This is a genomic window from Castellaniella sp. (assembly GCF_049650445.1).
GTDB lineage: Bacteria > Pseudomonadota > Gammaproteobacteria > Burkholderiales > Burkholderiaceae_B > Castellaniella.
In genome coordinates, this window is sequence record NZ_JBASAD010000016.1 from 1 (window position 1) to 112,505 (window position 112,505).

General features: G+C 64.5%; 109 protein-coding genes, 1 tRNA gene and 3 pseudogenes. 42 read left to right on the forward strand and 71 right to left on the reverse strand.

The annotated features are described in order from the left end of the window. Positions 1-1,039: pseudogene (locus tag WA983_RS04410) on the reverse strand (DUF3363 domain-containing protein); the annotation flags it as partial. A gap of 2 nt (positions 1,040-1,041) precedes the next feature. After that, positions 1,042-1,245: pseudogene (locus WA983_RS04415) on the reverse strand (DUF932 domain-containing protein); the annotation flags it as partial. Positions 1,246-1,887: 642 nt separating this feature from the next. Here WA983_RS04415 and WA983_RS04420 point away from each other — a divergent pair. The 4 genes from WA983_RS04420 to WA983_RS04435 all read left to right on the forward strand — a co-directional run bounded on the left by WA983_RS04420 (position 1,888) and on the right by WA983_RS04435 (position 5,171). Further along, positions 1,888-2,763, forward strand: a complete 876-nt coding sequence (locus WA983_RS04420) for a hypothetical protein (protein WP_424311643.1) — start codon at positions 1,888-1,890, stop codon at positions 2,761-2,763. Beyond that, positions 2,763-3,425 (forward strand): hypothetical protein, encoded by a 663-nt coding sequence (locus tag WA983_RS04425; protein ID WP_424311644.1) that lies wholly within the window; start codon positions 2,763-2,765, stop codon positions 3,423-3,425. Before WA983_RS04420 ends, WA983_RS04425 begins: the two co-directional genes overlap by 1 nt. 166 nt (positions 3,426-3,591) lie before the next feature. Further along, positions 3,592-4,668: a hypothetical protein gene (locus tag WA983_RS04430; RefSeq protein WP_424311645.1), complete on the forward strand. Its 1,077-nt coding sequence runs from the start codon at positions 3,592-3,594 to the stop codon at positions 4,666-4,668. A gap of 140 nt (positions 4,669-4,808) precedes the next feature. Further along, positions 4,809-5,171, forward strand: a complete 363-nt coding sequence (locus WA983_RS04435) for a DUF2513 domain-containing protein (protein WP_424311646.1) — start codon at positions 4,809-4,811, stop codon at positions 5,169-5,171. A 505-nt stretch (positions 5,172-5,676) separates the two neighbouring features. Here the strand turns inward: WA983_RS04435 and WA983_RS04440 are convergent. Together WA983_RS04440 and WA983_RS04445 are read right to left on the reverse strand one after the other, a co-directional pair. Further along, a complete protein-coding gene (locus tag WA983_RS04440; protein WP_424311648.1) occupies positions 5,677-6,267 on the reverse strand; it encodes a hypothetical protein in 591 nt (196 codons plus the stop codon). Positions 6,268-6,295: 28 nt separating this feature from the next. Continuing rightward, positions 6,296-7,657: a tyrosine-type recombinase/integrase gene (locus WA983_RS04445; RefSeq protein ID WP_424311649.1), complete on the reverse strand. Its 1,362-nt coding sequence runs from the start codon at positions 7,655-7,657 to the stop codon at positions 6,296-6,298. A 512-nt stretch (positions 7,658-8,169) separates the two neighbouring features. Between WA983_RS04445 and WA983_RS04450 the strand changes: the two genes are divergently transcribed. Next, complete coding sequence (locus tag WA983_RS04450; protein WP_424311650.1) at positions 8,170-8,823, forward strand: hypothetical protein; 654 nt, start codon at positions 8,170-8,172, stop codon at positions 8,821-8,823. A gap of 66 nt (positions 8,824-8,889) precedes the next feature. On the opposite strand, the gene WA983_RS04455 is transcribed toward WA983_RS04450, so the two are convergent. Continuing rightward, the gene (locus WA983_RS04455; protein ID WP_424311652.1) at positions 8,890-9,564 is read right to left on the reverse strand and encodes a DUF3313 domain-containing protein; all 675 of its coding nucleotides are present in this window, start codon (positions 9,562-9,564) and stop codon (positions 8,890-8,892) included. Positions 9,565-9,947: 383 nt separating this feature from the next. On the opposite strand from WA983_RS04455, the gene WA983_RS04460 reads away from it, so the two are divergent. From WA983_RS04460 to WA983_RS04480, 5 genes are all read left to right on the forward strand, one after another. Then, entirely contained in the window at positions 9,948-10,823 is an 876-nt protein-coding gene (locus WA983_RS04460) for a DMT family transporter (RefSeq protein ID WP_424311653.1), read from the forward strand. A gap of 122 nt (positions 10,824-10,945) precedes the next feature. Next, a complete protein-coding gene (locus WA983_RS04465) occupies positions 10,946-11,272 on the forward strand; it encodes a BON domain-containing protein (protein WP_424311654.1) in 327 nt (108 codons plus the stop codon). Positions 11,273-11,287: 15 nt separating this feature from the next. Next, positions 11,288-12,037, forward strand: a complete 750-nt coding sequence (locus WA983_RS04470; RefSeq protein ID WP_424311655.1) for a hypothetical protein — start codon at positions 11,288-11,290, stop codon at positions 12,035-12,037. A 173-nt stretch (positions 12,038-12,210) separates the two neighbouring features. Beyond that, positions 12,211-13,671 (forward strand): diguanylate cyclase domain-containing protein, encoded by a 1,461-nt coding sequence (locus tag WA983_RS04475; RefSeq protein WP_424311657.1) that lies wholly within the window; start codon positions 12,211-12,213, stop codon positions 13,669-13,671. After that, complete coding sequence (locus WA983_RS04480) at positions 13,632-14,717, forward strand: ADP-ribosylglycohydrolase family protein (RefSeq protein ID WP_424311658.1); 1,086 nt, start codon at positions 13,632-13,634, stop codon at positions 14,715-14,717. Before WA983_RS04475 ends, WA983_RS04480 begins: the two co-directional genes overlap by 40 nt. Before the next feature lie 47 nt (positions 14,718-14,764). Here the strand turns inward: WA983_RS04480 and WA983_RS04485 are convergent, their stop codons facing one another. The 7 genes from WA983_RS04485 to WA983_RS04515 form a co-directional block, all read right to left on the reverse strand. Further along, positions 14,765-15,496: a hypothetical protein gene (locus WA983_RS04485; RefSeq protein WP_424252259.1), complete on the reverse strand. Its 732-nt coding sequence runs from the start codon at positions 15,494-15,496 to the stop codon at positions 14,765-14,767. Beyond that, entirely contained in the window at positions 15,496-16,428 is a 933-nt protein-coding gene (locus WA983_RS04490; protein WP_424311717.1) for a 2-hydroxyacid dehydrogenase, read from the reverse strand. The genes WA983_RS04485 and WA983_RS04490 overlap by 1 nt, the downstream gene beginning before the upstream one ends. A 16-nt stretch (positions 16,429-16,444) precedes the next feature. Next, entirely contained in the window at positions 16,445-17,359 is a 915-nt protein-coding gene (locus tag WA983_RS04495) for a M14 family metallopeptidase (RefSeq protein ID WP_424252257.1), read from the reverse strand. 97 nt (positions 17,360-17,456) lie between these two features. Then, a complete protein-coding gene (locus WA983_RS04500; protein WP_424252255.1) occupies positions 17,457-18,131 on the reverse strand; it encodes a methyltransferase family protein in 675 nt (224 codons plus the stop codon). Positions 18,132-18,183: 52 nt separating this feature from the next. Further along, on the reverse strand, positions 18,184-19,506 hold the full coding sequence (locus WA983_RS04505; RefSeq protein ID WP_424311659.1) for a sensor histidine kinase: 1,323 nt from the start codon (positions 19,504-19,506) through the stop codon (positions 18,184-18,186). Positions 19,507-19,521: 15 nt separating this feature from the next. Then, the gene (locus WA983_RS04510) at positions 19,522-20,250 is read right to left on the reverse strand and encodes a response regulator transcription factor (RefSeq protein ID WP_424311660.1); all 729 of its coding nucleotides are present in this window, start codon (positions 20,248-20,250) and stop codon (positions 19,522-19,524) included. A gap of 61 nt (positions 20,251-20,311) precedes the next feature. After that, positions 20,312-20,935, reverse strand: coding sequence for a carbonic anhydrase (locus WA983_RS04515; protein WP_424250156.1), 624 nt, complete (start codon positions 20,933-20,935; stop codon positions 20,312-20,314). 1,535 nt (positions 20,936-22,470) lie between these two features. Here WA983_RS04515 and WA983_RS04520 point away from each other — a divergent pair. The 4 genes and pseudogenes from WA983_RS04520 to WA983_RS04535 form a co-directional block, all read left to right on the forward strand. Further along, positions 22,471-23,019, forward strand: a pseudogene (locus tag WA983_RS04520) (GGDEF domain-containing protein); the annotation flags it as partial. Positions 23,020-23,151: 132 nt separating this feature from the next. Beyond that, a complete protein-coding gene (locus WA983_RS04525; RefSeq protein ID WP_424250160.1) occupies positions 23,152-23,880 on the forward strand; it encodes a response regulator transcription factor in 729 nt (242 codons plus the stop codon). Next, positions 23,877-24,992: a FecR domain-containing protein gene (locus tag WA983_RS04530; RefSeq protein ID WP_424311662.1), complete on the forward strand. Its 1,116-nt coding sequence runs from the start codon at positions 23,877-23,879 to the stop codon at positions 24,990-24,992. Before WA983_RS04525 ends, WA983_RS04530 begins: the two co-directional genes overlap by 4 nt. A 4-nt stretch (positions 24,993-24,996) precedes the next feature. After that, the gene (locus tag WA983_RS04535; RefSeq protein ID WP_424311664.1) at positions 24,997-26,946 is read left to right on the forward strand and encodes a CHASE2 domain-containing protein; all 1,950 of its coding nucleotides are present in this window, start codon (positions 24,997-24,999) and stop codon (positions 26,944-26,946) included. A 9-nt stretch (positions 26,947-26,955) separates the two neighbouring features. Here the strand turns inward: WA983_RS04535 and WA983_RS04540 are convergent, their stop codons facing one another. Next, a complete protein-coding gene (locus WA983_RS04540) occupies positions 26,956-27,192 on the reverse strand; it encodes a hypothetical protein (RefSeq protein ID WP_424247237.1) in 237 nt (78 codons plus the stop codon). 378 nt (positions 27,193-27,570) lie between these two features. Between WA983_RS04540 and WA983_RS04545 the strand changes: the two genes are divergently transcribed. The 3 genes from WA983_RS04545 to WA983_RS04555 all read left to right on the forward strand — a co-directional run bounded on the left by WA983_RS04545 (position 27,571) and on the right by WA983_RS04555 (position 29,478). Further along, a complete protein-coding gene (locus WA983_RS04545; RefSeq protein WP_424247236.1) occupies positions 27,571-27,984 on the forward strand; it encodes a hypothetical protein in 414 nt (137 codons plus the stop codon). Between the two features lie 70 nt (positions 27,985-28,054). Further along, positions 28,055-28,130: transfer RNA gene (locus WA983_RS04550), tRNA-Lys, on the forward strand. Positions 28,131-28,347: 217 nt separating this feature from the next. Then, complete coding sequence (locus tag WA983_RS04555; protein ID WP_424311665.1) at positions 28,348-29,478, forward strand: acyltransferase family protein; 1,131 nt, start codon at positions 28,348-28,350, stop codon at positions 29,476-29,478. A 4-nt stretch (positions 29,479-29,482) separates the two neighbouring features. Here the strand turns inward: WA983_RS04555 and purB are convergent, their stop codons facing one another. After that, the gene (gene purB / locus WA983_RS04560; RefSeq protein WP_424249488.1) at positions 29,483-30,859 is read right to left on the reverse strand and encodes an adenylosuccinate lyase; all 1,377 of its coding nucleotides are present in this window, start codon (positions 30,857-30,859) and stop codon (positions 29,483-29,485) included. A gap of 160 nt (positions 30,860-31,019) precedes the next feature. Between purB and WA983_RS04565 the strand changes: the two genes are divergently transcribed. After that, entirely contained in the window at positions 31,020-31,634 is a 615-nt protein-coding gene (locus WA983_RS04565) for a glutathione S-transferase N-terminal domain-containing protein (protein ID WP_424311667.1), read from the forward strand. A gap of 9 nt (positions 31,635-31,643) precedes the next feature. Here WA983_RS04565 and mnmA read toward each other — a convergent pair whose 3' ends face one another. The 6 genes from mnmA to aroG all read right to left on the reverse strand — a co-directional run bounded on the left by mnmA (position 31,644) and on the right by aroG (position 39,223). After that, positions 31,644-32,765 (reverse strand): tRNA 2-thiouridine(34) synthase MnmA, encoded by a 1,122-nt coding sequence (gene mnmA, locus WA983_RS04570; protein ID WP_424311668.1) that lies wholly within the window; start codon positions 32,763-32,765, stop codon positions 31,644-31,646. Further along, positions 32,758-33,987: a glycolate oxidase subunit GlcF gene (gene glcF, locus WA983_RS04575; protein ID WP_424311669.1), complete on the reverse strand. Its 1,230-nt coding sequence runs from the start codon at positions 33,985-33,987 to the stop codon at positions 32,758-32,760. Before glcF ends, mnmA begins: the two co-directional genes overlap by 8 nt. Positions 33,988-33,995: 8 nt before the next feature. Continuing rightward, complete coding sequence (glcE, locus tag WA983_RS04580) at positions 33,996-35,090, reverse strand: glycolate oxidase subunit GlcE (protein ID WP_424249495.1); 1,095 nt, start codon at positions 35,088-35,090, stop codon at positions 33,996-33,998. A 43-nt stretch (positions 35,091-35,133) separates the two neighbouring features. After that, entirely contained in the window at positions 35,134-36,630 is a 1,497-nt protein-coding gene (locus tag WA983_RS04585; protein ID WP_424249496.1) for an FAD-linked oxidase C-terminal domain-containing protein, read from the reverse strand. Positions 36,631-36,649: 19 nt separating this feature from the next. Next, positions 36,650-38,062 (reverse strand): FAD-binding oxidoreductase, encoded by a 1,413-nt coding sequence (locus tag WA983_RS04590; protein WP_424249498.1) that lies wholly within the window; start codon positions 38,060-38,062, stop codon positions 36,650-36,652. 69 nt (positions 38,063-38,131) lie between these two features. Further along, entirely contained in the window at positions 38,132-39,223 is a 1,092-nt protein-coding gene (gene aroG, locus WA983_RS04595; protein ID WP_424249521.1) for a 3-deoxy-7-phosphoheptulonate synthase AroG, read from the reverse strand. Between the two features lie 410 nt (positions 39,224-39,633). Between aroG and ehuB the strand changes: the two genes are divergently transcribed. From ehuB to ehuA, 4 genes are read left to right on the forward strand one after another with little or no spacing between them, the layout of a single operon-like run. Continuing rightward, a complete protein-coding gene (ehuB, locus tag WA983_RS04600; protein WP_424249500.1) occupies positions 39,634-40,506 on the forward strand; it encodes an ectoine/hydroxyectoine ABC transporter substrate-binding protein EhuB in 873 nt (290 codons plus the stop codon). Positions 40,507-40,521: 15 nt separating this feature from the next. After that, positions 40,522-41,193 (forward strand): ectoine/hydroxyectoine ABC transporter permease subunit EhuC, encoded by a 672-nt coding sequence (gene ehuC / locus WA983_RS04605; protein ID WP_424249502.1) that lies wholly within the window; start codon positions 40,522-40,524, stop codon positions 41,191-41,193. Then, a complete protein-coding gene (ehuD, locus tag WA983_RS04610; RefSeq protein ID WP_424249504.1) occupies positions 41,194-41,886 on the forward strand; it encodes an ectoine/hydroxyectoine ABC transporter permease subunit EhuD in 693 nt (230 codons plus the stop codon). 7 nt (positions 41,887-41,893) lie between these two features. Beyond that, complete coding sequence (ehuA, locus tag WA983_RS04615; protein WP_424249506.1) at positions 41,894-42,703, forward strand: ectoine/hydroxyectoine ABC transporter ATP-binding protein EhuA; 810 nt, start codon at positions 41,894-41,896, stop codon at positions 42,701-42,703. Between the two features lie 57 nt (positions 42,704-42,760). Here the strand turns inward: ehuA and thpD are convergent, their stop codons facing one another. The 6 genes from thpD to nirK all read right to left on the reverse strand — a co-directional run bounded on the left by thpD (position 42,761) and on the right by nirK (position 48,135). Beyond that, entirely contained in the window at positions 42,761-43,672 is a 912-nt protein-coding gene (gene thpD, locus WA983_RS04620) for an ectoine hydroxylase (protein WP_424311670.1), read from the reverse strand. Positions 43,673-43,727: 55 nt separating this feature from the next. Further along, on the reverse strand, positions 43,728-44,126 hold the full coding sequence (locus tag WA983_RS04625; RefSeq protein ID WP_424249510.1) for an ectoine synthase: 399 nt from the start codon (positions 44,124-44,126) through the stop codon (positions 43,728-43,730). After that, complete coding sequence (locus tag WA983_RS04630; protein WP_424311672.1) at positions 44,123-45,490, reverse strand: aspartate aminotransferase family protein; 1,368 nt, start codon at positions 45,488-45,490, stop codon at positions 44,123-44,125. The genes WA983_RS04625 and WA983_RS04630 overlap by 4 nt, the downstream gene beginning before the upstream one ends. A 20-nt stretch (positions 45,491-45,510) precedes the next feature. After that, positions 45,511-46,011: a diaminobutyrate acetyltransferase gene (gene ectA, locus WA983_RS04635; protein ID WP_424311673.1), complete on the reverse strand. Its 501-nt coding sequence runs from the start codon at positions 46,009-46,011 to the stop codon at positions 45,511-45,513. A gap of 35 nt (positions 46,012-46,046) precedes the next feature. Next, positions 46,047-46,586 (reverse strand): MarR family winged helix-turn-helix transcriptional regulator, encoded by a 540-nt coding sequence (locus WA983_RS04640; RefSeq protein ID WP_424249515.1) that lies wholly within the window; start codon positions 46,584-46,586, stop codon positions 46,047-46,049. 139 nt (positions 46,587-46,725) lie between these two features. Beyond that, positions 46,726-48,135 carry a copper-containing nitrite reductase gene (gene nirK, locus WA983_RS04645; RefSeq protein WP_424311674.1) on the reverse strand — a complete coding sequence of 470 codons (1,410 nt, stop codon included), beginning with the start codon at positions 48,133-48,135 and terminating at the stop codon, positions 46,726-46,728. Positions 48,136-48,491: 356 nt separating this feature from the next. On the opposite strand from nirK, the gene WA983_RS04650 reads away from it, so the two are divergent. Then, a complete protein-coding gene (locus WA983_RS04650; RefSeq protein ID WP_424247273.1) occupies positions 48,492-49,169 on the forward strand; it encodes a helix-turn-helix domain-containing protein in 678 nt (225 codons plus the stop codon). A gap of 129 nt (positions 49,170-49,298) precedes the next feature. On the opposite strand, the gene WA983_RS04655 is transcribed toward WA983_RS04650, so the two are convergent. The 10 genes from WA983_RS04655 to aceA all read right to left on the reverse strand — a co-directional run bounded on the left by WA983_RS04655 (position 49,299) and on the right by aceA (position 57,459). Then, the gene (locus WA983_RS04655) at positions 49,299-49,532 is read right to left on the reverse strand and encodes a hypothetical protein (protein WP_424247279.1); all 234 of its coding nucleotides are present in this window, start codon (positions 49,530-49,532) and stop codon (positions 49,299-49,301) included. A gap of 49 nt (positions 49,533-49,581) precedes the next feature. Beyond that, positions 49,582-49,806, reverse strand: a complete 225-nt coding sequence (locus WA983_RS04660) for a FixH family protein (protein ID WP_424247275.1) — start codon at positions 49,804-49,806, stop codon at positions 49,582-49,584. Positions 49,807-49,818: 12 nt separating this feature from the next. After that, positions 49,819-51,324 (reverse strand): cytochrome c oxidase accessory protein CcoG, encoded by a 1,506-nt coding sequence (ccoG, locus tag WA983_RS04665; RefSeq protein ID WP_424247277.1) that lies wholly within the window; start codon positions 51,322-51,324, stop codon positions 49,819-49,821. A 97-nt stretch (positions 51,325-51,421) separates the two neighbouring features. Further along, complete coding sequence (gene ccoP, locus WA983_RS04670; RefSeq protein ID WP_424311676.1) at positions 51,422-52,324, reverse strand: cytochrome-c oxidase, cbb3-type subunit III; 903 nt, start codon at positions 52,322-52,324, stop codon at positions 51,422-51,424. Continuing rightward, positions 52,317-52,493 (reverse strand): cbb3-type cytochrome oxidase subunit 3, encoded by a 177-nt coding sequence (locus WA983_RS04675; RefSeq protein WP_376813720.1) that lies wholly within the window; start codon positions 52,491-52,493, stop codon positions 52,317-52,319. The genes ccoP and WA983_RS04675 overlap by 8 nt, the downstream gene beginning before the upstream one ends. 1 nt (position 52,494) lies before the next feature. Beyond that, positions 52,495-53,148: a cytochrome-c oxidase, cbb3-type subunit II gene (gene ccoO / locus WA983_RS04680; protein WP_424247405.1), complete on the reverse strand. Its 654-nt coding sequence runs from the start codon at positions 53,146-53,148 to the stop codon at positions 52,495-52,497. 10 nt (positions 53,149-53,158) lie between these two features. Beyond that, entirely contained in the window at positions 53,159-54,640 is a 1,482-nt protein-coding gene (ccoN, locus tag WA983_RS04685; RefSeq protein ID WP_424247407.1) for a cytochrome-c oxidase, cbb3-type subunit I, read from the reverse strand. Between the two features lie 87 nt (positions 54,641-54,727). Then, positions 54,728-54,889, reverse strand: a complete 162-nt coding sequence (gene ccoS / locus WA983_RS04690; protein ID WP_424247409.1) for a cbb3-type cytochrome oxidase assembly protein CcoS — start codon at positions 54,887-54,889, stop codon at positions 54,728-54,730. A gap of 4 nt (positions 54,890-54,893) precedes the next feature. Further along, positions 54,894-55,856: a hypothetical protein gene (locus tag WA983_RS04695; protein ID WP_424247410.1), complete on the reverse strand. Its 963-nt coding sequence runs from the start codon at positions 55,854-55,856 to the stop codon at positions 54,894-54,896. A 283-nt stretch (positions 55,857-56,139) separates the two neighbouring features. Continuing rightward, on the reverse strand, positions 56,140-57,459 hold the full coding sequence (gene aceA, locus WA983_RS04700) for an isocitrate lyase (protein WP_424247412.1): 1,320 nt from the start codon (positions 57,457-57,459) through the stop codon (positions 56,140-56,142). A gap of 405 nt (positions 57,460-57,864) precedes the next feature. On the opposite strand from aceA, the gene queF reads away from it, so the two are divergent. After that, a complete protein-coding gene (gene queF, locus WA983_RS04705; protein WP_424247414.1) occupies positions 57,865-58,695 on the forward strand; it encodes an NADPH-dependent 7-cyano-7-deazaguanine reductase QueF in 831 nt (276 codons plus the stop codon). Positions 58,696-58,699: 4 nt separating this feature from the next. On the opposite strand, the gene WA983_RS04710 is transcribed toward queF, so the two are convergent. The 7 genes from WA983_RS04710 to orn all read right to left on the reverse strand — a co-directional run bounded on the left by WA983_RS04710 (position 58,700) and on the right by orn (position 66,320). Further along, positions 58,700-60,331: a VWA domain-containing protein gene (locus tag WA983_RS04710; protein ID WP_424247415.1), complete on the reverse strand. Its 1,632-nt coding sequence runs from the start codon at positions 60,329-60,331 to the stop codon at positions 58,700-58,702. 10 nt (positions 60,332-60,341) lie between these two features. Continuing rightward, positions 60,342-61,547: an AAA family ATPase gene (locus tag WA983_RS04715; protein ID WP_424247416.1), complete on the reverse strand. Its 1,206-nt coding sequence runs from the start codon at positions 61,545-61,547 to the stop codon at positions 60,342-60,344. Between the two features lie 262 nt (positions 61,548-61,809). After that, positions 61,810-62,376, reverse strand: a complete 567-nt coding sequence (gene pgsA / locus WA983_RS04720) for a CDP-diacylglycerol--glycerol-3-phosphate 3-phosphatidyltransferase (RefSeq protein WP_424247418.1) — start codon at positions 62,374-62,376, stop codon at positions 61,810-61,812. Positions 62,377-62,394: 18 nt separating this feature from the next. Next, positions 62,395-64,218: an excinuclease ABC subunit UvrC gene (uvrC, locus tag WA983_RS04725; protein WP_424247420.1), complete on the reverse strand. Its 1,824-nt coding sequence runs from the start codon at positions 64,216-64,218 to the stop codon at positions 62,395-62,397. Beyond that, on the reverse strand, positions 64,181-65,257 hold the full coding sequence (gene nagZ / locus WA983_RS04730) for a beta-N-acetylhexosaminidase (protein WP_424247422.1): 1,077 nt from the start codon (positions 65,255-65,257) through the stop codon (positions 64,181-64,183). The genes uvrC and nagZ overlap by 38 nt, the downstream gene beginning before the upstream one ends. Further along, positions 65,254-65,691 carry a holo-ACP synthase gene (acpS, locus tag WA983_RS04735; protein WP_424247424.1) on the reverse strand — a complete coding sequence of 146 codons (438 nt, stop codon included), beginning with the start codon at positions 65,689-65,691 and terminating at the stop codon, positions 65,254-65,256. Before acpS ends, nagZ begins: the two co-directional genes overlap by 4 nt. Positions 65,692-65,774: 83 nt before the next feature. Then, entirely contained in the window at positions 65,775-66,320 is a 546-nt protein-coding gene (orn, locus tag WA983_RS04740; RefSeq protein ID WP_424247425.1) for an oligoribonuclease, read from the reverse strand. A 55-nt stretch (positions 66,321-66,375) separates the two neighbouring features. Between orn and WA983_RS04745 the strand changes: the two genes are divergently transcribed. The 7 genes from WA983_RS04745 to WA983_RS04775 all read left to right on the forward strand — a co-directional run bounded on the left by WA983_RS04745 (position 66,376) and on the right by WA983_RS04775 (position 72,162). Next, entirely contained in the window at positions 66,376-67,620 is a 1,245-nt protein-coding gene (locus tag WA983_RS04745; RefSeq protein WP_424247426.1) for a M48 family metallopeptidase, read from the forward strand. Next, a complete protein-coding gene (rsgA, locus tag WA983_RS04750) occupies positions 67,613-68,512 on the forward strand; it encodes a ribosome small subunit-dependent GTPase A (RefSeq protein WP_424247427.1) in 900 nt (299 codons plus the stop codon). The genes WA983_RS04745 and rsgA overlap by 8 nt, the downstream gene beginning before the upstream one ends. Positions 68,513-68,636: 124 nt before the next feature. Continuing rightward, positions 68,637-69,542: an RNA polymerase sigma-70 factor gene (locus WA983_RS04755; RefSeq protein WP_424247429.1), complete on the forward strand. Its 906-nt coding sequence runs from the start codon at positions 68,637-68,639 to the stop codon at positions 69,540-69,542. Between the two features lie 123 nt (positions 69,543-69,665). Then, entirely contained in the window at positions 69,666-70,124 is a 459-nt protein-coding gene (locus WA983_RS04760; RefSeq protein WP_424247431.1) for a carboxymuconolactone decarboxylase family protein, read from the forward strand. Positions 70,125-70,195: 71 nt separating this feature from the next. Next, positions 70,196-70,951, forward strand: a complete 756-nt coding sequence (locus WA983_RS04765; RefSeq protein ID WP_424247433.1) for an SDR family oxidoreductase — start codon at positions 70,196-70,198, stop codon at positions 70,949-70,951. 11 nt (positions 70,952-70,962) lie between these two features. Beyond that, complete coding sequence (locus WA983_RS04770; RefSeq protein WP_424311677.1) at positions 70,963-71,715, forward strand: SDR family NAD(P)-dependent oxidoreductase; 753 nt, start codon at positions 70,963-70,965, stop codon at positions 71,713-71,715. A gap of 36 nt (positions 71,716-71,751) precedes the next feature. Beyond that, on the forward strand, positions 71,752-72,162 hold the full coding sequence (locus WA983_RS04775; RefSeq protein ID WP_424247436.1) for a cupin domain-containing protein: 411 nt from the start codon (positions 71,752-71,754) through the stop codon (positions 72,160-72,162). On the opposite strand, the gene WA983_RS04780 is transcribed toward WA983_RS04775, so the two are convergent. The 3 genes from WA983_RS04780 to WA983_RS04790 all read right to left on the reverse strand — a co-directional run bounded on the left by WA983_RS04780 (position 72,122) and on the right by WA983_RS04790 (position 73,851). Beyond that, positions 72,122-72,916 carry a CoA pyrophosphatase gene (locus WA983_RS04780; protein ID WP_424247438.1) on the reverse strand — a complete coding sequence of 265 codons (795 nt, stop codon included), beginning with the start codon at positions 72,914-72,916 and terminating at the stop codon, positions 72,122-72,124. The two genes, WA983_RS04775 and WA983_RS04780, sit on opposite strands and share 41 nt — an antisense overlap. A 129-nt stretch (positions 72,917-73,045) precedes the next feature. Continuing rightward, positions 73,046-73,417, reverse strand: coding sequence for a 50S ribosomal protein L19 (rplS, locus tag WA983_RS04785; protein WP_376813700.1), 372 nt, complete (start codon positions 73,415-73,417; stop codon positions 73,046-73,048). Positions 73,418-73,509: 92 nt separating this feature from the next. Then, the gene (locus WA983_RS04790) at positions 73,510-73,851 is read right to left on the reverse strand and encodes a hypothetical protein (protein ID WP_424247440.1); all 342 of its coding nucleotides are present in this window, start codon (positions 73,849-73,851) and stop codon (positions 73,510-73,512) included. A 235-nt stretch (positions 73,852-74,086) separates the two neighbouring features. Between WA983_RS04790 and WA983_RS04795 the strand changes: the two genes are divergently transcribed. Beyond that, complete coding sequence (locus WA983_RS04795) at positions 74,087-74,722, forward strand: VOC family protein (protein WP_424247442.1); 636 nt, start codon at positions 74,087-74,089, stop codon at positions 74,720-74,722. An 8-nt stretch (positions 74,723-74,730) separates the two neighbouring features. On the opposite strand, the gene argE is transcribed toward WA983_RS04795, so the two are convergent. The 6 genes from argE to WA983_RS04825 all read right to left on the reverse strand — a co-directional run bounded on the left by argE (position 74,731) and on the right by WA983_RS04825 (position 81,436). After that, positions 74,731-75,900, reverse strand: coding sequence for an acetylornithine deacetylase (gene argE / locus WA983_RS04800; RefSeq protein ID WP_424247454.1), 1,170 nt, complete (start codon positions 75,898-75,900; stop codon positions 74,731-74,733). A 194-nt stretch (positions 75,901-76,094) separates the two neighbouring features. Continuing rightward, on the reverse strand, positions 76,095-76,736 hold the full coding sequence (locus WA983_RS04805) for a peroxiredoxin (RefSeq protein WP_424247444.1): 642 nt from the start codon (positions 76,734-76,736) through the stop codon (positions 76,095-76,097). 115 nt (positions 76,737-76,851) lie between these two features. Continuing rightward, on the reverse strand, positions 76,852-78,666 hold the full coding sequence (locus tag WA983_RS04810; protein WP_424247446.1) for an acyl-CoA dehydrogenase: 1,815 nt from the start codon (positions 78,664-78,666) through the stop codon (positions 76,852-76,854). Between the two features lie 91 nt (positions 78,667-78,757). Then, positions 78,758-79,687, reverse strand: a complete 930-nt coding sequence (locus WA983_RS04815; RefSeq protein ID WP_424247448.1) for an electron transfer flavoprotein subunit alpha/FixB family protein — start codon at positions 79,685-79,687, stop codon at positions 78,758-78,760. Then, entirely contained in the window at positions 79,688-80,437 is a 750-nt protein-coding gene (locus WA983_RS04820) for an electron transfer flavoprotein subunit beta/FixA family protein (RefSeq protein WP_424247450.1), read from the reverse strand. Between the two features lie 75 nt (positions 80,438-80,512). Then, a complete protein-coding gene (locus tag WA983_RS04825; RefSeq protein WP_424247452.1) occupies positions 80,513-81,436 on the reverse strand; it encodes a histone deacetylase family protein in 924 nt (307 codons plus the stop codon). Positions 81,437-81,446: 10 nt separating this feature from the next. Here WA983_RS04825 and mltB point away from each other — a divergent pair, with 10 nt between their 5' ends. Beyond that, positions 81,447-82,640, forward strand: coding sequence for a lytic murein transglycosylase B (gene mltB / locus WA983_RS04830; RefSeq protein WP_424311678.1), 1,194 nt, complete (start codon positions 81,447-81,449; stop codon positions 82,638-82,640). Positions 82,641-82,686: 46 nt separating this feature from the next. Here the strand turns inward: mltB and cysM are convergent, their stop codons facing one another. The 14 genes from cysM to gyrA all read right to left on the reverse strand — a co-directional run bounded on the left by cysM (position 82,687) and on the right by gyrA (position 99,071). Beyond that, complete coding sequence (cysM, locus tag WA983_RS04835; RefSeq protein ID WP_424247765.1) at positions 82,687-83,598, reverse strand: cysteine synthase CysM; 912 nt, start codon at positions 83,596-83,598, stop codon at positions 82,687-82,689. A gap of 138 nt (positions 83,599-83,736) precedes the next feature. Continuing rightward, complete coding sequence (locus WA983_RS04840; protein ID WP_424311679.1) at positions 83,737-84,120, reverse strand: ComEA family DNA-binding protein; 384 nt, start codon at positions 84,118-84,120, stop codon at positions 83,737-83,739. A 240-nt stretch (positions 84,121-84,360) separates the two neighbouring features. Continuing rightward, positions 84,361-85,365, reverse strand: coding sequence for an ADP-glyceromanno-heptose 6-epimerase (rfaD, locus tag WA983_RS04845; protein ID WP_424248174.1), 1,005 nt, complete (start codon positions 85,363-85,365; stop codon positions 84,361-84,363). Continuing rightward, positions 85,362-86,297 carry a D-glycero-beta-D-manno-heptose-7-phosphate kinase gene (gene rfaE1, locus WA983_RS04850; RefSeq protein ID WP_424248176.1) on the reverse strand — a complete coding sequence of 312 codons (936 nt, stop codon included), beginning with the start codon at positions 86,295-86,297 and terminating at the stop codon, positions 85,362-85,364. Before rfaE1 ends, rfaD begins: the two co-directional genes overlap by 4 nt. After that, positions 86,294-87,532, reverse strand: coding sequence for a lipopolysaccharide assembly protein LapB (gene lapB, locus WA983_RS04855; protein WP_424248178.1), 1,239 nt, complete (start codon positions 87,530-87,532; stop codon positions 86,294-86,296). The genes rfaE1 and lapB overlap by 4 nt, the downstream gene beginning before the upstream one ends. Positions 87,533-87,546: 14 nt before the next feature. Next, positions 87,547-87,870 carry a LapA family protein gene (locus tag WA983_RS04860; RefSeq protein WP_424248179.1) on the reverse strand — a complete coding sequence of 108 codons (324 nt, stop codon included), beginning with the start codon at positions 87,868-87,870 and terminating at the stop codon, positions 87,547-87,549. A 105-nt stretch (positions 87,871-87,975) separates the two neighbouring features. Continuing rightward, positions 87,976-88,320, reverse strand: a complete 345-nt coding sequence (locus WA983_RS04865) for an integration host factor subunit beta (protein WP_376814157.1) — start codon at positions 88,318-88,320, stop codon at positions 87,976-87,978. Positions 88,321-88,328: 8 nt separating this feature from the next. Continuing rightward, on the reverse strand, positions 88,329-90,041 hold the full coding sequence (gene rpsA, locus WA983_RS04870; protein ID WP_424251152.1) for a 30S ribosomal protein S1: 1,713 nt from the start codon (positions 90,039-90,041) through the stop codon (positions 88,329-88,331). A 106-nt stretch (positions 90,042-90,147) separates the two neighbouring features. Next, positions 90,148-92,175 carry a bifunctional 3-phosphoshikimate 1-carboxyvinyltransferase/cytidylate kinase gene (locus tag WA983_RS04875; RefSeq protein WP_424251150.1) on the reverse strand — a complete coding sequence of 676 codons (2,028 nt, stop codon included), beginning with the start codon at positions 92,173-92,175 and terminating at the stop codon, positions 90,148-90,150. After that, positions 92,175-93,056: a prephenate dehydrogenase gene (locus tag WA983_RS04880; protein WP_424251149.1), complete on the reverse strand. Its 882-nt coding sequence runs from the start codon at positions 93,054-93,056 to the stop codon at positions 92,175-92,177. Before WA983_RS04880 ends, WA983_RS04875 begins: the two co-directional genes overlap by 1 nt. Continuing rightward, complete coding sequence (hisC, locus tag WA983_RS04885; RefSeq protein ID WP_424311681.1) at positions 93,053-94,165, reverse strand: histidinol-phosphate transaminase; 1,113 nt, start codon at positions 94,163-94,165, stop codon at positions 93,053-93,055. The genes WA983_RS04880 and hisC overlap by 4 nt, the downstream gene beginning before the upstream one ends. 10 nt (positions 94,166-94,175) lie before the next feature. Then, the gene (gene pheA / locus WA983_RS04890) at positions 94,176-95,264 is read right to left on the reverse strand and encodes a prephenate dehydratase (RefSeq protein WP_424251145.1); all 1,089 of its coding nucleotides are present in this window, start codon (positions 95,262-95,264) and stop codon (positions 94,176-94,178) included. Further along, positions 95,254-96,387 carry a 3-phosphoserine/phosphohydroxythreonine transaminase gene (serC, locus tag WA983_RS04895; protein ID WP_424311682.1) on the reverse strand — a complete coding sequence of 378 codons (1,134 nt, stop codon included), beginning with the start codon at positions 96,385-96,387 and terminating at the stop codon, positions 95,254-95,256. The genes pheA and serC overlap by 11 nt, the downstream gene beginning before the upstream one ends. After that, positions 96,384-99,071, reverse strand: coding sequence for a DNA gyrase subunit A (gene gyrA, locus WA983_RS04900; protein ID WP_424249148.1), 2,688 nt, complete (start codon positions 99,069-99,071; stop codon positions 96,384-96,386). The genes serC and gyrA overlap by 4 nt, the downstream gene beginning before the upstream one ends. A gap of 469 nt (positions 99,072-99,540) precedes the next feature. Here gyrA and ompA point away from each other — a divergent pair, with 469 nt between their 5' ends. The 3 genes from ompA (at position 99,541) to WA983_RS04915 (ending at position 101,599) form a co-directional block, all read left to right on the forward strand. Then, a complete protein-coding gene (ompA, locus tag WA983_RS04905; protein ID WP_424249149.1) occupies positions 99,541-100,107 on the forward strand; it encodes an outer membrane protein OmpA in 567 nt (188 codons plus the stop codon). A 101-nt stretch (positions 100,108-100,208) separates the two neighbouring features. Beyond that, complete coding sequence (gene ubiG / locus WA983_RS04910) at positions 100,209-100,916, forward strand: bifunctional 2-polyprenyl-6-hydroxyphenol methylase/3-demethylubiquinol 3-O-methyltransferase UbiG (protein ID WP_424249151.1); 708 nt, start codon at positions 100,209-100,211, stop codon at positions 100,914-100,916. Positions 100,917-100,918: 2 nt separating this feature from the next. Further along, positions 100,919-101,599, forward strand: a complete 681-nt coding sequence (locus WA983_RS04915) for an HAD-IA family hydrolase (RefSeq protein WP_424249153.1) — start codon at positions 100,919-100,921, stop codon at positions 101,597-101,599. On the opposite strand, the gene sstT is transcribed toward WA983_RS04915, so the two are convergent. Next, on the reverse strand, positions 101,556-102,788 hold the full coding sequence (sstT, locus tag WA983_RS04920; RefSeq protein ID WP_424249155.1) for a serine/threonine transporter SstT: 1,233 nt from the start codon (positions 102,786-102,788) through the stop codon (positions 101,556-101,558). The two genes, WA983_RS04915 and sstT, sit on opposite strands and share 44 nt — an antisense overlap. Before the next feature lie 156 nt (positions 102,789-102,944). Here sstT and WA983_RS04925 point away from each other — a divergent pair, with 156 nt between their 5' ends. Beyond that, positions 102,945-103,934: a diaminopimelate dehydrogenase gene (locus WA983_RS04925; RefSeq protein WP_424249157.1), complete on the forward strand. Its 990-nt coding sequence runs from the start codon at positions 102,945-102,947 to the stop codon at positions 103,932-103,934. A gap of 1 nt (position 103,935) precedes the next feature. Here WA983_RS04925 and WA983_RS04930 read toward each other — a convergent pair whose 3' ends face one another. Continuing rightward, entirely contained in the window at positions 103,936-104,784 is an 849-nt protein-coding gene (locus tag WA983_RS04930) for an aldo/keto reductase (RefSeq protein ID WP_424249159.1), read from the reverse strand. Positions 104,785-104,949: 165 nt separating this feature from the next. On the opposite strand from WA983_RS04930, the gene WA983_RS04935 reads away from it, so the two are divergent. Genes WA983_RS04935 through WA983_RS04945 form a run of 3 tightly spaced genes read left to right on the forward strand, consistent with a single transcriptional unit; the run spans position 104,950 to position 108,759 of the window. Beyond that, the gene (locus WA983_RS04935; RefSeq protein ID WP_424311683.1) at positions 104,950-105,966 is read left to right on the forward strand and encodes an ABC transporter substrate-binding protein; all 1,017 of its coding nucleotides are present in this window, start codon (positions 104,950-104,952) and stop codon (positions 105,964-105,966) included. A 13-nt stretch (positions 105,967-105,979) separates the two neighbouring features. After that, positions 105,980-107,065 (forward strand): ABC transporter ATP-binding protein, encoded by a 1,086-nt coding sequence (locus WA983_RS04940; RefSeq protein WP_424249008.1) that lies wholly within the window; start codon positions 105,980-105,982, stop codon positions 107,063-107,065. Between the two features lie 11 nt (positions 107,066-107,076). Then, positions 107,077-108,759 (forward strand): ABC transporter permease, encoded by a 1,683-nt coding sequence (locus WA983_RS04945; protein ID WP_424249006.1) that lies wholly within the window; start codon positions 107,077-107,079, stop codon positions 108,757-108,759. Here the strand turns inward: WA983_RS04945 and ypfH are convergent. Together ypfH and WA983_RS04955 are read right to left on the reverse strand one after the other, a co-directional pair. After that, entirely contained in the window at positions 108,756-109,499 is a 744-nt protein-coding gene (ypfH, locus tag WA983_RS04950) for an esterase (RefSeq protein WP_424249005.1), read from the reverse strand. The genes WA983_RS04945 and ypfH overlap by 4 nt on opposite strands. 153 nt (positions 109,500-109,652) lie before the next feature. Continuing rightward, positions 109,653-110,219 (reverse strand): DUF924 family protein, encoded by a 567-nt coding sequence (locus tag WA983_RS04955; RefSeq protein ID WP_424249181.1) that lies wholly within the window; start codon positions 110,217-110,219, stop codon positions 109,653-109,655. A gap of 99 nt (positions 110,220-110,318) precedes the next feature. On the opposite strand from WA983_RS04955, the gene WA983_RS04960 reads away from it, so the two are divergent. Beyond that, entirely contained in the window at positions 110,319-111,035 is a 717-nt protein-coding gene (locus WA983_RS04960) for an ABC transporter substrate-binding protein (RefSeq protein WP_424249179.1), read from the forward strand. Between the two features lie 14 nt (positions 111,036-111,049). Here WA983_RS04960 and WA983_RS04965 read toward each other — a convergent pair whose 3' ends face one another. Next, positions 111,050-111,973, reverse strand: a complete 924-nt coding sequence (locus WA983_RS04965; RefSeq protein ID WP_424249177.1) for a DMT family transporter — start codon at positions 111,971-111,973, stop codon at positions 111,050-111,052. Between the two features lie 136 nt (positions 111,974-112,109). On the opposite strand from WA983_RS04965, the gene WA983_RS04970 reads away from it, so the two are divergent. After that, positions 112,110-112,451, forward strand: coding sequence for a carboxymuconolactone decarboxylase family protein (locus tag WA983_RS04970; RefSeq protein WP_424311684.1), 342 nt, complete (start codon positions 112,110-112,112; stop codon positions 112,449-112,451). Positions 112,452-112,505 lie beyond the last annotated feature (54 nt).

Sequence of the window (112,505 nt, forward strand, 5' to 3'; positions counted from 1 at the left end):
ACGGCACCAAGCTGAACCCCATGCCGTCATCGAGCATCGCGTAGCGCCCGCTGGCGAGCATGACAGAGCGCCGGTAAATGCCGGCCACGCGCTGCCCGTCGGCTACCGGTCGATGCTCCAGTCCGATATCGGCGGCAATGTCCTTCGCGGCCTGCGTCAGTTCCCGATCGCGCAGTGTGCCTAGCAGGTTGCGCACCAGAATCACGCGCTGCCCGCGCCGCTGGGCCAGTCCCTGTTCTTCGAGAAAGTCGGCACGCCGCTGCAAAGCTAACTTGGCCTCACCGCCGAAGCCCAGGTCGCCTAGTCCTTTACCGCCGCCGATCAGTTGCTGATCGAGCCAGGTGGGACCAATGACACGGGCCTGCCGCCCTATGGACAGGTGTGATTTTAGCTTCACCGCCACACCACCCAGGCGCTGCGCGTCGTACCGGCGGCCACGTTCGGGCAAATCGTTCGGCACCTTCCATAGCCCCTCGGCCACCCGCTCCACGATGCCAGCCCGGCGCAATGCTTCCAGGCGCCGGACATAGGCGGCGACAACCTCCTTTGGGTCGCGGCCCGGCTTGGCCCGGCCCTGCTCAATCGCCAGGTGATGATCGCTGCGGTACAGACCATCGCTTACCAGCGCGACAATGTTGCGGTCTGCGGCGCGTTCGTCGGCGGAACTCTTCACCTCCACTATGGCTCCGGTCGGATAGTTCGCCAATTCATCGCGGGCGTTAAGCGTGACGTAATGCGCCTTGCCGTCCACGCCGTCGATGACCAGATAGCCCCGGTCGCACAATTCATCGGCCAACCCCTTGGCGGCGACGCACCCGAGGATGGCTCGGCCATCCTCGCCCGGCTCGAACACTGCTAGGTCCCGCGATTGGCCGCTCATGACCCGCTGCATGGTGCGGATGATGTCGCCACGCTCACCTAGCGCACGCAAGGTCTTTTCGGCATCGGCATGAATGGCCCAGGTTCCGGGCTGAGTCTCCTCGACCAGCCCCATGCGCTGCAAGCGTTGCAGGCGGCCAATCAGCAGCAGACGCTGGGCTTTTGCGTCACCATGAAGGGCTGAAAACCTTCTTTCCGTAGTTCCGTCAGAACCGCCGCCGTGGGGATGTAGCTATAGCGTTCTGAACGGCTTTCGTGTGGGGCATCGGCATAGATGGACGGAACCACGGCCCTGATCTGGTCGTCCGATAGCTGCCGGTCGCTGCGCAGCACCGGGGAAAGGGAACCGAAGCGGGATGCAAGCATGGGATTTCTCCTGACAAAGAAAGGGGTTTGCTGTTCACCGCACACCGGATTCCAAGATTCGGAAGCCCAAGGGTTTCGAGCTGTTGTTGTGCGGTCGGCACGAAGAACCCGGTTGGCCTCGTTGCCACCGTCTTTCCTGAGTTCGTCGCCCGCGACGGTCAGGAGCCCACGAACGTGGGCCGTCAAGGAAACAAGCGACAGGTTGGTGCGGCCCGCAGGCGTAGCCGAGGACACGGCCTGGCGCGCCTTGACGACACGCGGCCACGGGCTACAGTCGCGGACAAGGTGATGAAGTCAGGAAAGATGGCTAGGCAGGCAACGGCCCGGTCTTACGGTGTCGCCTGCACGCAAGCGCAAGCGCGCAGGCCCGAAGCTGCGAAGCCGGGCCGGAGGCGTCAGGGATGCGCAAGGCTGGCGAAGGCCAGTCCCGCCAGGGATGAGCGGGGAGCGAACCTGGAGCAGCGCGGTGCGCGAAGCGCAGACGCCATGGTTTGATTACCCAATGAATTTCGAAAGCGACAACACTATTTTGTTTGTTTTTGATACATTCTTAGATGATACTGCGATCATTAACACCAGGAGACGGTCAGGAGCGATCAACGGCCTCCTAAAAAGGTGCATTCCCAGAGGAGAAGATAAACAATGAGTTTGGAAGACAAACTGTCTGGATGGACAGGCCCTTCGAGTAACACTGAGCAGGAAAAACAGGATAGGACGGAGCGGATGATTCGCCAAGCGATAGACTCACACGAACCATTCAACAATTGCTCATTAACAGTTTACGCGAAAGGTTCTTATGCTAATAATACAAACGTGCGCTCAGATAGCGATGTCGATATAGCTGTGGAATGTACAGAAGCTCTATATTGGGAAGAGAGCGAAAAAGGAATTCATACGCCGAGCGGAACATATCAGGGGATTTGGACCCCTGAAAAGCTGAGAGCTGAGCTTCTTTCTGCGATGCGAGCAAAATTTCTTGGCCAAGTTGATTCCACGGGATCTACCGCCATACAAATAAACTCCAACTCTGCTCGCGTAGATGCTGATGTCGTCCCGTGTTTTAGCTACCGATACTACATGGAGAATGGATCGAGAAATGGGACAAAAATCTTCAAGACGGATGGTAGCAGTATCGTCAACTATCCCGCCCAGCAGTTAGAGAACGGAAAAACCAAGAACAATCGCACCAATTATGCATATAAAAAGGGCGTGCGCCTATTAAAGCGCACTGAAAATGCCATGGCAAAAGATGGGAAATTTCGCGAATTACCATCCTTTTTTATTGAGTGCTTAACCTACAACTGTCCGGACAGTGCATTTGCCCACTCAACATGGACAGGATGTCTCCGAACGATGCTTATTCATATCTGGAATAACCTTCAAGGTGATGAGCCTACCTCTGATCGTTGGGTCGAATCAAATGAATGCTTTTACCTGTTCCACTCCAATCAAAAATGGAATCGTGAAGATGGACGTGAGTTTGCGAAAGCGGCTTGGAACTACTTTGGATTCAAATAATGCGTAATGCTACACTTAAAAGCTCGCTGTATCTTCTGGTCGGTATTTCAGCGGCTGCTTGGTTTTCCCTTGCTTATTTTGGCGGACTTGATCTATCAAAGATAAAAGATTTTTTAGGGCTTATTCCGAAAGTGGTAAGTATCGATCTTTTGGTGGTGGCATGGTTCGTCAAATGGGGATGGAAGCTTAAGGTGTTTAGAGGATGGCTTGTTCCATTTCCAAATCTGAACGGAAGCTGGGTAGGTTCAATATACTCAGACTGGAAAAACCCACAGACAGGCGAAAAGCCACCGCCCATACCTGTCATGCTAACGGTGAACCAGTCCTTCTTTCATATTAGCTGCGTGATGCGCACAAGTGAAATGGAAAGTTCGTCGTATGCGGAAGGATTTCTTATTGACCCTGATCGGCAAATTAAAAACCTAGCCTATTCATACACCAGCAAGCCTAGGCTAAGTTTGAACGAGCGAAGTATGCCCCATGATGGAACAGCAGCTTTCAAGATCATTGAAAATCCCCGTAAAAAATTAATCGGCAGGTATTGGACTGAAAGATTGACCAAGGGAGAAATATCGCTTCGGTATTATTCAGAAGAAATGCTTGAGGACCTTCCCGATGATTTGGATGATCATCCGGTAACGGAAAATGAAAACCGACGCTAGGGCAAGTGCGCGCAGCCCTTGAGTGCCAGCAACGGAAAATACCAGGAGGAAAGTAAAGCAGTCTTCCAACATCAGCATCACACATGGTTCTTGCGTATTCGGACGAGCTTCTATTCCCCCCGCATGAAAGGCCACCGCACCCCTTAACCAAAAGATACAGCCGACCATGAAATCACCAAAAGAATCTCAGTATGATGTCACCGAAACTGCAGTCAGAAAAACAGCTGACCTCGGTGCCAAAATCGCATTGAGTTTTATCCCTGGCGCATCTACGGCCTATGAGTTAGCAAAGCTAGGCGTGACCCAAGCACAGGCCTATATAGAACAAAAGCAGAATCAGCGTATAGTGGATTTTCACGCCATGCTTATCAAGCATGACGAGTATTGGAATCAGGACATGGCCGACGCCTGCATTGAAGCCGCCGATTACCACTTGCTGTTGAGCGCGTGCGTCCAAGATCTGGAAGACGAAAAAACAGAACTCTATGCAGCCCTTGCAAAGAATGCGGCTCTGCGCCGTATCACACCGCAAGACATTCGTTTTTTTACCCTGTCGCTACGTGAACTATCGCTAAATGACGTCAAGGAAATGCAAGTCGCCTACATTGCAAGCAAGTATCCATTGATCCCTCCATCTGGCGCTGGCAACTATAAGAAAGACCTGTCGCTTGAGCGGGCGTCAGACCATCAAGTCTATGGGCGTAAATTGATGGAGCAGCGCGGATTCGTCAAAAACGATATTCTTAGCGGCTATGGCGAACGGTTCATTGCGGCCTGCCATCTTCCCGATCAGCTCATACCCGGCGCAATCGGCATGAAAGAGTGGAACAATCCAAACTCCCCCTTGCTCCTCCTATGTTATGAAATCGGGGACACCTACATCACGACATTCAGCGATAGGCTTTCCCAAAACCTAAGAACACAAGGTTATGCAACAACGGGATTGGTCGCGATCACCAGAGAGAAGGCTATTCCTTTTATTCGGTATAGTCTGCTAATTTTCAAAGACAAGCCTGAATTCATCGTTGAGCATATTCGCTTCATCGAAAAAACACTGAAAAAAGGCTCCATCGCCTTACAGTTATCGAAGGATTTTCCGCCGGAGCTTGAGCCTGTGCGTCATCTTTTTGCACATGTGCTGCCCGTCGAGGACCCCGATCCGCGACACGCAGCAGATATAGTTGCGCAGCTAATTGCCTCGGATGAAACGACTGGCGAACTGGTCACTGGACAGACAACTTAGCAGGCCTTTGGATCAGGTACTGTATTTGGAACGCTTTCACCCTGGGAAAGCAGCACCGTTAAAAAAATCGGCTACTCGTATTGAAGAGCGACTCTGGCGAAGAGCAACTCTGGCGCACAACCATTCCACCAGGAGGTCGAATGAAAAGGAACTGGGACATCATCCGTGATGTACTAATTGAAGTTGAAGCACTGGACAGTGCAAAATTCGAGACAATTCAGTATGGCCCAGCCAGTGAAAGTGATGAACCGGAAAAGGATGCCCACGGCATCCTGCTTTGGAAAGCAGGACTCATTGAAGGTGCCGATGCCAGTTGCATGGACGGGGATGCTGTCCTGGCGCAAGGGTTGACTTGGCCAGGACACGATTTACTGGAGACAATCCGAAGCAAGGCCGTATGGGAACGTATCAAGGCCACTGCACAGGAAAAAGGTATTGAGTTGACATTCGATGCTGTGAAGGCTCTGGGGAAAGCAGCATTGGCAGCGATCATCGGTGGATAGCCAGTCCAAATAGGCGCCGAGACCTCTAATCTGTTACAGCAAGCCGCGCTCGGCAAATGATACCGTTTGCTCGGACGGAATTGCCTGGAACCGTGTTCAGCACGGCGTAGCGCAAGCAGTCATGGGTCGCAGACGGCCAGCTGGCCGCAAGCGTCCCGGCACGCACAGCCCTTTACTGATGCGTTCGCCGTGATACGGTGAAGGGGATAGCATGACCGCCATCCCTCCACCAGCAGATAGTGCAGATTGGGGTTGGCAAGCGCAGCGCGCCCGAATGCTCAAAGCACAAGGTGTCTGTCCCACGTAACCCTATGATTAGGCTTGCATCTTTACCTTGACCTCTCATCCGAAAGCGAGTACTCTTGTGCTTAGGTAGATGTACCGGGGCCTGCAAAGGCGTCTATCTGCCCCCTGGAAACAGGGTTCAGCCGTGCTGATATTGAAGAGCACCCGCGAAACGAAGCGCCGCCTATGCGGCGCTTCGCCTTTTCCGGCACCTGTTTAGCTACCGACGATGGTGGCTGGGGTCGCGCAGCGGCTCTCCCCGGAACACTTTGGCCGCTATCACCTGAAAGCGTATCCTGCCCTTGCGGTCGTGCGGAGCACCGGGACCCGGCGTGCCAGGGGCGCGAACATAGGCGCTTTCCACCACCATGCGCAGCGCATGCTTGTCGTGTCGGCGCAACCGAAAGTAGATTTCATAGTCCACTTCCCGGCCTTGGTCGTCGATCGCCCGGATGACCAGCCAGTTTCCTTGCCCAGTGAAGTTGCAAAAGTGCCCATCCAGTGTTCGCACCAACGCCGGCAGCGACAGCGACCAGCGGTAGCGGTCGAAGCAGAAGGCCCGCGCGACCTGCCGATGATCGAGTATCCGTCGATCCTGCCCCAAGGCATCAAAATCAAGAATTTCGCTTTCCTTCGGGCCGAAAGACACGCAATGCGAGGTGAACTCAACTTCGATGCGCAGTGTCAGGGCTGGGAAGCGGGCCGTCGCGGCGATGGCGAGTTCGAAGGTCGGCCCGCGCATATGCGAAAGATCGTAGCGCTGACCACCCACCTCAATGAAACCTTGCCTGATGCAGTTCACCCACCTCATGACACGGTCGCCCCGTTACCCACAAGAATCATGCCATTTCTTCCGCTGTTTCGGAGTCAACAGCCGCGACATGCTCTCCAACATCCGACGCAGGCATGGCGTCCGGTGTAGCGCGCCGCGCGGTTTCTTCTGCGGCGGCATTACCGATGAAATCCGCCACGGTCTGCCAGCCCGCGCGCAACTGCGCCTCACCTTTGCCGACGTAGTGGCCCAGTGTCACGTCGCCATTGGTGGCGTGGTTAATCATCCGCTTGAGCACACCGCCGGATACCAGTTCTTCGGCAATCGTAGTGAAGGTCGCCCGCATGTCATGGCCCTGAACAGTCGTCCCCGCCTGTTTGTTGATCCAGGCCAGTGTCTTGCGGGTATCCGTAATCGGAAACAAGGGTTCTTCGGGCTCGCGCCCTTCGCATGCTTCCTTTGCAATCGCCAATGCTTCCCGCGATAACAGCAACAGGTGGTTGCTGCGGTTCTTGGTGTCAATCAGTAGGATCCGACCGGTTTCAAGGTTCACGTCTCGAACCCTGATAGGCTCGTAGTCGTATTTCTTCTCACCAAGGATCTCGACGCCACGACAACCAGTCAGCAGTTGGAAACGGTAGTAGTTCGCGGCCACCCGACGTGGACTGGCGCACGCTGCCAACCACCAGGCCCCCAGCTTCTCGGCAGGAATCGGTTTGGGGTCGCCCCGTGGCGGTGCCAGCACAATACGGTTGCGGCCAGCCGTTTCCTGGCTCAGCGGGTTGTCTTCGATCTTGATGCCTTGCCAGCGCAGAACTGCACGTAAAACCTGCATGGCATAGTCAGCCCGTCGCTTGGAGCGAGCAAGCAGTTTTGTGTAGGTGTCCTTGATGTCCTTGGCCGAGATCGTGGACAACGGCTTATCAGCCAGGGCCATTAGCTCCCCGTCCGCGAATTTTTTGCCATTGTTGGCAATCTTGCCTGGCTCGACCATTTTGGTGTATTCGGACTTGGTTCGAGCCTTGAGGGGCAAGCCATCCTTGGCCCGCCGCTTTTCTTCAACATATTCGCGCAAAGCTTCGGCAAACGTCTGACCATCCGTGGACGCCTGCGTCTCCCGAGCCTGTGCTTCAGCTTGCAAACGTGCTTCTTCTTCAGCGGGCCAATCAACCCCCGCACGGGCAAGCGCACGGATGCGCTGCGCCTCTGCTCTTGCGTCGGCCAGCTTGATTTGCCCGGCCCCATTGCCATACTCTTGCGGGAGGCGGTACTGGCGAACAGCGCTGGTGCCTTGTACGGTATAACGGACCAGAAGGGTTTTTACCCCATCCGGGGCTACCCGCAATTGAAGGCCACGATCTATCGCCATCTTGTAAGGCTGATCCTTGGGTTTCAGAGCATCAACGGCTCGGCTTGTGAGCAGGGTCATGACAAGTGTCTCTCAGGATTTCCATTCGGCGACTCAGGCTGTCTGGGGGCAACTTCTACCCAACTCGTGTCCCGCTGGTGTCCCAAAAATACTGCGCTTCATTGAAAGCACATGAGAACACTTGAACTAAAATACGTCAATATCCATTTGATATTAAAGAGTATATTTTATCTCACTGCATCTCGTTTGATCTCACAAAATACGGTATTCAAGGCATCATAATCCGCAGGTCCCCTGTTCGAATCAGGGATGCGCCACCAAGAATTATCAAGGGCCTAGGTGAAAACCTAGGCCCTTTTTCTTGCCCGCATCATGCCGGGTATTAGACAGTGTCTAATATTCCGCGGCCACGGCTCGCCACAGTTCACGCCTGTCCGGCCCATTCCAACACCAAAACGCGATGCGACTCTATACTCGCCCTAGAGCACATCTATAAAAATTACGTGAGAGACAGAATGTTAAGGCGCTGTTTCATATCCCTGTCGGCCATGATTGCAGCAGTCGCTCTCCCTATGGCTGCAAACGCCCAGGAGCCCGGTTTTTTTATCGGTCTGGACACCTCGATTGGGATCGCGCACGGAGCATCGGGCACGGACAACGGCGGCGGATTTGGAGGCGGGGGGATTGTGGAGAACGTCAAGTTCGGGACGACGACCGGTATCGGCGTTCATGCTGGCTACAAATTCGACCGCCACCTATCGGGGTTCTTAAGCTATCAGCACGTTCGAGGCAACATTGATTGGGACGCGCGTTTCCCACAATTTGCACAGACAACGAATTTTTCTGGGACTGCCACCAGCAATGCAATTCTGGTGAATGTAGCTTATGACTGGTTGCCGTCAGATGCCACGACTATCAGGGCGACAGCAGGCGTTGGCGCTACATTCAACAAGCTGTCCGGGGTCACTGAGAAGTTTGGAGGCGCCTTTGTTTCTGATGTCGAAGACCATACCGAGACCAGCCCCATCGCGCAGATTGGCGCGTCAATCCAACACTACATCACGCCGAAAACCGCGCTGGGGCTGAACGCCACCGTCGCTTACACAGGCGGATTCAGGACCGGATCGACAAGAACGGGAAATCTGGGAAGAACAGACATCAATCCATACAAAATCGACAACGTATGGCGTGCCAGCCTGGGCGTTTACTTGCAAACCAGGTTTTAGCGGCGCACCGACGGCACACCTCGCTCCCAGCCCGCTCTGCCTTCCTTTTGGGGCGCGCCAGACACCTTAGCGCGCCACAATGCGATCCAGGCGTTCACCAAAGCGGGTCACCCAGAAGTCGATTAGCTCATGCACCTGATCGGCTGAGGGCGGAGTGGTTCTACCGGCAACTGTCGCGCCGCTTTCGCGGCCATCGATGGTGGCCCCCAGCAGCCGGCCAGATGTGCTGTCCAGCGCCTCGCCCTCAATGGACATCCGCAGCATGCGCGGACTCGTGTCGGTGGCCATCCGTGCAGCATTGAACAGCGCCTTCGCCGGAACCAAGTCGGTCACTTTGAACTGCGGCGCAACCTGAGTCGCCCCCACCACCGCCACCCGCAGGCGCACCACGCCAGGCCCGGCGGCTTTGACAATTTTGTATTGTCGGGCCCGCAGCATAGCCGTCATTTGCGACGTGTAATAGTCGGACAGATCCTTCAGGCGCGCGGTATCGAGCGCCTGGTAGCCCTGGGCGGTATTTATGATGAATGACAGATCCTCGATGAGGAAACTGCGGTACTCCCCCGGGCGCAGATCTGGCGAGGTGTAGTACCGAAACCCAGGATCCCTCGGATCAGACGCCAGTACGCTGTAGTCATGCAGAAAGCCCGACTGGGCCTCGGCAGGAGCTCGTGATGGCTGCGTTGCGGCACAAGCGGTCAGCAGAGCCAAGAACGCCCCTGCGGCGAGTATTTTCATCATATCCCCCCATCTTCGTTTATTTTTATAGCAAACCCCTTGAAATTTAAATGGGATAACCGGAGATGTCAACGCATGGCGGTGGCGCCGCCCTGACGCGGGATGCGGCAAACGCCCACGCATAGGGAAACGGTCCGCCTGATCCCTCGCCCATGGAATATGCGAAGGGCCAGAGTCGCCGCTGGCGCGGCACAATCACACCCAACAAGTTCGAATCGGGGATGCGCCACCAGAACTCCCCTGATGAGTCAGGAGATGAGACCACCCGAGGCGGTGGTTTTTGATTGCCTGTGGCTTGATGGCAGCCCGACTTGCCCACCCTCATGCGGAACGCTACTCTACGCGATTGGCCGGCGCCCCGGCCCCACCCACCGCACCAGAGTCTCATGAGCACGGCAGCGTCACCGCAAAGCAGCATACGGGCCGGCATCGGCTGCATCCTGGTCGGCATCTTCAGCCTGACCCTCAGCGACGGCCTGGCCAAGTGGCTGGGCGCTTTCTATTCACCCATCCAGCTTCTTTTTCTGCGCGCGCTCATCGCCCTGCCCCTGATCACAACGGTCGTACTGTGCCTGGGCGGGCACCGGGCGCTGCGCACCCGACACATCGGCGTGCATCTGCTGCGCGGCGCTCTCAACGTCGTTTCCGCCGCCTGCTTTTACCTGGGCCTGACGATGCTGCCGCTGGCCGAAACCACCGCCATCGCATTCTGTGCGCCGCTGTTCGTGACCGCCATTTCCGTGGTTTTCCTCGGTGAAAAAGTCTCGACAGGCGGCTGGCTGGCCATATTTGTCGGGTTCGCCGGCGTCATGGTCATCGTCCGGCCCAGCTCGGGCAGCATGCAATGGGCCGCCCTGCTGCCGCTGGCCACCGCACTCGGCTACGCCGTCATGATGGTCAGTGCCAAACGCATCAATGCCCGCGAAAGCATGTTCACGACGATGTTCTACATCGTCTTCGGACAGTTGGTCTTCGCCAGCCTGCCGCTGGCCTTCGTCTGGAAACCGGTCGAGTGGGCACATCTGCCGGGTTTCATCGGCATCGCCATCTGCAGCACGGCGGGGCTCGGACTGATCACCCAGGCGTTCCGCATCGCCCCCGCATCGGCCGTGGCGCCGTTCGACTATTTCGGCCTGATCTCGGCAGGCTTGCTCGGCTGGTTTTTCTGGAATGAAATACCCGATATCTGGTTTTACGTCGGCGCGCTGACGATCGCCGCCAGCGGCATCTACGTGGCTCTGTCCAACGAGCGCCGAAAATAAAAAGGCGGTGGCCGCGCCGTCTCCCCGAAAATGAGCGCAAACGGCCGCCCATACCCATTACGCCCGCCTCGTGCTAACTTAATCGAACGCACCGTCATTCCTCCACTCACAGGACGCGCACCATGAAATCGAACGTCACTCGCCTCATCGCCCTCGCCACCATGGCCGGCGCCGCCACCGTCATGATTTCAGGCTGCTCCGTGGCCCGCAAACAGGAAACCGTCGGCCAGTACATCGACGGCTCGGCCGTCACGGCCGAGGTCAAGGCCAAGCTGGCCAATGATCCCAACACCTCCGCCACGAACATCAACGTCAAGACCATCGACGCGGGCGTGGTGCAGCTCTCGGGCTTCGCCAAATCCGAGCGTGAAAAAGAACGGGCGGGCGAACTGGCCCGATCGGTCAAGGGCGTCACCCAGGTGCACAACAATCTCGTCGTCAAACCGTGAGACAATGCGGGCGCCATGACTGATGCCCGCCCTGACCTCGACGATCCACTCGCCACGCGGACCCCGCCCGAGGTCCAGACCGAGGCGGCCGATCTGGCTCGGGACGCATTCACCCGGGCCTTTCGTCACGCGGCGTCGGATTCGTCCGTCTTTCCGCTGGATGCGTTGCGCACGCAGTGCCTGGACTGGGTCCGCGCCGACCCGGACACCGGGACGCGCGCTGTACGGATGGCGCTGCTGCTGACCGGGTTGGATCAATGGGGACTGGCATACAGCCAGGCCTTTGGCATCCAGGCCATCCCGCCGCTGACCGCGCTGATCGGCGCCTTGCGCACCGGACTGCCCCCAGAGGACGACGCCCGCTTCCTGCAGCAGTTCGAAGGGCTCGATGCCACCGAGGCCGCTGCCATCGACTTCAAGGTCGCACTGCGCCGTCAAATCCATCTGGCGCTGTGGCACGCCATGGCCGCCGGCGCCAGCCTGGAGGCGGTCGAACCCGTGATCCAGACCCTGGGCGGCCAATTGCTGGCCCTGGACGCCGGAATGCCGGAACTGGGCTGGCGCCTGGTTGCGGACACGCTGGCCCACATCCAGATACGCCTGCTGGAAGACCCCGGCGCCACCGCCCTGACGCAATCCGGCACGCAATGCCTGTTCGCCTCGCTGCGCCAGGCGTGGCCCAAAGAACGCCACGACCGCATCATGGCGCAGGCCACCCAGGCGGTGCTGACCTGGCAACAGGCCCGTCGCCCTCCCGCCGGCTGACAGCCGCCAAAGCGGCCGGCGCCCTCCGGCCAGGGCTTTCCGCAAGAGACAAAGCACCGCTGTTCTATTACATTTGACGGGCGGCCCCCTCTCATCCAGTTTCGCTCGCTATGTTCCCGGTTTTCCGTCTCCGCGTCCCCAACTCTCGGAAGGCCGCTCAGGCCGCTCTGGTCATGGCGGCCGCCCTCATCGCTTCGACCCTGGGGCTATGGACCCAGCCCGCAGGCAATCTGTCGGTCCTATGGCCGGCCAATGCGCTGCTGACCGTCCTGCTGATCCGCTATCCATCCCTGGTCCACCCGCTGTCCTGGGCGGGCGCGTTCTGCGGTCTGATCCTGGCGAACCTTCTCCGTGAAGGCATGCCCTGGCCAGCCGCCCTGGGCTACAGCATGATCAACCTGCTGGGCGTGTTCGTCGCCTGGTCCATCCTGTCATCCCGCTGGTCACCCGTCCACTTGCGCAGCCCCTGGGCCATCGGCCGGTTGCTGGTGGCCTGCGCAGCAGCAGCGGCCACCCACACGGCCATCGCGCTCGCCCTCAGCCCCTGGCTGCGCCCCGATACGCCCTGGTCGACGATCGCTCTGAACTGGTTCATCGGCCAATTGCTCAGCTACAGCGCCTTCCTGCCGCCGATCATGCTCCTGCCCAGGTCCCTCAAGCGATACGAGGACCGCCGCCAGCCCTGGGCCGCGCTGCTGCGGCGCATGCTCGACATGACACTGCTGCTGCCCATCGCCGCGCTGCTCGCCAGCCTGTCCCTATGCTTCCTGCTGGGCGGACCCGGCGTCACCATCTTCCCCATCCCCGCCCTGATGTACTGCGCACTGGTCTACCACCAGATCACGACGGCCTGGATCACGCTGCTGACCGCTCTTGCCGTGCTGCTGGGCATCGCCAACGGCTGGCTGTCGCTGGGCGAAATCCAGCATCTGGCGGGCCTTCAAGCCTGGGACATGGTATCCCTGCGGCTGGGCGTGCTGCTGCTGGTCACGTCGCCCCTGCTGGCAGCCAGCATCCTGGCCGCGCGCAGCGACCAGATCACGGCGCTGAATCTGGCCCTGGACCATGACACCCTGACGCACGCCCTGTCGCGCGCGGCCTTTCTGCGCAGCGCCGACGAGCACCTGGGACGGACCCCGGCGTCGCCCCAAGGCAACGCCCTGATGATGCTGGACCTCGATCACTTCAAGCTGTTGAACGACCGGTACGGCCATGCCGCTGGCGATCAGGCCCTGAAGGTCTTCGCGCACACCATCCGCACGCTCGTGCGCCCCCACGACCTGTTCGGCCGCCTGGGCGGAGAGGAATTCGCCCTGTTCCTGCCCGACACCACGGAACAGGACGCGAACGACATCGCCGAACGCCTGCGCCGCCGTGTAGCGACGCTGGAAGTGCCTCTGGACGACGGGCCGCCCGTCCGGATTTCCGCCAGCATCGGCGTGGCGCATGACACGCATGCGCCGCACGCCGCCCTGCCCCTGCTTTTGGCGTATGCTGATCAGGCGATGTACCAGGCCAAGCGCGACGGCCGCAACCGGGTGCATGCACATGGCGGCCCCGCCGCCCAGCCACTGGATGCGACGGAGGATCCGACATGTCCCTCACCCTTGCACAACGCGCCCAAGGCGCCCTGATCGGTGCCTACGTCGGTGACGCTCTGGCTTTGGGGCCGCACTGGTACTACGACCTGGATGCCCTGCGACGCGACTACGGCGCCTGGATCGACGGCTACACCGCCCCCCGCCCCGACCGCTACCACGCAGGGCTGCGGGCCGGCCAATCGGGTCAGGCCGGCTTCATTCTGGATCTGCTGAACGGTTCCCTGGACGCCTGCAGGGGATACGACGAGGCGGACTTCTGCCGTCGCATGGACGAGGACTTCTTCCCCCTGCTGGACGGCACGCCCCTGAACGGGCCGGGCGGCTATACCAGCCAGTCGATCCGCGAGACCTGGCGCCTGCGCGTGGGCCGAGGCCTGCCCTGGGGCCGGGTGGCCGGCCTGGCCGACACCACCGAAGCCGCCGAGCGCACCCTGGCCCTGGCCGTACGCTACGCCCGCCAGCCGGCCGACCTGGCGCGCCACTGCGCCGCGAACACGGCGCTGACCCAGTGCGACACGACGGTCATGGCCATGACCGTGGCCTACGGCTGCGTACTGGGCAGCCTGGTGCGCGGCGAACCGCTGGACGCGGATACCTCGGACCGGTTGATGACGTTGGTGCGCGAGGGCGAACTGCCCTTTCACAGCGTGACCTCGGCCGGGGAGACGCCCCCGCCGCCAGGCCCCGAGGCGCCCCGGACCGCCGGCCAGTTCCCCTCGCCGGACGCCTTGCTGACCGTGTCGAGCGTCGTGCGCGCCGCCCGCGACCCGGACATCCGCGTCGAGCCAGCCTGGAAGGCGTCACTGGTGTACGGTCTGCCCTGCGCGGTCTACCATCAGTTCCCCGCCGCCTACTATCTGGCCGGACGTTTCCAGGATGATTTTGAATCGGCCGTCCTGCACGCCGTCAACGGAGGCGGCCAGAATCAGGCCCGGGCCATGCTGACCGGCGCTCTGTGCGGCGCCATCGGCGGCATCCAGGCGATCCCCGCCCGCTTCATCGAACCCTTGGAGCACGGCGCACGGCGCATGGACCTCGCGGCCCGGCTGGCTCGGCAGGCGGCGCAGGCGGATCGCTGAACAGATGGCCCGGCTCCGGCGCCGCCGGAAGACGAGTGCCTGCTGCCTCAGCGCACCGGCAAGAAATTGAAGAACAGCAAGCCCTGCACGTAGTTGATGCCAATGCGCCGCAGGCTTTCATCCTGCAAGGACGCTTCCAGATCCAGGCGAGCGATGATGCGCCCGAACTCGCGCTCGAAACTGAGATTGGCCACGCCATCGCCCAGCTCGTTGGACAGCAGCAGCGGCCGCCCCTGGGCGTCACGCCGGCTGGACAGCATCCAGGCGGCGATCTCGACGTTGCGCGCTGCGTTGAAGACGTGCCGGGCCTGGACGGAATCGCTGACGTGGAAACGGGTCTGGCCGCCATGCGCGGCGATGATCATGCTGGACAGCCCCAGCACGAACGCCGCCGCCCGGTCCCCGGGATAGCGCGGGTCCATGGCGACCGACAGGACCTCGATGTCTTGCAGACCGTCCAGTTCCTTGGGGACCTCGCCCCGATGGATGCGCGCGCGGCCCTGATCCAGGGCAGTCTTCAAGTCCGTGAACCCGGCCTTGCGCCACTCTCCGGGATTGCGCCGGTACAGTTTCTCCAGCAGACGATCCAGACTGTCCAGATTGTCGCGCATCGCCAGGGTTTGCAAGCGATTGATGTCGCTCTGGGCGAACTGGTCCGCGGACATGGATTCGCCATGCAGCCCGGGATCGGACGGCGCCGCGCAACCAGCCAGCGCCAACAGGCCGGCCAGCCACCATACGCGCCAGCGGACAAGCTCCGGGAGGCGCGCACCGATCATCAGTATTGCCGGTTCCGGTCCACGACGCCGCTGATGACCTCGCCTCGATTCAGCGCTTGAATCTTGTCTGCGATCTGGCGCACCGTCCGGTCCATCAGGCTGGCCCCCGCGACGTGCGGTGTGACGCGGATGCGCGCGTCCGACCAGAAAGGATGAGCGGGCGGCAGGGGTTCACGCTCGAACACGTCCAGGGCCGCCGCCCGCAGGCGGCCGCTGTCCAGGGCCGCCAGCAGATCGGATTCGACCAGATGCCCTCCCCGGGCGATATTGATCACCAGGGCGTCGGGCCGCAGCTGCTCGAAGGTGCGGCGGCACAGGATGCCGCGCGTGGCATCGGTCAGCGGCAGCACGTTCACCAGCACGCGCGTGCGCGCCAGGAACGCGACCAGACCCGCCTCGCCGCCGTAGGACTCGGCGCCCGGCACGGCGCGGCCGCTGCGCGACCAGACGGCGGTCGGATATTCCAGGGCGGCGCAGGCCTGGGCGACGCGCGCACCCATGGCCCCCGCCCCCAGGACACCGACGGTCCAGGCGGCACGGTCGATGTCATCCAGCGGACGCCAGAGCACCTCGGCCTGCTGGCGCTCGTAGCGACCGAAGTCGCGTGACTCGTGCAGCAGGTGATAGAGCGTGTATTCCGCCATCTGCACCGCCATGCCGCCGTCTTCCAGCCGCACCAGGGGCAGATCGTCCGGCAGGCCGGGCAGGCACAGCAAGGCATCGACCCCCGCCCCCAGATTGAACAGGGCGCGCAGCCGGGGCTCACGGACGAACAGATCGGCCGGCGGAGCCCACACCACGGCAAAATCGGCATGGCCTTCGGGCTGCCCATCGCCCCACAGACGGATCCGGGCTCCGGGCAGCGCGTCGCGCAACGCTTCGATCCAGGCCTGCGGCTCGGCCTCCTGTGCCGATGCAAAGACGATGTCCAGGTCTGTGCTCATCTCGTCAATGCCCCAAGGCGTAGTCCAGGGCCGCGCGCACCGCTGCGGCCTGAGCCGCATTGCATTGATCCGGCGTGGCACGCGGGCTGTCGGGATAGACCTCGGTCGTCGTGCGATAGGGCGCGGCCGTGATGCCGGTGCACAAGCCCAGCGACTGCAGGGCGTAGCGGATGACGCCCGGGGCGACCACGGGTGAACCGATGATCTCGCCACGCGCGTCGGCCGGGGCGATGTGTGTGACCTCGGCCACGGCGCGGATCACGGCGTTCTGGAAATCCGGCTGAGGCGATTCGGTGTCATCCACCAGATAGAAGCCATCAGGAATTCCGCCCGGCGTGAACGGTCGGCCGTCGCGCGCCGCCAGCGCGGGGCGATACTCGGACTCGTCGGTATCGGTGGTCTCATGCAGGTCGATGTGCACCCGCACGCGGTCCGCGAAAGACGCCACCAGCGCCATCAGCGCGGCCGATTCCGGCGCGGGGCTGTCCGGCCGAAAGGACCGGTTCGGGTCCAAGGCACGGGGATTCCAGCGGTGAATGCGTTCGTAGCCCCAGGGGCTGACACAGGGGACGATCATCAGGTCCAGGCGACCTGCATAATCGACCGCATGCCGGTCGGCAAAGCGCAGCGCGCCATGGACACCACTGGTCTCGTAACCATGCACCCCGCCTGTGACCAATGCCACCGGACGGTCCGCCGACCACTCGCGGCTGCGCAGCGCAAACAGGGGGTAGGTATCGGGCGCATAATCCAGTTCACCATACTGGACGACGTCGAAGCGATCGCGCAGGCGGTCGATGACCGTCAGGACTTCGTCGGCATAGCTGCGCCGGCGTTGCTGGCGGCCAAGCCAGGCGGCGATTTCAGCATCCCCCCAGGGGACGCCGGGGGTGCCGATCGGGTAAAACGAGGGCTGCATGGCCAAATTTCCAGCGACAAAAAACTGCCTGGAACTGTATCACAGAGGCATGTGGTACCGATGCCCCCGGTGGACGGACATCAGCCCTGCGGCAGGCTCAATACAGCCACAGCCTGACGTGAACCCAGCCTGCGTCCTGTGCGGCTTCAATTGCCTCGAACACGGGAATCGACAGAAAATACGGCAGGGCGTCGCGCACCGTCTTCCAGACGCCCTGGAGATCGACCGTGACGTGTTGCGGCGAACGCCAGGCGGCCCAACGCGGCAGGAAACGCGGCACCCGCGCGCAATAGGCCTCGAACGGCGCACCGAAGGCGGCACGCAGCATCCGTTCTTCCTCACTCACGATCCAGCGGAACACCCCGAAGGCGGCCAACGCCAGGACCAGGCCCACCGTCAGGCTGCCGGTCTGCAAGCCGATGCCCAGAACGGCCAGCATGGAAAAGACGTACAGGGGATTGCGACTGATCGAATACGGGCCTTCGGCCACCAGATCGGCGCCCTTACGCCCGCCCAGATACAGCATGCACGCGCAGCGTCCCAGCAGCGCCAGCACCATCAGCGCCAGCCCCGCCCATTCCAGGCCCTGGTGGAGCGACCCGCTATCCGGCCAGGCCGAGCCGATCCAGGGCAATACCAGTACGGCCAGCGTACCGAGGACACCCAGGGCGCGACGGCGCAGAACCTGGGCATGAGCCAGACGTTCCCAGACAGCATTCAGACTGGTCGCGGGCTGGGAGGCGGTTGCGTGAGGGGTGGTGGTCGAAGACATGGCGGCTCCTGATCGAACAGCGCCCACCATAAGCTCGGACACCACGAATCCGCTACGAATCCAACTGACAATCAACTGAACAAAGATCCAGCCTGAAAGTCGTCCCACTGCCCGGGCCGCCCTGGACCGAATCCACATCCAACTGCCACCCCCGCAACTCGCACACACGCCGGGCAATGCCCAGGCCCAGCCCATGGCCGGTCTCGGGAGCATCCGCGACCGACAGGTCGGTCCGCCCCGAGCGCCATTCGCGCACCCGCGCCAGACGTTCGGGGGGCATGCCCGGTCCGTCGTCGTGCAAGATCAGGATGCCTGCCTCGTCCAGGCTCACCTGCAGCGTGGCCGGTGCGGCGTGCTCGATCGCATTGCGCACCAGGTTGCGCAGCACGATCAACAAGGCGTCCGGGTCCAACCACCGGCCCGCATCCGGCGGGATGCGGTTGTTCAGCACCAGGACACGCGCATCGGCCATGGGCTCCAGGGCGAACCAGGCCTGTTCCAGCGCGTGCGCCAGACCGACGCAGCGCAGGCGTGCAGGATCGGCGCTGTTCAAGGCCGCCGCGCCCGCCAGACTGCTGGCCGCCGCGTCGACCTGGACCATCATGCGCGTCAGGCGTGCCGCCAGCGGCGTTCCCGGCACAGCGTCCAGCAAAGCCATTTCGCAGTCGGTCCGCAAAGCGGCCAGCGGCGTACGCAATTCATGGCCCAGATTGGCGGCAAACTGGCGCTCGAACGCCACAGATCGGTCGATCCGGTCCTGGATGCGGTTGAAGGCCTCGATCAATTGCAGCGCTTCGTCGCCCCCGAACGCTTCATGGTGAGACGCTACGCCCTCCCAGGCCGAGAGCCGATCCGACACGGCGCGGATCGGCGCCACCACCCGGCGCGCCAGGCGCCGGGCCAGCAGCCAGGCACAGATCAGCGCCAACACGGCCCCCGCCGCCAGAATCCAGCCGAAGAACCGGACCCGGTCCTCGTGCTCAGTGGCGTCGTAGCGAACATAGAGCAGGCCCTGAGGAACCGCCTCGACCCAGGTATGCCAGGTCTGGCCCGCCAGCTCGATTTCCCGGCTGCCCGGCCTCGACGCAAACATGTCCGGCAACGGCGGCGGCTGATCCGCCGAGAGCACCCAGGACTGGAGGCGCCCGCCTTCGCTCCAGCGCGGCGGCAGTGCCACCGGCACCGCCAGCCCTGCCTGGAGATCGCTGCGCAAGGCCGCAATCTGGCTCGACAGGACCTCGTCCACCAGATCGTCCTCCATGCGGGCGAAAGTCTCGTAAGCCAGCAGACTGATGACCAGCAGGAACACTGCCGCCGTGCCGGTGACGGCCCAGATGACTCGCCGGGCCAGGGAGGAAGAGCGATTCCGGTTCATGGCGTCCTCTTGGCGCTACGTGCCGTCCACGTCGCGGCCCGCATGTCGCTCTGACGCGTCAGGCATCAATCGCCACCCTCGGCCAGGATCGGCCACGATGTCCGGTCCACCCGCCGCACGCAGACGACGGCGCAGCAGATGCACCTGATCGTGCAAGGCACGGTCGGACGGCGGCCCGTCGGGCCACAAGGCGGCCGTCAAGCGGGTATGGGTCGCCAGACCACCCGCCGAGCGCAGCAGAATCGCCAGCAACTGCACCGATTTGCGCGGCAGGACCAGCGGGCAGCCCGCCAGGGTCACCGCCTGCGCCTGCGGGTCATAGCGCAGATTCCCACACATGAGAGACCCCGGATCACCGCCCTGCCCCCGCCGCACCAGGACGCGCAGACGCGCCTCGACCTCGGCCAGAGAAAAGGGTTTGACCAGATAATCCTCGGCCCCCAGTTCGAAGGCCAGGAGCTTGTCCTCGAGCCGCTCACGCGCCGTCAGCACCAGCACGGGGCGCCACAGACCGGGGTCCCGCCGCATGGCGCGCAGCACGTCCAGGCCGCTCAGGCCGGGCAGGCCCAGATCCAGCACCACGGCGTCGAAGACCGCCGTACGCAACAGGGCCAGCGCTCCGTGGCCGTCATAGGCCGCGTCCGGCGCCAGGCCCTGGCGCTCCAGGTAGCCGTACAGGTTTTCCGCCAGCGTCGGTTCGTCTTCGACGATCAGAATGCGCGGACCGTCAGACGACGATCTCATGGCGGGCCCCTTGTTCACGGCTGGACTCTGCTCACGCCAGAAGCCTGCACCACGCGACGCTCTAGGCCAGGAATTCGACCCGACCAGTCTCCAGGCGGTAGACGCCGCCGGCGATTCGCAGCTTGCCGGCCTGGACGGCGTCCCGGACGATGGCCGAACGCGCGGCCAGGGCGGCCACGTTGTCGCGAACGTTCTGCTCGGTGGCCGCCTTCAGCAGATCGGCCGCCCCGCCCCGAACCTTTTCCACAGAGGGTGCAATGGCCATCGCCAATGACTGGATCTGGCCCGGATACTGGGCCGACTCGGTGACGGTCTTGACGGCGGCAGAGACCGCGCCGCATTTTTCATGCCCCATCACCAGGATCAGCGGCACGCCCAGGACGGCCACCGCATATTCCAGGCTGCCCAGCATGTCGCTGTCGACGAAATTGCCCGCCACCCGCGTGACGAACAGATCACCTCGGGCACAGTCGAACGCATATTCAGGCACGACGCGCGAGTCCGCGCAGCCCAATACCGCAGCATAGGGATTCTGCCCTGCCACCAACGCCGAACGCTCGTCGGCAAAATCATGCCGACGTGCCACCCCGGCGACATACCGCGCATTGCCCTCGGTCAGGCGAGCGAGCGCCGCGTCGGGGCTCAGGACGTTATTCGGTTTGGGCGGCGTGGCGGTACGCGCCATGGCCAATCCAGCCGGCAGCGCACCACCGGCAGCAACGGCGACGGCCGCAGCCAGGGAAGATCGCAAGAAAGAACGGCGGGAGGGCGTCGCCGCTGCCGCGCAAGATTTTGAATCGCACATTCCAGGGTCTCCAGAGGAGGGGTCTAGGGCGCGATCCACACAGGCATCGCGCAGCCATGATACCCAAGCGCCATGACACCTGGAAAGCAGAATTCGGATATGGGCCTCAGCGCTGGGCGCCAGCCACCTCATCGGCAATGGGCTCCGTGTCCAGATACGCCCGATAGCGCAGATATTCCTGCTCCGAGCAGGTCAGCACGTTCCGCCTCAGCCAAAGGTCGGTATCCGCCGCATCCCGCCCGGCGCCAGGCGTCGAGGGCGAACTCGCCGGACGAGCGCCGGACCATCGCCCACCATCGATCTCCTGATCCATACGCATCATTCAAGGATTACCGAAACTCAAGGATTATCGAAACTTCAAATATTACCTGAACAATACGCATTGTTTCACCCGATCAGCATCCAACTCAAATCAAAAATTGCAAAACACTCAAATTAATGGATAATTTTCATTATTAAAATATATTTTTGCGCAATCAAAAGATTAAAAAACGTCAGTAAATCCGATCAAGCGGCAACACGCTGATAAATTCGAAAGTGCCATGCTCACTCATGCTCTTCTGGATATGTCTTCCTTGCGCCGCACGACTGCCAGCATCTGGCTCTTTCTCCAGGTCGCTGCGTTCACGTTCCTCGCCGCCCTGGCGGGCCTGCTGACCCAGCCTGCCGCCGGGTTGCCGATCCTGTGGCCTGCAAACGCCCTGCTGGCCGGCCTGTTTCTGAGCCGTCCCTACCTGGCCACACCCGCCGCCTGGCCGGCGGCAGGTGCAGCCCTGGTCCTGGCCGGCATCACCTGGGGCGAATCTCCGCTCGCGTCGCTGTCGTACGGCCTCGTGAACCTGATCGGCACCTTCGTCGGCTGGCGGCTCCTTGCAGCACCCGGCGCCCTCTCAGACCTGTGCCAACCGCGTGCCGCCCTGCGCATCCTGTTCGCCGGCACCGCGGCTGCCGCCTCGCAAGCAGCAGCAGCCGGCCTGCTCGCCCTCTGGCTGGGAGCGGACACCGACTGGATGCCCGTCCTTGCCAACTGGTTTCTCGGTCCCCTGCTCAGCTATTGCATATTTCTGCCTCCCATCCTGCTGCTGCCTGCGCCGGGCCATCGGGATCGCCGCCGCCCCGCGCTTCGCGCACGCGAACGCTCCAGACTCGAAACGTGGCTGCCGCTCGTCTCCCTGGCCATCGGACTTGCCCTGTGTTTCCTGATCGGCGGCCTGGGCATCCTGGCCTTCCCGATTCCCCCCCTGCTGTATTGCGCGCTGGCCTACAGGCCGCACATCACGGCCTGGCTTGCCCTGCTTGCTGCGCTCGTCGTCACGCTCGGCACGGTCTACGGCTGGATACCCTTCGGTATCGGCCCGATACTGACCGACGCGAGCTCCTGGGACATGGTTTCCCTGAGACTGGGCGCCCTGCTGATGGTGATCGCGCCCCTGATCATATCCTGCGCGCTTGCGGCGCGCGGCGACACGATTTCCGCCCTGAATCGCGCGCTGGACCACGATACGCTGACCGGAATCCTGTCACGGCAGGCTTTCCTGCGCGATGCCCAGACAGGCCTGCGGCACTCGGCCGCCCACCTGGGCACCGGCTTGCTGATGCTGGACATCGATCATTTCAAGCAATTGAACGACACCCATGGGCACGCGGTCGGGGATCGGGTTCTGCAAGCCTTCGCGCGCACGGTCGGCGCCACCATCCGCCCGCACGATCTGTTCGGCCGACTCGGCGGAGAGGAATTCGGTGTCGCGCTGCCCGGCACGGCACCGACCGAGGTCGCCTTCATCGCCGAGCGGCTGCGCACCGGCGTGGCCGACGCCGTGATGGCTCCCGCTGCTGATGCCACGCCCATCCACATCACGGTCAGCATTGGCGCGGTGCACGACTCATTCCACGCCCACGCCACACTCGACACGCTTTTGTCGTATGCTGACCACGCCATGTACCAGGCCAAGCGCGGCGGCCGCGATCGCGTATGCTTTTTGGACGATACTCCAATCACGACCACCGATCCGCCTCGGGACGACCCCGTGCCCGCGCACGACGCAGACCAGACGAACCTGCCCGCCACCGCCTCACCCCCCGCATCCGAAGTGCCCATGTCCGAACCTACGCCACTCATCGCCGTGCTGGAAGATGATCCAGCCCAATCCGCCTGGATACGGCAGACCCTGACCGATGCCGGCTTTTCCTGCCAGGCGTTCAATGAGGGCGGCGCCCTGCTCGCAGCCCTGCGTGCCCGTACGCCCTTCGCGCTGCTCCTGCTGGACTGGGAGCTGCCCGGCATCAACGGCATGGAGGTCCTGCGCTGGGTCCGAGCCAACCGCCACGACGCCTTGCCGGTGATCTTCGTCACCAACAGGACCCTGGAAAGCGATCTGGTCGAAGGCCTGAACTCAGGTGCCGACGACTACATCTGCAAGCCCTGCCGCACCGGAGAGCTGCTGGCGCGCATCGGCGCCCAGATGCGCCGCCACCGCCCCTCCACGAGCCCTGACGCAGACTTCACACTGGAAGATTTCACGGTCGACATGAGTCTGCGGCAGATCCGCCTGCGCGACGAACCCATCGCCCTCACCCCCAAGGAATTCGAACTGGCGGCCCTGTTTCTGCGCCATCCCTGGCGCTTGTTCTCGCGTGACGACCTCAGCGCGCTGGTCTGGAACCGGGAAATCCCCAGCGCCTCGCGCACCCTGGACACCCATCTGTCGAACATCCGCAAGAAGCTGCACCTCGGGCCAGCCACGGGCACCCTGCTCTCTGCCTCCTACGCGCTGGGCTATCGGCTCGAACTCCTGCCGCCCCCCGACCAGGACACCCGCCCATGAGTCGTCCGTATTCTCTCAGTGCCTTCCCTGACGTACGCCCTCTGGCGCTGGCGCTGCTATCCGCCTGCCTGGCGCTGCCGCCCATCGTTACGCGCGCCGAGCCCATGGGCGCTCAGGGGGATGACTTTCTGTACCGCGTGGAACAACACGACACCCTGGAGCAACTGGCCCGGCGCTACACCCTGCGAACCGAGCACTGGCCCACGCTGCAACGTCTGAATCAGGTCGACGACCCGCACCGCCTGCCGATCGGCAAGGTGCTGCACATCCCGCTGTCCCTGATCCCGGAACAGCCGGCAACAGCCACCGCCGTTCACGTAACCGGACAGGTCACGGCTGATGGCCGACCTGTGCAGCCGGGCGACGTCCTGCACTCAGGCCAGTCGCTGCGCAGCATCGGCGACGGCACCGCGACCCTGCGCCTGGAAGATCAAAGCCTGCTGACGCTGACGCCCGGCGCGACGCTGGAGCTCCAGCGCCTGCAATCCTTCCAGGGCACGGGTCTGACCGATACGCAGATTTCGATCGACCGGGGCACACTGGAATCCGCCGTGGCGCCCGCCGGCACCGGGGTCGGCCGCTTCGAAGTCCGCACGCCTGCCACCGTGACCGGCGTGCGGGGCACCCGCCTGCGCGTCCATGCCGACGCATCAGGATCGCGCCACGAAGTGCTGCACGGTCACGCAGCGATCGCAGGCTCCACGGGAACTGAACAATCGCTCGACTCGGATCGGGGCGCCGCCTACGACACCAGCGGCACCCTGCTGAGCACGCAGCCTCTGCTGCCTCCGCCCCAGGGCCTGAAGATGACGGGCAGCAACGGCCAGCGGCTGGAATTCGAACCCATTCCAAAAGCGGTCGCCTACACCGTCCGGATCACCCTGGACGCCGAGGGCGCCCGTCTGGAGTCCATCCAACGGGTCGCGGGACCCGGCGCGCCGCTGCGCGCACGCAGCGGCGGCCCACGCTACGTCTTCGTGCGTGGCATCGACACGCTCGGCATCGAAGGGCGCGACGCCGCCCTGGCGGTTGATTCATTACGCGCCGGTCTGACCGCCGGCGACGGCTCCCCGATCCTGACGGCCAACGGAGCCCCCGTGCTGCTGGATTAGGCCCATGACCCTCATGGCAGCCCACCGTCTGATCGGCATGCGGCGACGCCTCCTGATCGAATGGCTGATCCTGGTGACCGTGCTGACGCTGCTGTCCACCGCACTGACGGTCTGGCAAGACCTGCCGGGCATCCGGGACATCAACCACCGGGCCTATGATCTGAGCATGCAGGCAGTCCGGGCCCCGGCGCCCAGCCCGGACATTGCGATCATCGCCATCGACGACGCCAGCATCGAAGCCCTGGGCTACTGGCCCTGGCGCCGCTCGGTTCACGCCGCCCTGCTGGAACGCCTTCACGGCGCGCGAGCCGTGGGGCTGGACCTGATCCTCTCAGACCCCTATCTCACTCACCCGCGGGACGACCCCCTGCTGGCCCAGGCCATTGCCCAACACGGACGCGTCGTGCTGCCCGACATCCTGAGCCCGGACGGCCAACAGCGGATCATGCCGATCCCCGCCCTGGCCCAGGCGGCCGCGGCCCTCGGACGCATCGACGCACGGCCCGATCCGGACGGCACCCTGCGCGCCATCGAAACACGCCGCACCCCGGCGGGTGGCGGACCACCTCTGGCGCACTTCAGCCTGGCGATCGCCGGCGTCGCAGGACAGGAAGCCGCCGTGGCCCGGGCCCAGGCCTTTCCTTCCGACATGGCTGTGCGCGTCCAGTTCACCGATCCGGCCAAGCGCCATGCGCTCTACCCCTACGCCGCCGTGCTGAGCGGCCAGGTGCCCGAGGCCGAGTTCAAGGACCGCATCGTGCTGGTCGGCGCCTGGGCCTCCGGATTGGGCGATCACCTGGCCACGCCCCTGGGCGGCATGACGGCAGGCGTCGCGATCCTGGCCGACACCGTGCAGAACCTGCGGGACAACCTGTGGATCCGCATTGCGCCATCCTGGGTCACAGCACTGGCCGGGCTGGGGCTGATCCTGCCAGTCTGCCTGGGCCTGGGCACCCTGTCCACGCGCCGGGGACTGGCTGGCGCGCTCGCCGCCAGCATCCTCTTTCTGATCACGGATGCCCTGCTGCTCCAGCAGACCGGATACTGGCTGCCGCCCGCCGGCACCCTGGCAGCCCTGTTCCTGGCCTATCCCCTGTGGAGCTGGCGCAGCCAGGAAGCTTCCCTGAGACACATCGACGCCGAACTTGAACAGTTGCACATTCCGCTGCGGCCCGACGCCGACGGGCTCGACACCGACACAGATTCAGGGCCGGTCGGCCCTGACACGCTGCCCGCACGGGCCATCCGTCTGCACAAGGCGGTATCCCGCCTGAAACAGGCCACCCGGGCGCAAAAGGAAACGCTCAGTTTTCTGTCGCACGACATGCGGTCTCCTCAAAGCGCCATCCTGGCCATCCTCGAACTGAGGCGCCAGTCACCCGAGCAATGGGCCGAAGAAACCGTCCTGGCGCATATCGAGCAACAGACGCGCACCACCCTGAATCTGGTGGACCAGTTCGTCCAATTGGGACGCGCCGAATCCGCCCCGCTGGACCGACGCCCCGTCTATCTGGACGATCTCATCCAGGAATGCTGCGACCGGCGCTGGCCCCAGGCCGCGCAGCGCGGGATCGAATTGCAGTTCGAAGCCCGACACCCGGAAGCCGAGGCCAGCCTCGATACGGAACTCATGGGTCGGGCCATCGGCAATCTGCTGGACAATGCCCTGCTGTATGGTCCCGCGAACAGCGTCGTCGCATGCACGCTGGAATCCGACGCACGCCACTGGCACATCCACGTTCGGAACGCCGGCCCCGGCATCCCCCCCGAACAGCAGGAACACCTGTTCACCCGCTTCCAGCGTCTGCCTGGCGACGCGAACAAACCGGCCGGCAGCGGCCTGGGGCTGGCCTTCGTGCAGACCGTGGCACAGCGCCACGGCGGCCGGGCGTCCTGCGTCAGCGCCTCGGGCCAGGGCGCCCGGTTCACGATCAGCCTGCCCGTGGAAAGCTGAAAGAACCGCTTAACGGGAGCGCCGCAGCCTTTGCAACGAGGCCCGGTTCAGGTCTTTTGCCTCTTGCTCGGCATAGTCCCGCTCTCCGGGCTCGTAGGCGCCTTCGTACAGACACTGGCTGCGGTTCCACTGGCAATCGCCGCCTTGAGCCGACTGCCTGGCCGGGACTCCGCCCCCAAAGCAGCCGGCCATCAGCACGGCGGCACCCAGCACGACGCCACAGCGGATCACGATACGGCCGGACATGTTTCCTCCTTCTGCTACTGGAATATGCCTGCCTTCTTATAACAGGTTCCTGCAGGGCGACCGACGCTGCAGCGGCATCATGCGCCGCAATTGTGTCACTGCCTATTTCCAGCCGAAACTTCAAGCTTAAAAAAATCGGTCTCCACCCCCGTCGGGACGGTTGCAAGGCATCCTGCTGACATATCATGTCACATGCAGTCTGGAGATCCACCGAATCCCCGATGGACCGGACCATGCATCAAGGCCTCAGCCGAGGTTTCACGCGCATCCGCGTCAGTGTGAACGCCGATGGTTGCAACAGCGTCCAGCCGACTCTATGCCACAGGCATAAAAAGAACAGGCCGAGTTCCGCAGTTTCAACTTTCCAGGAGACACACCATGCAGACCGCCACCACCACAGAACCCGCCTTTTCCACCGCCGGCGTCATCTGGCTCAAGCTCGCGATCCTGTATCTATTGATCGGCATCGCCATCGGTATCGGCATGGGCGCCACAGAAAACTTCACCCTGCGCCCAGTGCATACCCACCTCAACCTGCTGGGCTGGGCGACCATGGCGCTGGCCGGGATCATCTACTGCATCTTCCCCAAGGCAGGACGCAGCCGCCTAGCCCGACTCCACTTCTGGCTCCAGAACCTCGCTCTGCCGGTCATGCTCGTCAGCCTCGCCCTGCTGACGCTCGGCCATCCTGGCGTGATTCCGCTCCTGGGCATCGCGGAAATCGCCACTGCTCTGGGCATCGTCACGTTTGCGGTCAACATCTTCCTGAACGTGGGGGGGAGTCGCCACTGAGTGCAGTCTACGTTTTTGCACAGCCCAAAAAAAAGGTGTATAGTTTCGTTCTTCGCAAAATAATTGCGACGGGCTGTTAGCTCAGTTGGTAGAGCAGCGGACTCTTAATCCGTCGGTCGAGTGTTCGAGTCACTCACAGCCCACCAGAATAGTCGGTAAAAGGCCAGTTCTTCGGAACTGGCCTTTTACTTTTTGTGCCTGACTTTCATACAGACATCGCAGGGTTCGCGCCTGCGAAATGCAGGATGGAAACGCAACGAAACTGTCCGTCTCGATGATCACCCCCTGACAAGAACGGAATCAATCAGCCACAAGCGTCCATGCTAGGCTTTGGAATATAAGGGTATTCCATAGGCCATTTTGATGCGCGACAAGGAAATCATCAAAAGTGTGCAGTATCTCCGGGGTGTGGCGGCCCTCATGGTGGTCTGCTTTCACTTCAGATATTATCTGAACGACAACTACGCTCAGAAAGACCTGGGCGACGCGCTGTTTGGCAGCGGCGCATTCGGCGTCGACCTGTTTTTCATCATCAGCGGATTCATCATCTGCTATTCGACCCGCAAGCCCGACAGCCCGCATCCTGTCGCGGCGTACACCCTGAAGCGGTTTTTCCGGATCTATCCCCTGCTGATCTTCAGCCTGCTGACGTTTTTCCTGCTGTTCGGCGCCGATGGATATTCGGTGCTGAAATCCCTCATCCCGCTGCAGGCGGATTATTCAGACCAGGGCCCATTCTTCGGCTACAACCTGCTCAGCCCGGCGTGGACGCTGACGTACGAGATTTCTTTTTATCTGTTATTTCTGGCCGGCCTGGCAATTTCACAAAAGCATCGCAGACTCATCGCTGCCGGCCTCATCGTCTCGATTTTTCTATTGTTGCAATGGGCACTGAATCACGAAGTCCGGCTCTCGGCCTATACGGAGTATGACTATCCGTACGGCGGACCCATACGGCCGGTACTGGCGATTTTGTCTTCGCCCATGATTCTGGAATTCGTCTGCGGGATCGCGCTGTATTCCATGTTCATGGCGACACCCGACCTGCCCGAAAAAACCAGGGTATTCCTGAAACCGCTGTTGCTCGGCACGGCAGCGGTTTCCACCCTGATTTATTTTTCAGGCGATTTTTATGGCCACGGACTGACACAGTGGGGCGCGCCTTCGGTTGCCTTGATTCTGTCACTGCTGCTCTACGAGCGTTTGAACGGCTTGCCCGACATCCGCTGGCTTTCTTTCCTGGGGGATATTTCCTACGCCCTGTACCTGACGCACATCATCGTTCTCCAGGCGATCAGGACGTACGGCGTGCGCTTCGGGCTGGAGGGTGCGCCCGCCTTTGCCTTCGCCGTTTCCCTGTCCCTCGTGGCGGCCACGCTCGTGCATTACCTGGTGGAGGTCCGTGCGATCGACGCCTGCCGCGCCCTGCTGAAGCACGTGGGCGAGGCGCCGCGCCACGCACCTCGCCTGATCCTGGACTATCAGAAACCCTGAGGGCCTAGATCGCCGCTGCCAGCTTGGCCGCCAGACCCACGTAGCTGCGCGGCGTCATGGCCAACAGCCGCGCTTTGGGGTCGGCGGGCAGGTCCAGGCCGGCAATGAATTCCCGCAGGGCCTGCTCGGTGATGCCCTTGCCGCGCGTCAACGCCTTGAGTTGCTCGTAGGGCTGCGGCAGACCGTAGCGGCGCATCACCGTCTGCACGGGCTCGGCCAGGATTTCCCAGCAGGCGTCGATGTCGGCGTCGATGGCGGCGGCGTTCAATTCCAGCTTGCCCAGGCCGCGCAGACAGGCGTCGTAGGCCACCAGGCTGTAGCCCAGCGCCACGCCCAGGTTGCGCAGCACGGTGGAGTCCGTCAGGTCGCGCTGCCAGCGCGAGACCGGCAGTTTTTCCGACAGATGGCGCAGCATCGCGTTGGCCAGGCCCAGATTGCCTTCGGAGTTCTCGAAGTCGATCGGATTGACCTTGTGCGGCATGGTGGACGAACCGACCTCGCCGTCCTTCAGGCGCTGCTTGAAATACCCCAGGGCGATGTAGCCCCAGACGTCGCGGTTCAGGTCCAGCAGGATGGTGTTGGCACGCGCGATCGCGTCGAACAGAGCGGCCATCCAGTCGTGCGGTTCGATCTGGATCGAATAGGGATTCTGGGTCAGCCCCAGGCTGCCCAGCACGCCGCCCGAGAATGCCGGCCAGTCGATTTCCGGATAGGCCGACAGGTGGGCGTTGTAGTTGCCGGTGGCGCCGTTCATCTTGGCCAGCGGCTGCACGGCGCGGATCGCGTCCAGGGCGCGGTCCAGGCGGGCTACCACGTTGGCGAATTCCTTGCCCATGGTGCTGGGCGTGGCCGGCTGACCATGCGTGCGCGACAGCAGCGGCTGATCGGCGTGCTGGTGCGCCAGTTCGCGCAAACGGGCGACGACGGATTCCAGCCCCGGCAGCACGGCCTGCGACCGCGCGCGGCCAAGCATCAGCGCGTGCGAGGTGTTGTTGATGTCTTCGGACGTGCAGGCGAAGTGGATGAATTCTGCGGCACGGGACAGTTCGGCGTCATCGGTCACCTGTTCCTTGAGCCAGTATTCGACCGCCTTCACGTCATGGTTGGTGGTGCGCTCGATGGCCTTGATGCGGGCCGCGTCAGCTTCGGAAAAGTCCTGGACCAGCGCCTGCAGCCGTGCGCGCGCCGCCGCTGAGAAGGCGGGCAGTTCGGGCAGTCCGGCGTCGGACAGTCCGATCAGCCAGGCGATCTCGACCTCGACCCGATGCGCCATGAAACCGGCTTCGGACAGAAAGGGCCGCAGGGCATCGGCCTTGGCTGCGTAGCGCCCATCCAGGGGCGACAGCGCGTTCAACGCGCTGAGGGAAGTATCAATATGCATGGCGGAATTCTAGCATCCGCCCGCACCCGCCTCCGGGTTGGGCGGATATACCACACCCCACCGGCGGAGTTTCATCAAAAAGAGTCAAAACACCGCCCACAGCCCGGGATCCGGGACCGTCCTGCTATACTTTTTGAGCCTTAGACTCTCCTGATTTCCCATGAAATTGATCGGTTCCCTGACCAGTCCCTACGTCCGCAAGGTCCGTATCGTGCTGGCCGAGAAAAAGCTCGACTACGAGCTGGTCCTCGACGACCCCTGGGGGCCCGCGACTCAGGTCACGGCGCACAACCCCCTGGGCAAGGTGCCCTGTCTGATCATGGACGAGAACGGCTCACTGTTCGACTCGCGCGTCATCGTGGAATACCTGGACACGCTCTCGCCGGTCGGCCGCCTGATCCCGCCGCCGGGGCGCGAGCGCGTGGAAGTCAAACGCTGGGAAGCCATCGCCGACGGCATCATGGACGCCGCTGCGGCCGCCTTCATAGAAACCCACCGCCGCCCCGAAGCCCAGCGCAACGCCGACTGGGTCGACCGTCAACTGCAAAAGATCCGCGCCAGCCTGGACTATATGGATCTCTTGCTGGGCGAACAGCCCTACTGCGTGGGTGTCAATCTGTGCCTGGCCGACATCGCCGTGGGCACGGCCCTGGGCTATCTGGACCTGCGCTTTCCGGATATAGACTGGCGCGCGGATCACGCCCACCTGGCCCGCCTGGCCGAAAAGCTCGGCGCCCGGCCCTCTTTCGCCACGACGAAGCCGCCCACCGCGTAAACGGCGGCGTCAGACGATAATCCCGCCTCCCAGGCAGACGTCGCCGTCGTACAGCACGGCCGACTGGCCAGGGGTGACGGCCCATTGGGCCTCGGCAAAGCGCAGCGCAAAGTCCGCGCCCTCTCCCGCTTCCAGAACGCAGGCGGCATCGGCCTGCCGGTAGCGGGTCTTGGCAGCGTAAGCGCCGGGGGCCGGGGGCTCACCCGCCACCCAACTGGCATCCTGGGCTTGCAAGCGTTCGCTCAACAGCCACGGATGGTCATGCCCCTGGACGACGTACAGGGTATTGTTCTCCAGGTCTTTGCGGGCCGCGTACCAGGCGTCGGCCGTGCCATCGTCCCGCTGCGCACCGCGCACGCCACCGATGCCCAGGCCCTTGCGCTGACCCAGGGTATGAAAGGCCAGGCCCTGATGACGGCCGATTTCCCGGCCCTCCGGGGTCAGCATCGGCCCTGACTTGGTGGGCAGGTAACGATTCAGGAATTCCCGGAACGGCCGCTCGCCAATGAAGCAGATGCCGGTGGAGTCTTTCTTGGCCGCATTGGGCAGGCCGATCTCGCGCGCGATACGGCGCACCTCGGTCTTGGGCAATTCGCCCAGCGGAAACAGGGTGCGCGAGAGCTGATCCTGGTTCAGCCGGTGCAGGAAATAGCTTTGGTCCTTGGAACCGTCCAGAGCCTTCAGCAACTGGCTGCGCGGCCCGGCGGGCGTGCCGACGCGGCGCACCCGGGCGTAGTGGCCGGTGGCGATATAGTCGGCGCCCAGCCCCATGGCGTGATCCAGAAAGGCCTTGAACTTGATTTCCGCGTTGCACAGCACGTCCGGATTGGGCGTGCGGCCAGCGGAATATTCGCGCAGGAATTCCGCAAACACGCGATCCTTGTACTCGGCGGCGAAATTGACGGCCTCGATGTCCACGCCCACCACGTCGGCGACGCTGGCGGCGTCCAGCCAGTCCTGGCGCGACGAACAGTATTCGCTGTCGTCGTCGTCCTCCCAGTTCTTCATGAACAGGCCGACCACCTCGTAGCCTTGCTGTTTGAGCAGCCAGGCCGACACCGAGGAATCGACCCCGCCCGACATGCCGATGACGACCCGGGCACCACGTGCGGGTTGCCCGGAATCAGCCATGCAAGGCCTCGTCTACGGTTTCGATCCAGTGACGCACCGGCGTGTCGGTGCCGCCCTGGAGATGACAGATACAGCCGATGTTCGACGACACGATGGTCTCGGGCAGCGTCGCCTCGATCGCCTGCAGCTTGCGCGCGCGCAGGGATTTCGACAACGCCGGCTGGGTGATCGAATAGGTGCCCGCCGACCCGCAGCACAGGTGCGACTCGCCGAAGGACTGCAGATCGAAGCCCAGGTCCGCCAGCAGCCGCTCGGTGACGGTGCGCAGGCCCTGCCAATGCTGCAGCGTGCAAGGCGGATGAAAGGCGCTGCGTCCAGGTTCGCGGCGCATCTTCGACCGGAGTTCGGCCGCCAGGGGCGCCAGAAATTCCGCCACGTCCTTGACGTAAGGCATCAGGCGCGCAGCGCGTTCGGCATAGGCCGGATCGTGCTTCAGGTGATGGGCATAGTCCTTGATCATGCCGCCACAGCCCGAGGCGTTGATGACCACGGCCTCGACCGCGCCGGATTCCAGCATCGGCAACCAGGCGTCGATATTGGCACGCATCTGGTCGCGGCCGGCCTCCTGGGCGTCCAGGTGGAAATTGATGGCGCCGCAACAGCCCGATCCGGCGGCGATACGCGTGCCCACCCCCACTGCATCCAGCACGCGCAGCGTGGCGGCGTCGATGGACGGCATCATGGCAGGCTGCACACAGTTGGCCAGCATCAGTACCTGCCGCGCATGGCGGCCCGGTTCAGCCGGCAGCGCCCCGGCCGGGCGGGCGTCTGCGATCTTGGCGCGCAGCACGGCAGGCAGAAAGGGCCGCGCCCAGCGCCCCATGCGGTACAGAGGACCGAACCAGGGCGAGCCCATCAGATGGCGCAGCCCCCCGCGCAGCAGGCGTTCGCGCAAGGGGCGGCGCACGCGTTCGCTGACGATCTGGCGGCCGATGTCCACCAGGGCGCCGTACTGGACGCCCGACGGACAGGTGGTTTCGCAATTGCGGCAGGTCAGGCAGCGGTCCAGGTGTTGCTGAGTGACGAAGGTCGGCTCGGCGCCTTCCAGGACCTGCTTGATCTGGTAGATGCGCCCACGCGGACTGTCGAGTTCGTCGCCCAGAATCTGATAGGTCGGACAGGTCGCCAGGCAAAACCCGCAATGCACACAGCGGCGCAGGATTTCATCGGCATCCTGGCCAAAATCGGTATCGCGCGCCCAATCCGCGAGTTGTGTCTGCATGGTGGTCCTCAGAGTTCCGGGTACAGCCGATGGGCATTGAAGATCCCGGCGGGGTCGAATTCGCGCTTCAATCGTCGGTGAATCTGCAGGACACCGTCCGCCAGGGGATGAAAGGCGGGCACGTCGGCGGGCGCCCCCTCGTGCCGGTACAGGCAGGCGGAACCGCCCAGCGTCTGGACCCGGTCGCGCAACGCCGCCGCGTCGTGCGGGCCGGCCAGCCAGCGCAGGCTGCCCCCCCATTCGTGCAGCACGGGAGCCAGTCCCAACGCAGGCGCACCGGCGGGCAGGACGATGCGCCACAAAGGTCGCTGACGAAAAAACGCATGCGTCTGGTCGCGCAGGCCCAGCCAGAAGGCGCCAGCGGCCTCATCGGACAGCGATTCCCCGCCGATTTCCTCCAGCCCCTGGCGCACGGCGGATGCATTGCCCGACAGGCGCACCGACAGTTTCCCGCCCACACCCGAAGCATCGGCCACCCAGGCCGTGGCCGATATCGGCAGCGGCCGCGACCGCCAGCGCAGGCACAGATTCAGGGCAGAGGTTTCGTCCAGCGCCAGGACGCAGGTGGCCTCGCGGTGTGGTCGGGGCACGACCTTGAGCGAGACTTCCACCAGCGCCCCCAGGACGCCCAGCGAACCCGCCAGCAGGCGCGACACATCGTAGCCGGCGACGTTCTTCATGACCTCGCCGCCAAAGCGCAGCACATTGCCGTCGGCGCTCAGCAGACGCGTACCCAACACAAAATCGGCCAGTGAACCGGCGGCCATCCGGCGCGGGCCGGACAGACCCGAGGCCACACAGCCCCCCAGGGTGCCGGCGGCGCCAAAGCGCGGCGGTTCGAAAGCCAGCATCTGGTCGCGCGACGCCAGCAGCGTCTCGATATCGACCAGCGGCGTGCCGGCCCGGGCCGTCAGCACCAGCTCGGACGGCTCGTAACTGACCACGCCCTGGTAGGCCGACACGTCCAGCCAGGACACGGCTTCGTCCGCCGGCAGCGGACCGCCGTAGAACAAGCGTGTGCCGCCGCCTCGGATCAGGAGCGGGCGCTGCGCTGCGCGCGCAGTCACGACCTGCTCGCAAAGTTCGGATAAGACGAATTCCATGGGCTAGGGCCTGTTCACACTATTCACACTGATTACACGCATTCTAGAACCGGGGGATGTCGGGAAAACGGATGTCGCCCTGGTGAACGTGCATCTTGCCGTATTCCGCGCAGCGCACCAGCGTCGGGATCAGCTTGAGCGGATTGAGCAGCCCATAGGGATCGAAGGCACGCTTGACCGCTGCAAAGACATCCAGTTCGTCGCGGGTGAACTGCGAGCACATCTGGTTGATCTTTTCCAGACCCACACCGTGTTCGCCGGTGATGGTGCCGCCCACCTGCACGCACAATTCCAGGATGGCGGCGCCGAAGTCCTCGGCGCGCTCGACCTCGTCGGGCTGGTTGGCGTCGAACAGGATCAGAGGATGCAGATTGCCGTCCCCGGCATGGAACACGTTCGCGCAGCGCAGGCCGAATTCCTGCTCCATGGCGGCGATGGCCGCCAGAACCTTGCCCAAATGGCGGCGCGGAATCGTGCCGTCCATGCAATAGTAGTCGGGCGAGATGCGGCCGGCAGCGGGAAAGGCGTTCTTGCGCCCAGCCCAGAATTTCAGGCGTTCCTCTTCGGATGCGGAGGTCTGCAGCCGGGTGGCGCCGGCCTCGCGCAGCAGCGCCTCGACGCGGGTGATTTCCTCGGCAACCTCGTCGGGTGTGCCATCTGATTCGCACAGCAGAATGGCCTCGGCCTGCAAGTCATAGCCGGCCTGCACGAAAGGCTCGACCATGTGCACCGAACGCTTGTCCATCAGTTCCAGCCCGGCGGGGATGATGCCGCCTGCGATGATGCGCGTAACGCCCTCGCCCGCCTGCTCGACACTGGGAAAGCTTGCCATGACCACCCGCGCCAGTTGCGGGCGCGGGATCAGCCGCACCGTGACCTCGGTCACCAGACCCAGCATGCCTTCGGAACCGATGAAGGCCTGCAACAGATTCAGGCCTGGAACGTCCGGCGCCTCGCCCCCCAGTTCGATGACCTCGCCCTCGACCGTGACCATGCGCACGCGCAGGACGTTGTGCACCGTCAGGCCGTATTTCAGGCAATGCACACCGCCCGAATTTTCCGCCACATTGCCGCCGATGGAACAGGCGATCTGGCTGGACGGGTCCGGTGCGTAATACAGGCCATAAGGCGCGGCGGCTTCAGAGATGGCCAGATTGCGCACGCCCGGGCCGACCACGGCCACACAGGTCTCGGGATCCAGGCGCAGAATGCGGTTGAGCTTGGCCAGCCCCACGACCACCCCCTGGGGATGTGGCGTGGCGCCGCCCGACAGCCCGGTGCCCGCACCGCGCGGCACCACCGGCACATTGTGCTCGTGGCAGGCCTTGAGGATGGCGATGACCTGGGCTTCGTTTTCAGGCAGCACCACGACAGGCGGCTGTTCGCGGTACAGCGCCAGCCCGTCACATTCATAGACGCGAGTCTGGTCGGGCCGGGTGAGGATGCAATGCGCCGGCACGTCGCGTGCGATGCGGGCGAGAAAACCGGGGAAATCGGGCACGCTGACGTGCCGTTCATCCACCGTGCTTGCGATGTCCATGAGACTCCTTGGGCGCCTGTCAGGCCGCCGGCGGCAGGATTTTGCCGGGGTTGAGGACGTTGTGCGGGTCCAGCGCGGCCTTCAGCGCCGCCATGACGTCCAAGGCATCCTGACCGTGCTCGTCCAGCATGAAAGCCTGCTTGTGCAGGCCGACCCCGTGTTCACCGGTGCAAGTGCCCTGCATGGCGATGGCGCGCGCCACCAGCCGCTGGTTCAACTGTTCGGATTCGGCCCATTCGTCCGGCTGGTCCGGATCGAGCAGCATCAGGACGTGGAAGTTGCCGTCACCCACATGACCCACGATAGTATAGGGAAAACTGGCCTGGTCCAGTTCACGGGCGGTGGCCCCCACGCATTCGGCCAACCTGGAAATCGGCACACACACATCGGTGGTGCTGGCGCGACAGCCGGGACGCAACTGCAGGCCGGCGAAATAGGCGTTGTGCCGCGCCGTCCACAGGCGGCTGCGGTCTTCCGGGCGGTCCGCCCATTCGAAGTCCTGGCCGCCGTGCTCGCGCGCGATGGCCTGCACCGATTCGGCCTGCTCGCGCACCGAGGCCGGGCTGCCGTGGAATTCGAACAGCAGCAAGGGCGATTCACGCAGGCTCAGATGGCTGTATCGATTGGTGGCCCGCACGGCATGGGCATCCATGAACTCGATCCGCGCCACCGGCACGCCCATCTGGATGACTTCGATCACGCTGTTGACGGCGGCATCCAGGTCGGCAAAATTGCAGATCGCGGCGGACACGGCCTCGGGCTGGGGGTACAGGCGCACGGTGACTTCGACGATGATGCCCAATGTGCCCTCGCTGCCCACGAACAGGCGGGTCAGGTCATAGCCTGCCGAGGACTTGCGCGCCCGGCTGGCGGTCTCGATCACCCGCCCGTCGGCCGTGACGACCTTCAGCGACATGACGTTCTCGCGCATGGTGCCGTAGCGCACGGCGTTGGTGCCGGAAGCGCGAGTGGCCGCCATGCCACCCAGGCTGGCATCGGCCCCCGGGTCGATCGGAAAGAACAGCCCCGTTTCCCGCAGGGATTCATTGAGCTGCTTGCGCGTCACGCCGGCCTGGACCGTGGCCGTGAAGTCCTCGGCATGTACCGCCACGATCTGATTCATCCCCGACAGGTCCAGGCAGACCCCGCCCTGGACCGCCAGCAGGTGGCCTTCCAGGGATGAGCCCACACCGTAGGGAATCAGGGCGATGCCGTGATCATGGCAATGACGCGCCACCCAAGCGACCTCGTCCACGTCCTGGGCAAAAACCACCACGTCAGGCGGCATGGCCGGATACGGGGACTCGTCGCGGCCATGATGTTCACGCACCGCCCGCGCCGTCGAGCAGCGTTCGCCGAAACGCGTGCGCAAGGCCGCCACGAAGCCCTCCGGCAAGACCCGGGCCTGTTGGGCGATGTGCAAGGTATCCATGTCCGATCCTGTCCTCTTGAAAACGCGTGTCAGCTCTCCACCTCGCCGCTTGCAAGCGGTACGGAACTGTCAGGCGGCGCTGCCCACCGGGGCGGTGGACGCGCGGGCCGCCTGACGGCGCGCACGCACGGCTGCGGCCAGACGGTCGAGCACAGCCACCGTCGTGTCCCAGTCCACGCAACCGTCGGTGATGCTCTGACCATACACCAGCGGCTTGCCCGGCACCAGATCCTGGCGACCACCTACCAGATGGCTTTCCACCATCACACCGAACAGACGCGTGTCGCCGGTTTCGAGCTGGGTGCAGACGTCCTCGATCACCAGGGGCTGGCGGGTGTAGTCCTTGCTGCTGTTGGCATGGCTGGCGTCCACCATGACGCGCGGGCGCATGCCGGATTTTTCCAGGGCCTCGGCCGCCGCCTGAACATGCTCGGCCTGGTAGTTGGGCGCCTTGCCGCCGCGCAGGATCACGTGACAGTCCTCGTTGCCGCGCGTGGAGACGATGGCGGAATGCCCGCCCTTGGTCACCGACAGGAAGTAGTGCGGCTGCGACGAGGCCTTGATCGCGTCCAGGGCGATGCGCGTGTTGCCGTCGGTCCCGTTCTTGAAGCCCACCGGGCAGGACAGCCCCGAGGCCAGTTCGCGGTGCACCTGACTTTCGGTGGTGCGTGCCCCGATGGCGCCCCAGGACACCAGATCGGCAATGTACTGCGGCGTGATCATGTCCAGGAATTCAGTACCGGCCGGCAGGCCCAGGGCGTTGATGTCGATCAGCAGTTCACGTGCTGTGCGCAGGCCCTGGTTGATGTTGAAGCTGCCGTCCAGGCTCGGATCGTTGATCAGCCCCTTCCAGCCCACCGTCGTGCGGGGCTTCTCGAAATACACGCGCATCACGACCACCAGATCGTCCGCCAGGCGCTCGCGCTGCGGCGCCAGACGGCGAGCGTACTCCATGGCCGCCTCGGTGTCGTGGATGGAGCACGGCCCGACGACGACGACCAGGCGATCATCGGTGCCGTACAGCACATTGTGGATGGCATGCCGGGCATCGTGAACCGTGCGGGAAATGTCCGCGGTGCAAGGAAATTCACGCATCACATGGGCGGGCGGGGCCAGCTCGCGGATTTCTCGGATGCGGGTATCGTCGGTATTGTGTGACACGGTCATGCTCCATTCATGGGCCGGTTGCGAGGGCGGCAACAAAAAAGCCGCCTGGCGGGGCCGGCGGCTTTTTCGGGAATGTGTGGTCTACCTTTCTGTACAGCGATTCCCTTCCTCCACCAGCGGTTTTGGAAACGTAAAAAAGTAGAAAAAATAAGGAATCGAGTGCATGGGTCAATCCTAGCACAACCCCCGCCTCTGACGCAAGAAAATTGCTCCCGAAATCCCGGGTTCATTTCCCCTCCCTACCCCCCTCCCAAGCGGTTTCCTCATGCGCCTTGAACATGCGGCCCGTCCTCGCGGCCTACGAAGTTCAATCATGACGCATGAATTGATTAGTATTCAAATCATTCTATAATTGATCATTCGATCGTAGATTATTTCACGCATATACATTCAGGAGACCCACCATGAAATCCGCACTGAAGACATCCGCGCTGAATCCCTGGCTGCTGGCCGCCGCCGTGACCTGCGCCCTGGGTCCGGCCGCCGCCCAGGCTGCCGATCTGACCGCCGTCCGTGCCAGCGGTGTGCTGCGGGTCGCCGTCGCCAACGAAATCCCCTACGGCTTCATGGACCTGAGCGGAGAGGCCAAGGGCGTCGGGCCGGATGTCGCCAAGCACATCGCCAAGGCCCTGGGCATCGCCAAGATCGAATGGACCACCACGGCGTTCGGTTCCCTGATCCCCGGTCTGCAGGCCGACCGCTACGACATGGTTGCCGCAGAAATGGCCATCCTGCCGCAGCGCTGCGAACAGGTGCTCTATTCCGAACCAAACAGCTCCTACGGCGAGGGTCTGCTGGTTGCCCAGGGCAACCCGAAGAATCTCCATGACTATGAAAGCTTCGCGAACTCGGACGGCAAGATCGCGGTGATGGCCGGCGCCGATCAACTGGAAATCCTCCAGGCCCTGAAGGTCCCCGCCAACCGTATCGTGACCATCGCCAACAACGCCGACGCGATCTCCACTGTGACCACCGGGCGCGCGGACGGCTACGCCGCCACCAGCCTGACCGTCAGCCAACTGGCCGAAAAGAGCAAGGGCAAGGCCGAAGCAGCCTCTGACTTCAAGGACCCGGTGGTCGACGGCCAGCCCGTACGCAGTTGGGGCGGTTTCGCCTTCTCCAAGGACTCGGAGAGCCTGCGCGACGCCGTAAATCAGGAACTGGCCAAATTCAAGAAGACCGATGACTGGAAGAAGATCATGAGCAGCTACGGTTTTTCGGCCGAAGACGCCACACAATCCTTCGAGCGCAGCACGGCGCAGCTCTGCACCAAGTAAGGCACCGGGCCCGGCATGGACTGGCTGTCCTACCTGAACCCCCTGATGCAGGGCGCCTGGGTCACGATCCGGCTGGCCCTGTATTCGACCCTGCTGGGAGGCGCGTTTTCCTTTCTGTTCGGCATTGGCCGCCTGTCGCGGTCCCTGCCCTGCCGCTGGGCCTCGATCGCCCTGATCGAGATCTTTCGGGGCACGTCACTGCTGGTGCAGTTGTTCTGGCTGTTCTTCGCCCTGCCGGTGCTGGGACAGATGCTGGGCGTGGACCTGCGTCTGCCGCCGGTCGTGGCGGGCACGCTGGCCCTGAGCCTGAACATCGGCGCCTACGGGGCCGAGGTCGTGCGCGGCGCGATCCAGGCCGTGCCGCGCAACCAGCACGAGGCGGCCAAGGCGCTGGACTTCACACCGCGCCAGACCCTGTGGCGCATCGCCATCCCGCAAGCCATCCCCGAAATGATGCCCAGCTTCTGCAATCTGACGGTACAGAACCTGAAGGACACGGCCCTGGTCTCGCTGATCGGTCTGGGCGACCTGGCCTTTCAGGCCGAGCGCATCCGCAATTTCACCCAGGACAGCATCGGGGTCTATACCCTGCTGTTGCTCATGTATTTCGGCATGGCGCTGGTACTGGCCGGTCTGATGCGTCTCCTGGAAACCCACGTCGGGCGCTGGCGCCCCAAGGGGGTCTGAATGCTGTTCGGCATCGAATGGAACACTGCCAACGACTGGGTCTTCGCCTGGTCGATCCTGCCCATCCTGCTGCGCGGTCTGGTGGTCACGATCAAGGCCACGCTGCTGGGCTTCGTCGTCGGCGCCGCGCTGGGTCTGGTGCTGGCGGGCCTGAAAAGCGTGCGCGTCCGGCTGATCTCATGGCCCGCACGCGTGTTCACGGAATTCCTGCGCGACACGCCCCTGCTGGTGCAGTTGTTCTTTCTGTACTACGTGCTGCCGGAATACGGTCTGGTACTGCCCGCCTTCCTGACCGGCGCGCTGGCGCTGGGCGTGCAGTACAGCGCGTATATGTCCGAGGTCTACCGCGCCGGCCTGGAATCGATCACCCGAGGCCAGACCGAGGCCGCGCGCGCGCTGGACATCTCGCCCCTGCGCACCTTCGCGGTCATCATCCTGCCCCAGGCGATCCCCCGCATCATCCCGGCCCTGGGCAACTACCTGGTGTCCATCATGAAGGATGTGCCGGTGCTGTCGGTCGTGTCCATCCTGGAAATGCTCAACGTCGCGCGCATCATCGGCGACCGCAGCTTCAATTACATGGTGCCGCTGACCCTGGTGGGCGCGCTCTACCTGATCCTGACCCTGGTCGCCTCGGCCGGCGTGCGGCTGCTGGACGAACGCCTGCCCAAGCGCGGCATCCCCTTGCGTTGAACCCCACATGAACGACACTTTCAACCCCTCTGACCCGGACGCCCCCATCATCGCCATGGACGGTGTCGTCAAACGCTTTGGCGACGCCACCGTGCTCGACCACCTGGACTTTCAGGTGGCCAAGGGCGAAAAAGTCACCATCATCGGCCCCTCGGGCTCGGGCAAGTCCACGGTGCTGCGCATCCTGATGACGCTGGAGACCATCGACGAGGGCCTGATCCACGTGGCCGGCAAGCCCCTGTGGCACGAATACCGCGATGGCCGTCCCGTCCCTGCCAGTGAGGCCCACCTGCGCGCCATGCGCAAAGAAATGGGCATGGTGTTTCAGCAGTTCAACTTGTTCCCCCACATGACGGTGCAGCGCAACGTCACCGAATCGCCCGTCCACGTGCTGGGCCTGTCCAAGACCGAGGCTGACCGGCGCGCCCTCGAATACCTGGACCTGGTGGGCATGACAGAGCACACCGACAAATTCCCCAGTCAGTTGTCCGGCGGCCAGCAGCAACGCGTTGCCATTGCCCGCGCGCTGGCGATGCGTCCGAACATCATGCTGTTCGACGAACCGACCTCGGCCCTGGACCCGGAACTGGTCGGTGAAGTGCTGACCGTGATCCGCCGCCTGTCCGAGGAGCACGACCTGACCATGCTGCTGGTCACCCACGAAATGGAATTCGCCCGCCAGATTTCCGACCGGGTGTGCTTCTTCGACAAGGGCGTGATCGTGGAACAGGCGCCGCCTGAGGTCATGTTCACCAAACCCCGGGAGGAACGCACCCGGGAATTCCTGAAGACCTTCATCGAAACCCGCCAGGCTTGACGGGCCCGGGCACGGGACGGTTCGCCATGAGCCGTCCCGCGCCGCCCGCCGGTCAACCTAGGCGGCGGCCCGCAAAGGCGTCAGCAGGTCGGTGGAACGCCGCGCCGCGATGTGCTCCGGCCGGGGCTTCATGCCGTGGAACGGCGCGACCAGGCTGTTCTCCACGCTGTTGTAGACCATGAAAACATTGCTGCGCGGCCAGGGCGACAGATTACCGCCCGATCCATGCAGCGTATTGCAGTCGAAGAACACCACCGAACCGGCGGGGGCGGTCACCGCCTCCATCCCACCCTGCTCCGCCAGCAGGCGCAGGCTGACCGGATCGGGCACCCCGACCTCCTGCCGGCGCAGCGAGGTACGGTAATTGTCTTCCGGCGTCTCGCCCACGCAGGCCACGAACTGCCGGTGCGAACCCGGAATCAGCATCAGCGGCCCATTGAAGGCGGTATTGTCCGTCAGCAGCACCGAGCAGCTCAACGCCCGCATCGCCGGCATGCCATCTTCCACATGCCAGGTTTCGAAGTCGGAATGCCAGTAGAACTCCTTGCCATCGAGCGCCGGCTTCATGTTCACCCGCGACTGATGGATGTAGACCTCGGAGCCCAGGATCTGGCGCGCCACGTCCAGCAGCCGGGGATCGCGCGGCAGGTCGGCCAGCCGCCGCCCCAGTTCGTGCACACGGAAGATCGAACGCAGCGCCTCGCCGCCCGGTTCGCGGATGACCTCCTCGCCTTCACGCACCGCCGGATCTTGCTCCAGCGCCTGGACCTCCTCGCGCAAGGCCTGGATCTGCCGGGCATCGAACACACCGGTCAGCACCAGAAAACCGTCGCGCTCGTAGGCCCGCAACTGCGCCTCGTCCAGCGCATCGGCGTAGCGGCCCGCGTCATACACCACGGGATCGCCGCGCGCGATCAAGGCCGCACCGCGCCCCATTCGTGATACGTAAAAATCCTTCATGACCTGCATCCCTCTTTTATGTTGCACGCCGGCCGGTGCCCGAACCCGGGCGCCGGCGCAGCCCTCAGGCGGCGGACGCTTCCGCCGCCGGGTAGACGCCGGAGGCGTCGTGGACCTCGCGGCCCGTCAGCGGCGGATTGAACACGCAGATCACCCGCAACGGCCGCACGCCGCCGCGCAGCCAATGCTCATCATGCTGGTCCAGGGCGTAGACCACCCCGGGGCCCAGGGCGTGTTTCCGGCCGTCGGCGATGGTCTCGATCTCGCCGTCACCCTCGATGCACCAGACGGCCTCCAGATGGTTCTGATAATGGATGTGCGTCTCGGTCCCGGGAAAGATCACGGTCTCGTGAAACGAGAATCCCATGCCGTCCGAGGACAGCAGCACCCGGCGGCTGGTCCAGTTGTCCGTGACGATTTCCTGGTCGGTTCCGATGACGTCCCTGACATTGCGTACGATCATTGCCCACCTCCCGCGACCTTCAACATCCTGGGCCGGCGTCCCTCGCCGGCCAGGATCTCGCCCACACTGCGTTCGATGATCTCCATCCCCTGCTGCAATTGCTCGCGCGCAATGGTCAGGGCCGGCAGCACTTTCAGCACCTCGTCATGCGCGCCCGAAGTCTCGATCACCACACCCTGCTCGAAAGCCCGACGCGCGATCCGGCCGGCCAGATCGTCGCCCACCGGCGTCACCAGGCCCTGGATCAATCCGCGGCCGCGCACGCCCAGGCCGGCGCCCCGGTGGCTGTGCGCCAGATTTTCCAGCCAGTCGCGCACCAGGCGCTCCTTGGCCGCGACTTCCTCGCTCAGCGCCCCGTCGGCCCAGTAGCTCTCCAGGGCCTGAGCCGCCGTGACGAAGGCCAGGTTGTTGCCCCGAAAGGTGCCGCTATGCGCGCCAGGTTCCCAGACATCGAGTTCGCGGCGCAGCAGCACCAGCGCCATGGGCAGCCCGAATCCCGACAGGGACTTCGACAGCGTGACGATGTCCGGCGAAATCCCCGCCGCCTCAAAACTGAAAAATGCCCCCGCGCCACCCCCGGAGGGCGCGCTTTTGCCCTGAGACGACCCGGCGGCAAGAGCACCACCCGTACGACCGCAACCGACCTGAATGTCGTCGACGATCAGCAGCATGTCATGGCGCCGGCACAGGCGCTCCAGTTCGCGCAGCCAGCGCTGCGAAGCCACGTTCACCCCGCCCTCGCCCTGGACGGTCTCGACGATCACTGCCGCCGGATGGTCCAGGCCGCTGCTGGGATCGTCCAGCATGCGCTCCAGGTAGGCCATGGTGTTCACGTCCGGACCGAAATAGCCGTCATACGGCATGAAACTGATGTTGCCCAGCGCCACGCCCGCAGCCTTGCGGAACTTCCGGTTGGCGGTGGCCGCCAGCGAACCGCCGGACACGCCATGGAAACCATGCGTGAAAGAAATGACATTCTGGCGGCCCTTGACCTGGCGCGCGATTTTCAGCGCTGCCTCGACCGCGTTGGTGCCCGTGGGGCCGGTGAACTGCAGCACATAATCCAGGCCGCGCGGCTCGAGCACCAGCCGGTCCAGCGTCTGCATGAAATATTTCTTGGCGCTGGTGGCCATGTCCAGGCCATGCGTCACACCATCGGACTCCAGGTAGGCCATCATGCGCTCGCGCAGGACCGGGTTGTTGTGCCCATAGTTCAGGGTGCCCGCGCCGCTGAAGAAATCGATGTAGCTGCGGCCGTCCTCGTCAATCAACTCCGAGCCGCGCGCCTTGCTGAAAATGACCGGAAACGACCGGACGTAGCCTCTGACTTCCGACTCCATCCGGTCAAAAATTTTCAAGTCCATGGGGTCCTCCTTTTCATCGTTCATGGATTCCGGTCCGACTCAGGAACCGGCGGGGTGAATGGGCCGATGCGCAGCAGCGGTTCGGCCTCGTGCGTGCCCGCGCCGAACAGCGCGGCATCGAACAGAGCCGTTTCATTCAAAGAGGCGTCCAGGCGGACGGCCAGCCTTCGAAACAGGCCGCGCGAAGCCCGGTTTCCAGGCCCTACGGTGGTCTCGACCCAATGCGCCGGACGGGGAGACCGGCGCGACAACAGGCCCAGGAGCATGTCCAGGCCCAACCCCCGGCCTCGTGCCCGGGGGTCCACCGCCACCTGCCAGACGAACAGCGTGTCGTCCCGGCCCGGTGGGCGGTAGCCCGACACCATGCCCAACAGGCCGTCGTCGTCTTCGGCCAGGATGCAGGTATCGGGGAAATGCTCCGTCAGGAGCAGATAGAGATAGGCGGAATTCAGGTCCAGCGGCGGGCAGCGCGCCACCAGGTCCTGCATGGCCGGCCCGTCCGCCCGGGCCGGCAGGCGCATCCACGCCCGGCCGTTTGAGGTCGACCCCGCTCCGGTCAAACCACCAGCCCGGATTCCGGCGCGACGCCGCCCACCGGGATGTCCAGCATGGGAGACTGGGGATCGGCCACCGCCGGCGCCAGCCCGGTACCGGATTCGATCAGGTCCACCACCCGTTCCAGCGACAGGGTGATGGTGGCCTGCTCCAATTCCGGCAGCGCCTGCAGTGCCTCGGCCAGCTTCTGCTGCAAAGGCGAAGGCGTGTCCCGCGCCAGATCGCGTCCGGCGTCGGTTGCGCTGACGAACACGATGCGGCGGTCCGCCCGACCGCGTTCACGCACGATCAGGCCCTTGTCCTCCAGCCGGTCAAGGATGCCGACGACCGTGCTGGCGCTGACGTGGACTTCGCGGCTGATGGCCGTGGCCGTCATCGGCCCCTTCTCGATCACGGTCCGCAGGCAGACCAACTGCGGGCCGGTGATGTGGCTACAGGCCGACAACTGCCGGGAATGCAGGGCCACGGCCCGGGTAATGCGGCGTACAGCCCGCAAAATCCGCAGGTCATAGGCCTGCTGCGCATCCGTCTGACTGTTCATGATGATGGAAAGTCCTCAAAAATTAATTTCTATTGAAATGATAAGACTATAAATCATAAACATCAAGGCGAAAAAAAACCGCCCCGGAACGGACCGGGGGCGGTTGCTTGCGGCGGGACGCAATGCCCGCCGATACCAATCAATGCCCGGAGTTCGGGTCGACCGGTTCGTCGCTGTGGAAGATCGTATGATCCGCCTTGCCCTTGACCGTCAGGAAGCCGGCCAGGCCTTTTTCCACCCGCGACAGGGCGTGGTCCACCAGCAGGTAACGGCCCGGATACTCGGTCTTGAATTCCACCATCGTGGCCCCGCCCGGGGGCACCAGCGTGGTCTGCACGTCGGTCAGTGGCTTGCTGGTCAGCGAAGCCTGGTCATAGACACGATCGAAGACCTCTCCAATGACGTGGAAGCTGGACGTCAGGTTCGGCCCGCCGACGCCGAAGAAGATCCGCACCGTGTCCCCCACCTGGGATTCCATGCTGTAGATCTTGGTCAGCGCATCCATCGAGCCATTGAACATCATGTGCTCGGGGTTTTCCGCCAGCAGCTTTTCCAGCGAAAATTCCTGCAGGCCGCTGCCACCGTGCGTCTCGGTGGTATAGAGCTCGCCTTGCATGACGTAGAACTCATGATCCACCTTGGACAGGCCGCCCTCCGGTTCGACCAGGATCATGCCGTACATGCCATTGGTGATGTGCTGGGCCACCATCGGCGTGGCGCAGTGATAGACGAACAGGCCCGGATGCAGCGCCTTGAAGGAAAAGGACTTGGTCTGGCCCGGCGGCACCTGGGTCACGGCGGCCCCGCCACCCGGCCCGGTCACGGCATGCAGGTCGATCGAGTGAATGTGCGTGCTGTCCTTGGGGTTGGTCACATTGATCGTGACGTCGTCGCCCACCCGCACCCGGATGAACGGCCCTGGCACCTTGTTGTTGAAGGTCCAGAACCGGTAAGTGCTGTTGTCGCCCAGGCGGGCCTCGAGTTCCGTGGTCAGCAGGTCCACCGTGACCTTCTGCGGCCCACGCTTGCCCACCGGCGTACCGACGATGGAGGGATCGTGCGCGATCTGCGGCGCCTCGACCTTGGCTTCCTTGGAAGGCTCGCCGACGATGATCTTGCCGAACATCCCCGCTGCCTTGTGGCCCGGCAACGTGCACAGGTACTCGAACGTCCCGTTCTTGTTCGCCCGGAACACGATGGCCGTGGCCGCGCTCTTGCCCGAGATGTGATCCGACTTCGCACCGAATTCCGGCACGGCGATGTCGTGGGTCGCGCCGTCGCCATTGATCAGGTTGATCTGCACCACCGCCCCTTCGGGCACCTTCAGGTCCGGATTGACCTGCTCGGCGATCGCGCCGCGATCGCCGATGAACACCAGCCGGCCGCCGGCAATCGAAGTGCGCAACGTAAAGATGACGTCCGGCTTGTAGGTCACTGCCCGGCTGCCGGCCGACGCACCGGCCTGATCCGCCGCCCATGCCGCGCTGCCCAGGCCGAGGCCGGCCGCACACAACAGCAGACCGCTCAAGAATCGCCCGAAAAATTTCATGATTGCCCCTGCATTTTTGACATCGAAATATTTTTCGCTTAAATAATGTAGGCTGATACTTTTCATGTCAACCCACGATGCGACATGCCTCTCGAAAAGGCGGTGAAATCTGTCCGAAAACCCGACAAATCGCAAGTTCCCCGACCAAATCCGAGTAAATAAATAGTCCAGACCCCAAATGTTCCGGCAAAGAACTTATAATCCCTCACGAGGTCAGGGGCCTTTCCCTGAAGTGCTTTTTTTTCCACAGGTTCTAAATTTTGCTGGCTGACCCTCCTTCCTCTGGGACGATCCGCAGGATCAACGCCCCCCGGCGCATTCCGGTGGCACCCGAGTCGACGCGATGTTCCACCTGCATGCTCAACGCCATCTGCCTGCCACTGGGCATGACGCGCCAGGATGTAGTCAAGATGGACGAGCTGGTCAAAGAACGTTTCCGCCTGCCCAAGGGCGGTACGCTGTATCGTCAGGGTGACGCTGCAGATGCCGTCTACGGCCTGCGCTCCGGATCGATCAAGACCCAGATCGAGGATGCCAACGGCCAGGTCCAGATCACCGGTTTTCTGTTGCCGGGCGAAGTCCTGGGCCTGGACGGGCTGATGAATGAACAGCAAGTCTCCCATGCCATCGCTCTGGAAGACACCGAGGTCTGCATCATCCGGCTGGACGAAATGGACCAGCTCGCACCTCAGATCCCTTCCTTGCAGCGCCAGTTGCGCCGCCTGATGAGCAAGGAAATCGGCCGCTCTCACCAGTTGCTGCTGACGCTGGGCAGCCTGCGCTCCGAACAGCGTCTGGCGGCCTTTCTGCTGAACCTGTCCCAGCGCCTTCAGGTGCTGGGATATTCGCCCTATGAATTCATCTTGCGCATGAGCCGCGAAGAGATCGGAAATTTCCTGGGCCTGACCCTGGAAACCGTCAGCCGGCTGTTCTCGCGCTTCGCCCGGGAGGGCTTGCTTCGGGTTCAGCAGCGCGAAGTCCAGATTCTGGACATGACCGGCCTGCAAGGCCTGTCGGGCACGGACTGCAGCTAGGCGACGGCCGGGAGGCAGCAAGCGGCCGAAGGCTGCACAGCGTGGGGCATGAGTTCGGGCACGTCATGGTCCCTGTGGACTATGACGTACCTAGCGAATCCGAGCGGCATGCAGGCCGCGAGGTGGGGCCTATTCCACCGGGTCGCCGAATTCGTCCAGTTCGACCCCACGCGGGGCGATGCGCAGCGTCAGCGCGCTGGACAGGGCCGCCATGATCCAGAAAATGAAAAAGCCCATGGTGTACACCGTGAGGCGGCCGGCCTGCAGATACCCCAGGAACATCACATCCAGAGGATCGACCAGCGCGAACACGACCGCGCTCGTAGCCCCCGCCATCAGGAAGGACGGCCACAGAATCCACATCAGATTGCGTGCGTGCAAAGCCTGTCTCCCGTAACGTGAGTGGTGGAATTCAACGCGGTGCCGCCGGAGCCGCGGGTGCAGCCACGACCAGACCCTGCCGGGCCCCGCCGTCGATGATAGCCTGATCGCCGTAAGACTGGAATGCCAGCACGATGGTGATCACGCAACCGACCACCGCCACGGCGGGGCCCAGGATCAGCAGCCAAGGCCAGCGATGCTGCCACCAGGGGCGGCCTTCAGACAACATGGAGGTGTCCCGAGTCTTCGATGTCATGTCGTTTTCCTCTTAGTTCGGTACGTAGAAGCTGGACTGCTCGATCACCGAGGCAGCTTCGCCAGAATCCCGCGTACCGGTCGTCTCGAATTGAATATCGTACAGCCCCGGCTTGAGTCCGTCAGCCGGCGCCCGCAGCACGATCGGCACCAGCCGGTTGGCCGAGCCGTCCACCCGCACCTGGGTCGCGCCCTGATCGGCGGTTTGCAGGGTCAGGCCGGGCACACCCGTGGCACGCAGATCCAGCTCGACCGGATCTTCGGCCGAATTGATGATCTGCAGCCGGTAGACGTTTTCGATCAGGCCGCCGGCAACCTCGCGCCCCAAGGCGCCCCGATCGCGGATCACGTCCACCCGCAAGGTCGTGCGCGTGGCCAGCGAGAACACGAATGCGATCGCGATGGCCCCCAGCAGAGCCGAATAGGCCAGCACGCGGGGACGCAGCATGCGGCGGCGCACCTGCGGCTGAGTCAATCGCTGGGTGATGGCATTGCCTGAGGTGTAGCGGATCAGGCCGCGCTCGTAGCCCATCTTGTCCATCACCGTGTCGCAGGCGTCCACGCAGGCCCCGCAGCCGATGCACATGTACTGCAGGCCGTCGCGGATGTCGATGCCGGTCGGACAGACCTGCACGCACAGGCTGCAGTCCACGCAATCGCCCATGCCGGCTTCCTTGTGGTCGATCTTGCGCGAGCGCCCGCCGCGCGGTTCGCCGCGCACGTGATCATAGGTCACGACGAAGGTGTCGTCATCCACCATCACGCTCTGGAAGCGCGCGTAGGGGCACATGTATTTGCAGACGGCCTCGCGCATGAACCCGGCGTTGCCCCAGGTGGCGAAGGCATAGAACAACATCCAGAACCACTGCCAGGGCCCCAGATTGAAGGCCATCAGGTGCGTGCCCAGCTCACGGATCGGCGCGAAATAGCCGATGAAGGTATAGCCCGTCCACAAGGCCAGGATCACCCACAGGAAGTGCTTGGTCGCCTTGAGGCGCAATTTGCGGGCATTCCAGGGCTGCTCGTCCAGGCGGATGCGGGCCAGGCGGTCGCCCTCGACCCGGGTCTCGATCCACATGAACAGTTCGGTATAGACCGTTTGCGGACACGCGTAGCCGCAGAACAGGCGCCCCGCCATGGCCGTGAACAGGAACAGGGCAAAGGCCGACAGCACCAGCAACACCGCCAGGTAGATCACGTCCTGGGGCCACAGCACCATGCCGAACAGATAGAACTTGCGTGCTCCCAGATCGAACAGCACGGCCTGACGGCCGTGCCATTCGATCCAGGGCAGGCCGTAGAAGATCAGTTGGGTCAGGAACACCATCAGCACACGGATGCGCGCGAAATGCCCCTGGACGGACCGAGGGTAGATCTTCGAGCGGACCTCGGCCAGCGCCTTCTCGACCTGGGGCGAGGTGCCTCCCCCTGAGCCCTTGCGTATCCTGCGCACGGGCTGCCAGGCCGGTGCGTCGCTCGACGGCTGCGCTGCGGCCTGCTGGGGGGGTTCCTTCTGCATGGTGTCCTCTGTTCGTCGATGACTGGTCTGTGTGACAGGCCCTTAGGATGGGAGTCGTCGGTCGGCCGGCCCTCGGTGGGGCCGGCCGGCTGGCTGGCTAGCGGTTGGATTGGCCCCAGACCCAGGCCGTCAGCAGACGGATCTGCTCGGGCGTCAGGTTCTGCTTCTGGGCCGGCATCTGATTGTCGCGGCCATTCAGGATGGTCTCGACGATCGTGGCCTCGGAACTGCCGTACAACCAGACATCGTCGGTCAGGTTGGGGGCACCCAGGGCCTGATTGCCCTTGCCGTCGATGCCGTGGCAGGCCACGCAGTAGGTGTCGAAGCCGCGCTTGCCAGCATTGACGCGCAGCGGATCGTGGGCCAGCCCGGACAGGGAGCGGACGTACTGGGCGATGGCGGAAGCCTCGTCGGGCTTGATCGCCGCGCTCCAGGGCGGCATCACGCCGTGGCGGCCTTCGGTGATGGTCTGCTGGATCTGTTCCGGCGAGCCGCCGTACAGCCAGTCGCTGTCGGTCAGGTTGGGAAAGCCGCGGCTGCCCTTGGCGTCCGAACCGTGACACTGGGCACAGTTGTTCAGGAACAGCCGCTGGCCGATGTCCCGGGCCTGATCGTCACGCGCAATGTCCGGAATCGGCATGTCACGGAAACGTTCATATACGGGCTGGATGCGCGCATTGAGGGCTTCCTGTTCCTGCAGCACCTGCTTGCCAGCCGTAAAGCCCAGCGTACCCTTCCAGGTGCCCAGTCCCGGATACAGCACCAGGTAGCCCAGCGCAAAGATGCACAGCAGCAGGTACATGACCGTCCACCAGCGCGGCACCGGATTGTTCAGTTCGGTCAGGTCGCCATCCCAAACGTGGCCGGTGTCCTCGACCTGCTGAACGTCGCGCTTGAGCCAGGCGCGCTGCGAAAACAGCAACCAAACACACCAGGCGATCCCGCCCAGCGCGATGACCGCGATGTAGTAGCTCCAGAAACTGCTGACGAAATCACTCATTTGATTCCCCGGTATTCTTGTCGTTCTGATATTCCTCGGGCAAGGCGAAAGGCAGCAGCGCCGCCTGCCGATTGGCCTCGGCGCGATGCGTCGACCAGGCCCACCACACGATGCCGGCGAACGTCGCCATCCCCAGCAGCGTCATGATCCCGTTGATGAGGCCTAGCATGTCAGTGCTCCCCGGCCATGACTTTCTGTGCGGCGGCACGCCCGCCCACGCCCAGACCCTGCAGATAGGCCACGATCGCGTCTTCCTCGGTCTTGCCCTTGAGCTGCTCGGGCGCGGCGGCGATTTCTTCGTCCGTGTAGGGCACGCCCAGGGTGCGCAGCACCTTCATGCGTTCCTGAACGTCGGCGCCTTCGACCGTGTTCTTTTGCAGCCAGGGATAGGCCGGCATATTGGATTCCTTGACCACGTCGCGCGGATTGCGCAGGTGGATGCGGTGCCATTCGTCGGAATAACGCTGACCGACGCGGGCCAGATCCGGCCCCGTGCGCTTGGAACCCCACAGGAAGGGGTGGTCGTAGACCGATTCCGCAGCGATCGAGTACGGGCCATAGCGCTGGACCTCGGACTGCAGCGTGCGGACCTGCTGGGAGTGGCAGCCCACGCAGCCTTCGCGGATGTAGACGTCGCGACCCATCAGCCGCAGCGCCTCGTAGGGCTTGACGCCCTCGACCGCCGTGGTGGTGGAATGCTGGAAGAACAGCGGGATGATCTGCACCAGGCCGGAGAACGACACCACCAGAATGCTGAAGATGATCAGCAGACCGACGTTGCGCTCCAGCATTTCATGGGTGAAGCGTTTTTTGGTACCAGACATGGTCAACTCCTTAGGCCGATGCCGGCACGGCGGATTGAGGGGCAGCGTGGGCATCCGGGCTATCCAGGGGCACCACCGGGTTGACCCGGGGCTGGCCACGCACCGTCAGCCAGGTGTTCCAGGCCATCAGACCCATGCCCGCCAGGAAGAGCAGGCCGCCGATCATGCGGATGGTGTAGAACGGATAGGTGGACTTCACGACCTCGACGAAGCTGTACGTCAGCGTGCCGTCCTCGCCCGTGGCACGCCACATCAGGCCCTGCATCACGCCCGCGATCCACATCGAAGCGATGTACAGCACCACGCCCAGCGTCGCCAGCCAGAAGTGCAGATTGATGTAGTCCGGGCGAGCCATGCTGTCACGGCCGTACAGACGCGGAATCAGGTAGTACAGCGAGCCGAAGGTGATCATCGCCACCCAGCCCAGGGCACCGGCGTGCACGTGGCCGACCGTCCAGTCGGTGTAGTGCGACAGCGCGTTGACCGTGCGGATGGACATCATCGAGCCTTCGAAGGTCGACATGCCGTAGAAGGACAGCGACACCACCAGGAACTTCAGGATCGGGTCGGTGCGCAGTTTGTGCCAGGCGCCCGAGAGCGTCATGATGCCGTTGATCATCCCGCCCCAGGACGGCGCCAGCAGGATCAGCGAAAACGCCATGCCCAGCGACTGGGTCCAGTCAGGCAGAGACGTGTACAGCAGATGGTGCGGACCGGCCCACATGTAGGTGAAGGCCAGCGCCCAGAAGTGCACGATCGACAGGCGATAGGAATAGATCGGGCGGCCGGCCTGCTTGGGCACGAAGTAGTACATCATGCCCAGGAAGCTGGTGGTCAGGAAGAAGCCCACGGCGTTATGGCCGTACCACCACTGCACCATGGCATCCTGCACCCCGGCATAGGCGGAATACGACTTCCACATCGACACCGGCAGTTCCAGGTTGTTGAAGATGTGCAGGATGGCGATGGTCAGGATGTAGGACCCGAAGAACCAGTTCGCCACGTAGATGTGCTTGACGCGGCGTTTCGCGATGGTGCCGAAGAACACGACGGCGTAGGCCACCCAGACCAGCGTGATCAGGATGTCGATCGGCCATTCGAGTTCGGCGTATTCCTTGGTCGAGGTATAGCCCAGCGGCAAGGTGATGACGGCCCCCACCAGCACGGCCTGCCAGCCCCAGAAGGTAAAGGCGGCGAGCTTGTCGGAGAACAGACGGACCTGACAGGTACGCTGCACCACGTAATAGGACGTGGCGAACAGGGCGCTGCCGCCGAAGGCGAAGATCACCCCGTTGGTGTGCAGCGGCCGCAGCCGACCGTAGCTGAGCCACGGCGTGTTGAAGTTCAACTCCGGCCAGATCAGTTGCGATGCGATCAGCACGCCGACCGCCATCCCGACCACGCCCCAGAAGATCGTGGCGATGGTGAACTGTCTGACGACGCCGTAGTTGAAGGTTTCGGCCGGTGTTCCGGCTGTACCGGTCGTGCCCATAAGCGTTCCCCTCAGAACAAGGTTAAGACATGAATTTTTGAAAAGCAGAATAATCTCTCACCCGCCCCGAAACATCCTTGATCCAAGTCAAGATGCATCGGGGTGAGCGTGATCGTCATCGTCCAGGATCGCGGCGGCCGCATCCCGGGTGTCGTCGAACTGGCCGGCGAAGATCGCCCACCAGAACGCCACGCCGATCCCCAGGACGAACAGCAGGGAAATCGGCAAAAGCAGAAACAGCGAGTCCATGGCCTCAGCCCGGAACGGTGCCGACCGGCCGGACGTCCGGCTGCCGGGCCGTGCCGGCCGCTGCGGGTCGAGTCAAACGCCAGGCATTGGCCGCAACAGCCAGGGACGACAGCAGCATGGTGATGGCGGCCACCCAGGGTTGCACCCAGCCGCAGGCCGCCAGGGGCGTCATCAGCAGATGCCAGGCCAGGGACCCGTGAAGATTCTGGCGTGCGATGCGCCGCATGGCGCAATCCAGCGCGGCGGGATCGCGCACCCCGTCCGCGCCCGCGCGCAGCCGTACCGTGTGGCGGGCCGCCAGGGCCGCCGGTACCGACATGGACAGAGCGCAGGGGCAGCTCATGACCAGCAGCGCAACCGTCACGGCGACGGCCTGGCCAGGCTGGACCTGCCACCAGTACAGGCCGACCAGGATGGCCAGCAGGATCTGGATGCAGACGAACCAGAAAGCCAGACGATCGGCCGAACGCAGCAATTCGGTATCCTGGCCCTCGTGGGGCTGGCCGCTGACGGCCTGGCGGGCACAGGCCTCCAGGAAGCGGGCCGTCAGCAGAAAGGCCACGAACATGGAGACCGAATCGAAATAGACCTCGCCCACGTCGCGCCAGGTGGCGATGACGCTGGGCACGAAGGCGGCGAGGATGCCCAGCGCCACCGGTACGTCCATGCCGATGCGCCGCCGCGACAGGGAGCGCCAGGCGCCTCGCCAGACCGGCCAGGCGCAGTACAGGACCAGAGGCACGCACAGGATCAGGCTGAGCCAGTTCATCAGCACGATGGCCTGATCCAGGGACTGCTGGGCGTCGGGTGCGCGCGCGCCATGACGCAGGTAGCCCGGGAAGGCCAGCATCATGACCTGCATCATCACCAGCCATGCCAACCCGGTGCGAGCCAGCATGTGGCGCCGCTCATGACGCATGGTGTCGGTCATGTTCGGCGGGGGAGTAAAAAGGGAAGGAGCGCGCATAGGGGGACTATAGCCAGCCTGCCACCCGCGAACCTTGACACAGATCAATAGCCGCCGCAAGACCCCGCCACCGGGCAGACTATAAAAAAACGGGAAGGCGCGAGCCTTCCCCAAAGCACACCGAGGGGAACGTCCTCCTCACTTGCCAGACTCGTGACAGTCCGCAGGATCAGTCCCACCTACCCCACGTCGCGGCTTGCAAGCCGCTCCGACTCGTCAGGCTGCCGACTGCCCTCAAGGGACTGCCGGCCGTCCCACCTCGTCCTCTCTCAAACTATCGTGATCAGGCCGCCTGCGTTTCCTTCGGCTGATCGAACTGGGCTTCCTCGGTCGAACCGGAAAGCGCCGTGGTGGACGACTGGCCGCCTTCGATGGTCTGGGTCACGGCGTCGAAATAGCCCACCCCGACCTCGCGCTGGTGCTTGACGGCGGTGAAGCCCTTGTCGGCGGCGGCGAATTCCTTCTGCTGCAATTCCACGAAAGCGCTCATCTGTGTACGGGCGTAGCCGTGGGCCAGTTCGAACATGCTGTAGTTCAGGGCATGGAAGCCGGCCAGCGTGATGAACTGGAACTTGTAGCCCATGGCGCCCAGTTCGCGCTGGAATTTCGCCACCGTGGCGTCGTCCAGGTTCTTCTTCCAGTTGAACGAAGGCGAGCAGTTGTAGGACAGCATCTTGCCCGGGAACTGGCGGTGGATGGCCTCGGCGAATTTGCGCGCATATTCCAGATTGGGGGTGGAGGTCTCGCACCAGATCAGATCGGCATAGGGAGCGTAGGCCAGACCACGGGAAATCGCCTGATCCAGGCCGGCGCGGGTGCGGTAGAAGCCTTCCACGGTGCGCTCGCCGGTCACGAAGGGCGCGTCGTTCTCGTCGATGTTGCTGGTCAGCAGATCGGCGGCCTCGGCGTCGGTGCGCGCCACCAGCAGGGTCGGCACGTTCAGCACATCGGCCGCCAGACGGGCCGACACCAGCTTGGCCACGGCTTCGCGGGTCGGCACCAGCACCTTGCCACCCATGTGGCCGCATTTCTTCACCGAAGCCAGTTGGTCTTCGAAGTGCACGCCGGCGGCGCCCGCCTCGATCATGGACTTCATCAGTTCAAAGGCGTTGAGCACACCGCCGAAGCCGGCTTCAGCGTCGGCCACGATCGGCGCGAAGTAATCGATATAGCCCTCGTCACCCGGGTTTTTGCCTTCCATCCACTGGATCTGGTCGCAACGCGTCAGGGAGTTGTTGATGCGCTTGACCACGCTGGGCACGGAATTGGCCGGGTACAGCGACTGGTCGGGGTACATTTCACCGGCGATATTGGCATCGCCCGCCACCTGCCAGCCCGACAGATAGATGGCCTTCAGGCCGGCCTTGACCTGCTGCATGGCCTGGTTGCCGGTCAGCGCGCCCAGCGCATTGACATAGTCTTCCGTATGCAGCAGATCCCACAGCCGTTCGGCGCCGCGGCGCGCCAGCGTGTGTTCCACCACCACAGAGCCGCGCAGCCGCACCACTTCGTCGGCGCCGTAGCCCCGCTTGATGCCTTGCCAGCGGGCGTCTTCGGCCCAGCTGCGTTGAAGATTGCGCACTTCGGTTTCGCGAGAGGTCATGGTGATGCTCCTGAGAGAGAAGAAAAATGGGGTATCGATGAGACACAGTCTACGCCGATGATGCACCGCACACATGACTTATATCTTATATAAGACACAAAATTTTCATCAATTAAATCAGATATATACAATCGACATTCCATGTTATGAAATTATATTTCTGACAATGAAAAGAGGAAACCTGCGCCGCAGCATTTTATTTCCACATCATGAAAATAAAATGCCATGATATGAAAATCCGCTCCCCGACCCATCGATTCCGGCCGGCCTGGCGCTCTCACAGAGACTACGGAAACCACGACATTCGAAGCGTCGGCGGCAGTAAAATGAAACGCTGCCCCCCTCGCGGAGCCTCGGGCATGCGCCCCCACCCACCGCACACCGGACCGCCCTTCGCGCCACGCCATGAATCCCGATTCTCTTTCCGCCAGCCCACTGGGGCGTTCCACGCCGGGTTCCACACACTACGACCCGACTCTGCTGTTCCCGATCACCCGCGCCGAAACGCGCGCCGGGCTGAACCTGCCCCAGGCGACCTGCGGTGCCGACATCTGGAATGCCTACGAACTGTCCTGGCTGAACGCCAAGGGCAAGCCGGTCGTGGCGATCGGCCGCTTCACCGTGCCCATGGACAGCGCCTGCCTGATCGAATCCAAGTCGCTCAAGCTCTATCTGAACAGCTATAACGAAGAACGCTTCGAATACGCGGACATCGTCCGCCAGCGTCTGCATATGGATCTGTCCCGGGCCTGCGACAAACCCGTGCATGTGGAAATCCTGTCAGTGCGGCCCGCTTTCGAGCTGAGCTGCACGCCACTGCGCGGCACGTCCATCGACGACCAGGATCTGGAGTTCGAGGCTGTCCAGGCCCCCTGCCCCGACAGCCTGACCCTGTCGGACCCCGCCCCCTTCGTGCGGGAGAACCTGGTGTCCGAACTGCTGAAATCCAATTGCCCGGTCACTGGACAACCGGACTGGGCCAGCCTGCAGATCCGCTACGCCGGCCCGCGCATCGACCACGCCGGGCTGCTGCGCTACATCGTGTCGCTGCGCCGCCACCAGGAATTCCACGAACTGTGCGTGGAAAAGATCTACGGGGAAATCATGGCGCGCTGCGCGCCGGAGGAACTGCTGGTCTACGCACGCTACACCCGGCGCGGCGGGCTGGACATCAACCCCTGGCGGGCGAATTTTCAGCCGACCGACATCGGGCAGACACGGACCTTGCGGCAGTAGGCGGCTACAGCACCACGACTTCGTCGCTGAACTGATCCTCGACTCTGGTGCCATTGCAGAGCACCGAGTAAATGCTGCAATCCAGCCTGGCGGCCTCTCTTTTCAGATAGGCCGTAAAATCGTCCGGCAGCATCGCATCGCCATCCGATATCATCAAGATATCCGCCTTGAGATAGTCCTTGGAATCACCGATGATTTCCAGCGACCGTCTGAGCGGCGTTTCAAAATCCGTGCCGCCGCCAAAGCCTTGCTGCAGAAACCCAAGCAAGCCCACCGCATTATTTTCAGCATCTGCGGAAAACTCACGAATCTGACCGGAGGCACCGAATAGCAGAACATGCAGTGACCGGTCCTCTTTCTTGAGCATGCTGAAGATCGCCAACAAGAGCGCTTTTGCTTTCCGCAGCGGTGCCCCCTGCATGCTGCCTGAGGTATCCAGACAGGCAACCACCGGGCCGGTCCGCTTGTTCTGCTGTTCCAGGATTTCTTCAGGAGAGCGCTGTGTGCCGCTCAGCTCATAGGAAATCAGGTTCTTTTCCAGTACGCGTGCGTAAAACAAGACTTCCAGTGTTTCGTCTTCCAGATTGAGCAATTCGCTGGGCAGCATCCGCATCAGATCATCGCTGCGATGCGTACCGTGGACTTCGCTACGACTGGCACGCGGCACACGGGATCGTTTCTTTTTTTCCTCTGAAATATGGTTGCGCCCCATCTTGTCCGCCAGACTGCGGATCGCGGCATTGTTGAGCATCAGCTTCGCCAAGGCCGAAAAATCATCCCCACACTCTTGCAAATCATGATAAGAGAATTTCGCTCCAGGACAGATTGCCAGAAAATCCACGACTTCTTCATATTTTTCGGCAACGTCGCTCAAGGTTTGATGGAAGGCACGCAGACGCTCCAGGACATTTTCGGGGATAGGTTCGTCAGAGATTTCCTGTAAATAATCCGCAGCGATTCGGCGTTCTTCCCGCAAACGATCATAAAACCCAGGATCCAGTGGCTGGTTCTCGAAGAATTCATTGTGTGCGTCCCAGTCAGGCTCCGCCAATTCGTCGGAGCCATCTTCCTGACCTTGGTTTTGCCAGTCCCATAGGCGCCATTTCGTCGCACCCAACCTCGTGGCTGCGGCAGCCTTTAACGAGGCCACCGTCGGCTCAATGGTTGTCAAATCAAATCGATCAATGATCTTCGAAATCGTACCCCTACCGTCGTGATCGGCATTCAGGGCATTAACACATTTTTCAGAAAACTGGTGACAATTTTTAATCACCAAACCGTAAAAACTGCGCTGCCCTATGCTCTGCTCAGCCACATCAGCCGGTACCTGATGACCCACCGCTCCATATTCGTCACATGAAACGTAAATTTTTCTGTTCATCAGCGCCTTAGAGGTAAAGCTTCTTGCACCGCATCGCTTTACTTCGCTCTCCGCAATACCTGTGACCTCTATGTTGGAAATTTCTCCATTTCCAACATAAATCCCAGAATGTTCTACAGCACCCAGCAGATCACAATAAAGCACACTGCCCGGCACCGGGACTACAGGATCACGAAATTTGCTATCAATAAAATATTTGATATTTTTTGTTAAAAACGAATTCCACAAAAGATGAATTAAGGGAACACCAAACATTCAAGATCCCTTATATCCAGATATTGTCACGCAACTGCTGGGATAAAACATCCCCCTGCGCTTGATTCAAAAACCGAGATACCGCATCTTCCTGCGCCCGATTCAAAGCCCCAGAATCCTGCTCTCTAAAAGGCCAGGCCATAGATTTATCAGCAATCATCGATCCCAAAGTAACAGACCTTTGCAGATTATTTAACCGCCCTTGCAGACTATTTAGCTGCCCCTCCAAAGTCTCCGAAGAAAATCTACGCAGCGACGAGAAAATTATTTCCTGCACTTTCTCTCTATTTTCCGGATCATTCCATAGACAATTTTTAAGAAGAAATACATCCGAAAGATCGACCTCTCTACGCTCATTGGCGACTGCCGAAATTTTCAGCAAATGGACTGCCTTGACCAATCTCCGATCCGAGAGAACCTCACGACGATCCTCCTTGAAGGCTTCTTGATAGCGCGCCCAGATATCTTGCAAAACCTCTGTAATGATTTGAGGAAGCTCGACACTCCGCGCCGTCTCACGAATATGCTCGATATCTTCAATCGTGAGCTTATGATCATCGCTCACAAGATCATCTGAATCATCAAAAGATGATTCAAGCAGCTTTATCCGGTTTTCCTCACTGACATAATCCACGAAAATTCTGATCAGAAAACGGTCATAAAATGCTGACAATTCCCCCTGGCCGTCGGGTAATTCATTGGAAGCGGCAATCAGCGATTGAAGGGGCACGTTCTGCGTCTCCGCGCCGTTATGATATTTTCGCTCATTGAGGATGGTCAGCAACGCATTGAGGATCGATGAACTGGCTTTGAAAATCTCATCAAGAAATCCAACCTGTACACTGGGCAGGTATCCTTGCGTATTGCGCTTGAACCGGTCTTTTTTAAGCTCACTAATCGACAGCGGTCCAAATATTTCTTCTGGGGTGGAAAATTTGGTGAGAAGATACTCAAAATACTGAGCATCCTGGTCCCCCGCCAGGCAGTCTCGAACCCTCCGGGCAAGCATGCTTTTCCCAGTCCCTGGGGGACCGATCAACACTATGTTTTCCCCTGCTAGCAATGCCAACAGCGCCATCTTCATGGCATCGTCACGCTCAATCAATCCAGCGTTCAGCTCATCGAGCAACAGTTTCAGTTTGGCCTTAGTTTCCATGGGATGCGTATGAGAGAAATCAAAAAACGTCCAGGCCCGCTGCCTGAGGCGCATTTTCATGACTGTCGAATCAGGATCATGAGCACAGACCCAGACCATAGATGAAGCCTGCGACAGACTGTGTCGCCCTGTACACGTGCGACTCTATACGAATCTTTCGCAAAAGCTACCAGATCATACATCACGCGCATGGCCCAACCGAGGCGACGCATGCAAGTGCATCCGACTGCGCCATACCAGCGAACCGATCAAAGGGAAGATTTCGACGAAGCTCGATCCGCCAGCCAAGGCGCACGCGAGGCTATCTCTTGTATCGAGAAGCTCAGGCCCGGGCGCGGATTTCCGGCCAGGCTTTCTTCAGGTAGTAGCACATCGACCAGACGGTCAGGATCGCGGCAACCACGATCAGGATCTGGCCGATGATGCGCAGGGGGATGCCCTCCAGGGGCTGCCAGTACAGCAGGCAGGGAATGGCGACCATCTGTGCGGCGGTCTTGAACTTGCCCAGCCGGTGAACGGCCACACTGCTGCTGGCGCCGATCTTCGCCATCCATTCACGCAGGGCGGAAATGGTGATTTCCCGGCCGATGATCACCAGGGCGATCAGGGAATCGACGCGGCCCAGGTGCAGCAGGATCAGCAGCGCCGCACAGACCATCAGCTTGTCGGCCACCGGGTCCAGGAAAGCGCCGAAGGCCGAGGTCTGGTTCCAGCGCCGCGCCAGCCAGCCGTCGAACCAGTCGGTGACAGCGGCGACGATGAAGGCAATGGCCGCAACGCCATCGCGCCAGCCCGCCGTCCAGGGATCCGGAAGGTAGAACAGGCCCACGATCAAAGGGATCATGGCGATGCGCAGCCACGTCAGGGCGATGGGAATATTGAACGGCATGATAGGCGTAATACTACCCTACCGCAGGGCGTGATAGATGCGTTCGGCCAGCGCCTCGGAAATCCCCTCGACGCCACGCAGTTCGTCGATACTGGCGTCCACCACACCGGTGAACCCGCCGAAGCGCGCCAGCAGGTTCTGACGCCGCTGCTTGCCCACGCCCTCGATGTCCTCCAGGCGCGAGACGTTGCGCGCCTTGGCCCGCTTGGCGCGCATGCCGGTGATGGCGAAGCGGTGGGCCTCGTCGCGGATCTGCGCCACCAGCATCAGGGCGGCGGACTCCACGCCCAGCGCGACCGAGGGCCGGCCATCGACGAAGACCAGGGTCTCCAGGCCGACCTTGCGGTGATCGCCCTTTTTCACGCCAACGATGCGGCTGACGTCCAGGCCCAGTTCGACGAAGACCTGGCGCGCGATCCCGACCTGGCCCTCGCCCCCGTCGATCAGCACCACGTCGGGCATCTCGGCTTCACCGTCGGCCACGCGCGCGTAGCGCCGCGTCAGCGCCTGGCGCATGGCGGCGTAATCGTCGCCCGGCTCGATGCCGGCGATGTTGAATCGCCGGTACAAGGAGGGCTGCATGGCGTGATGGCGGTACACCACGCAGGACGCCTGGGTGGCCTCGCCTGCCGTATGGCTGATGTCGAAGCATTCGATGTGCAGGGCATCGAGCGCTTCGTCGTCCGTGTCCAGGTCCAGTTCCACGGCCAGCGCCCGGGTGCGCGCCTCGCGCGCACTGGATTCGGACAGGCGCTGCGCCAGCGCCAGCCGGGCGTTGCGTTGCGCCTGCTCCAGCCAGGCGCGGCGCGCGCCCTGGGGACGGGTCAGCACCCGGATGCGGTGACCGTGCTGTTCGGCCAGCAGCGGCGCCAGATCCGGGTCGGACAGGGCGTGCGAACACACCAGCACGGGAGGGGCCGGATTGTCGGCATAGTGCTGGGCCACGAAGGCGCTCAGCACTTCCTCGGCGGATTCATCCTGCGCCTGGGTGGGAAACAGAGGCTTGTCACCCAGATGCCGCCCGGCTCGCACCATGGCCAGATTGACGCACACGCGTCCGCCCGCCAGCTCCACCGCGATGATGTCGGCGCTGTCGTCGCCCACCTGTTCCATGGTCTGCTGCTGCAGGACCTTCGCCAGCGCGCGCATCTGGTCGCGCAGCGCGGCGGCCTGCTCGAAGTCCTGGCGTTCGGCGGCGGCGGTCATGCGCCGTTCGATGTCCTCCAGGACCTCGCTGGCACGGCCTTCCAGGAAACGGATGGCGCGCTCGACGTCGGCCTGGTAGTCCTCCGGCGAGATCAGGTTCACGCACGGCGCGGAGCAGCGGCCGATCTGATACAGCAGGCAGGGGCGCGTGCGGTGGGCGTAGACGCTGTCCTCGCAGGTGCGCAGGCGAAAGACCTTCTGCAGGATCTGGATGGTTTCGCGCACCGCCCAGGAATTGGGATAGGGGCCGAAGAAGCGGCCCGGGCCATGCGTGCTGCCCCGGTAGTACACGATGCGCGGGGCCTTGTGCGCGGTCAGGTGCAGATAGGGATAGGACTTGTCATCCCGGAACAGGATGTTGTAGCGGGGCTTGAGGCGCTTGATCAGGTTGTTTTCCAGGATCAGGGCCTCGGCCTCGGTGCGCGTGACCGTGATCTCGGTGCGCACCACGCGCGCCAGCATGTGCTCGATGCGCGGACCGTGGCCGGACTTCTGGAAGTACGAACTGACGCGTCGCTTCAGGTCGCGCGCCTTGCCGACGTACAGGACCTCGTCCTGCGCGTCGATGTGGCGGTAGACCCCCGGCAGGTGCGGCAGATCAGATAGAAAGGTTTTCAGATCGAAGGCTTCGGGCACGGAGATACCTCGGATCGGACAGCAGCCCCGTCCAGTCGGGCGCGGGCCGGGACGGCATCAGCCGCCGGATGCGGCGCACGGCCTGAGGGTCCAGAGAGCGGTCCGCCAGCGCCGTCAGCAGTTCGTCGGCCAGATCGGGGCGGTTGCAGACCAGCACCATGTCGCAGCCGGCCTCCAGCGCGGCCCGGGCCCGGTCATGGATGTCGCCGGCCACGCTCGCGCCTTCCATCGTCAGGTCGTCCGAGAACACCACACCGTCATATTCCAGTTGACCGCGCAGGATGTCGGTCACCCAGCGGCGCGAGAACCCGGCCGGTTCAGGCGCCACCCGGGGATAGATGACGTGGGCCGGCATCACGGCCGGCAGCGCCAGGTCGCCCAGCCAGCGGTACGGCGCGGCGTCCGCGTCCAGAATCTCGTCCAGCGGCCGTTCGTCCACGGGAATCGCCAGGTGGGAATCGGCCGCCACCGCGCCGTGACCGGGAAAATGCTTGCCGCAGGCCGCCATGCCGGCCTGGGACAGGCCCTGGACCAGCGCGCGGGCCAGCAGGGCCACGATCACCGGGTCCTCGTGGAGCGCCCGGTTGCCGATCACCTCGCTGACCCCGTAATCCAGGTCCAGCACGGGCGTGAAGCTGAAGTCCACGCCGCAGGCCCGCAATTCACTGGCCAGCACGAAGCCGGTTTCGGTCGCCCCGCGCAGGGCCGCCTGGGGATCGCGGTCGTACCACTGGCCGAAGACCCGCATCGCCGGCAGCGGGGTGAAACCGTCCGTACGGAAACGCTGCACCCGGCCGCCTTCGTGATCCACGGCGATCAGCAGGGGCTCGTCGCGTGCATCGTGGATCGCAGCGCACAGCGCGGTCAGTTGGGCCCGGTCGGCGAAATTGCGCGCGAACAGGATCACGCCCCCGACCTGGGGATGGCGCAGGCGCGCGCGTTCGGCGTCGGTCAGTTCCAGCCCGGCCACGTCGACCATGACGGGGCCGGGGGCCTGGGGGGAGCGATCGCCGGGAAGCGGATGCTGTGGCGTGGTCATGCTGGGGTTTCCTTGGGATGAGGCACGGAGGGCAGCGCCTCGATGACGACGAAGGCCGACACGATATCGGCCTCGTCGGTCATGGACACGTGCGCCCGGCCGAAACGAGTGGCGTACCAGTCGGCCAGGGGGCCGGACAGGCGGATTTCGGGCGCCCCGCCGGGTCGGTTCAGGATCTGCACCCGCGACCAGGTCATGGGCATGTGGATGCCCAGCCCGATCGCCTTGGAGAAGGCTTCCTTGGCCGCGAAGCGGGTCGCCAGATAGAGGATGCCCCGGCGCGGGTCACGTGCCCGGCGGCGGGCGTGCACGAGTTGCTCGTCCGCCCCCAGGATGCGGTGGACCAGGCGGTCACCGTGCCGCGCGTAGATGCGCTCGATGCGCTCGACCCGCAGCAGATCGGTGCCGATGCCGGCGATGGCTCCAGTGGACACAGGAAGACCTCCGAAGAAACGTCGATGGGCATGCCTGCGGCCGACGCCCGAGGCGCGGTCTGCGGCAGGCTGCCGTCACAGCCTCACAGCCGGATGAAATGTTCCCGGTAGTGCTTGAGCTCGTTGATCGATTCCTCGATATCGGCCAGGGCCTCGTGCTTGCTGGCCTTGACGAAGCTGCGATAGACCTCGGGCTTCCAGCGCAGGGACAGTTCCTTGAGCGTACTGACGTCCAGATTGCGGTAATGGAAGTACGCCTCCAGCCGGGGCATGTACTTGACCATGAAGCGGCGGTCCTGGCCGATGGTGTTGCCGCACATCGGCGATTTGCCGGCCGGCACCAGCGGGGCCAGGAATCCCAGCAGGATGTCCTCGACGTCCGATTCGGTCAGGGTCGAGGCCTTGACCTTGTCGATCAGACCGCTCTTGCCGTGAGTGGACTGGTTCCATTTGTCCATGCCGTCGAGCACGGCGGCGTCCTGGTGGATCACCAGCACCGGCGCCTGCGCCACCGGCGTCAGATCGGGTTCGGTGACGACCATGGCGATTTCCAGGACACGCTCTTTTTCGGGGTCCAGACCCGACATTTCCATGTCCAGCCAGATCAGGCGCTGATCGTTCGCAGCCATATCCTATAATCCTTTGCTTGCAAAGAACCGATTTTCGCACATTGGCCGGACGGACATGCTGACCATCCTGTTTCTCGCCTGCCTGATGGGCGACCTGCTCCTGCGCTACTGGCTGGCGCGCCGACAGATCCGCCACGTGCTCGCGCACCGCGACGCGGTCCCCGCCGTCTTCGCCGACCGCATCGGTCTGCACAGCCACCAGCGAGCCGCCGACTACACCGTGGCCCGCGCCCAGTTGTCCATGGTCGAACGCATCGTCGAGGCCGGCGTGCTGCTGGCCCTGACCCTGCTGGGCGGCCTGCAGACCCTGGACCTGATGCTGGGCTCCGTCATCGAATCCGAACTCTGGCGCCAGATGGCCCTGGTCGGTGCCGTGCTGGCCCTGCTGGGGGCCGTCGGACTGGTCTTTTCCGCCTGGCGCACCTTCCGCCTGGAAGCCCGCTTCGGCTTCAACCGCATGACGCCTCGCCTGTTCATCTCCGATGCCCTCAAAATGCTGGCCGTCACCCTGGTGCTGGGCGTCCCGCTGCTGGCTGCCATCCTGTGGATCATGAAATCCGCCGGCACCGACTGGGCCTGGTGGGCCTGGGGCGTCTGGGTGGGTTTCAATCTGCTGGTCCTGTGGCTGTACCCCAGCTTCATCGCCCCGCTGTTCAACCGCTTCACCCCGCTGAACGACCCCGAGCTGGACGAACGCATCCACACCCTGGCCAAACGCTGCCATTTCGGCCTGTCGGGCCTGTTCGTCATGGACGGTTCGCGGCGCTCCGCCCACGGTAACGCCTATTTCACCGGGTTCGGCCGCCACCGCCGCATCGTGTTCTTCGACACCCTGCTCTCGCGCCTGAACACCGACGAGGTCGAGGCCGTCCTGGCCCACGAACTGGGCCACTTCGCCCACCGCCACATCCTGCGGCGCATCATCGTCAGCTTCGTGACGGCCGGCGTGCTGCTGCACCTGCTGGCCTGGCTGTCCACCCAGCTCTGGTTCTACACCGGCCTGGGCGTCATCCCGCAATTGGGGCGGCCCAATGACGGCCTGGCCCTGGTATTGTTCATGCTGGCCCTGCCGGTGCTGACGTTCTGGTCCACGCCGATCGCCAGCCTGCTGTCGCGGCGCGACGAATTCCAGGCCGACCGCTACGCGGTGCAGCAATGCGGCGCGACGCACCTGGCCAGCGCGCTGGTCAAGCTCTATGACGACAACGCCGCCACGCTGACGCCGGACCCGATCCATTCCGCCTGGTACGACAGCCACCCGCCGGCCCCCGTGCGCATCGCGCATCTGCGCGATGGCTGAACCCGCTGCGCTGGGAGGCCGCGTCGTTGCCGCCCACGGACGCCACTACGACGTCGAGATCGAGGACGGCAGCCGGCGCCAGTGCTACACGCGGGGCAAGAAGGCCGGCCCCGCCGTGGGCGACCAGGTGCGCGTGCGCCCCGAAGGCCGCCAGGAAGGCGTCATCCTCGACATCCTGCCACGCCGCAATCTGTTCTACCGCTCTGATGCCCAGCGCAGTAAGCAGTTCGCCGCCAACATCGACCAGTTGCTGCTGGTGCTGGCCCCCGAGCCCGAGTTTTCCGACGACCTGATGGGCCGCGCCCTGGTGGCGGCCGCCAGCGCCGGGGTGCCCGCCCTGATCGTGCTGAACAAGGCCGACCTGCCCGGCGCCGCTGCCGCCCGCGCGCGGCTGGCGACCGTAGAATCCCTGGGCACGCCCGTCCTGATGCTCAGCGCCCTGGACACGACGCAGGTCCAGAATCTGTTGGGTCCCCACCTGCAGGACCGCCTGACGCTGCTGCTGGGCCAAAGCGGCATGGGCAAGTCCACCCTGCTCAACGCGCTGGTGCCCGAGGCGCTGGCGGCGACCCAGGCGCATTCCGAAGCCCTGGGCACCGGCCGCCACACCACGACTCGCACACAACTCTACCCCCTGCCCGGGGGCGGCGGCCTGATCGACTCGCCCGGCTTCCAGGCCTTCGGCCTGCAGCACCTGAGCGCCCACGACATCGAGCAGGGTTTCCCGGAATTCGCGGAACCGATCGCTGAATGCCGCTTCTACAACTGCACCCACCGCCACGAACCGGGCTGCGGCGTGCTGGCCGCCATCGAACGCGGCGAGGTCCGCGCCGAGCGCCATGCGCTGTACATGCGGATCCTGGCGGAAAACGAGGCGGCACGGCGATACTAGCCCAGTGACCCGGGGCCGGGGGGGACCCCGGTCACGCGGGCACGGCGCCTCGTTTTCGTTCCCCGCACTGGTCCGGCGACCCGGGTTGTCACAAAATGGGAACCTCGACCGTCTGGATGCCGACATGAGCGACGCCACCTTCACATTCAATCACCACCGCCCCCGCCTGCAGAGCATCGCTTACCGCATGCTCGGATCGTGGGCCGAGGCCGAGGACGTCGTCCAGGACGCCTGGCTCAAATGGCACGCGGCGGACCGGGGTGCCCTGGCCAACGTCGAGGCGTGGCTGGTCTCCGTCACGACCCGGCTGTCCATCGACCGGCTCCGGGCAGCCAAGGCCCGGCGGGAACACTACGTCGGCGCCTGGCTCCCGGAGCCCGGCCTGGCGGACCTGGCCGACCCCGCGCCCTCGCCAGAGCAGGCGCTGGAGCGCTCGCACGACGTCTCCTACGCCCTGCTGGCCGTGCTGGAACGGCTCTCGCCCGAAGCGCGCGCAGCCTTCCTGCTGCGGGACGTGTTCGACGAGGGCTACGACGAGATTGCCCGGGTGCTGGACCGGACCGAGGCCGCCTGCCGCCAGTTGGTGCATCGCGCCCGGGTCCGACTGAAGGACGAACGCAAGCCGGCGCCCGTGAATCCCGAAGCGCAGCGGAGCCTGCTCCAGGCTTTCGCCCAGGCCGCCTCGACGGGCGATTTCACGGCGCTCAAGTCGGTGCTGGCGGCCGACGCCCAACTGGTCGGCGACGGCGGCGGCAAGGTCGCCAGCTTCGGCGTGCCGCTGCTGGGTGGACAGCGCATCGCGCAGCTCTACCTGGCGACCTGCCTGCGCTTCCGCGGCCGGGTCCGCTGCGAGATCGCCCTCGCCGACGGCCAATGGCGGCTGCTGCGCTTCATCGAGGGCAAGCTCGAATCGGCGCAATACCTGGAGACCGACGGCACGCGCATCACTCGCATCCACGCGCAGCGCAATCCCGACAAGCTCGCGCGGCTGGCGCAGACCCTGGGCCGCGAACTGAGCGTGCAGCCCTGAGCCTCGGACCGGGGCCGGCGCCGGGGCGCTGGAATGAAAATTTTTTTGGATGATGCCGTCACAGGCCGGCATCGCCGTCCGTCTTGAGTGTGAACCCTTCAACTTCCCACTCGAGGTGATTCCATGTCGCACCCCCGCCTGAACTGGACGGACATCGCGCCCAAGACCTACAAGGCCATGGCCGGCGTCAATGCCACCCTCTCCAACTCCACCCTGGGACCGATCCTGACGGACCTGATCCAGACCCGCGTCTCGCAGATCAACGGCTGCGCCTTCTGCCTGGACATGCACGCGCGCGACCTGCGCAAGCACGGCGAAACCTGGCAACGCATCAACAGCCTCTCGACCTGGCGCGAGACCGAGCTGTACAGCGCCCGTGAACGGGCGGCGCTGAACTGGGCCGAGACCATGACCCGCCTGGCCGACCGGCACAGCGACCGGGACGCCGACTTCGAGGCGCTCCAGGCCGAGTTCGACGACCAGGAAATCGTCGAGCTCTGCTGGGCGGTCGCCGCGATCAACGCCTGGAACCGGATGGCCATCGGCATGAGCGCCCCGATTCCAGCAAAACCGATCGACTGATCGCGGCCCTCCCCGCCGTGTCCCGGAAGGGCGCGCGCCCTCTCCGTTCCATTCTCATGCAAGGAATCCCGATGCACATCGTTATTATCGGCGGCACCGGCCTCATCGGCCGCAAGCTCTCGGCGCGCCTGAAGCAGGCGGGCCACACCGTGCTCGCCGCCTCGCCCTCCTCAGGCGTGAACTCGGTAACCGGCGAAGGCCTGGACCGGGCGCTGGCAAGCGCCGAGGTCCTGATCGACGTCACCAACTCCCCTTCCTTCGAGGAAAGCGCCGTGATGGCGTTCTTCTGCACTTCCACCGGCAAGCTCCTGCGCGCCGGCCGGGATGCCGGCATCCGCCACTACGTCGCGCTTTCCGTGGTCGGTTCCGAACGCCTGCCCGACAGCGGATACTTTCGCGCCAAAATCGCCCAGGAGGCCCTGATCGCGGACGGCCCGCTCCCCTACACCATCGTCCGGGCAACACAGTTTTTTGAGTTCTTGGGCTCCATCGCCCAGTCCTTCACGCGGGACGGTGCCATCCGCGCGCCCGCCGCCCTACTGCAGCCGATGGCCGCGGACGACGTCGCCGCGGCGCTCGCTCGGGTCGCCATCGAGCCGCCCTTGAACGGCATGCGCGAGGTCGCGGGCCCCGCACCGTTCCATCTGACCGATCTGCTGCGCAAGACGCTCCCGGCGTCGGCTGCGGCGGAAATCGTCCGGGACGACGACGCGCTGTATTTCGGCGACCGGATCGGCGACACGACCCTGATGCCCGGCGCGCAGGCCAGGCTCGGAACCCTGCCCCTGGAAAGCTGGCTGGCGGCCCAGGCCGCGCCGGCCCGCTGATGGGGAACACCATGCAGGCATTCACACCGCGGATCGCGCTCATCACGGGCGGCGGAGCCGGCATCGGCCTGGCGGCGGCCAAGGCCTTCACCGCCGCCGGCACACGCGCCGTCATCACCGGCAGGAGCGAGGCCCGCCTGGCCGCCGCCGCCCGCCAGGCGCCAGGCATCGACTACATCGTCGCGGACGCAGCCAGCGCAGCGGACGCAGAACGCACCGTCGCCACCACCGTCCAACGCTGGGGACGGCTGGACGTCCTGGTCAACAATGCCGGCGCCGGAGCCATTCTGCCGCTGGCGCAGGCAGGCGCCGACCGCATCGCCGCGATCTTCGCCACCAACGTCATCGGTCCCTCGCTGCTGGCGCGCGCCGCCCTGCCCCACCTGAAGGCGGCCGCAGGAGCGATCATCAACGTCTCGAGCACCTTTGGCCACAAGGCCGCCGCCGGGCTCTCGCACTACGCCGCCAGCAAGGCGGCCCTGGAGCACATGACGCGCTGCTGGGCGCTGGAATTCGCTGCGGACGGGATCCGCGTCAACGCGGTCGCCGCCGGGCCGACCGAAACCCGCTTCCTGGAAGAACGGATGCAACTGACTCCCGAACAGATCGAGGGGGTGAAGGCCGACGAACGCGCCAGAATCCCCATGGGCCGGCGCGGCGAACCCGAGGACATCGCGCCCTGGATCGTGTCGCTGGCCGCACCCGGGTCCGCCTGGATCACCGGCCAGATCCTGCGCGTCGACGGCGGCCTGGTCATCGCCTGAGCCCGCTCCAATCACATCATCGAGGAGTACACAGCCATGCCTCACCCGAAGACTCTCGCGGCGTTGCTTTGCCTGGCCTGCGCTGCATCCGCAGCCGAGCCGCCCCCCGCATCTCCGCCCGGACCGATCGTCACTCAGGTCATGAGACAGAACCTGCCCGACATGCCGAGCAAGGAAGCCCTGATGCTGCTGGTGGAATACCCGCCCGGCGGCGTCGACCCCGTCCACAGGCACGACGCTCACGGCCTGATCTACGTCCTGGAAGGGGAAATCGTGATGGGCGTCCGAGGCGGCCCGGAGACGGTCCTGCGCCCCGGGCAGGCTTTTCACGAGGGCCCGGACGACGTCCATACCGTCGGCCGCAACGCCAGCGCCACGCGGCCCGCCAGGTTCCTGGCGGTGCTGATCAAGGACGAGGGCCGTCCCCCCGTTCTGCCGGCCCGCTAGCGGGCCGTTCGCCCCGGGTGCCTGCGCCCAGGACGGCGATCCCCTGCGAAGCCGCCAGGAAATGGTAAAAATTGCGAATCAGGATCGCCGTAGCCCCCCAGATGAAGTGGGATTCCCAGAGTATCGCGAAATAACACCGGCCATGCCCCAGGGACGATTCCATCCGGTGCAGCACGTGCCGGCCCGGGTCCATCAGGGCGGCCAGGGGCACCTCGAAGACCTCGGCAACCTCGGCTTCATCGGCACGAATGTGGAAACCGGGCAGCAGTTCGCCCACCACGGGGGTCATCAAAAAGCCGGTGGTGGTCAACAGCGTCGGCTGCGTACCGATCAATTGGACGAAACGCCGCTCGACGCCGATTTCCTCGCGGGTTTCGCGGATGGCGGCCGCCACCGGGCCATCGTCCGAGGATTCGATGCGCCCACCCGGAAAGCTGATCTGGCCAGCATGATGGTGCAGATGATCGGCGCGGCGAGTGAACAACACGTTCAGGCCCGTTTCACGCTGAACCAGCGGCATCAGGACTGCGGCCTGCCGCGCGCGGGCATAGGAATCTCCGCCCGGGACGAAGGCCTGGGCAAACAAGGGCTCGACCTGCCAGTCGACCGGGTGCTGGAATGCCCGGCGGATGGCGTCCAGTCGCAGGCATTCCGGCGGCAGGGGCGGCAAAGGCGCGCTGGGCAGGACGGGCTGGATCCGAGGATCAAAACTCGCGACACGATCCCTGTCCGGGTCCGTCATCCGATACGACATGAAATCCCGACGGTGAAATCCCGACGCGGCTCGATCGCGCCGGAACAATTTTGCCGAGGGAATTCATCCGGCGGCAAAAAACAAAGGGCACCCGAACGGGTGCCCTTGGATTGATACGCGATGCCGTGATCAGACAGCCTTGCGAACCAGCTTTTCCTTGATGCGAGCGGCCTTACCCGTCAGGTTGCGCAGATAGTACAGCTTAGCACGACGGACGTCGCCACGGCGCTTGACTTCGATCGAGGCGATCTGCGGAGAATACAGCTGGAAGGTCCGCTCGACGGCTTCGCCCGACGAGATCTTGCGCACGGTGAAGGCAGAATTCAGGCCGCGATTGCGACGGGCGATGACCACGCCTTCGTAGGCCTGGGCGCGCTTGCGCGTGCCTTCGACCACGTTGACGCTCACGATGACCGTGTCGCCGGGGCCAAATGCGGGGATGGTGCGGCCTTCGGTCAGGCGCGCGATTTCTTCTTGTTCAAGCGTTTCGATCAGATTCAAGATAGGCTCCAAGGCATCATGGGCACCAGGTTTGGGTCACGAATGTGACATATTGGAAATACCGGGCCAGAGGATGCAAACCGGGAATTATATCAGAACCCGGCCGCTACACCCAGCCACATCATGCCCGGAATCATGGCGGCCCAGGTCAGGACCATGAGGACGTCGCCCGCCAGCGCAGCCAGGCGGCGCCAGCCGATCCGCTGTCCGGTGCGGGGCCGATGCACCGAGGCTGCCCGAGGCGTCGACGCCGTCCGCCCCCAACGCGAGGTACGCCCGGCGGGACGGCCGCCCCACGATCCACCCGACACCCAGGGCCCCTGGAGCACGCCCGAGGGGTCTGCGCGCACAACCCGCGCCGCAGTACCCCGCCCCGACCCGCCGCGCCCGGCAGCGCCCACGCCCGTCCAGGTCCACGTTCCGTTCCAAGCCATCGATCCAGCCATCTTGAATCCCCCAGGTGTGTCCGGCGGCCAGCGCCAGAACTGTTGTTTTATCCAGTATTCGCAAATACTGTACAAAGAAACAGTGATCGGCGCAAGAGAAAATATGCAACATGCGGGGACGAAATCCCGCCGACCGGCGGCAACCTGGCCGATCCGTCGATCCGCCGCAGACCTGGCGACAGACGGCTGTAAAGTAGCGTTGTCTTCTATTGGAGAATCCAGCGTGCCGCATTCCTTCCTCGACCACATCGCGATCACCGCTTCCTCGCTCGAAGCCGGCGCCGCGTTCGTCGCCGACGCGCTCGGCGTGTCTCCGCAGGCTGGCGGCGAGCATCCGCGCATGGCCACACACAACCAGTTGCTGCGCCTAGGCGACACCCTGTATCTGGAGGTGATCGCCCCCAACCCGGCAGCTCCGGCGCCCGATCGGCCTCGCTGGTTCGGGCTCGATACGCTCGACCCCCGATCGGCTCCGTCACTGTCCACCTGGGTCGTGCGCAGCACCGACATCCAGGCCGCGGCGGCGGCCGCGTCAGAGCCGCTGGGCCCGATCGAATCCATGAGCCGCGGTGCGCTCGACTGGCTCATCACCATTCCCGCCGACGGATCGGTCCCGCTGGACGGCGTCGCCCCCGCCCTCATCGAGTGGCACACCGACACGCATCCGGCCGCCCGGATGAAAGATCAGGGATGCGCTCTCGATCGACTCGAAATCGTTCATCCGGACCCGGACCGCGTCACCCGCCTGCTGTCATCGCTGGCACTGGACGCTCCGGTATCCGTGCGCCGTGCCGAGCCCGGCGCCGCGGCGCGGCTGATCGCGCATATCGACACCCCACACGGGCCCCGAACACTGTAAGGCCGGACTCAGTCCACCAACGAGCCCGCCAGCCGGCGCAGGAAATCCTCACACGCCAGCAGTTGGGCCGCCTCGATGAATTCGTCGGCCCGATGCGCCTGCTCGATATGGCCGGGGCCGCAAACCACCGTGGGAACGCCGGCATTCTGAAACTGCCCACCCTCGGTGCCGTAGCTCACCTTGCTCATCCCGCGGTCACCGGTCAGATCGCGCACCAGCCGGGTGATGGCTTCGTCTTCGGACGCCTCCAGGGCGGGGACCGCCACCGGCATGGGCTCGACCTCGACGCGTGCGGCATCATGCTCCTGGCGCATCCGGGGCAGCAATTCCGTCTGGATGTACGCCTCGATCCGCCCCTGGATGCGGTCCGGCGACATGCCGGGCAGATTGCGGAACTCGTAGCTGAACTCGCAGACATCCGGGATGGTATTCACCGCGATCCCGCCGGAAATCAGATTGGTGCTCAGCGTGGTGAACGGCACGTCATAACACGCGTCGTAAGGCCCTTGGGATTTGAACTGATCCGCCAGATCCCGCAAACGGCAGATCAGGTGGGCGGCATGCTCGATGGCATTGCATCCTCGGGGCGTCAGCGAAGAATGCGCCGCTTTGCCATGCACCCGGCAGCGGTACAGATTCATGCCTTTGTGCGCCACCACCACGCGCATCCCGGTGGGTTCGCCCACCACGCAGCCCTCGGCGCGCACACCGCGCCGCTCGAGCGCGGCCAGCATCACGGGCGCCCCCAGGCAGCCAACCTCCTCATCGTATGAAAAGGCGAGATGCAGGGGCTTGGCTCTTTTCAAGGACAGGAAATACGGTACGAGAGCGAGCGAGGCGGCGATGAAACCCTTCATGTCGGCCGTGCCCCGGCCATACAGCCTGCCGTCCTTTTCAGTCAGAGAAAAAGGATCCGAACTCCAGTCCTGCCCATCCACCGGCACGACGTCGGTATGTCCGGACAGGATGATTCCACCGTGCGTCGCGCCATCGTGAGCGGGAAGCGTGGCGAACAGATTGGCCTTCCCGCCCTGCGGCGCATGGCTCAGTTCGGACGTCACGCCGTGCGCCGCCAGCGCGTCGCGAATCGTCTCGATCATCGCGAGATTGGAGTTCCGGCTGGTCGTATCGAAGGCCACCAGCCGCCGCAGCCATCCCTGTGTGTTCATGCTGTCCATGGATGACATGGTATCTCCCGGACTCCAAGAAAGGAAACCCCGACCAGCGGATTCGATCCGGTGATCGGGGCTCGACGGGCTCGCATGACGGGGCCTTCAGCTTGCGCCCACGGCGCGGCTCGTATGCCGCTCGGATTCGCCAGGCATGTGCCAGTCCGCAGGGACTGGCACATGTCCGGGCTCATCCTGCAGGATCAGAGGTCCGGCTGCGGCGTGGTGCGCAGGTAGGGACGGATCTCGGTGTAGCCCTTGGGGAATTTTTCCTTCAGGACGGCCGGGTCCTTGATCGACGGCACGATGATGACGTCATCGCCCTGCTTCCAGTTCACCGGGGTGGCGACGCTGTAGTTGTCGGTCAGTTGCAGGGAATCGATGGCGCGCAGGATCTCGTCGAAGTTGCGGCCCGTGCTGGCCGGGTAGGTCAGGATCAGGCGGATTTTCTTGTTCGGGTCAATGACGAAGACCGAGCGCACCGTAGCGGTGGTGCTGGCGTTCGGGTGGATCATGTCGTACAGAGTTGCGACCTTGCGGTCCTCGTCGGCCAGGATCGGGTATTGAACGTTGGTCTTCTGGGTGTCGTTGATGTCCTTGATCCAGTCCAGGTGCGACTGCTTGCCGTCGATGGACACGGCGATCACCTTGGCGCCGCGCTTGGCGAACTCGCCCGACAGGATGGCGGTGTAGCCCAATTCGGTCGTGCAGACCGGCGTGAAGTCGGCCGGGTGGGAGAACAGGACACCCCAGCCGTTGCCCAGGAATTCATGAAACTTGATCTTGCCCAGGGAAGAGTCCTGTTCAAAATCGGGGGCGACATCGCCCAGACGCAAAGTGCTCATCAATAGCTCCTGTTTCAAGTATCTGCCGCCCGGAGGACCCGGGCGGCGAATTCAGTTCAGACACTTAAGATTCTTGCAGAATATAAACAGCTATTGAAATACCGAATAGTTATGTTTATATCTGCGCTTGGCGCACATAGCGATCGGCCAGTCCGCCGTCCCGGATGGCGGACTCCAGCGCCAGCGCGCGCGGCAGCACGTGCGCGGCATACTGCACGGCCGTGGCGATCTTGTTCGGGTAGAACGCGTCGGTCGAGCCCTCTCCGATGGCGACGGCCGCCGTCAGGGCGGAACGCCCCAGTTGCCAGCCCGCGTGTGCGGTGCCGGCCAGCATCAGGCACGGCACGCTGCCGGTGAACACCCCCCGGATGTCCTCGCGGATGTGTTCCAGCACGAAGGCCAGCGCCGACTCGTAGGCTCCGGCCGCCGTCTCCAGGCGCTCGCCGATCATGCCCAGGGCCTGGGCATGCACGCCGCCGGCCGCCCGCAGGGCTGCCGCCGTGCTGCGCATTCCGGCGATCTGTTCGCGCGCCACGGCACCGCCGTCGCGCACCAGCTTGCGGCCGATGAAGTCATTGGCCTGGATCGCCGTCGTGCCTTCGTAGATGGGCAGGATGCGGGCGTCGCGGTAGTACTGGGCGGCGCCGGTTTCCTCGATGAAACCCATGCCGCCATGCACCTGCACGCCCAGCGAGGCGACCTCGACGGATGACTCTGTGGAGAAACCCTTGACGATGGGCACGAAGTATTCGTACGCAGCCTTGCAGCGTGCACGCTCCGTCTCGTCGGTCAGATGATCCGCCTTGTCCCGGCAACCGGCCGCGACATAAGCCACGGCGCGCGCGCCTTCGGTCAGACCCCGCATGATGCCCAGCATGCGGGCCACATCAGGGTGGCGTGCAATAGGCACCGGGCCGGCGGAACCTTCCAGGGCGTTGCCCTGGATGCGCTCGGCCGCATAGGCCGTCGCGTGCTGCAGCGCGCGCTCGGACACCGCTACGCCCTGCAGGCCGACCGCGTAGCGCGCCGCATTCATCATGATGAACATGTATTCCAGGCCGCGATTTTCTTCGCCGATCAGATAACCGACCGCACCGCCCTCGCCTGCTTCGCCCTGGCCCGAGCCGTACAGCAGCACCGCCGTGGGGCTGCCATGAATGCCCAGCTTGTGTTCCAGCGAGGCGCACACCACGTCGTTGCGAGCGCCCGGGGCGCCATCGTCGCCGACCAGGAACTTGGGCACGATGAACAGGGAGATGCCCTTGACGCCCTTGGGCGCGTCCGGCGTGCGCGCCAGCACCAGGTGGATGATGTTTTCCGCCATGTCGTGATCCCCATACGTGATGAAGATCTTCTGACCGGTGATGCGATAGCTGCCATCGTCCTGGCGCACGGCCCGGGACTTGAGCAGCGCCAGGTCGGAGCCCGCCTGCGGCTCGGTCAGGTTCATGGTCCCGGTCCAGCGGCCTTCCAGCAGCGGCGGAATGAAACGAGCCTTTTGCGCGTCCGACCCCACCATGGACAGAGCCTCGATCACGCCATCCGTCAGCAGGGGACACAGGGAAAAGGCCAGGTTGCCGGCATTGATGCTTTCCGTCACTGGCGCGGAGACGAGTTTGGGCAGGCCCTGGCCGCCGTATTCAGCTTCATGCGGCAGACCTTGCCAGCCGCCCTGCGCGAAAGCCTGGAACGCCGCCTTGAAGCCGGGCGAGGTCTGTACACCGTCCTCGCTCCAGCGGGCCGGCTCGGTGTCGCCCGCGCGGTTCAGCGGCGCGATTTCCTGTTCGACGAAGCGCGCGTTTTCCTCGAGCACGGCATCGACGAGATCTTCGGAGATTTCTTCGAAGCCCGGCAGCGCCAGCACGCCCTTCAGGTCGGCCAGTTCGCGCAAAATGAAACGAATATCCTGGGTAGGAGCCTGGTATGTCATCGCAATTCCTGTGGTGCGCGAGAAAGGGAAGAGCCCCCCCGCATGAAGCGTTGCGGGTCCCCGAAGAGACCCGCCATTTCGCCAGGCCGGCTTAGAGCGCCTTGACCAGTTCAGGTACAGCCTGGAACAGATCGGCCACCAGGCCGTAGTCGGCCACGCCGAAGATCGGCGCCTCGGCGTCCTTGTTGATCGCCACGATCACCTTCGAGTCCTTCATCCCCGCCAGGTGCTGGATCGCGCCCGAGATCCCGATCGCCACGTACAGTTGCGGCGCCACGATCTTGCCGGTCTGGCCGACCTGCCAGTCGTTGGGCGCGTAGCCTGCGTCCACCGCCGCGCGCGAGGCGCCCAGCGCCGCACCCAGCTTGTCCGCCAGCGGGTCCAGAATCTTGAAATTCTCGGCGCTGCCCAGGCCGCGACCGCCCGACACGACGACCGAGGCCGCCATCAGCTCAGGCCGGTCGCTCTTGGCCAGCTCACGACCCACAAACTGCGACTTGCCCGAATCAGCCACCGCGTCGATCGTCTCGACCGCCGCCGAGCCGCCCGTGGCCGCCGCCGGATCGAACGCCGTGGTGCGCACGGTGATGACTTTGGTCGCGTCCGCAGACTGCACCGTCGCCAGCGCGTTGCCGGCGTAGATCGGCCGCACGAAGGTGTCAGCCGATTCCACGGCGACGATGTCGGAGATCTGCGCCACGTCCAGCCTGGCGGCCACTCGCGGCGCGACGTTCTTGCCCGAGGCCGTGGCCGCAAACAGAATGTGGCTGTGGCCACCCGCCACCGCCAGCACTTGCGCAGCCAGGTTCTCGGCCAGGCCCGCGGCCAGCGATGCGCCGTCAGCCAGCAGAACCTTGCTCACACCCGCGACCTGGGCCGCCTGATCAGCGACGGCGCGTGCGCCGGAGCCCGCCACCAGCACGTGCACCTCGCCCCCGATGGCCGCAGCAGCAGCCACCGCGTTGCGGGTCGCTGCGCCCAGTTGGGCGTTGTCATGTTCAGCAATGACCAGAATGCTCATTTACACCACCTTCGCTTCGTTCTTGAGTTTGTCCACCAGAGCGGCCACGTCGGCCACGATGACGCCGGCCGAGCGGCTCGCCGGCTCGACGACCTTCAGCGTCTTCAGGCGCGGCGCCACGTCCACGCCCAGGGCGTCGGGGGCTACCGTATCCAGCGGTTTTTTCTTGGCCTTCATGATGTTGGGCAGCGTCACGTAGCGCGGCTCGTTCAGGCGCAGGTCGGTCGTGACGATGGCCGGCAGCGTCAGGCTCAATGTCTCCAGGCCGCCGTCGACTTCGCGGGTGACCTGCACGCGGTCGCCCTGGACCTCGACCTTGCTGGCGTTGGTGGCCTGCGGCCAGTCCAGCAGCGCAGCCAGCATCTGGCCGGTCTGGTTGGCGTCGTCGTCGATCGCCTGCTTGCCCAGGATGATGAGGCCGGGCTGTTCCTTGTCGGCCAGGGCCTTGAGCACCTTGGCCACCGCCAGCGGCTGCAGTTCGGCATCGGTCTGAACCAGGATGCCCCGGTCCGCGCCGATCGCCATGGCCGTGCGCAGGGTCTCCTGGCATTGCGCCACTCCGCACGATACGGCCACGATCTCCGTGGCAGCGCCCTTTTCCTTCAGGCGGGTGGCTTCTTCGACGGCGATTTCGTCGAACGGATTCATGGACATCTTGACATTGGCGATGTCTACGCCAGTGTGATCGGATTTGACGCGCACCTTGACGTTGTAGTCAACCACGCGCTTGACCGGTACCAGGACCTTCATCGAGCATACTCCAGAATGAAAAGAAAACAGAATGGCTGCGTCCGACGACGAATCGCGTCATCACGCACGGCCCCATCAGTAACCACCCAGCGCCCGCACATGCGCCACCGCGCTGCGCCCCAGGGCTGACAGGTCGTAACCGCCTTCGAGAAAGCTGACGATCCGCCCCTGGGCAGATTCGGCCGCAATCTCGACCAGACGTTCGGTGATCCAGGCATAGTCCGCCTCGACCAGTTTAAGACTACCCATATCGTCCTCGCGGTGAGCGTCGAACCCCGCCGACACCAGGATCAATTCGGGCTTGAAAGCACGCAAGGCCGGTAGCCAGCGATCCGTCACGAGGGAGCGGATCACGTCTCCCCCGGAATAAGCATCGACCGGAATGTTAATCATATTCGGCCCAGGATTTTCCTGCCGGGTTCCCGGGAACAGCGGATATTGGTAGAAACTGCACATCAGGACCCGGTCTTCGTCCAGGAAGGCTTCTTCGGTGCCGTTGCCGTGGTGGACGTCGAAATCCACGATGGCGACGCGCGAGAGACCATAGTGATCCAGGGCGTAGCGGGCCGCAATGGCGATGTTATTGAAAAAGCAGAACCCCAGGGCCTGATCGGGACGCGCGTGATGGCCCGGCGGACGGATGGAGCAGAACGCCGTCTGCGCATGACCGGCCAGGATCTCGTCCAGGGCCGTCAGACCGGCGCCCGCCGCAGCCCAGGCCGCCGACAGTGTGTCCGGATTCATGATCGTGTCGGGGTCCACCGGAAAATAGCCGTGCGCCGGCGCATGCTGACGCAGGAACGCCAGGTATTCCGGTGTGTGCACCCGCAGCACGTCCTCGGGTTTGGCGGGGCGCGCCGTGCGGTGAGACAGGAAATCCATCAGGCCGCTGGCGGCCAGTTGATCGGCCACCGCATCCAGGCGTTGAGGGGATTCGGGGTGCCAGGCCCCCATTTCATGCAGTCGGCAGGCTGGATGGGTAATATAGAGTGTCTCCATAAGGGCGATTATGTTCAGACCAACCCGTATTTTGCAAGTTGCCGTAGCGTCGCTTTTTATATCCGGTTGCGCCAGTAGCCACAGCGGCTCCAAACCGCCCGCCGCTCCTCTGTCGGGAACGACGAATCAAACAATCGTTTCAAACGATCGTATTAATTCTAGCAGAACACCGACTCCCGGGAAACCCGCGCAAACTCTGGGTGATTTTCTCGGTGCCGATGGCAAGCTGCTGCCCGAAGTCCAGACATTTGCCCAAAAGACCGCCCAGGCATACGACCTGCCCCTGGACAAGGTCGAAGCCCTGCTGGCCGAGGCGCACTACAACGCGACCGCCGCGCGTCTGATGACACCGCCCACGCGCACGGGCCGCATCCGCCGCGCCTGGACCAGCTACCGCCAGCGCCACGTCGATCCGATCCGCATCCGCGCAGGCGTCTCCTTCTGGCAGGAACACCGGGCCGCAATCGACCGGGCCAGCGCCCGCACGGGCGTGCCGCCCTCGATCATCGTCGCCATCATCGGCATCGAAACCGTCTACGGCCGCTACACCGGCGATCACCGGGTACTGGACACGCTGGCCACCCTGGGTTTCCGTTATCCCGACCCGAACCGGCCGGAACGTCAGGCGATGTTCCGCGAACAACTGGCCGACCTGATCGTGCTGGATCACCGGGGCGCGCTGGATGCGCGGGCCGTGGAGGGCTCGTTTGCGGGCGCCATGGGGCTGCCGCAATTCATGCCGGGCAGCCTGATGCGCTATGCGGTGGATGGTGACGGCGACGGCCGCATCGACCTGCTGAACAATACGGATGACGCCATCGCGTCCGTGGGCAACTTCCTGAAGGAACACGGCTGGGTGCGCGACGTGCCGGTCTTCGCGCCTGTGGCCCTGCCCGCCGGCGCTGTGCGGCTGGCCCAGGATGGCCTGAAACCGGAAAGCGACTGGGCCGCGCTGAAGACCGCCGGCGCCCGGGCGCTGCCGGGCGGGGGAACGGCCTGGCAGACCCAGCCGCTGGGTGTGATCGACCTGCGCGACGAAATCCGCGATACCCACGACGTGCGCTGCGCCACGCCCAATTTCTTCGCCATCACCCAGTACAACCGCAGCTATTTCTATGCGGCATCCGTGGCGGATCTGGCGCACGAGATCGCCGACCGGATCGGCTACGGCGATCCGAACCGGTTCGGCGGCCCGGGCGCCTAGACGCGCAGGCTCGTCCAGAGGCCTCCAGCGCCTTGCGGGGCGGCGTTCAGTTGAACACGCCGGACGACAGGTAGCGGTCGCCCCGGTCGCAGACGATGAAGACGATGGTGGCGTCGCGCACCGTGGCGGCCACGCGCAGCGCGGCCACGGCCGCGCCGGCCGAGGAAATCCCGCCGAAGATACCTTCTTCGGCGGCCAGGCGCCGGGCCATGGTTTCCGCCTGATCCTGCGCGATGGGCTCGAAGGCGTCGACGCCGGCCGGGTCATAGATGCTGGGCTGATAGGCCTGCGGCCATTTGCGGATGCCGGGGATGTGGGCGCCTTCGGCCGGCTGGGCGCCGATGATGCGCACGGCCGGATTCTGTTCGCGCAGATACGCGCCCACGCCCATGATGGTGCCGGTCGTGCCCATGGCGCTGACGAAGTGCGTCACCCTGCCATCGGTCTGTTGCCAGATTTCCGGGCCGGTCGTCTCGTAATGGGCGCGGGGGTTGTCGGCGTTGGAGAACTGGTCCAGGACCTTGCCCTTGCCCTCGGATTGCATCCGCAGCGCCAGATCACGGGCGTATTCCATACCCCCGCCCTGGGCTGGCGTCAGGATGAGCTCGGCCCCATAGGCCGTCATCGCGGCGCAGCGTTCCTGGGTCGAGTTGTCCGGCATGATCAGGATCATGTGGTAGCCGCGCACGGCGGCCGCCATGGCCAGGGCGATCCCGGTATTGCCGCTGGTCGCCTCGATCAGGGTATCGCCGGGGCGGATGTCGCCACGCGCTTCGGCCTGGCGGATCATGCTCAGCGCCGCGCGATCCTTGACCGATCCGGCCGGATTGTTGCCTTCCAGCTTGGCCAGGATCACGTTGCCGCGCGGCGCGCCGACATCGCCCGGCAGGCGTTGCAGACGCACCAGAGGCGTGGAGCCGATGATGTCTTCGATGGTGGGATAGATTTTCATGGACAAAATCATACACCCGCCCACCCGCCCGATCCGGTGTGTTTCCGGGCCGGAATATGCTTATGAGAAGACGGCATATTGGACACCCTGTCGCGCCGGCTCTGCGCCCGGAAACGGCGGCACAGGGCCAGCACAGCCGCACGCTCAGCGCCGGGCGGCCGCCGGGGGCTTGACCGGCACCGCCGCCTCACCGTCTGCGGTCGCACCGGTAGCGGTCCGCGCACCGCCTCCCTGCCCCGACACGCGCGTGCCGCCGCCGTCGATGGTCAGGCCCGCCGACTGCAGGGACTGGGCCCGGCGCGGGCCGATACCGCGCACCCGGTCCGACAGATCGGCGAACGACAGATAGCGCCCGCCCCGCGCGCGCTCGTCGAGGATGACCTGGGCGGTCTTGGGACCGATGCCGCGTATGCCCCGCAACTGATCCAGGGTGGCCGTATTCAAGTCCACGGCGCTCGCCGCGCCGGCCCAGGTCAGGGCGGCGAGACCGGCCGCTGTCAGCAGATGCGACAGACGCCTCGCGGGCAAACGCCCGGCCCGGGGAGCAGGACCACGGCTCGGTGCGCGGGGTGCGGAAGAAACACAACGTGAAGCGGCGCCGGACGGCGCGGCGGGGGGCCGACCGGCCGTTTCGTGCAGAAAGGGATTCATGACCAACTCCTGTGGTGTGAGGGTCTGGTCATGATGCCCCGGGCGGGCCGGAAATGGAGGGGGGCTTGATCCGGAATGTCCGTCCGGGAAAACCGCAGGACGGTGTCGGGCTCGGGATCAGTCGACCGTCAGCTTGCCGGACTCCAGCAACCGGTTGACGTAGGCGCCCACCCCCGTCTGCACGTCGCTGAAGCGACCGGTGTAGCCGGCAGCCCGCAACTGGGTCAGATCGGCCTGGGTATGGCTCTGGTAGCGGCCTTTCAGATCATCCGGGAACGGGATGTAGCGCAGATGTCCGCCCGCCGCCAGTTCCGGCAGCGGCAGGGCCGGTTGCCCCTGGTGCACACGCAGGCTGTTGACCACGGCCTGGGCCACGTCGTTGAAGGGCTGGGCACGCCCGGTGCCGCAATTGAAGATGCCGGAGACTTCCGGATGGTCCAGAAAGTGCAGATTGACCTTGACCACGTCGTCGATGAAGATGAAATCGCGCTGCTGGCCGCCGTCCGGATAACCGTCCCAGCCGCCGAACAGCCGCACGTGCCCTTCGCGCGCATACTGGTTCATGTTGTGGAAGGCGACCGAGGCCATGCGACCCTTGTGCTGTTCACGAGGACCGTAGACGTTGAAATAGCGCAGACCCACCACCTGGGCCGTCAGACGATCCATGCGTCGGCGCAGCACCTGGTCGAACAGCAGCTTGGAATAGCCGTAGACGTTCAGCGGCGATTCGCAGGCCGGGTCCTCGACGTAATTCGGACCCGCCCCGTACACGGCAGCCGACGAGGCATAAATGAAGGGGACTTCGCGGGTCTGGCAGTATTCGAACAATTCCAGCGTGACGCGGTAATTGTTGTCCATCATGAAATGGCCGTCGCGCTCGGTCGTGTCGGAGCAGGCGCCCTGGTGGAACACGGCGTCGGGCCGCGGCAGTTCGCCTGCCAGCACCTGGCGGCGGAACTCGTCCTTGTGCTGGTAGTCGGCGATGTTCAGATCGACCAGATTGCGGAACTTGTCGCCGTCGGTCAAGTCGTCGACCGCCAGGATGTCGGAGACGCCGCGCGCGTTCAGGCCGCGGACCAGGTTGCTGCCGATGAAGCCGGCCGCGCCGGTGACCACGATCATGATGTCAATTCCTCTGCGGTGACGATGGAGGTGCCCAGTTTGCCGACGACGATGCCGCCGGCGCGGTTGGCCCACGCCATGGATTCGAACCAGCCCAGGCCGGCGGCCCGGGCAACGGCCAGGGTGGCCAGCACGGTGTCGCCCGCGCCGGACACGTCAAAGACTTCGTGCGCCTGGGCGTCCACGTGTTGGCGGCCCTGGGCGGTATACAGCGTCATTCCCTGTTCGGAACGGGTGATCAGCAAGGCCTCGAGATCCAGTTCCTGGCGCAGGGCCTGGGCGCGGCGCGTCAGGTCGTCTTCGGAATCCCAGCGGCCGACGGCGTCCTGCATTTCACTGCGGTTGGGCGTGACCAGAGTGGCGCCCTGGTAACGTGGATAACGATGCCCCTTGGGGTCGACCAGCACCGGGATGCCGCGCGCACGCGCCGCCCGGATCATGGACTCGACCCGGGACAAGGCGCCCTTGGCGTAATCCGACAGCACCAGCAGATCGTAGTCCGCCAGGATGTCCGCCAGGCCGGCATCCAGCGCGTCCAGCGCGCCCGCGCCCGGACCTTGCTCGAAATCGACCCGCAGCAACTGCTGCTGACGTCCCAGCACACGCATCTTCAGCGTCGTGTCCATGCCTGCGGGGTCCTCGACCAGATGGTCGCGCACGCCGGCCTCGCGCGTGAGGGTGCGCACACGGATGCCGGCCTCGTCCGCGCCGATCACACCCAGCAGCCCCACCTGAGCGCCCAGGGCGACGATGTTGCGGGCCACGTTGGCCGCCCCGCCCAGGCGGTCTTCCCGGCGGGCGACCCGGACCACAGGGACGGGGGCCTCGGGCGAGATGCGATCGACTTCGCCGAACCAGTAGCGGTCCAGCATGATGTCGCCGACAACAAGAATCCGGGCGGCTGCAGCCGCCCGGGCCGGAAATGGCGTCATCGAATTTCCTCCAGGCGGCGAGGCCGGTAGGTTTCCCAGGTGTTGCAGCCCGGGCATTGCCAGTAGTAGCGACGCGCCTCGAAGCCGCAGTGCTCGCAGGCATAGCGGTCCAGGCGCTGGCTGTGTTTATGGATCATGCTGCGCAGCAGGCTCAGGTCGGCCCCCGGCATCAGGGCCGAGTCCGGGAGGGGCTCGCCGCCCTGGGAATCCTCTGCACCAGCGGCCCCCTGGGCCAGCTCGACTTCGAGCAGACGGTCCAGCCCCAGCAGCGAGGGGTGAGCACGCAGCGCCTGGCGGGCGAAGGCCCAGGCCGGGACAGTGCCCTCCGAGGCGTGCAGGGCGCGGAAGATCACGTTGAACAGGTCGAGCGTCGGCAAGCGGACGTACTGCTCGCGCAGCAGCGACAGACCTTCGGCGGCGCGCCCCAGGGACGCATGACAATCCAGCAACTGCTGGGCGACCAGGCCGGAGAATTCGGGCGCGATGATGAGCACATCCTGGAGTTGGGCGCGCTGGGCTTCCAGGTCGCCGCGCAGGGCCGCCCAACGGGCGCGCAGCATACGCACGCGGGTCTCGGAGGCCGGAGTGGCACCGTTCTGGCGCGCGGCGTTCTCGGCGGCATCCAGGGCCTGGGCGGCGGCATCGAAGTCCGGCGTCTTGGACTCCATCAAGGCCTGGGCGCGCTCGCAGTGGTAGTGGGCCAACTGCGGGACGGGCTCGTCGATGCGGCTGCGCAACTGCTGGACCGCGTCGATGGCCTTGCCCCAGTCGTGCTCGGATTCGTGGATGCGGACCAGGGCGCGCAAAGCTTCCAGCACGTGACGGGTCTGCAGCACCGCCAGAAAGCCCTGTTCGGCGCGGTCCAGCATGCCGGCCTTGAGAAAGTCCTGGGCCAGGGCCAACTGGGCGTTTTCGCGATCGGGCAGCGGCAGGTCTTCGCGCGAGAGCAGGCTTTGGTGCACGCGGATGGCGCGCTCGATCTCGCCCCGGCGGCGGAACAGACTGCCCAGGGCGAAGTGCAGTTCGGTGGTTTCCGGATCGAGCTTGGCGACCTCGACAAAGGCGTCGATGGCGCGATCGGGCTGCTCGTTGAGCAGGAAGTTCAGTCCCTTGAAGTAGGAATCGGGCAGCGCCCGGGTTTCCGACAGCATCTGGCGGAAATCAAAACGCGCTGCCAGCCAGCCCAGACCGAACAGCACCGGGACGATGATCAGCCACCAGGGCTCGAAATCCACGACCTGCCCCCGAGCTACAGGGGCGCCAGCGGCGCGACGGTTTCGGGGATCACCGGGGCGGACGCGGTCTGGGGATGGTCCAGGGCGTCCTGGGCGCGAGCGAGTTCGCGACGCAAACGGTTGATTTCACGGCGGCGGCGCAGCATGCCCGTGGCCGCCATGAGCAGACCGAAAGCCACCCCCAGAACGAAGGCGACCAACATCACGACGATCAGCGGAACCTGGCTGAACACATGGTCGGCAAACAGGCCGACGTCCACCGGCGCGGTGTTTTTCAAGGCAAAAAGCAGCACGATGATAAAGATCACCAGCCGCAGAATCCAGACCAGGTAGCGCATGCGACAAGCTCCTCGGGGCAATCTAGGCATTGTAAAAGAAAACGGGCGGTGCCTCGCAAAAGGCACCGCCCGTCGTTCGGCCGCGATGGCGCGGCGCGGCCCGCATTACATCATGCGGGCCTGGTACAGATCGGCCACGGTGGCGGGCTCGTCGGCGTCGCCGCCGTCAGGCCCCTGGTCCACGCGTTCGCGCAGTTCCTTGCCGGGTTTGAAGTGCGGCACCAGCTTGGCCGGCACGTGCACTTTTTCACCGGATTTCGGATTGCGGCCCACGCGCGGCTGACGCCGCGAGAGGGAAAAGCTGCCGAAGCCGCGGATTTCGATGCGCTGCCCCTGGGCCAGCGCATCGGCCATCGCGTCCAGGACCGTCTTGACTGCAAAGTCCATGTCACGGGCCGCCAACTGCGGATAGCGGCCCGCCAGCACGGCGATGAGTTCGGACTTGGTCAGGCCAGGCATTACTCGTCGCGCTGCTGGTCGAGCTTGGCCTTCAGCAGGGCGCCCAGGTTGGTGGTGCCCGAGGAGGCGCTGGCTTCGGTCATGCGCTGGATGGTTTCAGCCGTTTCGGCGTTGTCGCGAGCCTTGATCGACAACTGGATCGAACGCGCCTTGCGGTCGACGTTGATGATCATGGTTTCGACCTGGTCGCCGGCATGCAGCACCGTGGTGGCGTCTTCGACGCGGCCAGCGGAGATTTCCGAGGCACGCAGGTAGCCTTCGACGTCCACGGACAGCGTCACGACGGCGCCCTTGGGTTCGACGGACTTCACGGTGCCCGACAGGACGGCGCCCTTGTCGTAGGTGGCCACGAAGTTGTTGAACGGATCGCCTTCGAGCTGCTTGACGCCCAGGGAGATGCGCTCCTTGTCGGTGTCGATGCCCAGCACCACGGCGTCGATCTCGTCACCCTTCTTGAAGTTGCGCACGGCTTCTTCGCCGGTCTCGGACCAGGAGATGTCGGACAGATGCACCAGGCCGTCGATGCCGCCGGGCAGACCGACGAACACGCCGAAGTCGGTGATCGACTTGATGGCGCCGTGGACCTTGTCGCCACGCTTGAAGTTCGAAGCGAAATCTTCCCAGGGGTTCGGGCGGCACTGCTTCATGCCCAGCGAGATGCGGCGACGGTCTTCGTCGATTTCCAGGACCATGACTTCGACTTCTTCGCCCAGGGTCACGACCTTGCGCGGATCGACGTTCTTGTTGGTCCAGTCCATTTCGGAGACGTGCACCAGACCTTCGATACCGGCTTCGACTTCAACGAACGCACCGTAGTCGGTCAGGTTGGTGACCTTGCCGAACAGGCGGGTGCTTTGCGGGTAGCGGCGGCCCAGGCCGATCCAGGGATCTTCGCCCAGTTGCTTGACGCCCAGCGACACGCGGGACTTTTCCTGGTCGAACTTGAGGACCTTGGCTTCGATTTCCTGACCCACCTGCAGCACTTCGGACGGGTGGCGGACACGGCGCCAGGCCATGTCGGTGATGTGCAGCAGGCCGTCGATGCCGCCCAGGTCCACGAACGCACCGTAGTCGGTGATGTTCTTGACGATACCCTTGACGATGGCGCCTTCGTGCAGCGTTTCGAGCAGCTTTTCGCGCTCTTCACCCATGCTGGCTTCGAGCACGGCACGGCGCGACAGCACGACGTTGTTGCGCTTGCGGTCGAGCTTGATGACCTTGAATTCGAGGGTCTTGCCTTCGTAGGGGGTGGTGTCCTTGACGGGACGCAGGTCGACCAGCGAACCCGGCAGGAAGGCGCGGATGCCGTTGGTCATGACCGTCAGGCCGCCCTTGACCTTGCCGGTGATGGTGCCGTTGACCAGTTCGCCGGATTCCAGGGCCTGTTCCAGTTGCAGCCAGGCCGACAGGCGCTTGGCGCGGTCACGCGACAGGATGGTGTCGCCGTAGCCGTTTTCCAGGGAATCGATGGCGACGGAAACGAAGTCGCCGTCCTGCACTTCCAGGTCGCCCTGGTCGTTCAGGAATTCTTCCAGGGGAATGTAGGCTTCGGACTTGAGGCCGGCATTGACCACGACGAAATTGTGGTCGACGCGCACGACTTCGGCGGAGATGACCTCGCCGGAGCGCATGTTCTGATCTTTGATGCTGGCGGCAAACAGATCGGCAAAGCTTTCGCCGCCCAGGGCGGCTTCAGTGGTAAGGGTGGACATGAACGATAATCCATACGCCCCGAAGGGCAATCATGACACGCCAGGCAAAACGCCCGGCGGAGTGAAAAAACATCCCGCCTGAAGCAAACGCCGGAAACAGCGCCCGTCAGGCAGGCCCGCGTGCGGACCAGAGATCCAGCACTTGACGCACCACGTCATCGATCCCCTGATGGGACGAATCCACAGTGACCGCATCCGCCGCCGCAACAAGCGGCGCATGCGCCCGACCCCGGTCTCGCGCATCACGCGCCCGAAGGTCTTTTAAAAGGTCATCTAGGTTAGCAGAAAAACCCTTGTCCTTCAACTGCTTATGGCGCCGTTGCGCCCGCACCTCGACGCCCGCGTCGAGAAAGATTTTCAAGGGGGCGTCGGGAAAGACCACCGTGCCCATGTCGCGCCCGTCGGCCACCAGACCCGGCGCCCGGCAAAAATCCTGCTGGCACGCCAGCAGCGCCTCGCGCACCGCCGGCCAGGCGGCCACGCGCGAGGCCAGATTGCCGACCGCTTCCTGGCGGATCTGGCTGCCGACGTCCTCATTGCCCATGAAGACGGTGCCCTCTTCGAAGCGCACGTCCAGATGCCGCGCCAACCGGGCCGCCTGGGCCTCGTCGGTGCCATCGCCGCCCTCGCGCAGCACCGCCAGAGCGGTCAGGCGATAGAGCGCACCACTGTCCAGCACATGCCAGCCCAAGGCCTGGGCCACCCGCTGCGCAATGGTGCCCTTGCCCGAGGCGGTCGGGCCGTCGATGGTGATGATCGGCGCAGTCCGCACCGGGGCGCCTTGGGCAAGGGGATCGATGGACAGCAAGCGACGAAAGTCCGTGAAGTAGTCCGGATAGGTCTTGCTGACGCAGTCTGGATCCAGGATGGTCACCGGCACGGGGCCGAAGGCCGCCAGCGAGAAGCACATCGCCATGCGATGATCGTCGTAGGTGCGGATTTCGGCGGCGCGCCAGCCATCGGCCGGCAAGGGATGCACGGTCAGGCTGTCGGCATCGGACTCCACCCGCGCGCCCAGGCGGGCGAGTTCGGCATGCATGGCATCGATGCGGTCGGTTTCCTTGACCCGCCAACTGGCGATGTTGCGCAGCCGGCAGGGGCCGTCGGCGTACAGGGCCAGCACGGCGGCGGTCATGGCGGCATCGGGGATCAGGTTGAAATCCCGGTCGAAGGCCTTGAGCCGTTCGCCCCTGGCCACGACTGGCCCCCGCACCACCAGGGCGTCGGCCTCGCGTTCGACCCGCGCGCCCATGGCCTCGACGACCTCGGCAAAGGCCACGTCGCCCTGGATGCTGTCGCCGCCGACGCCTTCGATGCGGACCGGACCGCCCGCAATGGCGCCCAGCCCCAGGAAATACGAGGCGGACGAGGCATCGCCCTCGACCCGATAGCGGCCCGGGGCGCGATAGCACGCGTCGGCCGGGATGGTGAAGCGTTCCCAGCCTTCGCGGCGCACACGCACGCCAAAGCGTTCCATCAGGTTCAGGGTGATCAGGATGTAGGGCTTGGAGATCAGCGGGCCATCCAGTTCGATGACCACGTCCTGGCCGGCCCGGCGGGCCGCGATCGGCGCGGCCATGAGCAGCGCCGTCAGGAACTGGCTGGACACGGAGCCGCGCACCCGGACGGGTCGGCTCAGGTCCAAAGCCCCTCGGCCGATGCGCAAGGGCGGATAGCCCTCCTGCCCTTCATAGGTGATCTCGCAGCCCAGGCCTCGCAGCGCCTGCACCAGATCGCCAATGGGGCGCTCGTGCATGCGCGGCACGCCGGACAGGCGGTAGTCGCCGCCCATCATCGCCAGAGCTGCCGTCAGCGGCCGGAAGGCCGTGCCCGCATTGCCCAGGAACAGATCGGCCTGTGTGTTCGGCCAGTCCGCCGCGCCGTCCAGGCTGAGCGAATCCTCGCCGGTCTGGCGCAGATCCAGGCCCAGAGTTTGCAGGGCCGCACGCATGACCCGCGTGTCGTCGGAATCCAGCAGGCCATCCAGTTCAGTGGTGCCTTCCGCCAACGCCGCCAGCAGCAGCGCCCGGTTGGAAATGCTTTTGGAACCCGGCAGCGTCACTGTGCCGCGCGCATGCACGGCCGGCGCAAGAAGCAGGGAAGGTTCGCGCGCGCCGGCGCCGCTCGTGTTCATCACATCTGACTCCTGCCGCCCCAGAACCGGCGGGCAAGCGCCGCCTGTTCGAGCTGGGCTTCGAGGGCGGCGGGGTCGGAGTCGCCTTCGAGACTCGCCCGCAGCAGCCGTAGCGCCTGTTCGAAACCGTCCAGTTCGCGCAGCACCGCCGCCCGGTTGGAAAGAAAAATATCGCGCCAGACCTCGGCAGAGCCCGCCGCGATCCGGGTAAAGTCGCGGAATCCCGTGCCGGCCAGGTTCAGGCGCGTGTCGGCGTCATCCGCCCGGACGATCCCGGCCATATAGGCGGCCGCCAGAAAATGCGGCACGTGACTGACGGCGGCCAGCGCCCGGTCGTGGGCCTCGGGCGTCATCAGCGCAACGCGTGCGCCACAGGCCTCCCAGGCGCGGATCAGGCGATGCTGCAGGACGCCCGGCGTTTCATCGAACGGGGTCAGCACGACCTTGCGGCCGTGGTACAGCATGGGATCAGCCGCTTCGGGACCGGTCATTTCCGACCCCGCAATGGGGTGGCCGGGAATGAACTGTGTATGCCGGTCGCCCAGGATATCCTGCGCCAGGCGGGCCACGTCGGCCTTGGTGCTGCCGGCGTCGGTGACGAGCGTCTCCGGCCGCAGGATCGGTGCCAGGTCCCGCAGGATCGGCGCCATCGCACCTACTGGCGTGGCCAGGAAAATCAGGTCGGCCTCGGCTGCCGCCTGGGACAGGTCGGCAATCTCGTCGATCAGGCCCAGGTCACGGGCACGCTGGAGCGAGACGGGATTGCGCCCGACGCCCAGCACCCGGCCCACCTGCCCTACCCGGCGCAGAGCCGCCGCGAACGAGCCGCCGATCAGCCCCGTGCCGACGACGGCCAGGACCTGGACCAGTGCCTGGCTCATCCCAGCAGCACGGCCTTCAGCGCATCGAGCAGGCGGGCGTTTTCTTCCGGCAGGCCGATGCTGACCCGCAGGTGTTCGGGCAGGCCGTCGCCCGCCACGGGCCGCACAATGATGCCCCGGCGCAGGAGCTCGACGTTGATGCGCGCAGCGTCGCCCACGCGTACCAGCACGAAATTCGTATGGCTGGGCACGAAATCCAGCCCCAGGGCGGCAAAGCCATCCTGCAACTGCGTCCGGCCCGCCCGGTTCAGGGCGTAGGTCCGGTCCAGGAAGTCGGTGTCCGCCAGGGCAACGCGCGCGGCGAGCTGGGCCAGGACGTTGACATTGAAGGGCTGACGCACCCGGTTCAGCAGATCGGTCAGTGTCGGCTGCGCCAGGGCGTAGCCGACCCGCAGCCCTGCCAGGCCATAGGCTTTGGAGAAGGTGCGGGTGACGATCAGATTGGGGAATTCGCGCACCCACTGCGTGCTGTCCGCGCGCGCCTCTGGGTCCAGGTATTCGTCGTAGGCTTCGTCCAGCAACACGGCGACGCGGTCCCCGTGCCGTGCCCGGACGGCTTCCAGGAAGGCTCGCACGCGCGGGCCGGACAGATGGGTGCCGGTGGGGTTGTTCGGGTTGGCGATGAACACCAGCCGCGTGTCGTCTGCGATGGCCGCCAGCATGGCGTCCAGATCATGGCCATAGTCGCGCGCCGGCACCATCAGGTGTCGGGCGCCTCGCGCCTGGGTGCTGAGCCGATAGACCACGAACGCATGCTGCGCATAGACGGCCGACGTGCCCTCGTCCAGCAGTGCCAGGGAGGCCAGCTCCAGCAGATCGTTGGAGCCGTTGCCCAAGGTGACCCAATTCGCCGGCACCTGGTGGCGCGCCGCAAGCGCCGCTTTCAGGTCAAAGCCGTTGGGGTCCGGATAGCGGCCGTGCAGCGCGCCGACCGCATCGGCGAGCGCCGCACGCACGCGATCGGAGCAGCCCAGGGGATTCTCGTTGGAGGCCAGCTTGATGATGCCGTCCGGGTCCAGCCCGAACTCACGGGCAAGTTCCTCGATCGGTTTGCCGGCCTGATAGGGAGCAATGGCCCGGATGTGGTCGGGCGCCTGGATGTCTGTCATGGAGCGGGCCTCATTGCCGGGGGTAGGACCCCAGCACCTTGAAGAAGGCGACCTGCTGGCGCAGTTCGGCCAGAGCCTGGGCGACAGGCTCGTCGTCCCGATGACCCAGCAGATCGACGTAGAAATAGTATTCCCACTGGCCCGTGCGGGCTGGCCGCGATTCGAAACGCGTCATGGACACACCGTGTCGGGACAGCGGCGCCAGCATGTCGTAGACGGCGCCGGCGCGGTTGGGCACGGCCAGCACCAGGCTGGTCTTGTCGCGGCCGGTGGGCCCGGAGTCGCGCGGCCCGACGGCCACGAAGCGGGTCTGGTTCTGGGGATCGTCCTGGATGCCGCTGGCCACGGCGCTCAGCCCCCAGGCAGCCGCAGCCGCATCCCCGGCGATCGCCGCACAGGCGGGATCTTCGGAGGCCATGCGCGCCGCCTGGGCGTTGCTGGCCACGGGCAGGCGCTCCAGCCCCGGATGGTTGCGGCTGAGCCAGGCCTGGCATTGGGCCAGAGCCTGGGGATGCCCCAGCACCCGGGTGACGCCTTCCAGCCCGCCGGTCAGGGTGAGCAGGTTGTGATGGATGCGGATGGTGCGTTCGCCCAGCACCTTCAGCGAGGCATTCAGCAGCAGGTCCAGGCTGCGGTTGACGGCGCCTTCGGTGGAGTTTTCCACCGGCACCATGCCGACGTCGGCCTGCCCGGCCTCGACGGCGCGGAAGACCTCGTCGAAGGACTCACAGCGCAGGCCGGTGATCGCATGGCCGAAATGCTCGAAGGACGCCTGCTCCGAAAACGAGCCCTGCGGCCCCAGGAAGGCGACGGTCAGCACGCTTTCGAGGCCGCGACAGGTGGAGATGATCTGGCGCCAGACGGCGGCGACGGCTTCTTCGGGGACCGGTCCGGCGTTTTCCGACTGCAATCGGCGGATGATCAAAGCCTCGCGCTCGGGCTTGAGGATCGGTCCGGTCGCGTCGAACGCCTTTTTGACCTCGCCGACTTCCAGGGCCGCGCGGGCGCGCTGATTGAACAGATCCAGAATCTGCGTGTCCAGCGCATCGATGCGCTCGCGCAGCGGTTCCAGGCGGGACAGCAGGGTGTCATCCGCCATGGCGGGCCTCGAAATCCTTCAGGAAACCGATCAGCGCCTGCACCCCTTCCAGAGGCATGGCGTTGTACAGGGAAGCCCGCATGCCGCCCACGGCCTTGTGGCCCTTCAGGGCCAGCAGTCCGGCGGCCTCGGATTCAGCCAGGAAGGCGGCGTTCAGCGATTCGTCACGCAGGAAGAACGGTATGTTCATGCGCGAACGACAGGCCGGCGCAATGCGATTTTCGTACAGGTCGGAGCCGTCCAGGTAGTCATACAGGGCGCGCGACTTGGCGTCGCTGGCGGCGTCCATCGCCGCCACCCCACCCTGGCGCAGCAGCCACTTGAAGACCAGGCCCGCCACATAGATGGCGTAGGTCGGCGGTGTATTGAACATGGACTGGGCGCCGGCCACGTTGGCGTAGTCGAATACCGAGGGGCAATGCGGCAGCGCGTGACCCATCAGGTCCTTGCGCACGAAGGTCAGCGTCACGCCGGCCGGGCCGGCGTTCTTCTGCGCCCCGGCATAGACCATGCCCAGCCCCGAGAAATCGATGGGCCGGGTCAGGATGTTGGACGACATGTCGGCCACCAGCGGCACGTCGGGCGCCCCCAGGGCGGCCATGTCGGGCATGACGGCCTGCTCGACCCCGCCGATGGTTTCGTTGGCGCACAGGTGCAGATAGGCCGCATCGCGGCGGACCCGCCATTCGGCCGGGTCCGGCAGCCAGCACCAGGGGCCGAAACGATGGCCGCCGATGACGGTTTCGGACTCAGCCGTGGCGGCGACGGCGATGTCACCGTAGCGCGCGGCTTCTTTGAAGGACTTGCCCGCCCAATGACCGCTGAGGACATAGTCCGCCCGCCCCAGGCCGGCGCGACCGATCAGGTTCATCGGCACGATGGCGTTCTGCGCCGAAGCGCCGCCCTGCATGAACAGCACCTCGAAGTCGTCCGGCACGGCCAGCAGCGTGCGCAGGTCGGCCTCGGCCTCGTCACGGATGCGGCTGTAGTGCTTGCCGCGATGACTCATTTCCATGACCGAGGTGCCGCTGCCATTCCAGTCGCACATCTCGGCGGCGGCCTGCTGCAGGACTTCGAGCGGCAGGGTGGAAGGCCCTGCGGCAAAATTCCAGGGACGGCTCATGCCTGATCCTCGTCAGTGTTCGATGCGTCCGGTGCGTCGGCCGCAGGACTGTCAGCGGCCGGCGCGGCGCCGCCCTCCGGTGATTCCGTACCGGCTTCGGCCTCGTCCTCGTCGGCATCGCTTTCGGCCACGCGGCGCACGCCGGACAGCAGGCTGCCCTCGTCCACATTGATCAGCGTGACCCCCTGGGTGGCGCGGCCCATCTCGCGGATCTCGGAGACCCGCGTGCGCACCAGCACCCCGCCGTTGGTGATCAGCATGATTTCGTCTTCGGGCCGCACCAGCACGGCACTGACGACCCTGCCGTTGCGCGCCGAGGTCTGGATGGCGATCATGCCCTTGGTACCGCGCCCGTGGCGCGTGTATTCGACGATGGAGGTGCGCTTGCCATAGCCGTTTTCGGTGGCCGTCAGCACGCTCTGGGTTTCGTCTTCCGCCACCAGCAGGGCGATCACGCTCTGACCGTCTTCCAGCGACATGCCGCGCACGCCGCGCGCCGTGCGGCCCATCGGGCGCACGTCGTTCTCGTCGAAGCGCACGGCCTTGCCTGCGTCCGAGAACAGCATCACGTCGTGCAGGCCATCGGTCAGTTCGGCGCCGATCAGGAAGTCGCCGTCATCCAGGCCGACGGCAATGATGCCGGCTTTGCGGGGATTGGAGAAATCCGACAGCGGGGTCTTCTTGACCGTCCCGCGCGAAGTCGCCATGAACACGTAGTGATCGTCGCTGAACGCCTTGACCGACAGCACCACCGTGATGGTCTCGCCGTCGACCAGCGGGAACATATTGACGATCGGCCGGCCGCGCGAGTTGCGCGAGCCCTGCGGCACTTCCCAGACCTTGAGCCAGTAGACACGACCCCGGTCGGAGAAACACAGCAGGTAATCGTGCGTATTGGCGATGAAGAGCTGGTCGATCCAGTCGTCTTCCTTGGTGGCGGCGGCCTGCTTGCCGCGCCCGCCCCGTTTTTGCGAGCGGTATTCGGACAGCGGCTGGCTCTTGATGTAACCGCTGCGCGACAGCGTCACCACCATGTCCATCGGCGTGATCAGGTCTTCGGTTTCCAGTTCCGTGGCGTTGTATTCGATTTCCGCACGGCGCCGATCGTTGTTGGCGTTGGAAAATTCGGCGCGGATCGCCTGCAATTCGTCGCTAATGATCGCGGTCACCCGTTCCGGACGGGCCAGGATGTCCAGCAGATCGGCGATGGTGTCCATGATCTCGCGATATTCGCCGACGATCTTGTCCTGCTCCAGGCCGGTCAGGCGCTGAAGGCGCATGTTCAGGATTTCCTGGGCCTGGACTTCGGACAGCCGGTACTGGCCGTCGGCCTGCAGGCCGAAATGCGCGTCCAGGCCATCCGGACGGTAGGCTGCGCGACCGCCAGAGGCGATGTTGGAGTCGGCACGGTCCAGCATTTCGCGCACCAGGGACGAATCCCAACTGCGATCCATCAAGGCCTGGCGTGCCACCGGCGGGGTGGGCGCGGCCTTGATGATGGCGATGAAGTCGTCGATGTTGGCCAGGGCCACCGCCAGGCCTTCCAGCACGTGGCCGCGCTCGCGGGCCTTGCGCAACTGGAAGATGGTGCGACGGGTGACGACCTCGCGGCGGTGCTGCAGGAAATACTGCACCATCTGCTTCAGGTTCAGCAGGCGTGGCTGGCCATCGACCAGCGCCACCATGTTCATGCCGAAGGTTTCCTGAAGCTGCGTATTCTTATAGAGGTTGTTCAGAACGACCTCGGGGACCTCGCCGCGCTTGAGCTCGATGACCAGACGCATGCCGTCCTTGTCCGATTCGTCGCGGATGTCGGAAATGCCCTCGATCTTCTTTTCGTTGACCAGTTCGGCGATGCGTTCCTGCAGGGACTTCTTGTTGACCTGATAGGGAATGGCATCGACGACGATGGCCTGGCGGTGGCCGCGCTCCATGTCCTCGAAGTGGACCTTGGCTCGCATGATCACCCGCCCGCGCCCGGTGCGATAGCCTTCGCGCACACCGGCCATGCCATAGATGATGCCGCCGGTGGGGAAATCCGGCGCGGGGATGCGTTCGATCAGTTCATCGATGGTGCAGTCGGGATTGCGCAGACAGTACAGGCAGCCCTCGACGACCTCGGACAGATTGTGCGGGGGAATGTTGGTCGCCATGCCCACTGCGATCCCGGCGCTGCCGTTGACCAGCAGGTTGGGCAGGCGCGAGGGCAGCAGCAGGGGTTCCTGTTCGCTGCCGTCGTAGTTGGGACCGAAGTCCACGGTTTCCTGGTCGATGTCGGCCAGCAGTTCGTGGGCGATCTTCGACAGGCGGACTTCGGTGTAACGCATGGCTGCCGCGTTATCGCCGTCGATCGAACCAAAGTTGCCCTGGCCATCGACCAACATATAGCGCAGCGAGAAATCCTGGGCCATTCGCACGATGGTGTCGTACACCGCCGAATCACCGTGCGGGTGATATTTACCGATCACGTCCCCGACGATACGCGCGGACTTCTTATAAGCGCGGTTCCAGTCGTTGTTCAGTTCGTGCATGGCGAACAAGACCCGCCGGTGCACGGGCTTGAGCCCGTCGCGCACGTCCGGCAGGGCGCGCCCCACGATCACGCTCATTGCGTAATCCAGGTAGCTGCGCCGCATTTCGTCTTCGAGCGAAATGGGCAGTGTCTCTTTGGCGAAAGAATCCATGGCGTATCCGAAAAACTTGCAGGCTTGAATGACTGGACCGGATGGCGCCAGAAACGACGGATCGCGCATCGCGCGCTCCGGGCCAGTCGCGCACGCCCGACTGACCTGGAGGATGACCCGTTGACCCGGCACCCTGGCCAATCAGGGATTCTATCATTCGCCCCAGGGCTCCGGCCGGACGACCCAAGGGATCACGCCGGCCCCCGCAACCCGCGTTCGCCTCACCCGATGTTGCGAAAAGCCTACACCCAACCCCATCCATTCACGTAAATAGCCCCCAGAGGGCACACGAAAAGATTTGTGCTTAACCCGGCGGGGGAAATGCCTTAAGATTTCGCCTAACACGCATGAAACCCAGCGCAACTCAGAGCACTCCAACTCTACATTGCTATACTGGTAGCGTTCTTTCGATATGCGGCGGGGGTTCGCTGCGGTCACTTTCAAGCATCATGCTCAAACGAGGAGAAACATGAACAAACCCTCCAAAATCGCTATTGGACTTGCCATCGCAGCCATGTCCGCCGTCGGTACTGCCTCGGCTTCCGACAACTGGACCGGTGTTGACGGTACCGTCTGGAAGAACGTCAGCGGCGAATGCTGGCGCGATGCGTTCTGGACGCCGGCCACCGCCGCCACCGCCTGCGGCAAGCCCGTCGCCGAAGCACCTGTCGTCGCCCCGACCGCCAGCAAGGTCGTCCTGAACGCCGACACCTTCTTCGATTTCGACAAGGCCACCCTGAAGCCCGAAGGCAAGCAGGTCCTGGATCAAGTCGCCCAGCAAGCTGGTTCGGTCAACCTGGAAACGGTCATCGCCACCGGCCACACCGACTCCATCGGTACCGAAGCCTACAACCAGAAGCTGTCTGAACGCCGCGCCAACACGGTCAAGCAATACCTGATCAGCAAGGGCGTGCCTGCCGACCGTATCTACGCCGAAGGCAAGGGCGAACTGCAACCCGTCGCGTCCAACAAGACCCGCGAAGGCCGTGCGCAGAACCGCCGCGTGGAAATCGAAATCGTCGGTACCCGCAAGTAATTCTGCTGGCCGCACGACGCCGCCGCGCCTCGCGCGCGACGGCTACAATAGGGCTCCGTTTCGACGGAGCCCTATTCATTTCCGGACACTGGAGCCGCCCCATGCACGCAGCCAACGCCGACCCGGCGGAACTCGATAAATTCAGTGCCTTCGCCTCCAGTTGGTGGGACCCCCAGGGCGAACTGAAAACCCTGCACGACATCAACCCCCTGCGCCTGGACTGGATCCGCACCCAGGCCGGTACGCTGAACGGTCTGCGCACGCTGGACGTCGGTTGCGGCGGCGGCCTGCTGGCCGAGGCCATGGCGGCCGAAGGCGCCCAGGTCACGGGCATCGATCTGGCCAAGCAGGCTCTGCAAATCGCGCGCCTGCACGGCCACGAATCAGGCGTCCAGGTCCAGTATGAATGCGTCAGCGCCGAAGACTACGCGCAACAGCAGGCCGGCCAGTTCGATCTCGTCACCTGCATGGAACTGCTGGAACACGTGCCTGACCCGGCTTCGGTCGTGGCCGCCTGCGCCCGGCTGGTCCGCCCGGGCGGACTGGTGTGTTTTTCCACCCTGAACCGCAATCCGAAATCCTTTCTGCTAGCCATCGTGGCGGCTGAATACGTGATGCGGATGGTGCCCCGGGGCACGCACAGCTACGAACAATTCATCACCCCCAGCGAACTGGCGGCCGCCGCGCGCGGCGCGGGGCTGGAAGTCACCCGCCTGTCCGGCATGGGCTACCACCCTCTGACCCAACGCTACAGCCTGACGCCGGATACGGGGGTCAACTACCTGATGGCCACGCGCCGACCGGCATGACCATGACACACCCTCTCGTCCTGTTTGATTTCGACGGCACCCTGGCCGACACCGCACCGGATCTGGCGGCCGCCGCCAACCGCCAGCGCGGCTACCAGGGCCTGCCCCCCCTGCCCTACGAGGCCTTGCGCCCGTACGCCTCGCACGGCGCGCGCGGCCTGCTCAAGGCCGCTCTGGACCTGGACGCCGGGACCGAGGCCTACGAACCCGTCCGGCAGCAATTCCTGCGTGACTACGCCGAGAACATGCTGGTGCATACCCGCTTGTTTCCCGGCATCCCGGCACTGCTGGACCGACTGGGCGACCAGGCCTGCGGCTGGGGCATCGTGACCAACAAGGTCGAAGCGCTGGCCCTGCCCATCGTGCGCCACCTGGGCCTGCAAGACCGCTGTCTGGTGACGGTGGGCGGCGACACCACCCCCCATACCAAGCCACACCCGGAACCGCTGCTGCACGCCGCACGCCAGGCCGGGTTCGCGCCCGGGGACTGCATCTACATTGGCGACGACGAACGCGACGTGGTGGCCGGCCGGGCGGCCGGCATGGCCACCGTGGCCGCCGCCTACGGCTATTGCTCGGACGACCCGGCCCGCTGGGGCGCCGACGCCATCGCCAACGCCCCCGAGGATCTCTGGCCCATCATCGAGCGCTGGGCTGCGGGAGACCTGAACCGGCGGCCGTGAACAGCACGTCGGTCGAGGAATTCAAGGCCGTCTCGGCGGAATCCTGCAGCACGCCGATGATGAAACCCACCCCGACGACCTGCATCGCCAGGTCGTTGGAAATGCCGAACAGGCTGCAGGCCACCGGAATCAGCAGCAGCGACCCGCCGGCTACGCCGGACGCGCCGCAGGCGCAAACCGCCGCCACGATGCTGAGCAGCAATGCCGTGGGCAAGTCCACAGCCACCCCCAGGGTATTGACCGCCGCCAGCGTCAGCACCGTGATGGTGATGGCCGCGCCAGCCATATTGATGGTGGCCCCCAGGGGAATCGACACGGAATAGGTGTCCTCCTCCAGACCCAGCTTCTGGCACAGGGCCATGTTGACCGGGATGTTCGCCGCCGAACTGCGCGTGAAGAAAGCGGTGACGCCGGATTCGCGCAGGCAGGTGAAGACCAGGGGATAGGGGTTGATCCGCAGCCGCAGGAACACGATCAGCGGATTGACCACCAGCGCCACGAACAGCATGCAGCCCAGCAGCACCGCCAGCAGGCGGGCATAGTCCATCAGCGCGCCGAAGCCGGTCTCGGCCATGGTCGAGGCAACCAGGCCAAAGATCCCGATCGGCGCCGTACGGATGACCACTTTGACGATATAGGACAAGCCCACCGACAGATCCGCCATGACGTTTTTGGTGGATGCATTGGCATGGCGCAGCGCGACCCCCAGGCCGATGGCCCAGGCCAGGATGCCGATATAGTTGGCTTCGACCAGGGCATGCACCGGATTGTCCACCACGCTCAGCAGCAGATTGCGCAGGACTTCGATCACGCCGCTGGGGGGGCTGAGTGCAGCCTCGCCCAGTTGCAGGCGGATGTTCAGGGGAAACAGGAAACTGGCGGCCACCGCCACCACGGCGGCCGCGAAGGTGCCGATCAGGTACAGGACCAGGATGGGCCCCAGCCGCGCCTGAGCGCCTTGCTGGTGGTTGGCGATCGAGGCCGCCACCAGCACGAAGACCAGAATCGGGGCGATGGACTTCAGCGCCGTGACGAACAAGTTGCCCAGCAGGCCGACCGCCTGGGCCGCGTCCGGCGAAACGAGCGCCAGCACCACACCGGCGATCAGGCCGATCAGGATCTGCGTCACCAGGCTGCCATTACTGACGAACTGGAGCAAGGGCGTGGGTTTCGGGGCGTGAGGCGTCATCGGGGTGCTCTGTGAAAAAAAATCGGCGCCATTCTAGCACCGGAGGATCGGCGGCCCGGCGAGCCGATACAATAAAACCTTGTCGCGCGACAAATCCTGCCCTTCTGTGGGCCACCCGGCGCGGCACGCCCACCTCACGCTCTCCGAAGGAATTCCATGGCTTCACACACGATCCGCGTCGGCATCGCCGGCTACGGCAATCTGGGACGCGGCGCCCTGGCCGCCCTGGCCCGCTGCCCCGACATGCGCCTGGCCGGGGTCTTCACGCGCCGCGACCCGGCCTCGCTGCGCCTGCCTGATGCGTCGGTACCGGTATTTTCCCTGGACGACGCCCAGGCGCACCGCGACGCCATCGACGTCATGATTCTGTGCGGCGGCTCCAAGGACGATCTGCCCGCCCAAGGCCCCGAACTGGCCCAATGGTTCACGACGGTGGACAGTTACGATACCCACGCCCGGATCCCCCAGTATTTCGAGGCCGTCGACGCCGCCGCCCGCGCGCACGACACGCTGTCCATCATCGCAGTGGGCTGGGACCCGGGCCTGTTCTCCATCAACCGCCTGATGGGCGAAGCCATCCTGCCGGACGGTGCCACCTACACCTTCTGGGGCAAGGGCCTGAGCCAGGGGCATTCGGACGCGATCCGGCGCGTGCCGGGCGTGCGCGCCGGGGTGCAATACACGATCCCGATCCCGGCGGCGGTCGAGCGTGTCCGCTCGGGAGAACAGCCGGCGCTCTCGACCCGCGAAAAGCACCAGCGCGAATGCCACGTGGTGCTGGAGCCGGGCGCCGACGCCCGCCAGGTCGAACGGGCCATCGTCACCATGCCGGATTATTTCGCGGACTACGACACCACGGTGCACTTCATCGACGAGGACACCCTGGTCCGCGAACACGCCGGCATGCCGCATGGCGGCTTCGTGATCCGCAGCGGCCAGACAGGCGCCGCCGAGCATCAGGCGATGGAATTTTCCCTGAAGCTCGACAGCAACCCGTCGTTCACGTCCAGCGTGCTGGTCGCCTACGCACGCGCCGCCTGGCGGATGAAGTCCGCCGGAGAAACCGGTGCCCGCACCGTGTTCGACGTAGCCCCCGGCCTGCTGTCGCCCCAGTCTCCCGAGGCCCTGCGCAAGGCACTGCTGTAAATCAGATCATCGGCAGAAAGGACGGCTGCGGCCCCAACGGAAAGGCCGCATCCAGCCGCGCAATCTCGGCCTCTGACAGCCGCAGATCGCCCGCGCCGGCATTGTCGCCGGCATGCGCCGGACTCGAGGCCTTGGGGATGGCGAACAGCCCGTCTTCCCGGGTCAGAAAGGCCAGCGCCACCTGACGGGCCGTAGCACCGTGCGCCCGGGCGACTGCGGCCAGCGCGCGGCCGCCCGCTGAACCTTCGTCGGGGAACGCGTCATGTCCGAAGGGGCTGTAGGCCACCACCGCCACATCGTGGTCGCGGCACCAGGGGACGACGGCGTGCTCGATGGCCCGTTCTTCCAGGTGATACAGCACCTGGTTGCAAGCCAGCTTGCCGGGCCCCAGGATGTCCCAGGCTTCCTCCAGATCATCCACGTCGAAATTGCTGACCCCGCAGGCGCGGATTTTGCCGGCGGCCTTCAGGTCTTCGAAAGCGCGGAAGGTCTCATCCAGAGGGACGGAACCGCGCCAGTGCAGCAGGTACGCGTCCAGATGGTCCGTGCCCAGCGCTTTCAGAGAACGCTCGCAGGCCTGGACGGCGGCCCGCCGCCCCGCGTTCGAAGGCAGCACCTTGGACACCAGGAACACCGCGTCGCGGCGGCCCCGGATGGCTTCGCCCACCAGCGACTCGGCCGCTCCCGAGCCGTACATTTCGGCCGTATCGATGTGCGTCATGCCCAGATCCAGGCCGTGCCGCAAGGCAGCGACCGCCCCGGCCCGGCTGGCCGCCTGATCGAGGTACCAACTGCCCTGTCCCAGGACCGGCACCTGCCGGCCCGTGACACCGAACGTACGCGTTTTCATGGCGCCTCCCGCCTGTGTGACGCATGATGCAAACAGATCATTGTACGTATGAGGCCCTGACGCCGCGTCCGGGCACTCCGCCTGCCTGCCTGCGCCACGCTTGCCTGCGTCCGCTGCGCACACTACCATCCCAAAAACACCAAAAACATCTTTCAGGAGTCCACCATGAAGCCGCCTTCCTTCGACCGTAGAGATTTCCTGAAACTGGCCGGTGCCGCCGCGCTGCCCGGCCTGCCGGCCTGGGCCCGGGCCGCCGACGACGCCGCCCGCGCAGAAGGCAAAGCCACGTTCTTCGCCAACATCACGGCCGTACAGCCCATCATGGACGCCTTCCAGAAGGCGACCGGCATCCAGGGCGAATACTCGCGCATCTCCAGTTCCAAGTTCATCCCCACCCTGCTGACCGAGGCCGCCGCCGGCAAGCTGACGGCGGACGTGGTGCAGGCGCCCCTGCCGATGCTGGAACTCCTGAAGGAACAAGGCATTCTGACGCCCTACCGGTCCCCGGCTGCCCAGGGCTACCCGGACTGGGCCACAAAAGACGAGCACATCACCCTGTTCGGGGTGGAATACGTGTCCTACCTGTACAACACCCAGCACGTCCAGGCCGCCGACGCGCCCAAGACCTACCAGGATCTGGCCGATCCGAAATGGCGCGACCAGATCGTCATGGCCAATCCGGCCAACCACGCCTCGACGATTTCCTGGCTGCTCGGCCTGAAAGAACAGGTGTTCGCCTCCGAGGCCGACTGGATGCAATTCGTCAAGGCGCTGGCGGCCAACAAGCCCATGTTCGTGGCCTCGTTCGGCCCGACGCCCGCGCCCATCGAAAGCGGCGAAAAACGCATCGCCATTTCCATGCCCAAGTACATCGTCACCAAAGCGCCCGCGCCGCTGGCCTGGGGCCCCCTGACCGGTCCGCTGCTGGGCTCGGCCCGCGCCATCGCCGTCACGGCCAAGGCGCCGCGCCCGGCGGCTGCACGCGCCTTCGTGGACTACTGGCTGGGCCGCGAGGCCATGTCGCTGCTGGCCAAGGACGTCGGCGAGTACGTGCTGGCCCCGGGCGTACATCCCCCGATCCCGGGCATCGATCAGGTCCAGGTCAAACCCGTGCGCGACCTGTCCGACGCCGAACTGCAGCACTGGGGACGCGAATTCGGCACACTGTTCGGCGCCCGCTGACTCCAGGCCATCCATGGAAATCCGCATCGAAGGCCTGTGCAAGACCTACCGGTCCGAGGGCCGCATCGTCGCCGCCCTGGACCATGTCGACCTGACCATTCCGGCCAACGAGATCTTCACTCTGCTGGGCCCCAGCGGCTGCGGCAAGACGACGCTGTTGCGCTGCATTGTCGGCCTGGAAACCCCGGACGCCGGCGAGATCCGCATCGGCGACGACGTCGTCTGGTCGGCTGAACGCGGCATCGCCGTGCCCACCGAAAAACGCGGCCTGGGCATGGTGTTCCAGACCTATGCCATCTGGCCGCACATGTCGGTCTTCGACAACATTGCCTATCCGCTGCAGGTGCGTGGCACCCCCCGGGCGCAGATCCGCGAAAAAGTCGCCCGGGCGCTGGAATTCGTCCAGTTGCGCGGCGTCGAGCGCCAGCCCGCCACGCGCCTGTCCGGCGGCCAGCAGCAGCGCGTGGCCCTGGCACGCGCCCTGGTGGCCGAGCCGCGCGTGATCCTGTTCGACGAACCTCTGTCCAACCTGGACGCCAAGCTGCGCGAGGAAACCCGCAAGCTGCTGCGCCGGTTCCTGGGCGAACTGGGTATCACTGCGATCTACGTCACCCACGACCGGGTCGAGGCCCTGGCCCTGTCGCACACCATCGCCGTGATGCAGGCCGGGCGCGTGGTGGAAACCGGCACCCCGCAGCACATGTACTTCGACGCGCAACACCGCTACGTGGCGGACTTCATCGGCCGCGCCAACCAGTTCCCGGCGATCGTCCGCCAGCGGGAAAACGACTACACCCTGGCGCGCTGCGGCCTGGGCACGATCCACTGCCAGGCGCGCGACCTGCCGGAAGGCGCCGAAGCCACACTGTGCATCCGCCCGGAATTCATCCGCATCACGCGCCACGAAGTCGGGCCGGGCTTCAACGTCATCGAGGGCACGATCGAGTCCATGGATTTCGTCGGCGAGGTCTACGAGGCCGAAATCCGCGTCAACGACGAACGGCTGCTGGCGCGCATCGACCCGGACGTCAAGGCGACGCCCGGCGAACGCGTCGAGATCCGCCTGGACCCGGCCCACTGCCTGCTGCTGAGCGCCTGAGACCGCGTCCCATGTCCGCCCTCCCTCAGTCACGCGCCCTGAGCTGGACCCTGATCGTCCTGGTCGGCTTTCTGACCCTGTGCCCGGTCCTGATGCTGCTGCTGGGCAGCCTGTCCCAGGGGCTGACCGCCTTCGGCCAGTTCACCCTGTCGAAATACGTCCGCGCCTACACGGACCCGTACCTGTGGGACGTGACCTTCAATACCGTGGTGTTCGTGCTGGGCTCGTCGCTGCTGGCGACGCTGCTGGCCCTGTTCCTGGCCTATCTGAACACCCGCACCGACATCCCCGCCAAGCCGCTGTTCACCGTGCTGTCCATCGTGCCGATGATGATCCCGCATCTGCTGTTCTCGGCCAGTTGGGCGCTGCTGCTGAACCCCAGCAACGGCCTGCTCAACCAGGCGCTGCAGGGACTGTTCGGCCTGGAATCGGCGCCGTTCGACATCTATTCGCTCTGGGGCATGACGCTGGTCGAAGGGCTGCTGAACATGCCCATCGCCTACCTGATCATCGCCCCGGCCATGGCGGCCTTCGATCCCTCGCTGGAAGAAGCCGCGCGCGTCTCGGGCTCCAGCCTGACGCGCACCCTGCTGCGTGTCACCCTGCCGATCCTGCGGCCCGCCATCCTGGCGGCCCTGATCCTGGGCATCGTGCGCAGCCTGGCGTCCTACGCCGTGCCCCGCGTCCTGGGCACGCCCGGCCGCGTGGACGTGCTGGCCACCTACCTGTACGACATGATCTCCACCGGCTTCGCCCCGGACTACGGCCAGGCCGCCGCCGTCGGCATGAGCGTGCTGTCGGCCGCCATCGCCCTGATCGTGCTCTACCGCGCCCTGACGGCGGAAGGCGAGAAATACGTCACGATCTCGGCGCGCGGATTCCGGCCCGGCCTGATCGAGCTCGGCCGCATGCGGGGCCCGCTGGGCCTGATCGTCGGGCTGCTGTGCCTGCTGATGATCGTGCTGCCGGTCCTGGTGCTGCTGTACACCTCGCTGGTGCCCTATGTGATGCAGCCCGGCGCGCAGGCCTTCGCCGCCATGGATCTGCGCCACTGGATCGCGGTCTTCCACGAGCCCGGCGCACTGCAGGCGCTGCGCAACAGCCTGTTCCTGGCGGTCGCAGGGGCCACGCTGGGCGTGGCGTTGTCCCTGGGTGTGGCCTATGTCGTGGTCAAGACACGCGGCCCGCTGGCGACCCTGCTGGAGACGCTCAGCTTTCTGTCGTTCTCCTTTCCGGGCATCGTCATCGGCATCGGCTTCATGTGGTTCTTCGTGCAGACCCCGCTGTATTCCACGCTGACCGCCCTGCTGCTGGCCTACATCGCGGCCTACCTGCCCTATGGGGTGCGCCCCCTGGCCAGCGCCTTCGTGCAGATCCACAGCCACCTGGAGGAATCCTCGCTGGTGTGCGGGGCCGGCCGCCTGACCACGCTGCGGCGCATCGTGATCCCGCTGCTGATCCCGGGGATCGTGTCCGCCTGGATCCTGATGGCGACCATGTTCCTGCGCGAACTGACCGTGTCCGTGGTGCTGTCGCGCCCCGGCACGGAAGTCCTGGCGATCCAGATTCTGGGCTACGCCGACGACGGCCTCTGGGGCAAACTGTCGGCCCTGGGCCTGTTCATGATCGCGCTGTCCACGATCCTGGTGCTGTGCGCCCAGGCGGCGGGCCGGGCGTTCCGGCGACGCGCCTAGTGCAGCGTCCCGCCGTCTTCCGGGGCGCCGTCGGGCGTGCCGCTGTCGGCGTCGTATTCGTCGACCTGAGCATCCGGCACCCCCATCACCGCTTCCCAACTGCGCCGGGGCAGATAGGTCTGCAGACGCACGATGGCCTGGTGGATCAGGGCGTCGTGCAGCTCATGACCGACATTCGAGGCCATGTCCAGAGTCGCGTCGCCGCCCAGTTCGGCCAGATGGCCATGGACCTGTTGCGCCTGATCCACGGGTGCGACGCGATCCGCCGCGCCGTGCAGCAGATGCAGCGTGGTCACGGCGGGCGCGGCCTGCGGCAGCGTGGCAAAGCGGGTGGCAAACAGCAAGGCCCGGCCAGCCAGGCCCGTGTCGGCGCAGACGGCCTCCAGCGCCACAGCTGCGCCTTCGGAAAATCCCGCCAGGGCAGTCTGTTCGCCGTTCAAGCCGCGACTGCGCTGCCAGGCCCGGACCTCGCCCGCCAAGGCAATCCCCGCTTCGGCCACCAGGCCGACATAGGCTTCGGCATCCGGATCCGTCCGGGCGATCCAGCGCCGGGCCACGGCCGCACCAAATGGGCCGTAGGGCTGGACGATCAGCGCCTGAGGAAAAGCCTGGCGGATCGCCGCCACCAGGTGCCACACCTGGTCCGGCGCGGCCGATTCGCCATGCAGCACGACGAAAAGCTGCGCGGGCGCGCCGGCAGCGGGTTCGATGATCAGGGGTTCGGGGCGAGGATCGGACATGGGGGACTCAGAGTAAGCGGTTCGGATTCGTCAGGCACAGAAGGGTCCGCAGGGACCCTTCTCAAGTTGTCACAGCTCTCCACCTCGCCGCTTGCAAGCGGCTCGGATTCGGCCGGCACAGAAGGGTCCGCAGGGACCCTTCTGTGTCCGGCCTCATCCCGCGAATCCTCCTGCGGCCAGGAACTGTTGTTCTTCTGGCGTGGTGTCGCGCCCGAGCACACTGTTGCGGTGCGGGAACCGCCCGAAGCGCTGGACGATATCACGGTGCTCGACCGCCCAGGACAGGGAATCCGGGACCTCGCGGGTGTACAGGACCACGGACTCCTCCTGCACGGCCAGACTTTCGGCATGCATGAAGGGCAGGCAGACAAAATTGCGCAAAGCGGGCTCGATCCGGTCCAGAAAGACCAGCGCACGACGCGCATAGGCCAGGGCCAGGCCATCGGTGGCAAACATGTGGCCGGTGCCCCGGAAGGAGTTGCGGGGATACTGATCCAGCAGCAGGATCAGCGCCAGGGCCGATTCGGGCTGATCAAGCCAGCCCTCCGATGCGCCTCGCGCAGCGGCAAAATGGGCGTCCTGGAAACGCTCGCGGAATTCGTCATCGAAGGCGGCGTCCTTGGAGAACCAGCGGCGGGGACCGGCTTCGCGCCAGAAGGTCACGACGGCGCGGGCCGCGTCGGCGGACACCGGATCGGTCGGGGCGGGGGCTGAGGGCATGAGTGCTCCGGAAGGCGATGGAATACCCTACGGTACACCGATCCTTCTACAATCGCAGCATCGACGTCTCACCCGCCTGCCGTCTCTGTAGAGTCCGCCATGTCCCTGTCCGACGATCTCGCCCCCACGGGCACCCTGCGCGCCTCCATCAATCTGGGTAATCCTCTGCTGGCCCATCGCAACGCCGAGACTGGCACAGTCTCGGGCGTGTCCGTGGACCTGGCCACAGAACTGGCGCAGAAACTCGGCGTGCCGCTGGAACTGGTGGTGTTCGACAAGGCGGCCGAGTCGGTGGCGGCCGTCACCGGCCAGACCGCCGACATCGGTTTTTTCGCCATCGATCCCAAGCGCGGCGAAGGCATCGCCTTTACCGCCCCCTACGTGCTCATCGAAGGCGCCTACCTGGTACGCCAGGATTCCCCGCTGCATGACAACGCCGAGGTCGACCGGCCTGGCCACCGCGTCGTGGTCGGCCAGGGCAGCGCCTACGACCTGTATCTCAGCCGGCATCTGACGCAGGCTGACATCGTGCGGGCGGAAAATTCCCAGCGCGTGGTGGACGAGTTTCTGGCCGGCGGCCAGGAAGTCGCCGCCGGGGTGCGCCAGCAGCTTCAGGCCGATGCCGACCGGGTCGGCGGCGTCCGTCTGCTGCCGGGCCGTTTCATGGTGATCGAACAGGCCATGGGCCTGCCGAAATCGCGGCCGGCACAGGCCGCCGCTGCGCTGGCCGACTTCGTGGAACACTGCAAGGCGTCCGGCCTCGTGGCCCGGGCGCTGGAACGCCACGGCATCCGCGGCGCTTCGGTCGCGCCGTAGTCAAAGCACGAACCTCAAGTCCGCTGCATCCGCCACTGGCGGTACCAACCGTAGCCGCTCAGCAGCACGACCCCTGACACGACCAGCAGCGTCCCGCCCAAAAAGCCCGCACCCACCGGCTCATCCAGCAGCCAGGCCCCCAGGACCAGGCCGAACAATGGCGTCAGAAAGGAAAACACACCCAGGCGGGACGCCAGATACTTGCGCAACAGCCAGAACCAGACCAGGTAACTGAGAAAGGAGACAAACACCGACTGGAAGGTCAGGCTGGCCCAGACCAATGGCGTCATGCGGAATTCCGTCTGCCCGAACAGATATGAACCCGCCAACAGCCACGCTGCGCCCACCCACAGTTGATAGACCAGGGTCTGACTGGCCGGCAGCTCGGCCATCCGCGTCACACGTACCACCACCGTGGTGGCGCCCCAGGCCGCCCCGGCAAGCAAGGCCAGCAGGTCGCCCCACAACATGGCGGCATCGGCCGCCTGGGCGCCTCCGTCGCGCCACAGAAACGCCATCGCGATTCCGCCGAAAGCCAGGCCCACGCCCAGCCATTGCGCAGCAGCCAGGCGCTCGTCGGGCAGCTTCCAGTGCAGTCCCAGCGCGGCAAAAATCGGTGCCGTGTACAGCAGCACCACGACATGACCGGCCGACGTATGGCGCAGACTTTCGCCCAGAAGCAGGAACTCCAGAGCATACAGGGACCCGGCCAGCAGTCCCGGCTGCCAGGCATTCAGGATGCCGTCCAGGCGCTGGCCGCGCCAGGCCATGAACAGGATCACCAGCACACCCGCGACGACGCTGCGCACGGCCATCTGGAACATGGGGGCAAAATCCAGGGCAGTGGCCTTGAGCGCGATCTGCTGCATGGCCCAAAGCAGGCACAGCACCAGCATCAGGCCCGAGGCCAGGCCATCCATGGGCCGGCGGGATTCCATAGGGTTCACTCGGAAAAGGAAACCGCCATTGTAGGCCCGCGCGGTATCGATCCCCTGTCCCGACCGAGGCTTTTCTGGCTGCGCCGGCGACGCAGGTCTATGATGATTCCTGCCACAATTCCTGGAGAACCGTGCCATGGATACCCCAATGTACCCTCACCCCACCGCCGCATTGGCCAAACGGCGCGCCGAACTCGCACCCGATGCCCTGTCCGCGTTCAAGGCCTTCAGCAAGGCCGTGTTCGCCCCCGGCGCGCTGGACGCGAAAACCAAGCAGTTGATCGCCGTGGCCGTGGCCCACGTCACCCAGTGCCCTTATTGCATCAAGGGCCACACCGAAGGCGCGGCCCGCGCGGGCGCATCCGACGCGGAAATCATGGAGGCGATCTGGGTGGCGGCCGAAATGCGGGCGGGCGGCGCCTATGCCCATTCAGCCCTGGCCCTGCAGACCCTGGACGATCTGCACGGACATCCCTAGGGAACCTCTGAAACGTTTTCCCGCCCGGCCGCATCCAAAGTCAACGGTATTCTT

Excerpts from the sequence above, each read along its gene's own strand:
- WA983_RS04435 (WP_424311646.1), top strand. The coding sequence starts at position 4,809 with ATGAAAAGGAACTGGGACATCATCCGTGATGTACTAATTGAAGTTGAA.
- WA983_RS04815 (WP_424247448.1), bottom strand. The coding sequence starts at position 79,687 with ATGAGCATTCTGGTCATTGCTGAACATGACAACGCCCAACTGGGCGCA.
- WA983_RS04440 (WP_424311648.1), bottom strand. The coding sequence starts at position 6,267 with ATGAGGTGGGTGAACTGCATCAGGCAAGGTTTCATTGAGGTGGGTGGT.
- WA983_RS04970 (WP_424311684.1), top strand. The coding sequence starts at position 112,110 with ATGGATACCCCAATGTACCCTCACCCCACCGCCGCATTGGCCAAACGG.
- ccoP (WP_424311676.1), bottom strand. The coding sequence starts at position 52,324 with ATGAGTGATTTCGTCAGCAGTTTCTGGAGCTACTACATCGCGGTCATC.
- WA983_RS04465 (WP_424311654.1), top strand. The coding sequence starts at position 10,946 with ATGAAATCGAACGTCACTCGCCTCATCGCCCTCGCCACCATGGCCGGC.
- WA983_RS04515 (WP_424250156.1), bottom strand. The coding sequence starts at position 20,935 with ATGGCGCGTACCGCCACGCCGCCCAAACCGAATAACGTCCTGAGCCCC.
- WA983_RS04675 (WP_376813720.1), bottom strand. The coding sequence starts at position 52,493 with ATGCTAGGCCTCATCAACGGGATCATGACGCTGCTGGGGATGGCGACG.
- mnmA (WP_424311668.1), bottom strand. The coding sequence starts at position 32,765 with ATGGCTGATTCCGGGCAACCCGCACGTGGTGCCCGGGTCGTCATCGGC.
- mltB (WP_424311678.1), top strand. The coding sequence starts at position 81,447 with ATGTTCAGACCAACCCGTATTTTGCAAGTTGCCGTAGCGTCGCTTTTT.
- WA983_RS04655 (WP_424247279.1), bottom strand. The coding sequence starts at position 49,532 with ATGTGGATTCTGTGGCCGTCCTTCCTGATGGCGGGGGCTACGAGCGCG.
- WA983_RS04455 (WP_424311652.1), bottom strand. The coding sequence starts at position 9,564 with ATGATGAAAATACTCGCCGCAGGGGCGTTCTTGGCTCTGCTGACCGCT.
- WA983_RS04485 (WP_424252259.1), bottom strand. The coding sequence starts at position 15,496 with ATGATCGGTGCGCGCCTCCCGGAGCTTGTCCGCTGGCGCGTATGGTGG.
- WA983_RS04535 (WP_424311664.1), top strand. The coding sequence starts at position 24,997 with ATGACCCTCATGGCAGCCCACCGTCTGATCGGCATGCGGCGACGCCTC.
- aceA (WP_424247412.1), bottom strand. The coding sequence starts at position 57,459 with ATGACCTCTCGCGAAACCGAAGTGCGCAATCTTCAACGCAGCTGGGCC.
- WA983_RS04470 (WP_424311655.1), top strand. The coding sequence starts at position 11,288 with ATGACTGATGCCCGCCCTGACCTCGACGATCCACTCGCCACGCGGACC.
- ectA (WP_424311673.1), bottom strand. The coding sequence starts at position 46,011 with ATGCGCCTGCCGGCCCGGGCGGACGGGCCGGCCATGCAGGACCTGGTG.
- WA983_RS04710 (WP_424247415.1), bottom strand. The coding sequence starts at position 60,331 with ATGTTTGGTGTTCCCTTAATTCATCTTTTGTGGAATTCGTTTTTAACA.
- pheA (WP_424251145.1), bottom strand. The coding sequence starts at position 95,264 with ATGGCGGATGACACCCTGCTGTCCCGCCTGGAACCGCTGCGCGAGCGC.
- WA983_RS04745 (WP_424247426.1), top strand. The coding sequence starts at position 66,376 with ATGCTGACCATCCTGTTTCTCGCCTGCCTGATGGGCGACCTGCTCCTG.
- rfaE1 (WP_424248176.1), bottom strand. The coding sequence starts at position 86,297 with ATGACGCCATTTCCGGCCCGGGCGGCTGCAGCCGCCCGGATTCTTGTT.
- WA983_RS04915 (WP_424249153.1), top strand. The coding sequence starts at position 100,919 with ATGACACACCCTCTCGTCCTGTTTGATTTCGACGGCACCCTGGCCGAC.
- WA983_RS04625 (WP_424249510.1), bottom strand. The coding sequence starts at position 44,126 with ATGATCGTACGCAATGTCAGGGACGTCATCGGAACCGACCAGGAAATC.
- WA983_RS04540 (WP_424247237.1), bottom strand. The coding sequence starts at position 27,192 with ATGTCCGGCCGTATCGTGATCCGCTGTGGCGTCGTGCTGGGTGCCGCC.
- WA983_RS04450 (WP_424311650.1), top strand. The coding sequence starts at position 8,170 with ATGGCTGCAAACGCCCAGGAGCCCGGTTTTTTTATCGGTCTGGACACC.
- purB (WP_424249488.1), bottom strand. The coding sequence starts at position 30,859 with ATGCATATTGATACTTCCCTCAGCGCGTTGAACGCGCTGTCGCCCCTG.
- WA983_RS04545 (WP_424247236.1), top strand. The coding sequence starts at position 27,571 with ATGCAGACCGCCACCACCACAGAACCCGCCTTTTCCACCGCCGGCGTC.
- ccoS (WP_424247409.1), bottom strand. The coding sequence starts at position 54,889 with ATGGACTCGCTGTTTCTGCTTTTGCCGATTTCCCTGCTGTTCGTCCTG.
- sstT (WP_424249155.1), bottom strand. The coding sequence starts at position 102,788 with ATGACGCCTCACGCCCCGAAACCCACGCCCTTGCTCCAGTTCGTCAGT.
- WA983_RS04820 (WP_424247450.1), bottom strand. The coding sequence starts at position 80,437 with ATGAAGGTCCTGGTACCGGTCAAGCGCGTGGTTGACTACAACGTCAAG.
- serC (WP_424311682.1), bottom strand. The coding sequence starts at position 96,387 with ATGAGCCGTCCCTGGAATTTTGCCGCAGGGCCTTCCACCCTGCCGCTC.
- glcF (WP_424311669.1), bottom strand. The coding sequence starts at position 33,987 with ATGCAGACACAACTCGCGGATTGGGCGCGCGATACCGATTTTGGCCAG.
- WA983_RS04425 (WP_424311644.1), top strand. The coding sequence starts at position 2,763 with ATGCGTAATGCTACACTTAAAAGCTCGCTGTATCTTCTGGTCGGTATT.
- ehuD (WP_424249504.1), top strand. The coding sequence starts at position 41,194 with ATGCTGTTCGGCATCGAATGGAACACTGCCAACGACTGGGTCTTCGCC.
- rpsA (WP_424251152.1), bottom strand. The coding sequence starts at position 90,041 with ATGTCCACCCTTACCACTGAAGCCGCCCTGGGCGGCGAAAGCTTTGCC.
- WA983_RS04965 (WP_424249177.1), bottom strand. The coding sequence starts at position 111,973 with ATGGAATCCCGCCGGCCCATGGATGGCCTGGCCTCGGGCCTGATGCTG.
- WA983_RS04770 (WP_424311677.1), top strand. The coding sequence starts at position 70,963 with ATGCAGGCATTCACACCGCGGATCGCGCTCATCACGGGCGGCGGAGCC.
- WA983_RS04650 (WP_424247273.1), top strand. The coding sequence starts at position 48,492 with ATGCTCAACGCCATCTGCCTGCCACTGGGCATGACGCGCCAGGATGTA.
- WA983_RS04775 (WP_424247436.1), top strand. The coding sequence starts at position 71,752 with ATGCCTCACCCGAAGACTCTCGCGGCGTTGCTTTGCCTGGCCTGCGCT.
- WA983_RS04760 (WP_424247431.1), top strand. The coding sequence starts at position 69,666 with ATGTCGCACCCCCGCCTGAACTGGACGGACATCGCGCCCAAGACCTAC.
- WA983_RS04755 (WP_424247429.1), top strand. The coding sequence starts at position 68,637 with ATGAGCGACGCCACCTTCACATTCAATCACCACCGCCCCCGCCTGCAG.
- ehuC (WP_424249502.1), top strand. The coding sequence starts at position 40,522 with ATGGACTGGCTGTCCTACCTGAACCCCCTGATGCAGGGCGCCTGGGTC.
- WA983_RS04860 (WP_424248179.1), bottom strand. The coding sequence starts at position 87,870 with ATGCGCTACCTGGTCTGGATTCTGCGGCTGGTGATCTTTATCATCGTG.
- ubiG (WP_424249151.1), top strand. The coding sequence starts at position 100,209 with ATGCACGCAGCCAACGCCGACCCGGCGGAACTCGATAAATTCAGTGCC.
- WA983_RS04810 (WP_424247446.1), bottom strand. The coding sequence starts at position 78,666 with ATGACATACCAGGCTCCTACCCAGGATATTCGTTTCATTTTGCGCGAA.
- WA983_RS04940 (WP_424249008.1), top strand. The coding sequence starts at position 105,980 with ATGGAAATCCGCATCGAAGGCCTGTGCAAGACCTACCGGTCCGAGGGC.
- WA983_RS04445 (WP_424311649.1), bottom strand. The coding sequence starts at position 7,657 with ATGACCCTGCTCACAAGCCGAGCCGTTGATGCTCTGAAACCCAAGGAT.
- WA983_RS04945 (WP_424249006.1), top strand. The coding sequence starts at position 107,077 with ATGTCCGCCCTCCCTCAGTCACGCGCCCTGAGCTGGACCCTGATCGTC.
- ehuB (WP_424249500.1), top strand. The coding sequence starts at position 39,634 with ATGAAATCCGCACTGAAGACATCCGCGCTGAATCCCTGGCTGCTGGCC.
- WA983_RS04880 (WP_424251149.1), bottom strand. The coding sequence starts at position 93,056 with ATGAGCCAGGCACTGGTCCAGGTCCTGGCCGTCGTCGGCACGGGGCTG.
- WA983_RS04590 (WP_424249498.1), bottom strand. The coding sequence starts at position 38,062 with ATGGATACCTTGCACATCGCCCAACAGGCCCGGGTCTTGCCGGAGGGC.
- WA983_RS04715 (WP_424247416.1), bottom strand. The coding sequence starts at position 61,547 with ATGAAAATGCGCCTCAGGCAGCGGGCCTGGACGTTTTTTGATTTCTCT.
- WA983_RS04420 (WP_424311643.1), top strand. The coding sequence starts at position 1,888 with ATGAGTTTGGAAGACAAACTGTCTGGATGGACAGGCCCTTCGAGTAAC.
- WA983_RS04955 (WP_424249181.1), bottom strand. The coding sequence starts at position 110,219 with ATGCCCTCAGCCCCCGCCCCGACCGATCCGGTGTCCGCCGACGCGGCC.
- ompA (WP_424249149.1), top strand. The coding sequence starts at position 99,541 with ATGAACAAACCCTCCAAAATCGCTATTGGACTTGCCATCGCAGCCATG.
- WA983_RS04530 (WP_424311662.1), top strand. The coding sequence starts at position 23,877 with ATGAGTCGTCCGTATTCTCTCAGTGCCTTCCCTGACGTACGCCCTCTG.
- WA983_RS04430 (WP_424311645.1), top strand. The coding sequence starts at position 3,592 with ATGAAATCACCAAAAGAATCTCAGTATGATGTCACCGAAACTGCAGTC.
- WA983_RS04500 (WP_424252255.1), bottom strand. The coding sequence starts at position 18,131 with ATGTCTTCGACCACCACCCCTCACGCAACCGCCTCCCAGCCCGCGACC.
- WA983_RS04765 (WP_424247433.1), top strand. The coding sequence starts at position 70,196 with ATGCACATCGTTATTATCGGCGGCACCGGCCTCATCGGCCGCAAGCTC.
- orn (WP_424247425.1), bottom strand. The coding sequence starts at position 66,320 with ATGGCTGCGAACGATCAGCGCCTGATCTGGCTGGACATGGAAATGTCG.
- WA983_RS04875 (WP_424251150.1), bottom strand. The coding sequence starts at position 92,175 with ATGAACACGAGCGGCGCCGGCGCGCGCGAACCTTCCCTGCTTCTTGCG.
- WA983_RS04930 (WP_424249159.1), bottom strand. The coding sequence starts at position 104,784 with ATGAAAACGCGTACGTTCGGTGTCACGGGCCGGCAGGTGCCGGTCCTG.
- ypfH (WP_424249005.1), bottom strand. The coding sequence starts at position 109,499 with ATGTCCGATCCTCGCCCCGAACCCCTGATCATCGAACCCGCTGCCGGC.
- WA983_RS04510 (WP_424311660.1), bottom strand. The coding sequence starts at position 20,250 with ATGAGATCGTCGTCTGACGGTCCGCGCATTCTGATCGTCGAAGACGAA.
- WA983_RS04925 (WP_424249157.1), top strand. The coding sequence starts at position 102,945 with ATGGCTTCACACACGATCCGCGTCGGCATCGCCGGCTACGGCAATCTG.
- ccoO (WP_424247405.1), bottom strand. The coding sequence starts at position 53,148 with ATGTCTGGTACCAAAAAACGCTTCACCCATGAAATGCTGGAGCGCAAC.
- WA983_RS04630 (WP_424311672.1), bottom strand. The coding sequence starts at position 45,490 with ATGGACTTGAAAATTTTTGACCGGATGGAGTCGGAAGTCAGAGGCTAC.
- nirK (WP_424311674.1), bottom strand. The coding sequence starts at position 48,135 with ATGAAATTTTTCGGGCGATTCTTGAGCGGTCTGCTGTTGTGTGCGGCC.
- WA983_RS04805 (WP_424247444.1), bottom strand. The coding sequence starts at position 76,736 with ATGAGCACTTTGCGTCTGGGCGATGTCGCCCCCGATTTTGAACAGGAC.
- WA983_RS04555 (WP_424311665.1), top strand. The coding sequence starts at position 28,348 with ATGCGCGACAAGGAAATCATCAAAAGTGTGCAGTATCTCCGGGGTGTG.
- WA983_RS04695 (WP_424247410.1), bottom strand. The coding sequence starts at position 55,856 with ATGCGCGCTCCTTCCCTTTTTACTCCCCCGCCGAACATGACCGACACC.
- WA983_RS04475 (WP_424311657.1), top strand. The coding sequence starts at position 12,211 with ATGGCGGCCGCCCTCATCGCTTCGACCCTGGGGCTATGGACCCAGCCC.
- WA983_RS04460 (WP_424311653.1), top strand. The coding sequence starts at position 9,948 with ATGAGCACGGCAGCGTCACCGCAAAGCAGCATACGGGCCGGCATCGGC.
- WA983_RS04480 (WP_424311658.1), top strand. The coding sequence starts at position 13,632 with ATGTCCCTCACCCTTGCACAACGCGCCCAAGGCGCCCTGATCGGTGCC.
- pgsA (WP_424247418.1), bottom strand. The coding sequence starts at position 62,376 with ATGCCGTTCAATATTCCCATCGCCCTGACGTGGCTGCGCATCGCCATG.
- rsgA (WP_424247427.1), top strand. The coding sequence starts at position 67,613 with ATGGCTGAACCCGCTGCGCTGGGAGGCCGCGTCGTTGCCGCCCACGGA.
- WA983_RS04790 (WP_424247440.1), bottom strand. The coding sequence starts at position 73,851 with ATGGCTTGGAACGGAACGTGGACCTGGACGGGCGTGGGCGCTGCCGGG.
- WA983_RS04505 (WP_424311659.1), bottom strand. The coding sequence starts at position 19,506 with ATGAACCGGAATCGCTCTTCCTCCCTGGCCCGGCGAGTCATCTGGGCC.
- WA983_RS04585 (WP_424249496.1), bottom strand. The coding sequence starts at position 36,630 with ATGGACATCGCAAGCACGGTGGATGAACGGCACGTCAGCGTGCCCGAT.
- hisC (WP_424311681.1), bottom strand. The coding sequence starts at position 94,165 with ATGACAGACATCCAGGCGCCCGACCACATCCGGGCCATTGCTCCCTAT.
- queF (WP_424247414.1), top strand. The coding sequence starts at position 57,865 with ATGAATCCCGATTCTCTTTCCGCCAGCCCACTGGGGCGTTCCACGCCG.
- WA983_RS04825 (WP_424247452.1), bottom strand. The coding sequence starts at position 81,436 with ATGGAGACACTCTATATTACCCATCCAGCCTGCCGACTGCATGAAATG.
- gyrA (WP_424249148.1), bottom strand. The coding sequence starts at position 99,071 with ATGGATTCTTTCGCCAAAGAGACACTGCCCATTTCGCTCGAAGACGAA.
- argE (WP_424247454.1), bottom strand. The coding sequence starts at position 75,900 with ATGGACAGCATGAACACACAGGGATGGCTGCGGCGGCTGGTGGCCTTC.
- thpD (WP_424311670.1), bottom strand. The coding sequence starts at position 43,672 with ATGCAGGTCATGAAGGATTTTTACGTATCACGAATGGGGCGCGGTGCG.
- glcE (WP_424249495.1), bottom strand. The coding sequence starts at position 35,090 with ATGGAATTCGTCTTATCCGAACTTTGCGAGCAGGTCGTGACTGCGCGC.
- WA983_RS04525 (WP_424250160.1), top strand. The coding sequence starts at position 23,152 with ATGTCCGAACCTACGCCACTCATCGCCGTGCTGGAAGATGATCCAGCC.
- rfaD (WP_424248174.1), bottom strand. The coding sequence starts at position 85,365 with ATGATCGTGGTCACCGGCGCGGCCGGCTTCATCGGCAGCAACCTGGTC.
- WA983_RS04565 (WP_424311667.1), top strand. The coding sequence starts at position 31,020 with ATGAAATTGATCGGTTCCCTGACCAGTCCCTACGTCCGCAAGGTCCGT.
- WA983_RS04960 (WP_424249179.1), top strand. The coding sequence starts at position 110,319 with ATGTCCCTGTCCGACGATCTCGCCCCCACGGGCACCCTGCGCGCCTCC.
- ccoN (WP_424247407.1), bottom strand. The coding sequence starts at position 54,640 with ATGGGCACGACCGGTACAGCCGGAACACCGGCCGAAACCTTCAACTAC.
- WA983_RS04780 (WP_424247438.1), bottom strand. The coding sequence starts at position 72,916 with ATGTCGTATCGGATGACGGACCCGGACAGGGATCGTGTCGCGAGTTTT.
- nagZ (WP_424247422.1), bottom strand. The coding sequence starts at position 65,257 with ATGACCACGCCACAGCATCCGCTTCCCGGCGATCGCTCCCCCCAGGCC.
- WA983_RS04660 (WP_424247275.1), bottom strand. The coding sequence starts at position 49,806 with ATGACATCGAAGACTCGGGACACCTCCATGTTGTCTGAAGGCCGCCCC.
- WA983_RS04640 (WP_424249515.1), bottom strand. The coding sequence starts at position 46,586 with ATGAACAGTCAGACGGATGCGCAGCAGGCCTATGACCTGCGGATTTTG.
- ccoG (WP_424247277.1), bottom strand. The coding sequence starts at position 51,324 with ATGCAGAAGGAACCCCCCCAGCAGGCCGCAGCGCAGCCGTCGAGCGAC.
- WA983_RS04495 (WP_424252257.1), bottom strand. The coding sequence starts at position 17,359 with ATGCAGCCCTCGTTTTACCCGATCGGCACCCCCGGCGTCCCCTGGGGG.
- WA983_RS04935 (WP_424311683.1), top strand. The coding sequence starts at position 104,950 with ATGAAGCCGCCTTCCTTCGACCGTAGAGATTTCCTGAAACTGGCCGGT.
- ehuA (WP_424249506.1), top strand. The coding sequence starts at position 41,894 with ATGAACGACACTTTCAACCCCTCTGACCCGGACGCCCCCATCATCGCC.